The sequence below is a fragment of the Streptomyces sp. ME02-8801-2C genome, assembly GCF_033793965.1.
In the GTDB taxonomy this organism is placed as follows: domain Bacteria; phylum Actinomycetota; class Actinomycetes; order Streptomycetales; family Streptomycetaceae; genus Streptomyces.
This window is the reverse complement of record NZ_JARAXP010000004.1, coordinates 288,358-403,700: the sequence shown is the minus strand read 5'-3', so window position 1 is coordinate 403,700 and position 115,343 is coordinate 288,358. Positions and strand designations below refer to the sequence as shown.

Genomic DNA, 115,343 nt, shown 5'->3' with positions numbered 1-115,343 from the left:
ACCGACGTCCAGGAACTGACGTACGCCCTGCTCGTCGGCGAGGTACCGGACGGCGCGTCCTAAGAAGTGGCGGCTCGTGACGGCCACGTCTACGAGGCCGGGGAAGATCTCCTTGATGTGGTCGCCGATCTCCCGGTCGACCTCGTAGTTGTCCTTGCCGCCGACGAAGTAGTTCCAGAAGCGGGCCGAGTGCGGCTTGGAAGTGTCGATGTGCGCCCGCGCCCGTGCGCCGGTGCCGACCGAGGGCGAGGGGTCGTCGTCCAACACGGCAGAGCCTCCTGTGTTCCGGTGGTGATCTTTGGGCACCAACCTAGGTGAACGCGCCTGCGCGGCAACGGAGTTGCGAAGACCAGGGCACACACACCGTAGGGTTCTGGCCATCTGGCGGCGGCCTGGGGAGCCGGGGTGCTCAGTGCACGAGTGGTGCCCGGTCCGGGTGGACATGGGGGTAGGAGTAGGTGTCGGGGACCGGTTGCGTGTCCAGGTAGAACCACTCGGCGTCGGGGCCCGGGCCAGACGGCAGCACCGTTCCCTCGATCGGGTCGGGGAATGTCTCGCCGGGGAATGTCTCGCCGGTAAAACCCTGGTCGCGAGAGACTGCGTCGGAGAATGCCTTGTCGGCGTAGGCCCTCTTCGCGGCCTGGTCCGGCATCAGCAGTTCCACCCGCGTTCCCAGTCCCCTCTGCTGGGCGGTGAACTCCTCGACCTGGTTGCGGCAGGCGTGGTCCAGGTGGGTGACGCCGGTCAGGTCGAGGCGGATGCCGGACCTGCCCGACGCGGCGGCGGCCTCGAGCGCCTCGATGACCTGCGGCAACCGCAGGAAGGTGGCGTTGCCGGCCATGACGACCTGGGCGATGTCGTCGTCACCGTCGAGGTCCTGGCGGATGACGGTCCGGGACATGCGCAGGGCGGCCAGCACCACCCCGGCGGCGAGCCCGATGAGGACGCCCTCCAGCAGCGCGGTCGCCACGATGACCAGCGTGGTGAGTGTCATGACAGCGAACTCGCCCCGGTCCTGGCGCCACATCTTGGGGAACTCAGCGGGCGCGAACAGCTTCCAGCCGCTGTGTACGAGGACGCCCGCGAGCACCGAGATCGGGATCAACGCGAGGACCTGCGGCAGCAGCAGAGCGAAGGCAAGCAGCCAAAGGCCGTGCAGCGTACGGGAGATACGGGTCTTCGCACCGGCCTGCACGTTGGCCGAACTGCGCGCGACCACGGCCGTGATGGGCAGCGCGCCGAGCAGTCCGGCGACCGTGTTTCCGGCGCCCTGCGCGATGAGTTCGGCGTTGTAGCGCGTACGCGGGCCGCTGTGCATCCGGTCGACGGCCGCCGCCGTGAACAGGCTCTCCGCCGAGGCGATGACGGTGAAGGTGAGGATCGCGGTGAGAATGCCGACGTCGGCGAGGCCCGCCAACTGCCCGGCCCCCGGCATGTCCACGGAAGCCAGCAGGTTGCCCACCTGGAGCGTCTTCACGTCCACGCCCGGCATCGCGGCGACCCCGATCCCGATCCCCACGGCGACCAGCGCGGCCGGGATCTTCTTCACGGGGCCCGGCATCTTCTTCCAGAGGAAGCTGAGCACGATGGTGACGACGCCGAGCAGCGCGGCGATCATCGCCTGGGGGTCGGCGAGGGTGTCGCCGACGAGTCCGGGCACACCGGCGATGTTCTCCAGCGGGGTGCCGGGGGCCTTGGAATCGGACATCGGGTACAACTGGCCGAAGATCAGCGGGAGTCCGATGCCGGCCAGCATGCCCTGGACGACGGCGAGCGAGATGGCCTGGAACATCCGGCCGAGCCGTACGAGGCCGAGGACGATCTGCAGAATCCCTGACCCGAGCACGATCACGCCGAGCATGGCGACGCCGTACTCCCCCACGGTCTCCGCGACGAGCGCGGCAAGTCCGGCGGCGGGACCGCTGACCTGGAGGGTGCTGCCCCGGGCCGCCCCGACGACCAGTCCTCCGATGACCCCGGAGATGATGCCGAGTTCGGCGGGCACCCCGGAGGCGACGGCGACGCCGATACAGAGCGGCAGCGCCACGAGGAAGACGACGAGGGAGGCGGTGATCTCGGTGGCGAGGTTGGCTCGGCCGGCCCCCGCAGGGGCTGAAGTCGGCTGGCGCGCAGGGTTGTTGGGAGCCGGCGGCGGTGGCGGTGGCGCTGCCGGGCGGGTGCGGGTGCGGGTGCCCTGTGCGTGGCGGCCGTGCTGGCCGCTCATGACGCGTGCACGCGGAAGCGGTCGTCCGCGTCCAGCTCGGAGACCCGGCCGGTGTCGATCTCGTAGTACCAGCCGTGCAGCGAGAGACGGCCCGTCTCCAGCCGCTGCCGCACACCCGGGTAACTGCGCAGTACGGCAAGCTGGTTGACGACGTTGCGCTGCACCACCTCGGGCAGCGTCGAGGGGTTGTCGGACGCCTCGGTGAGGACGGGGGCCAGTTCCGGGCGGGCCAGCTGCAGCCACGCGTCCACCCCGGGCAGCGCGGACAGGTCGTCGCCGGACTTCAGGGCACCCATGGCTCCGCAGTGGGAGTGGCCACAGACGACGAGGTGCTGAACGCCGAGCACCTCCAGTGCGTACTCGATGGTGGCGGCCTCACCGGAGGCGGCCCCGTACGTGCTGTGCGGCGGCACGATATTGCCCGCATTCCGCAGCTCGAATATCTCGCCGGGCCGCGCCCCGGTGATGAGGGCGGGTATGACCCGCGAGTCCGAGCAGGTAATGAACAAAACCTCCGGATTCTGCCCTTCGGCCAGTTTCCGGTATTCGCCGCTCTCGAAATCAACGTGCCGCTTGAACGAGCGGGCGCGGTCCAGCAAGGCCTTCATGATCCCTCCAGATGACGTCTGACATGGGGTTTTGCCTGCCACCATGAACGCTAGAGGAGCGATGACCAGAGGAAGGTTAGAGGAACACTAAATCGCGACCAGGCTTCTGAGGGGCTTTTCACATTCTCCTGGATCCGCTCGGCAGGGATTCTTGAGTCTTGTAGCGTGTCGACTTCAGGAATTCATGGGAGTGGGAGACAGGACGTATGGGCGTACGGGTGCTGCTCATCGAGGACGACGAGACGATCGCCGAACCGCTGGCCGAGGGCCTGCGGAACTTCGGGCTGACGGTCGCGCACGTCGCCACCGGTGCCGAGGGGCTGAGAGGGCCGCACGGCGACGTCGTCCTGCTGGACCTGGGCCTGCCCGACATCGACGGTATCGACGTGTGCCGGGGCATCCGTCAGACCTCCGAGGTCCCGATCATCATCCTCAGCGCGCGCGGCGAGGAGGCCGACCGGGTCCTGGGCCTGGAACTGGGCGCCGACGACTATCTGGCGAAACCATTCAGCATGCGTGAACTGGTGGCCCGGATACGGGCGGTGACCCGGCGCACACGACGTCCGGACCCGTACGTGACGGCAGCGCAGGCGTCGCCGCCACCACAGGAACCGGCCTTCGCGTACGAGGCTCCGGCATACGAGGCGTACGAGGCTCCGGTGTACGCGGCGCAGCCCCCTTCGCCGGCAGCGCCCGCTTTCAGGCCTCCGCCCCCCTCCCCATCCCCCTCGCCGTCCCCGTCCTTTGAGGCGTACGAATCGTTCGACTCGTACGCGTCACACGCATCGCACGCCCCGCCCTCCCCCCGCTCTTCGCAGAGCGCGGCCCCCGCACCCGAGGAGACGCCTACCCCAGCTCCCGGCCCCCTCGTGGTCGATCGCCGCACCCGCCAGGTGTGGGTGGGAGACGTGGCCGTCGCGTTGACGCCCAAGGAGTTCGAGCTGCTGGCGCTGCTCTCCGAGGACCCGGGTGCCGTGTATTCGAGGCGGCAGATCCTCACCCACGTCTGGGACACCCACTACCAGGGACCGACCAAGACCCTGGACGTCCATGTCGCCACGCTGCGACGGAAGTTGGGAAACCCGGCGTGGATCCAGACGTTACGGGGTGTCGGCTTCCGGCTCGCGGTACGCACCCCCGGTGGCCCTCGGGCCGCGGCCTCATGACCCGCCGCCTCCTGCTGAGTTACCTCAGCCTCGCCGCCCTCGTCCTGCTGGGCCTGGAGATTCCGCTGGGCATCGTCTACTCGCGGGCCGAGCGGGAGCGGATCGTCAACTCCGCCAACGACGAGGCGGAGTCGGTGTCGGCGTTCGCCGCGCTGTCTCTGGCGTCGGGGCGTTCGGACGAGCTGGCCGCCAGGGCCGCGCACTGTGCCCGGCGGATCGGCGGCCAGGTGTTCATCGTCGACGCACGCGGCCAACTCGTCGCGGCGTCACACCGGTTGACCACCGCCGAGCAGCGCGAGCTGTCGACCCGCCCGGAGGTGACCGCCGCGCTGGCCGGGACGGCGACGACCCATGTCCGTACGTCCACGATCGGTGGGGTGCACTACCTGTCCGTGGCGTCCCCGGTCGGGCACGGGACCGGACAGGTGACGGGCGCGGTACGGATCACGCTCCCCACGGAGATGGTGCGGGCCAGTGTGCACCAGGTGTGGCTGCTGTTGGCCGTCGTCGGCCTCGGGGTACTGACCGCGGTGGCCGTCGTGGCGTTCGCGTGCGCACGGTGGGCTGGTCGCCCGATCCGTGAACTGGAGCGGGCCACCCACGAGTTGGCGGACGGTGGCGCGACGGCCCCGGTGGCGGTGACCTCGGGCCCGCCCGAAGTGCGGAGTCTCGCCGCCGCGTTCAACCGTACGGCCGCGCGGCTCGCTCATCTCCTCGCCTCGCAACGGGCGTTCGCGGGCGAGGCCTCGCACCAGCTGAAGACTCCGCTGGCGGCGCTTCGGCTGCGGCTGGAGAACCTGGAGCCCGACATCGCCCAGCATGCCCGGGGCAGCCTCACCGCCGCGCTGACGGAGACGGACCGACTGGCCCGGATGGTCGAAGGGCTGCTCGCGATGGCACGCCTGGAGGAGGACGCGGCGGACCCCGGCCCGGTCGACCTGGCCGGCATCTGCGCGGAACGGCACGGGACATGGGCTCCGCTGTTCGAGCAACGGGGTGTCTCGCTGGTCCTGTTCACGGGCGAAACGGGACCGGAAGAGCCGGCGGGACCGGTGGGGGCGGTGGGAGCAGTGCTGGCGCTGCCGGGAGCGGTGGAGCAGATCATCGACAATCTCCTCTCGAACTCCCTGCGGGTCTCGCCGCCCCACAGCACGGTGACCATGGAACTCCGCGCCGTTGCCCCCTCCCACCCTCGCCGTACCTCCCGTACCCCGCTCAATCACCTCAACCACCGTGAGAACCGGTCCACTTGGATCGACCTGCACATCACCGACGAGGGCCCCGGCATGACGGCGGAACAACGCGGGCGTGCCTTCGACCGCTTCTGGCGTGCGCCCGGCGCCCCCAAGGGCGGTACGGGCCTGGGCCTGGCCCTCGTACAGCGGCTGGCGCTGGCGAGCAGCGGGGAGGTGAGTCTGCGGGAGGCGGCAACGGGCGGTCTGGACGCGGTGGTTCGGCTGCCGTCGGCTCAACACGTGCTACAGGGACAGCCGTTCGGACACGGGTACAGGTCCCGCAGGACCAACCGCGTCAGGCAAACAGTCGGCGGCCAGGACGCCACGAACGACCGCCGGCCCGACATCGCGCGTACATGACAATTCCACTCGGTCGCCCTAAGGTCCCTGACGTCACGGCACGTCACGCCACCCCCTTGGAGCGAGAGTGGACGCACGAGTCAACGCACACGTGGAACGCCGTACCCTCCTGCGCGCCGCCGTCATCGGCGGCTCGGCGGCCGTCTTCGGCGGCACCCTGTGGCGCGGCGCCGCCCACGCGGCCCCCGCCCAGCCGGGCACGGGCCCGTACGGCGCCCTCGCCGCGCCCGACGCCAACGGCATCAGACTCCCCGCCGGCTTCACCAGCCGGGTGATCGCCCGCTCGGGCCAGACGGTCACCGGAACGTCGTACACCTGGCACAACGCCCCTGACGGCGGCGCCTGTTACGCCGACGGAACGGGCTGGATCTATGTCTCCAACTCGGAGATCAACCCGTCGGGCGGCGCGAGCGCGGTGAAGTTCTCGTCGACGGGCGCCATCACCTCCGCGTACCGCATCCTGTCCGGCACCCGCCAGAACTGCGCGGGCGGACGCACCCCTTGGAACACCTGGCTGTCCTGCGAGGAGGTGTCGCTGGGGTACGTCTACGAGACCGATCCCTGGGGCACGGCGGCGGCGACGCAGCGCCCCGCGATGGGCCGTTTCAAGCACGAGGCGGCGGCAGCGGACCCGGTCCGCAAGGTCGTCTACCTGACGGAGGACGAGACGAACGGCCGCTTCTACCGCTTCGTTCCCACCACTTGGGGCGACCTGTCGTCCGGCACGCTCCAGGTCCTGGTTGCCGGCACGGCCACGTCGGGCTCCTACACCTGGACGACGATCCCCGACCCGGACGGCTCCCCGACGACCACCCGAACCCAGGTCTCCGGCTCCAAGTCCTTCAACGGCGGGGAGGGTTGCTACTACGCCGACGACAAGGTGTGGTTCACCACGAAGGGCGACAACAGGGTCTGGCAGCTCAACCTCCTTACGAACACTTACGAGTTGGCGTACGACGACTCCCTGGTCACGTCGGGCACGGCACCGCTGACCGGCGTCGACAACATCACCGGCACCTCGTCGGGCGACCTGTTCGTGGCGGAGGACGGCGGCACCATGGAGATCTGCGTGATCACGCCGGACGACGTGGTCGCCCCCTTCCTGCGCGTCGACGGCCAGTCGGGCTCGGAGATCACGGGCCCGGCGTTCTCCCCGAACGGCAGCCGCCTGTACTTCTCGAGCCAGCGGGGCACGAGCGGCAGCTCGTCGGGCGGCATCACGTACGAGGTGACGGGCCCGTTCCGCGCGTAACCCCCCGTCGTACATTCGTACTGCGCACCGGCGTTGTCAGTGGTGCGCAGTACGTTGCGGTCATGGGCGTATACCTGGTCGATGTCGGTGCGGAGGAGTGGTTCGGTGAGGGCGAGGAGGGGCGGGCTGAGATCGCGGCGGGCCTGAACAGGGAGCTGGAACGACGGGGCCTGCCCCGGTACGACTCGATACCGGCGTCAGTGGACTTCGTACGCGGTTCGGGCCAGTCCTTCGAGGAGAAACTGGTCCCGCCCATGGACGGCCTCATGGCCCTGTGCGAGGCACACCTCTCGAAGGCGGAGACGGAGACACTCCTCGGCTGGACGGTCCTGGTGCCGGTGTCCCTGGACGAGGAGATAGAGCTGCCGGTGGAGTCCGCGTACTCCGACGACACCGTGATCGCGGGCGCACCCCAGATCCTGGCGATCGCCGAGAAACTGGCGTCGGCGGTGGAACTGCCGCCCGAGGTCCCGGAGATGTGCGACAACCTGGACCTGACGATGTGGTTCCTGGACGGCGCGGCGGAGAAGCTGTCGGCGACCGCGCCGGGCCCCTGGAGCGAGGACCTGGACACCTCCTTCTATGTCGCCCTGTACCTGCGCGCGGCCCAGCACTCGCTGAGACGGGGGTGCCCGATCACCTACTGCTAGGCGTCCGACGGGCCTGGCCGGTAATAGGAGTTGATGGGTGCGCGTGCCTCGTCGTGCAGGGCCGGACCGTCCTGCGGCACTGGCGGCCAGAGGCCCGACTCCGGGTTGAGTTCGACGAGTTGCTCGGTGGAGAGCGCGTACACGACCCGGCCGATGCCGGAGCGAACGATGCCGCCGCCACACATGCCGCACGGCTGGCAGCTCGTGTACATGGTGGTACGGGCGGCCGTGTCCGTATCCAGCTCACGGGCCGCCCACCGGGCCAGCTTCAACTCCGGATGGGCCGTGATGTCGTCGTCCCGCCGGACCGTGTTGTGCGCCTCGGCGAGGATCGCCCCATCCGGCCCGGCCAGCAGCGAGCCGTACGGCGCATCGCCCAGCTCCACCGCGCGCGCCGCGATACCGATGGCCTGCCGCAGCAGCGCCTCGTCAGCAGGGGTGATCACGATGCCGTCCCCCACTGCTCGGCCACCGCGGTGAGCGCGCACCACGCAGCCTCGGGCCGACGGGTCTGAGCCGGGTCCCCGTGGTAGGGGTCGAGCACCACCGCCTGGGCACCAAGCCCGCGAAGCTCCGCCAGATCACCCACGATCTGCTGCATGTCGCCGACACCGGCCGGCCGCTCGGCGTCTTCGACCGGAGCGTCGGCCAGACGCAGCGCGATCCGCGGCGCGAAACCCGGCAACGCGTTGTCCGTGAGAACCGACCGCATCCGCGTCAGCGGAAGCCTCAGCGGATGCCAGGCATCGCCGAACCTGACCGCCCGCCGGATCGCCGCCGCACTGTGCCCGCCGACCCACACCGCGGGCGCGGCTTGGTCCTCCGCCTCCCACACCTGCCGCATCACCCCCAGGTACTCGTCGGTCAGCCGGCCCCGCGCGGCGAACGGTACCCCGAGCGCGTCGAACTCCTGCCGCGCCCATCCGGCCCCCACTCCGAGCACGAACCGCCCACCGCTGAGCCGTTGCAGGCTGCTTGCCATCCGTGCCGCCAGCAGCGGATGACGGTACGGCAGCACCAACACGGTCGTGCCGAGCGACAGCTCGCCACCGCTGACACCGGCCAGCCAGGACAGCGTGGTGAACGGGTCGTAGAACGGCTCCGGATACCGCTCCGCCACATCCGGGGTGACGGCCACATGGTCCGACACCATCAGCAGATCGAACCCGCCCCCCGCCACGACCCGCGCCCACTCACGCAGCACGCCCGGGTCGGTCCCGGGCCCGAAGTTCGGTACGTTGACACCCAGTTGCATGCCTCGAGGTTATTGCGGTGATCACGCTGCGGGGAACCGAATCTTCCCGGTAGTTCCAGCTTCTCGCAGTGAATCTCCCGGTAGTATCGGGCCATGGCCGTGAACCTCGACGACATCGACTGGGCGATCATCGAGCAGTTGCAGCAGGACGCCCGCCTCTCCCTCAGCGAGCTGGGGCGCCGCGTCAGCCTCAGCCCGTCGGCCACCACCGAGCGGGTACGCAATCTGGAGTCGCTGGGCGTCATCACCGGCTACCACGCCACCGTGGACCTGGCCAAGGTCGGCTACCCGGTGCTCGCCGTCGTCCGCCTGAAGTACCCCGGCAACCGCCACCAGCCACTGCACCACCTGCTCGCCGAACGCCGAGAGATCCTGGAGTGCCTGCGGACCACCGGCGACGACTGCTACACCCTGAAGGTGGCCGCGACCTCCATGGAACACCTGGAGACGCTCATGGACGAACTGGCCGGCTTCGGCACCACGACCACGAGCGTCGTCTACAGCCGAACACTGCCCCTTCGCGGACCCAAGCGGCCCTGACCAACAGCCGATCGCCGCCGCACAGCCGCTGATCGGCAAGGGGTACCAGGCCACTCTCGTTGATCACGACCCCAGAGGCCGAGGAAAGAAGTCGGCGCTTTGGACGTACGCCATCGCCTCGATCCACTTCGGGTCGCCGAGACGGCGTTCCATCTCCTCCGGGCTGACGTCCTCCACCCGCGTCTGGAGCCACCACAGGTTGCCCACCGGGTCGCGCACCCGCCCGACCCGGTCGCCGAAGAAGAGGTGCGTCACCTCGGTCACGGACGTGCCGCCGGCCGCGACAGCCCTGCGGTGCGTGGCGTCGGCGTCCTCGACGTAGAGCCGCAGGAAGGCGGGCGTCGGCGGCCAGCCGGGCGGCGCGTCGAAGGGCATGACGACCGAATCGCCGATCCGTACCTCCGCATGCCCGATCCGACCGTCCTCCCCGACGACCCGGGCGATCTCTTCGGCATCGAACGCTTCCTTCAGGTAGTCGATGAGTCCGGCGGTGTCGCTCGAGATGATCCAGGGTGTGACGGTGTGGTAGCCGTCCGGGACGGGTTTCGCGGTCATCGTCGTCTCCCGGCTGAAGGTGGGGCCTGCTCTGCCGAGGCTAGGCACCGTCTAGGCCGGAGACTGGCCTAGATCTCCCCCTTTCCACGAGCCCCCGCTCCCGCCCACCCTGCCCGACGCGCCGTAGGCCGACGCGGGCAGCGCGGTCACCCGCGCCGACACGACGGAGAGGGCGGCACCCCCCGCACAGGGGTGCCGCCCTCTCTCTGTGCACCGGAGCCACCGGCAGGTCGGTGAGGGTCGGGGTGACCGGCGACGGCTCCGGGGGTCAGTGGCCGTCGGCTAGCGGTGGTCGCTCCCTGTCGAGGAAGAGGCCGCCCGGCCCGCCTCCAGCCTTGCCACCGGGATGCGGAACGGTGAGCAGCTGACGTAGTCCAGACCCACCTCGTGGAAGAAGTGGACCGACTCCGGGTCGCCGCCGTGTTCGCCGCAGACGCCGAGTTTGAGGTCGGGGCGGGTGGCGCGGCCGGCCTCCGCGGCAAGTTTCACCAGGGAGCCGACGCCGTCCTTGTCGATCGTCTCGAACGGCGACACCCCGAAGATGCCCTTCTCCAGGTACGCCGTGAAGAACGACGCCTCCACGTCGTCCCGGCTGAAGCCCCACACCGTCTGGGTGAGGTCGTTCGTGCCGAAGGAGAAGAACTCCGCCGCCTCCGCGATCTGACCGGCGGTCAGCGCGGCGCGCGGGAGTTCGATCATCGTGCCGATCGACAGCTTGAGGGACACGCCGGTGGCGGCCTCGACCTCCGCGACGACCTGGTCGGCCTCCTCGCGGACGATCTCCAGCTCCTGGACCGTCCCGACCAGCGGGATCATGATCTCGGCCCGCGGATCGCACTTGGCGTTCTTGCGTTCCGCCGCGGCCTCCGCGATGGCGCGGACCTGCATCGTGAACAGCCCGGGGATGACCAGACCGAGGCGTACACCGCGCAGCCCGAGCATGGGGTTCTGCTCGTGCAGCCGGTGTACGGCCTGGAGCAGCCGCAGTTCGTTCTCGTGCGGCTCCTGGCGGGACTCCGCGAGGGCGACACGGACCGACAGCTCGGTGATGTCGGGCAGGAACTCGTGCAGCGGCGGGTCGAGGAGCCGGACCGTCACCGGCAGGCCGTCCATCGCCGAGAACAGCTCGACGAAGTCCTGCCGCTGGAGGGGGAGCAGCTCCCGCAGCGACTCCTCGCGCTCGGCCTCCGTGTCGGCCAGGATCAGCCGCTCGACCAGCTCACGGCGGTCGCCGAGGAACATGTGCTCCGTACGGCACAGCCCGATGCCCTGGGCGCCGAAGCGGCGTGCGCGCAGCGCGTCCTCGGCGTTGTCGGCGTTGGCGCGGACCCGGAGGCGGCGCTTGCGGTCGGCGAACGCCATGATGCGGTGGACGGCCTCGACCAGCTCGTCCGCGTCGTTGGCGCCCGCGTGCATCCGGCCCTCGAAGTACTCCACGACGGGGGACGGCACGACCGGGACCTCGCCCAGGTACACCTTGCCGCTCGACCCGTCGATGGAGATCAGGTCGCCCTCCTCCACGACGCGTCCGCCCGGCACGGTCATCCGGCGCCGCTTGGTGTCGACCTCCAGCTCCTCCGCGCCGCACACGCACGTCTTGCCCATGCCGCGTGCCACGACGGCCGCGTGGGACGTCTTGCCGCCACGGGAGGTCAGGATGCCCTCGGCGGCGATCATGCCGTCGAGGTCGTCGGGGTTGGTCTCCCGGCGGACCAGGATGACCTTCTCCCCCGACCGCGACCACTTCACGGCGGTGTACGAGTCGAAGACGGCCTTGCCGACCGCCGCGCCCGGCGAGGCGGCGATGCCACGACCGACCGGGGCGACCTTGGCGTCCTCGTCGAACTTCGGGAACATCAGCTGGGCGAGCTGGGCGCCGGTGACGCGCTGGAGCGCCTCCGCCTCGTCGATGAGGCCCTGGTCGACGAGCTGGGTGGCGATCCGGAAGGCGGCGCCCGCCGTGCGCTTGCCGACGCGCGTCTGGAGCATCCACAACTGGCCGCGCTCGATGGTGAACTCGATGTCGCAGAGATCCTTGTAGTGGTTCTCGAGGGTCTCCATGATCTGCATCAGCTGGTCGTACGACTTCTTGTCGATCTGCTCCAGCTCGGCGAGCGGGACCGTGTTGCGGATGCCCGCCACGACGTCCTCGCCCTGCGCGTTCTGCAGGTAGTCGCCGTAGACGCCCTGGTGGCCGCTGGCGGGGTCGCGGGTGAACGCGACGCCGGTGCCCGAGTCGGGGCCGAGGTTGCCGAAGACCATCGAGCAGACGTTGACGGCCGTGCCGAGGTCGCCGGGGATACGTTCCTGGCGGCGGTAGAGCTTCGCGCGGTCGGTGTTCCAGGAGTCGAACACCGCGTGGATCGCGAGGTCCATCTGCTCGCGCGGGTCCTGCGGGAAGTCGCGGCCCGCCTCGGTCTTGACGATCTTCTTGAACTTGGTGACCAGCTTCTTGAGGTCAGCTGCCTCCAGTTCCGTGTCGACCGTGACCTTCTTGGCCGTCTTCGCCGCGTCGAGCGCGTCCTCGAACAGCTCGCCCTCGACGCCGAGGACCGTCTTGCCGAACATCTGGATGAGGCGGCGGTACGAGTCCCACGCGAAGCGCTCGTCGCCGGCCTGCTGGGCGAGGCCCTGGACCGACTTGTCGGAGAGGCCGATGTTCAGCACCGTGTCCATCATGCCGGGCATGGAGAACTTCGCCCCGGAACGGACGGACACAAGAAGCGGGTCGTCGGCCTGGCCGAGCTTCTTGCCCATCGCCGCTTCGAGGGCCGTGAGATGCGCGCTGACCTCGTCCCGCAGCGCCGCCGGCTCCTCACCGCTGTCGAGGTACGTCTTGCAGGCCTCGGTGGTGATCGTGAAGCCCGGAGGCACCGGCAGGCCCAGGTTGGTCATCTCGGCGAGGTTGGCACCTTTGCCGCCCAGAAGGTCCTTGAGGTCCTTGTTGCCCTCGGTGAAGTCGTAAACGAACTTCACGCCCTCAACGCTGTTGCCCGGCTGAGCTACGTGGGGATCTTTGTTTTCCGACACGGGTCCCAACTCCTTGAGGACGCGGTGGCTGCCCTGACGGCCAGGAACATACCCAGATCGAAGGCGTCTGGGTACGTCCACTTGTGCGTCATGCGCCTGTAACCATCCGTCCGCCAGCAGATCCAAAGTCAAGGCTTGGCAAGCAGTGAGAGCGGCGCGTTTTCACTTCTTGAAGGCAGTCCTGCCTCCATGGGCATTTTGTCGCTCAGATGAGCAGATCGCAACACGCCTGAGTTCTATCGATGAACGATCAAAGAAGTGGCACTGAGTGCCACCCTTTGAGAAGTGCAGCCGACCACGATCCGCTCATCTGAGCGCAACCCCTATCAAGGGTGGCGAGAATCACGCGCGAAGGAGCGCGCGTATTTCACCATGCGGACGCCGACGCGGACGGGAAACACCACCGTCACAGACCCCCGCCACAAGCCCCCGCCACCAGCCGCTCCAGCAGCTCCGGCAGCTCAGACCCCCAGCGCCGTCAGCCGTTCCTCCGCCCTCTCGGGCGCGTACAGGTACTCGACCACCATCGCCCCGGCCCCCACCAGCCCCGCCCGCTCCCCCAGCCTCGACGTCACCACGTCCAGATGAGCGGTCGAGCGCGGCAGCGCCCGCTGGTACAGCAGTTCCCGTATGCCGGTCAGGAACGGCGTGCCCGCCAGGTCCCCCGCGATCATCAGCACGCCCGGGTTGAGCAGTGTCACCACTGTCGCCAGTACGTCCCCCACGCTCCGGCCGGCCTCCCGCGCGAGCGCGACCGCCCCCGGGTGCCCGGCGGCGAGCAGGTCCCGTACGTCCGAGCCGGACGCCGCCGGCACACCCGTCTCGGCGAGCCGCCGGGCGACGGCGCCGCCGCTCGCGACGGCGGCCAGACACCCGTACGAGCCGCACCGGCACAGCGCCTCGGCGCCCTGGGGGACGCGGATGTGCCCGATGTCCCCGGCGCCGCCGTCGATGCCCCGGAACACCGAACCGCCGACCACCACGCCGGCTCCGATGCCCGTCGAGACCTTGACCAGGACGAACGCCGAGCAGTCGGGGTGTCCGGTGCGCTGTTCGCCGTACGCCATGAGGTTCGCGTCGTTGTCCACCAGGACCGGGACCTTCACCCCGGCGAGCTCGCCCGTGTGTTCGGCGAAGGCGCGGGCCAGCCGGGTTCTTATGTCGTAGCCGTCCCAGCCGGGCATGATCGGCGGCTGCACGACGCGGCCGGTGTCCGTGTCGACCGGGCCCGGTACCGCGAGGCCGATGCCGCAGACCTCGGACGGGCGATGGCCGGCCTTCGTCAGGAGCTCGGCGAACCAGCGGCCGAGTTCGCCGAGTACGACGTCGGGGCCGTCGTCGACGGCCAGCGCGCCCGAATGTTCCGCGAGGAGTTCACCCGTGAGGGTGAGAACGGCGGCGCGGGCATGACGTGTGTCGAGGTCGGCGGCGAGGACGACCGCGTGGGCGTCGTCGAACTCCAGGGTGATCGAGGGGCGACCGCCGAGCGGCGAGTCGACCGGACCCGAGGCGCCCTCGCGCAGCCAGCCCGCGCGGAACAGCCGGTCGAGCCGGTGGCCGACCGTCGCCCGTGAGAGGCCCGTCACCTGTTGCAGGGCACCGCGTGTCGTCGCCCGCCCGCTGCGTACCAGTTCGAGCAGATCTCCGGCGCTCGCCTGAGCGCGACCCGTCGTGCGGCCACTCATGCGCACCCCCTTGTGTTTCTCAAGCTTGCATTACATATTGAGTTATGCGTGTTAAATAGACGTAACTCTACGGTGGCTCGACCGAACCGGTCGGGCCGAACGTCTTCGGGGAGCCCCGAGTGGATCGCACTGCCCAGCTGACCTCCCGCGCCCGCCCCACGGCGCACTCCGTCGTATACGAACCGGACGTTACGACACATTCGCAGCCCGCCCCCCACACGCGGCCCGCCCCGCACACCCAGCATGCGCCGCACGCCCTGCACGTCAGGGCCGCCGAGGTGCTGGAGAGCAACTGGACCGGCACCTCGACGGTGCCCTCGCGCGGCCTGTATCCGCACCAGTGGTCCTGGGACTCCGCGTTCATCGCGATCGGCCTGCGTCATCTGTCGCCCCTGCGCGCGCAGACGGAGCTGGAGACGCTGCTCTCGGCCCAGTGGGGCGACGGACGCATCCCGCACATCGTCTTCAACCCTTCGGTCCCGCTCGACGCGTACTTCCCGAGCCCCGACTTCTGGCGCTCCTCGACCGCGGGGCGCGCTGCGGGCGCCCCGCGCACCGTACAGACGTCCGGCATCGTGCAGCCACCGGTGCACGCGCTGGCCGTCTGGCTGGTGCACCAGGCCGACCCCGGGCTGTCCCGGGCGCGCGGCTTCCTCGCCCGCGCCTACCCCCGGCTCGCCGCCTGGCACCGCTATCTGCTGCACCGGCGCGACCTGGGCGGGGGCGGCCTCGCGTCGGTCGTGCACCCCTGGGAACAGGGTATGGACAACAGCCCCTGCTGGGACGCCCCGCTCAGCCGCGTCACTCCGGCCCCGGCCCGCTCCTTCCGCCGCGCCGACCTCGACCACGGCGCCGCCGAGGACCGGCCGACGGATCTGGACTACGGGCGGTACGTACGGCTTGCCACGGACTACCGGGACGCGGGCTATGAGGACGGCGCGAACGCGTTCGCCGTCGAGGACCCCTCCTTCAACGCGCTGCTTATCGCGTCGGAGCACGCGCTGGCGTCCATCGCCCACGAGCTGGGCGCGACGGGGACGGCCCGGCACGCGCGCGCGGAGCGCCTGACAACGGCCCTGGTGGAGCGGCTGTGGGACCCGGCGGAGGGAATGTTCTTCTGCCGCGACATGGCGGGGGGCGTCGGGGGCGCCCTCGTCCCCGAGCGCGGGGTTTCGGGGCTCATCCCCCTCCTCCTGCCCACGCTCCCCCGGGACATCGCCGCGACCCTCGTCCGTACCGCGCGCGGGCCGCACTTCGAGGTAGGCGGCGCCGCCCGCCTCGTCCCGTCCTACGACCTGCTCGGCGAGGCCTTCGACCCGCACCGCTACTGGCGCGGGCCGGCCTGGTTCAACACGGGGTGGCTGGTGGAGCGCGGGCTGCGGCAGCACGGCGAGCGGGCGCACGCCGACGCGCTGCGCACGGCGCTCCTGGAGACCGCCGACACCTCCGACTTCGCGGAGTACGTCGACCCGTACACCGGCGAGGCATGCGGGGCGCTCGGCTTCGGCTGGACCGCCGCGCTCACCCTCGACCTGCTGCACCAAGGGCCCGTCGACGACGACGGCTTCGACAACGGCCTCGGCAACGGCCTCGACAACGTGTTCGGCATGAGTGACCAGGGAGGGGAACGGCGATGACGGACCGGCATCATCTGCTCGTGCACGGCGGGACGTTCGCGGCCGTCGGCGACAGCGGGGACATCAGCGGCGTACGCGGCGGCAGCAGCCCCGACGGACTGTTCGTACGCGACGCACGGCACCTGAGCCGCTGGCAGCTCACCGTCGACGGCGCCGTGCCGGAGACGCTCAGCCCGGTCGCCGAAGGGGACACCGCGCGCTGTGTCCTCGTACCGCGCGGGGGCCGTCAGGAGCCGCCCGCCTACACGCTCTTCCGTGAACAGGCCGTCGCGGACGGCACGTTCGTCGAGTCACTGCGGGTGACCAGCAACCGTCCGGGGCCGACGACGGTCCGGATCGCGGTCACCGCCGACGCCGACTTCACCGACCAGTTCGAGCTGCGCTCCGACCACCGTACGTACGTCAAGTCCGGCGCCGTCCGCAAACGCGAAGTCCTCGACGACGGCGTCGAGTTCAGCTACCGGCGCGGTGAGTGGCTGTCCTGTACGACGGTCACCGCCGAGCCCGCCCCCGACGGCGTCGAGGAGACCGGCACCGGCGCCCGGCGCCTCGTCTGGACGCTGGACCTGGAACCGCACGGTTCGGCGGAGCTGGCGCTGCGGGTCGTGGCCCGCCCGCACGGGGCGACCACGGAACCTGCGGCCCCCGCCTCACCCTCCGCCGTCAGCGACCAGCTCGCCTCCCTGGAGGAGGAGTTCGTCGAAGGCGTCGCCTTCCCCACCGGCTGGCCTGAGCTGGCGGCGGCCTGTGAACGCGGCCTCTCCGATCTGGCCTCCCTCCAGGTCCCGGCGACCGGCCCGGGCGGCGAGGAGCTGCGCGTACCGGCCGGCGGCGCACCCTGGTTCCTCACCCTCCTCGGCCGCGACGCCCTCCTCACCTCGCTCTTCGCCCTCCCCTACCGCCCCCAGCTCGCCGCCGCCACCCTCCCGGCGCTCGCCGCGACCCAGGCGACGGAGGTCGGCCCGGACTCCGTGGCCCAGCCGGGCAAGATCGTGCACGAGGTACGGCACGGTGAGCTGGCCCACTTCGGGCAGGTGCCGTACGGGCGTTACTACGGCTCGGTCGACGCGACCCCGCTGTTCCTGGTGCTCCTCGGGGCGTACGTCGAACAGACCGGCGACGCGGCTCTCGCCCGCCGACTGGAGGCCAACGCCCGCGCGGCGATCGGCTGGATGCTGGACCACGGCGGGCTGACGTCCCGCGGCTATCTGGTCTACCGGGCCGACCAGGGCGGCCTCGCCAACCAGAACTGGAAGGACTCCCCCGGCGCCATCTGCTGGGCCGACGGCACCCGCGCAAGCGGCCCGGTGATGGCGGCGGGGGCCCAGGGCTACGCGTACGACGCCCTGCGCCGCACGGCGTGGATCGCGCGCACGGTGTGGGAGGACGAGACGTACGCCGCCCTCCTCGAACAGGCGGCGGCCGACCTCCGGGACCGTTTCCAGCGGGACTTCTGGATGCCGGAGCACTCCTTCCCGGCCCTCGCCCTCGACGGCGAGGGCAACCAGGTCGACGCGCTGGCCTCCGACGCGGGCCATCTGCTCTGGTCGGGGCTGCTCGACAAGGAGTACGGCAAGAAGGTGGGCCGACGCCTGGTCGAACCCGACTTCTTCTCCGGCTGGGGCGTACGGACGCTGGCGTCGGGCCAGCCCGCCTACCACCCCCTCTCCTACCATCGGGGCTCGGTCTGGCCGCACGACAACGCCCTGATCACGCTGGGGCTTTCGCGGTACGGCCTGCACGACGAGGCCCGTACGGTCGCCCACGCCCTCGTCGACGCGGCGACCGCCACCGGCCACCGTCTCCCCGAGGTCCTCGCCGGGTACGGCCGCGACACCCAGACCGAACCGGTGCCGTACCCGCACGCGTGCGTACGGGAGTCCAGGTCGGCGGCGGCTCCGTTGGCGCTGCTCACAGCGGTCGGGGGCGCCTGACAGGACGTACGGCAACGCGTGTGGCCGGTCGCTTGGTGAGGCGTTTGCCCGGTGTTTGCCGGGTGCTTGGGCGCGAAAGCTGAACGCAGGCCGAGGGCCCGCCGTACGGGATGGTGGCGGACCTCGGCTCCCGCGCCGGCTCCGCCGCTCCCGCACGGGCTACACGGAAGGACCTTCGGGGTGCCTCTGTTCACGCGCACTACCCCATCGACGGACGAGACCACCGAGGCACCTTCAGCCGAGACACCATCCCCCACGAACACGTCCGAGACGGCCAGCACAACGGAGCCGGCCAGCACGGCCAGCACGGCCAGCACAGCCAGCACAGCCAGCACAGCCGAGACGAACGACGCGCCCGACAAGACCGACACGGCTGACACGAACGACGCGTCCAACACGACCGAGACGGCCGAGACGGACAACGCAGACACGGCAGCCCGGGCGGGCACTAAAACGACCGACGCGGCCAGGCCCCCCGAGGCCACCGAGGCCACCGAGGCCACCGAGGCCACCGAGGCCACCGAGGCCACCGAGGCCACCGAGGCCGGCAACGCGGTCGAGGCCGTCGAGACCCCCGATGCCGTCAAGGCCAACCATGGTGTCGGGGCCGTCGACACCACCGACGGCCCCGACACCATCGAACGCCCCGGAACCACCGAACCCACCGAACCCACCGACGGTCCCGGCACCACCGACGGTCCCGGCACCACCGACGACATCGCCCCCGCCGGCACCGGCACCGAGGCGGCGCCCAAGCCCAGCTGGCGCACCCGGCATCCCGTCGCCGCCCGCAATCTCAGCTGGGCGGGAACCGCCCTCTCCGCGCTGCTCGTTCTCGTCGCGCTTCAACTGCCCGCCACCGCCGACCAGATCAAGCTCTCGGAGTTCCTGCGGCTCCCGGCGGAGGCGATCGTCGCGGCCGTCGTGCTGCTCGCGATGCCGCGCCGGCCGCGAGTGATCACGGCGGCGTGCATCGGTGTCTTCCTCGGTGCGCTGACCGTGGTGAACCTGCTGGACATGGGATACGTCGAGTTCCTGGGCAGGCACTTCAACGTGATGGTCGACTGGGAGCTGCTGAGCGACGCGCAGTCGTACCTCACCGACTCGATAGGCCCGGTGGCCTCGATCGCCACCACCCTGGGTGTGATCGTGTTCGCGCTGCTCCTGCTCGTCGGAATGGGCTTCGCGACCGTGCGGCTCAGCAACCTGCTCGCCCGTCACAACGCCGGCGCCACCAGGGCCACGCTGATCGCCGGCACCGCCTGGATCACGTGCATGTCCCTCGGGATCACGAACTTCGGCGGTGCGCCGCTGGCCTCGAACCACGCCACCGCGATCGTCGAGTCGCATGTGCAGCGGGTGGGCAACACCATCCGCGACGAGGCGGTGTTCAGGAAGCTGGCGAAGAACGACCCGTTCGCGAAGACGCCTCCCGGCCAGCTCGTGCCGGACCTGCGCGGCAAGGACGTCGTCTTCACGTTCATCGAGAGCTACGGCCGCAGCGCGATCGAGGACCCGATCATGGCCCCCGGCGTCGACGAGACGCTCGCCGCCAAGACGCAGGCGCTGACGGACGCCGGGTTCGCCGCGAAGAGCGGCTGGCTGACCTCGGCGACGTACGGCGGCAGCAGTTGGCTCGGCCACTCCACGTTCCTGTCGGGCCTGTGGATCAGCACCCAGCAGCGTTACCGCACCCTCGTCAACAGCGACCGTCTCACGCTCCCCGAGGTGTTCCGGCGTACCGGGGACTTCAGGACGGTCGGGGTGATGCCGGGTGTGCAGAAGAGCTGGCCGGAGGCGAAGTTCTACGGCCTGCAGAAGAACTACGCGGCGAAGGATCTCGGCTACAAGGGACCGAAGTTCAGCTGGTCGACCATGCCGGACCAGTACACGATGGAGGCCTACCAGCGCCTGGAGCACGGCAGGAAGCAGGCCAAGCCGCTGATGTCGGAGATCATCCTGACGTCGAGCCACCAGCCGTGGGCGCCGCTGCCGAAGACGGTCCCGCAGGACCAGCTCGGCGACGGCACCGTGTTCGACGCGATCCAGAAGGCGGGCAAGGACCCCAAGGACGTCCTCTACAACGCCCCCGAGGCCAAGGCGGAGTACGGCAAGTCGATCCAGTACTCGGTCACCAGCCTCATCGACTGGCTCACCCGGTACGGCACCGACAGGACCGTTCTGGTCTTCCTCGGCGACCACCAGCCCATTGCCCGGGTCAGCGGCAGCAACGCCAGCCGTGACGTGCCGGTGTCGGTCGTGGCCAAGGACCCGAAGATCCTGGACAAGATCGCCGACTGGAACTGGACGGACGGCCTGCGCCCGGCCCACGACGCCCCGGTCTGGAAGATGGACGCGTTCCGCGACAAGTTCCTGACGGCCTACGGCTCAACGCCACACCCGTAAAGGACCTCAGACGCTCTCCTGTGGGGGTGGGTGTGGGGGCAGCGCCCCCCCACACCCACCCCCACAGGGGCGCGGGGAACTGCGCGACAAGCCACCACGAACCCGCAGACAAAGACGCGCCCACAACACCTCTCACCCCCCGGACGTGTCCAACTCCGCATCCTCACTCACGCCCGCGCAGTCGTACGGATCCTTCAGCCAGCCGTCCGGCAACACCACCCGGTTGTTGCCCGACGTACGGCCACGCGGCCCGTCCGCCCCGACGGGCCACGCCTGGTCGAGTTCCAACTCGTCCAGCCCGGCCCGGAGTTCGCCCAGCGACGACGTGATCGCGAGTCGCTTGCGCATCTCGGAGCCGACCGCGAACCCCTTCAGGTACCAGGCGACATGCTTGCGGAAGTCGATGACCCCGCGCGCCTCGTCCCCGATCCACTCCCCGAGCAACGTGGCATGCCGGACCATGACATCCGCGACCTCACGCAGGGTCGGTCGCGCGATGGCATCCGTACGCCCCTCGAACGCCGCCACCAGGTCCGCGAAGAGCCACGGCCGGCCCAGGCAGCCGCGGCCGACCACCACGCCGTCGCAGCCGGTCTCCCGGACCATCCGCAGCGCGTCCTGGGCCGACCAGATGTCGCCGTTGCCGAGCACGGGGATCTCCGGCACGTGGTCCTTGAGGCGGGCGATCGCGTCCCAGTCCGCCGTGCCGCCGTAGTGCTGGGCGGCGGTGCGGCCGTGCAGCGCGATGGCCGTCACGCCCTCCTCCACCGCGATCCGGCCGGCGTCGAGGTAGGTGATGTGGTCGTCGTCGATGCCCTTGCGCATCTTCATCGTGACGGGGAGGTCCCCGGCGCCGGACACCGCCTCGCGCAGGATCGCGCGCAGCAGGTTGCGCTTGAAGGGGAGGGCCGAGCCGCCGCCCTTCCGCGTCACTTTGGGGACGGGGCACCCGAAGTTGAGGTCGATGTGGTCGGCGAGGCCCTCCTCCGCGATCATGCGGACGGCCTTGCCGACGGTCGCCGGGTCGACGCCGTACAGCTGGATCGAGCGCGGGTTCTCCGTCGCGTCGAAGCGGATCAGCTGCATGGTCTTCTCGTTGCGTTCGACCAGCGCCCGAGTCGTGATCATCTCGCTGACGAACAGGCCCTTACCGCCGCTGAACTCCCTGCACAGGGTTCGGAAGGGCGCGTTCGTGATCCCCGCCATGGGGGCGAGGACGACGGGCGGCTGCACGGTGTGCGGACCGATCCGGAGGAGGCCGGCGGGGGCGGTGACGGGCGTGGACATTGGGCCATTCTCGCCCACCGGACGGAGTACAGCCAAAGTCATTAGTTAGGCGTACTATGGACCGCATGTCCGAGCTGAGTCCCCGCCGCCGCATGCTCGTGCTGGCGATCTGCTGTATGAGCCTCCTGCTCGTCAGCCTCGACGTCACCGTGCTCAACGTCGCGCTGCCCGCCATGGAGAAGGATCTCGGCGCGAGCGTGGCCGGTATGCAGTGGGCGCTCGACGCCTACACGCTGGTGCTGGCCTCGCTGCTGATGCTGGCGGGCTCGACCGCCGACCGGATAGGCCGCCGCCGGGTCTTCCGGGCCGGGCTGGTGCTGTTCACGCTCGGCTCGGTGCTCTGCTCGCTCGCCCCGAACCTCGACTCGCTCATCGTCTTCCGCATGGTCCAGGCGGTCGGCGGCTCGATGCTCAACCCGGTGGCGATGTCGATCATCACCAACACCTTCACCGACCCGCGTGAGCGGGCCCGGGCGATCGGGGTGTGGGGCGGGGTGGTCGGGATATCCATGGCCGCCGGCCCGATCATCGGCGGCCTGCTCGTGGACTCCGTCGGCTGGCGCTCCATCTTCTGGATCAACCTGCCGGTGGGCCTCGCCGCGCTCCTGCTGACCCTGCGGTACGTCCCGGAGTCCCGGGCACCGAAGGCCCGCCGCCCCGACCCGGTCGGCCAGGTGCTGGTCATCGCGCTGCTCGGCTCGCTGACGTACGCGATCATCGAGGCGCCCAGTTCGTCGCTCACCCACACGCTCACCTTCGGGGCGGTCGCCGTGGCCGCCCTGCTGGGGCTGCTGTACTACGAGCCCCGGCGTGCCGAACCCCTCATCGACCTGCGGTTCTTCCGGTCGGTGCCGTTCAGCGGGGCGACCGTGATCGCAGTCAGCGCGTTCGCCGCGCTGAGCGGGTTCCTGTTCCTGTCGACGCTGTACCTGCAGAACGTACGGGGGCTGTCCGCGCTGCACGCCGGTCTGTGGATGCTGCCGATGGCGGTGATGTGCTTTGTCTGCGCGCCGATATCGGGCCGGCTGGTGGGCAGCCGGGGACCACGGTTCTCGCTGCTCATGGCGGGCTTCGCGATGACGGCGGCCGGCATCCTGTTCGCCGGGTTCGACGCGGAGTCGTCGAACGTGACGCTGGTCGTCGCCTACTTCGTGTTCGGCCTCGGCTTCGGTTTCGTCAACGCGCCCATCACCAACACGGCCGTCTCGGGCATGCCCCGCTCGCAGGCCGGGGTGGCCGCCGCGGTCGCCTCCACCAGCCGTCAGACCGGCGGCACGCTCGGGGTCGCGGTGATCGGCGCGGTGCTGGCGTCGGGGATCGGGGCGGGCCCGTACAAGGAGGTGTTCGCCTCGGCGGCGCGGCCCGGGTGGTGGATCATCGCGGGCTGCGGTCTCGCCGTACTGGTGCTGGGTGCCGTCACGACCGGGGGCTGGGCCAAGCGGACGGCGGAGCGGGCCGCCGAACGCATGGCGGAGGGCGACGACGGCGCGAACGGGGGCGGACAGAAGGGCGTGCGGGGTACGGCGGGGGCGCGCACCGCGATGTGAGCCGCTGCTGTAACCCATTGCCGCCGAGCACCGTTGAAGATCACGCAAGGGCACCAGCAACTCGTCGAACTCGAAGAGGGCGTGGCCGATCGTGGGGGCAGCGGGGTCGCGGCGGATGGTCGGATTTCCCGTACCGGGAACGAGTTTCGTGGGCCGTCGCCATGAACTCGCGCAGGCCAGACGCCTGTTGGCGGCAACCCGCCTGCTGACCCTCACCGGTCCCGGCGGGGTCGGCAAGACCCGGCTGGCGGGACGGGTGGCGGAGGGTGCCGTACGGGGTTTCCCGGACGGGGCCCGACTGGTGCCGCTGGCCGCCGTGCGGGACGGCGCGCTGGTGCCGCACGCCGTGGCGGACGCGCTCGGTATCCGTGACGAGGCGGCCCGGGCGCCGCTGGACACGGTTGTCGCGCATCTGCGCGACAGACGGCTGCTGCTGGTCCTGGACAACTGCGAGCACGTGACGGCCGCCTGTACGTCGCTGGTGGCCTCGGTGCTCGGGGCGGCCGAGGGTGTCCGTGTGCTGGCGACCAGCCGCCACCGGCTCGGCCTCCCGGAGGAGCGGTTGCTCACGGTGACCCCGCTGGCCACCCCGCCCCCGGGAGACGCCCTCCCCGGGCCGGAGTTCCCCGCGCTGCGCCTGTTCGCCGACCGGGCGGCGGCCGTGGCGCCCGGCTTCGCGATCACCGACCGCAACCGGGCGGCCGTGGCCCGCCTCTGCCACCGCCTGGACGGTCTCCCGCTGGCCATCGAACTGGCGGCCGTACGGATGCACGCCTTGGGCGTGGAGCAACTGGACGAGCGCCTCGGCGAACGCCTCGGCGACCGGGTGGGCGCCCACTTCCGCCTCCTCACCTGTGGCAGCCCGGCCGCCCCACCCCGCCACCGGACCCTCCGCTCGGCCGTGGACTGGAGCCACGACCTGTGCACCCCGGCGGAACAGCTCGCCTGGGCCCGTCTGTCGGTCTTCACGGGCAGCTTCGACCTGGCGGGGGCGGAGGCGGTGTGCGGTGAGGTGCTGGATGCCCTGGTCGGGCTGGTCGAGAAGTCCGTGCTGATCAGGGAGGCGGGCAAGGGCGAAGCGGCCGGGGGCACCCGGTATCGGATGCTCGCTCTCCTGCGCGAGTACGGGCTGGAGAAACTGGCCGCGCTCGGTGCGGTCGGGGACAGCCGGCGGCGGTTGTGCGCGCACTTCGTGCGGGTCGCGGAGGAGCACGAGCGAAGTTGGTTCGGGCCGGACCAGGCGGGCAAGCTGGCCGGGTTGCGCGCCGAGCACGACAATCTGCGCGCGGTGCTCGACTTCTGTCTCACCACCCCCGGCGAGTCCCCGCGCGGGCTGCGCCTGGTCGGCAGCCTGTGGTTCTACTGGATCGCGCGCGGCGCCTGGGCGGAGCTGCGGCACTGGTGGCAGCGACTGGTACCGCGCGAGGGCCGCCGCCCGGCACCCGAGCTGACCCGGGCCCACTGGGCGGCCGCCCTGATCCCCCTGGTCCGCAGCCGCACGAACGCGGTGCTGCTGGCAGGCACCCCGCACCCTCCGACCCTGGCCCCGGACGAAACCCCGGAGGTCAGTCCCCTGGCCGAGGTCCTGGGCGACGAGAATCCCCTGCTCGCCTTCCACGTCCTCAGCCGCGTGGAACTGGCGACCACCCTCACCTTCCACGGCCGGCCCGAACGCGCCGTCCCGCTGTGCGTGGAGGCCCTCGCCGTGTGCGAGGCGCACGGGGAGCAGTGGGTGCGCTCGTACGTCCTGGGCGCGCTCGCCACCGCCCGCTGGGCCCTGGGCGAGTACGAGGCCGCCGCCGAGAGTGCCCGGCGTTGTCTGCGGCTCCCGTACGTGGCCGGCGAGCCGCACGCCGTCGGCGGCACCCTGGAGATACTGGCCGTCGTCACCGCCGCCCGGGGCGACGCCGAGCGGGCAGCCGTGCTGCGGGGCGCCGCGCAGCGCATCTGGTACGACCTCGGGCACGACCCCCTGGCCGGGCAACGGCAGGCCCACGGACCGCCCGGCGACACCCCGTACGACGAAGCCCACCGGCGGGGTCACGAACTCTCCGTACGGGAAGCCCTCGCCTACGCGCTGGGCGAGCCGCTCCGCCCCCGCCGCGCCGCACCGCCGGTCCCCGACACCGGGCTCACCCGCCGCGAGTTCGAGGTGGCCGCGCTGATCGCGGCGGGCATGACCAACCGGCAGATCGCGGAACGGCTGGTCATCTCGCGGCGTACGGCCGAGGGGCATGCCGAGCGCATCCTCGCCAAGCTGGGATTCGCGGCCCGAAGTCAGGTGGCGGCCTGGTTCAGCGGCCTGCCCCGCTGACCGCGCTTCTCGGGAAGAGGTCCTTGACGCGACCGCTCACGAAAAAGGTCGAGGTCATGGGGGAGGTACAAGCCGGCCCGAGCCGGATCCCGCGACCACTACGCACCCTCCGTCTCCGTGCGGAGCCGCAACTGCCGTACGTCGTCGGAGCCGAGGCCCCGGAACACCGCTTCGAGGATCGGTCCGCAGCGGACGTCGAGGGTGTCGCCGTCGGGCAGGTCCCGGGCGAAGCGGACGAGTTGCCAGGCGGTGTGGGCCTCCATGTAGCACAGGTCGGTCAGGTCGAGTGAGTAGCGCAGCGGCGAGGCGTCGTCGGTGCGGGTCACCTCGAGCGCGTCGAGGTGGGTCATCACCTGGAGCGGGTGGACCGTCCGCATCGCCGCCACCAGGTGGTCGGCGTACTGGTGACGGCTGTACCAGCACATCGCGGTGAGGCGCGGATCCACGAACAGCGGCTCCATGAAGGCCTCGTAGTCGAGCAGTTGGGCGTCGCTGACCCCGGCCCGCTTCCCCCAGGCCATGTCGGCCCCGACCCGCAGCCCGGTCCGCCCTTCCGCCCGAGTCCGCTCCAACTCGGCTGAGTAGAGCCGGAATTGGCGCTCCCTGGAGAAACGGCCGTCAGGGACGTACACGGCGGTATTGCGTACGATCTCCAACTGGCCGCTCCGCCGGGCCGCTTCGGCCTGGCCGGTGCCGGCGTCGAGGCGGGCGAGGGCATCGTCGTCGCCGACGTCGGCCGGGTCGAGGACGACCATCACCTTCTCGCCGCGGGTCAGTCCGGCGCGGGTGTAGGCGGTCAGCACCTGCCAGTGCGCCTGGGCGTCGGGCACGTCGAGGCAGGCGTGGTCGCCGGGGCGCAGCGCCCCCACGGGGACGCCACGGGCGGTCGTGGGCGCGGACTCGTGGGGATGACCGTGGTGCGCGTGTTCCGTCATCGAGGGCGCCTTCCAGGGGGCTGGTGATCAATCTGATCAACTCCCTGACGACGGTAGGGAAACGCCTACGGCCTGGCGCTGCCGCCACCCCCAACGCCCCTCACCAGGAGCGGAATTGCCCACTCACGATCGACCGTCCGACCGAATCTGATCAGCTACTGTCACCTTCCGACCACCCTCCGGCCACAGCCATCGCGTGAAGCCTCTCCAGGCGTTCGCGCGTCTCCTCGTCCTTCGGGACCAGCGTCACCAGGCGGGTGCCCGACTCCGGTGCGAGCCAGAGGTCGGTGTGGTCGACGGTGAGCAGGCCGACGTACGGGTTGCGGAACTGCTTGGTCTTGCCGCGGGCGCTGACCACCTCGTACCGCTCCCAGATCGCGCAGAACTCCGGGGACTCCGTGCGCAGCCGCTTCAGCATCAACTTCCAGGCGGGGTCGCCGAGATGGGCGGCCTGCTGGACCCGCAGCTTGGCCGCCATCACGCGCATCGTCTCCTCGAGCAGGACGACCGACGACCGCCATTCCTCGTTCGTGTAGACGAGCAGCATGAGGTTGCGGTCCTCGGGCGGTACGGCGTCCAGGTTGCCCATGAGCCGGCTGTACGTGCGGTTGTACGCCTGGATGTCGTACCGGCTGTTCTGGATGCAGGCCGGGATGGGGTCGAGGGCGCGCAGCAGTTCACGCAGGGCGGGGGTGATCGTCGGACAGACGGCGGCCGGGGTGGGGTCGACGGCTCCGGCCAGCTGGAAGAGGTGGGCGCGTTCGCTCGGGTCGAGGAGGAGGGTGCGGGCAAGGGCGTCGAGTACCTGTTCGGAGACCTGGATCGCGCGCGCCTGTTCGAGCCACGTGTACCAGGTGACGCCCACCGCGGAGAGCTGGGCGACCTCCTCGCGGCGCAGGCCCGGCGTACGGCGGCGCCTGCCGCGCGGCAGGCCGACCTGCTCCGGGGAGATGCGCTCGCGGCGGCTGCGCAGGAAGACGGCGAGCTCGTGGCGCCGGATCTCCGACTCGCGCCCGCTTGCGCCGGGCCGCCGCTGGGCAACGCTGTCCCGGGCGGTGTCGACAGCGGTCGCGGTCGAGGGGTGCGTTGTGGTCGGGGGGTGCGTCGTGGTCACCTGTCTACTGTCCCTCCGCGCCGACCCTGTTTCCAGGTAGTCCTGGTACCAGGATAAGGACACTCTGGTACCACCCTCAGGGGAGGCGAATGCTGGTCTGCGTGACCAATACCAGCGCTTCACCCACCGTCGCCGCCATCCGCTCCCCCGCCGGGTCACCCGTACTCGGCGGTCCGGGCCTGTTCACCGTGCTGCTCGGCGCGGCGCTCCCCCTCATCGACTTCTTCATCGTCAACGTCGCCCTGCCCACCATCGGCCGGGATCTCTCGGCGAGCGAGGCCGTCCTCGAACTGGTGGTCGCCGGGTACGGGGTCTCGTACGCCGTCCTGCTCGTCCTCGGCGGGCGGCTCGGCGACCTCTTCGGCCGGCGTCGGCTCTTCCTGGCCGGCATGGCGGCCTTCGGCGTCACCTCGCTGGCCTGTGGTCTCGCGCCCACCGCCTGGACCCTGGTGGCCGCCCGGATCGCGCAGGGCGCGGCCTCGGCGGCGATGCTGCCGCAGGTGCTCGCCACGATCCAGTCGGCGACGGCGGGCCCGCGCCGCGCACGGGCGATGGGCCTGTACGGCGCGACGGCGGGCCTGTCGATGGTGGCGGGCCAGATCCTCGGCGGCGTCCTGGTGGCCGCCGACATCGCGGGCACGGGCTGGCGCTCGGTGTTCCTGGTGAACGTGCCGGTGGTCCTGCTCGGCCTGTTCCTCGCGGCCCGGACGGTCCCGGAGACCCGCTCCGCGCACCCGGAACCGGTGGACGTCCCCGGCACGCTCCTCCTCGCGGTGTCCCTGATCACGCTGCTCGCCCCGCTCACCGAGGGCCGCGCGGCCGGCTGGCCCCTGTGGACCTGGTTGTCGCTGGCCGCATTCCCGTTCGCCGCGGCGGCGTTCTACGCGGTGGAACGCGGCGCGGACCGCAAGGGCCGCACTCCCCTCGTACCGCCGACCCTCTTCGCGCTGCCCTCGTTGCGCCGGGGCCTGGTGATGATGGTGCCGTTCTCGATCGGCTTCAGCGGGTTCATGTTCGTGATCGCGGTGGCACTGCAGCAGGGTGCGCGACTCGGGCCGGTGCAGGCGGGGCTGGCGCTGGCCCCGATGGCGGTGACGTTCTTCTGCGTCTCCCTCGCCGGACCGCGCCTGGTGGCCAGGTACGGCACCCGGGTCGTCACGGTCGGTGGCGTGATCCAGGGGGTCGGTGTGGCCCTCATCGCCCTCACCGTGTGGCGTTCGTGGCCCGACCTGGGTTGGGTGGAGCTGCTGCCGGGCGCGGCGGTCGCGGGCGCCGGTCAGGCGCTTCAGCTGCCGGTCCTCTTCCGTGTCGTCCTCTCGGAGATCGAGCCGGCCCGGGCGGGTGTGGGCAGCGGTGTCATGGTCACCACCCAGCAGTCCGCTCTGGCGCTGGGGGTGGCGACGCTGGGCACGCTGTTTCTGTCCCTGGCGCCGGGGATGGGGATGCGGGAGGCGTTGGTGACGACGTTGGTGGTGCAGGTGGGTGGGGTTGTTCTGACGACGCTGCTTAGTCTGCGGTTGCCGCAGCGGATTGTCTGAGTTGTCGTTGGCTGCGGGTGCGTTGTGGCTTGTCGCGCAGTTCCCCGCGCCCCTGGGGGGAGCGCCCCTTCGGGGCTGCTCCCCACAGGGCGGGGCTGCTCTCCCGGGGGCGTTCCCCTCACTCCGTTCGCAATGCCGTTGCCGTGCGGGTTTTGGCTGCCCAGGTTGCTGGGAGGAGGGCGCCCAGGAGGGCGATCGTCAGGCCGGCCAGGCCCAGCAGCATCAGCTGCCAAAGGGCGTATACGTCGAGGACCGACGGGGGTAGGTCGGTGCCTGCCGCGTGGCCCATCACCGGGAGTACGAAGCCGTGCAGGGCGAAACCGGTGGGGACGCCGATCAGGCCGCCGAGTACGCCGATGCCGGTCACCGAGGCGAGTACGAGGCTCACGGTCTGGCGGGGTGACATACCGAGCGCCTTGCAGACGCCGAGGTCGTGGACGCGCTCGCGGGTGTCCAGGACAACGGAGTTGAGGACGCCGAGGCCGGCCACGGAGACCAGCATGAGCGTGAGCAGTGCCGCCATGGACTGCAGGACGATGACGAGGACGAGGACGAGGTTGTCGTGCCTCGAGGGCGAGTTGGCGATGGCGTCGCCGCCCAGCGGCTGAACCACGGCGGCGAGCTTGGTGGCGTACTCGAACGCGGAGACACCCGGCTTCACCTCGACCAGGAACATCCGGGGCTGGGCTGCGGGGAAGTCGGCGATGTTCGCGTGGAGTTGCAGGCCGCCGTCCGACGTGTCGAAGGCCTCCCCGACGATCCGCAGGGTACGGGTGGCGCCGTCGTAGGCCACCCGGCGGATCCTCGCCGACGACTCCCCCGAGGCGGCGAGAACCCGCGTCGTCATCCTCACCACCTACGACCTCGACCACTAAGTCTACGCCGCCCTCACGGCCGGTGCCTGCGGTTTCCTCCTCAAGGACCTCAGCCCCGAGCACCTGGTGGCGGCCCTGCGCCTGGTCCAGTCCGGCGACGCGCTGCTGGCCCCCACGATCACCCGCCGTCTGATCGAACGCTTCGCCCAGCGCGAGGAACCCTCACGGGCCACCACCCGCCATGCCGATCTGTCGGGCCTGACATCCCGTGAACTGGAGGTGCTGCGCCTGCTGGCGACGGGCCTGAGCAACGCCGAACTGGCGGAGCGTCTGTTCCTGAGCCCGACCACAGTCAAGACGCATGTCGGACGCATCCTGTCGAAACTGGAGCTGCGCGACCGGGTCCAGGCGGTGGTCCTGGCCTACGAGACGGGCCTGATCGCCCCGGGGACGGACCCCTGAGGGCGCCCGTGGACTGTCTCAACTCTTCACACGGCCGCCCCCTGTTGATGTTGCTCTTGCTGCACACTCACAGCTGCACGCATCCATCATCTGGACGGCGGAGAGGTCATGTTGCAGATCAACGCGAGCAAGGTGAGCCGCTGGGACCAGCACGGACGGGAACACGTCGTCCACGTCCAACGCACCGGCGCGCAACGGGTCATGAACTGCGACACCTGCGGCTGGCGCAAGAAGGTGCAGTTCCTGCCGTGGCTGAAGGCGGAGGAACACCTCGCCGAGGAACATCAGGCGACGGTGGACCCGAAAGCCGGCTGACCTCCCCCGCGCCCCTTGAGGGGCGCGGGGAACTGCGCGACCAGCCCCCACCGGACGCGCAGCCGAAACCGAACCCCTAGCAGCCGATAAGACGCTGCGCCAGGTACCCCTCGATCTGGTCCAGCGACACGCGCTCCTGCTTCATGGTGTCCCGCTCGCGAACCGTGACCGCGTTGTCGTCCAGCGTGTCGAAGTCCACCGTCACGCAGAACGGCGTACCGATCTCGTCCTGGCGCCGGTAGCGGCGGCCGATCGCGCCCGCGTCGTCGAACTCGATGTTCCAGTTCTGACGCAGGGCGGTCGCCAGCCCCTTGGCCTTCGGGGACAGCTCGGGGTTGCGGGACAGCGGCAGGACGGCGACCTTGACCGGCGCGAGGCGCGGGTCGAGACGCAGCACCGTGCGCTTCTCCATCTTGCCCTTGGCGTTGGGCGCCTCGTCCTCGAAGTACGCGTCGAGGAGGAACGCCAGCATCGCGCGGCCGACACCGGCGGCGGGCTCGATGACGTACGGCGTGTAGCGCTCGCCGGCCTCCTGGTCGAAGTAGGAGAGGTCCTGGCCGGAGGCCTTGGCGTGGGCGGAGAGGTCGTAGTCCGTGCGGTTGGCGACTCCCTCCAGCTCACCCCACTCGTTGCCGCCGAACTGGAAGCGGTACTCGATGTCGGCGGTGCGCTTGGAGTAGTGCGAGAGCTTCTCCGCCGGGTGGTCGTACCAGCGCATGTTCTCCTCGCGGAGGCCGAGGCCGGTGTACCAGTTCCAGCGCTCCTGCATCCAGAACTCCTGCCACTTCTCGTCCTCGCCCGGCTTGACGAAGAACTCCATCTCCATCTGCTCGAACTCACGGGTGCGGAAGATGAAGTTGCCGGGCGTGATCTCGTTGCGGAACGACTTGCCCATCTGGGCGATGCCGAACGGCGGCTTGCGGCGCGAAGTGGTCTGCACCTGCGAGAAGTTGGTGAAGATGCCCTGGGCGGTCTCGGGGCGCAGGTAGGCGACCGAGCCGGAGTCCTGGGTCGGGCCGAGGTGCGTCGACAGCAGACCGGAGAACTGCTTGGGCTCGGTGAACTGGCCCTTGTTGCCGCAGTTGGGGCAGTTGATGTCCGCGAGGCCGTTGGCGGGCGTACGGCCGTGCTTGGCCTCGTACGCCTCCTCCAGGTGGTCGGCGCGGTAGCGCTTGTGACAGGAGGTGCACTCGGTGAGCGGGTCGGAGAAGGTCGCGACGTGGCCGGAGGCCACCCAGACCTCGGACGCCAGGATCACGGACGAGTCGATGCCGACGACGTCCTCGCGCGACGTCACCATGTAGCGCCACCACTGGCGCTTGAGGTTCTCCTTGAGCTCGACACCCAGCGGCCCGTAGTCCCAGGCGGCGCGCTGGCCGCCGTAGATCTCACTGCACGGGAATACGAAGCCACGGCGCTTGCTCAGGCTGACGATGGTGTCGATCTTGTCGGCGGCCACGGTGCTCTCTTCATTACGACGATTACGACGACGGGCGATGAAGCGGACGCGTTCCGGACGGGCGGAAGCGATGCGCTTCAGAGCGAATGACTCAGGTTACCGGCGGGGCCCGCCCCCCAATCAAATCGGTTCCGGTAGTGGGGTCGGCAGTGGGGCCCGCGCCTGTCCCAAAAGCCCGCTTGTTGACAATCGTTTCCAGAATCATTGAAAATGACTGTCATGAACGTACGACGACTCATATCGGGCACCGCGATCGCGGCGGCCACCGCGCTCGGGCTCGGCGCCCTGTCCGCCTGTTCCTCGGATTCGAGCGCCGCCGATGGGAACAGTGGCGGAAAGCTCGACGTCGTGGCGTCGTTCTATCCGATGCAGTACCTCGCGGAGCAGATAGGCGGCGGCCATGTCTCCGTCACCACGCTGACCGAGCCCGGCCAGGAGCCGCACGACCTCGAGATCAGCGCCAAGCAGACCGTCGACCTGCAGAAGGCCGACGCGGTCCTGTATCTCAAGGGCCTCCAGCCCGCCGTCGACGAGGCGGTGGCGCAGTCCGAGGCGAAGACGAAGATCGACGCGGCGACCCTCACCACCCTCGAGAAGCACGACGGCACCGCACACAGCCACGAGGGTGAGGAAGCGCACTCCGACGAGGAGGCCTCCGGCCTCGACCCGCACGTCTGGCTCGACCCGGTGAAGTACGCCGAGATCGCCGACGGTGTGAGCGCCGCCTTCCAGAAGGCCGATCCGGCCAACGCGGCGGAATACAAGAAGAACGCCGCGACGTTGACCGCGAAGCTGAACTCGCTCAACACGTCGTTCGAGGACGGCCTGAAGAACACCGCGACGAAGGTGTTCTTCACCAACCACGCGGCCTTCGGCTACCTTGCCGAGCGCTACGGCCTGACCCAGGAGGCCATCGCCGGTGTCGACCCGGAGAGCGAGCCGAGCGCCGCGCGGATGAAGGAGCTTCAGCAGGAGGCGAAGGCGGACGGAGTGACCACGGTCTTCTACGAGACACTGGTCTCCGACAAGACCGCGAAGACCCTCGCCGACGACGCGAACCTCCGCACGGACGTCCTCGACCCGCTCGAGGGCATCACGAAGAAGTCCCGGGGCACCGACTACATCGCGGTCATGCAGGCCAACCTCAAGGCCCTGCGGACGGCTCTGGGTGCCAAGTAGCGCCAGAGACACAAGTGACACAGCAGTGACACAGCGGAGGTACCACGCATGAGCAGCGAGCCGGTCATTTCCCTGCGCGGCGTACGCGCCGAGCTGGGCGCCCGCCCGGTCCTGCGGGGGATCGACCTCACCGTGGGCCGCGGTGAGGTCGTCGCGCTGCTCGGCGCGAACGGCTCGGGCAAGTCGACCGCGATCCGCACGGTCATCGGCCAAGTCCCGGTCAGCGCGGGCGAGATCGAGCTGTTCGGCGTCCCCCGGTGCCGCTTCACGGACTGGCGGCGCGTGGGCTACGTACCGCAGCGGACGACCGCGGCCGGTGGGGTGCCGGCGACGATCACGGAGATCGTCGCGTCGGGCCGCCTCTCCCGCGCCCGCTTCGGCATGCTCCGCAAGGCCGACCACGAGGCCGTACGGCGGGCCATCGGCCTCGTGGGGCTCGCGGACCGCGCGAAGGACTCGGTGAACGCCCTGTCGGGCGGTCAGCACCAGCGCGTACTGATCGCCCGTGCCCTCGCCGCCGAACCCGAGCTGCTGATCATGGACGAGCCGATGGCGGGCGTCGACCTGGCGAGCCAGGAGGTGCTGGCGCGGACGCTGCGGGAGCAGGTCGCGGCCGGGGTGACGGTCCTGCTCGTGCTGCACGAACTCGGGCCGCTCGAGCCGCTGATCGACCGGGCCGTCGTCCTGCGCGACGGCTGCGTCCTGCACGACGGGCCGCCCCCGCAGGCGGTCGGACAGCACGCGCTGCCCGGCCACGACCACGTACACCCGCACGCGGCTCACGACGCCGAACCGATCCGGACGGGACTGCTGAGCTGATGGACTTCCTCGACTACGCCTTCATGCAGCGGGCCCTGCTGGCCGCCGTGCTCGTCGGCATCACGGCCCCCGCGATCGGCATCTACCTGGTCCAGCGCAGGCAGGCACTGATGGGCGACGGTATCGGCCATGTCGCGATGACCGGCGTCGGCCTCGGCTTCCTGCTGAACACCTCGCCGGTGTGGATGGCGACGGGCGTCGCCGTCGTCGGCGCGGTGATGATGGAACTCATCCGCTGGTACGGCAGGACACGCGGCGACATCGCCCTCGCGATGCTCTTCTACGGCGGTATGGCCGGCGGCGTGATGTTCATCAACCTCGCGCCGACCGGCTCGAACGCCAACCTGACCTCGTATCTGTTCGGGTCGCTCTCGACGGTGAGCGAGTCGGACGTGACGGCGATCTGTCTGCTCGCGGCGTTCGTGGTGCTGGTCACCCTCGGTCTGCGCCGCCAGCTCTTCGCGGTCAGCCAGGACGAGGAGTTCGCCCGGGTGACGGGCCTCCCGGTCCGAGCCCTCAACCTCCTCACGGCGGTCACGGCGGCGATCACGGTGACGGTCGCGATGCGCGTGGTGGGATTGCTGCTGGTCAGCGCCCTGATGGTGGTGCCGGTGGCGGCGGCCCAGCAGCTGAGCCGGAGCTTCGCGGCGACGTTCGCCATCGCGGTGGCGATCGGAGTGTCCGTGACGATCGGCGGGACGGTGACCTCGTACTACCAGGATGTGCCGCCCGGTGCGACGATCGTGCTGCTGACCATCGGCGCGTTCATCGCCCTGACCGCGCTGGCGACGCCACTGGCCCGGCGCCGGGCCCGCGCCGCGGCCGCCGCGCACGCGGCCGGGGACCCTGCGGAGTGTGTCATTCCGGCCAGCAGGGAAGCCGCCGACAACGCGGGCGTCTGACCCCGCGCTGTCCGGGCTGGCACAATGGCCCGGCAAGCGCAGACGTGAGGAGACAACGGTGACGACGGCCGGCCCGCCCGTCAAGGGACGATCCACCCGCCAGCGTGCCGCTGTGGCGGCGGCGCTGGACCAGGTCGACGAGTTCCGCAGTGCCCAGGAACTCCACGACATGCTCAAGCACAAGGGCGACTCGGTCGGCCTGACGACCGTCTACCGCACACTGCAGTCCCTGGCGGACGCCGGTGAGGTGGATGTCCTGCGGACGTCGGACGGGGAGTCGGTGTACCGGCGCTGCTCGACCGGTGACCATCACCATCATCTTGTCTGCCGGGTGTGCGGCAAGGCTGTGGAGGTGGAGGGGCCCGCGGTGGAGAAGTGGGCTGAGGGGATCGCTTTGGAGCATGGGTTTGTGAACGTGGCTCATACGGTGGAGATTTTCGGGACCTGTGCGGAGTGCTCTGCGGTTGGGCAGGAGTAGGTTCCGTTCAGTGTTTTCTGCGGGTGCGTTGGGGCTTGTCGCGCAGTTCCCCGCGCCCCTATAGGGGCGCTCCGGTCCGCGTCCGATAGGTTCTCGCGGTGGGTCATGTCGGGGAAACAGATGAGCGGTTGAGCACCGAGTCCCTTGGGACGCCTTTTCGGTGGTTGTGGGGGGCTTACGCCACCAGTCTCGCCGGGACATGGTTGGCGTTCGACTCGTTTCCGTTGATCGCTGTTCTTGTGTTGCATGTGGGGCCCGCCCAGGTCTCGTTGCTGGCCGCTGCCGGGCTGGCTGTCGGGGCCGTGGTGGCCGTGCCGCTCGGGCCCTGGGTGGAGTTTCGGCGCAAGCGGCCGGTCATGGTCGCGATGGATCTCGTGCGGTGCGGGGTGCTGCTCAGCGTTCCCGCCGCGTACGCGTTCGACGTGCTCACCTTCGCGCAGCTCGTGGTGGTGGCGATCGTGGTCGCCGCCGCCGACATCACCTTCACCGCGGCCAGCGGGTCGTATCTGAAGGCTCTGTTGCCGCCTTCTCAACTCCTCGTCGCCAATGGGCGGTTCGAGTCCACCATGTGGACGGCGAGTGTGCTCGGGCCGCCGCTCGGCGGGGCCGCCGTCGGGCTGCTCGGGCCGGTGACCACGGTGGTCGCGAACGCGGTGAGCTTTCTGCTGTCGGCGGCCGGTATCCGGGCGATCGGAGGGCGGCCGGAGGAGGGCCGGCGGTCTCGCCCCGAAGGTGAGCGGCGGGCGCGGGTCCGGGCCGGGGATCTGGTCGAGGGGTGGCGGTTCATTCTGGTCGATCCGGTGCTGCGGCCCCTGTTTCTCAACACCGTGCTGGTCAGCGGGCTGATCATGGCGACGGCTCCGCTCGTCGCCGTTCTCATGCTCGGTCGGTTCGGGTTCGCGCCCTGGCAGTACGCCCTCGCCTTCGCCGTGCCCTGCACCGGCGGTCTCATCGGCTCGCGGCTGTCCCGGCCGCTGGTGGCGCGGTACGGGCAGCGCAGGATCATGCTCACCTTCGGGACGCTCCGGGTGTGCTGGCCGATCGGCATGGTGTTCCTGCACGGCGGTACGACGGGGCTCGTCCTCGTGATGGTCGTGCAGTTCGGGCTGATCCTGAGCATGGGGGTGTTCAACCCGGTGTACGCCACCTACCGGCTCCAGCACACCCCGGCGGACCGGGTCGCCCGTACGCTCTCCGCCTGGTCGGTGTCCAGCAAGCTGACCGTCGCGGCGCTGACCGCGCTGTGGGGGCTGCTGGCCGCGCTCACCACGCCCCTGACCGCTGTCGGGGCGGCGGGCGTCCTGATCCTCGCGACTCCCCTGCTGCTGCCCCGCAGCAGGGACTGAGGGCCCTTGACCGCGCAGAGGGATAACCCTCGACCTCTTATTTATTGCTGACATGGACGCCTCAAAGCTGCCACTCTTCCGGCAGCCATCCCCCACGTCTCGTGCACATCGCGCAGATCACGTACCTCACGCACATCGCGCACCCGCTCAGCTCACCCCGGGCAGCACACCCCCGTCCGCCCGGTTCTGTTTCCGGCCGTTGAAGGCGCGGCCGTCGCAGGAGGAGTCACGAGTGAGACGACAGTCCACCACCCCCCACAGATCCAGCACCCCCCTCGGATCCGGCCGCTCCCGCAAGGCCACCGCCACCGCCGCGGGCGCCCTGCTCGCCAGTGCGACCCTTCTGGCCGTCGGCGTCCAGACGGTCCCGGCCGCCGCCAAGCCCGCTCCCCCGGCCCCCAGCCCGCTGCGCGCGGGCGCCGTCCAGGTGAAGCTGACCCCGGCCCAGCGCACGGAGTTGATCAGGAGCGCGGCGCAGCGGACGACGCAGACCGCCGGGACCCTGGGTCTCGGCGCCAAGGAGAAGCTCGTCGTCAAGGACGTCAGCAAGGACGCCGACGGCACCCTCCACACCCGCTACGAGCGGACGTACGCCGGTCTGCCCGTCCTCGGCGGCGACCTCGTCGTGCACACCCCGCCCGCCTCCAAGGCGTCGGGGACGGTGAGCAGCACGTTCAACACGCGGCGCGCGATCTCGGTCGCGTCCACGACCCCCACGTTCGCCAAGTCGGCGGCCGAGTCGAAGGCGCTCGGCGCGGCGAAGGCGCTGGACGCGGAGAAGGCCACCACCGACAAGGCCCCGCGCAAGGTGATCTGGGCCGGCAACGGTACGCCGAAGCTGGCCTGGGAAACGGTGGTCGGCGGTCTCCAGGACGACGGCACGCCGAGCCAGCTGCATGTCATCACGGACGCGCTGACCGGCGCGAAGCTGTACGAGTTCCAGGCCATCAAGACCGGTACGGGCAACAGCCAGTACAGCGGCACGGTGACCATCGGGACCACGCTGTCCGGTTCGACGTACCAGCTGAACGACACGACACGCGGCACCCACAAGACGTACAGCCTCAACAACGGCACGTCGGGCACCGGCACCCTGATGACGGACGCCGACGACACCTGGGGCACCGGGGCCGGGTCCAACACGCAGACCGCCGGGGTCGACGCGCACTACGGCGCCCAGGTGACGTGGGACTTCTACAAGAACACCTTCGGGCGCAGCGGCATCAAGAACGACGGGGTGGCCGCCTACTCGCGCGTGCACTACAGCACGGCGTACGTGAACGCCTTCTGGGACGACGACTGCTTCTGCATGACGTACGGCGACGGCTCGGGCAGTACGCACGCGCTGACCTCGCTGGACGTGGCCGGGCATGAGATGACGCACGGTGTCACCTCCAACACGGCCGGCCTCAACTACAGCGGTGAATCAGGCGGGTTGAACGAGGCGACCTCCGACATCTTCGGCACGGGAGTCGAGTTCTACGCCAACAACGCCTCCGACGTCGGTGACTACCTCATCGGCGAGAAGATCGACATCAACGGCGACGGCACGCCGCTGCGTTACATGGACAAGCCGAGCAAGGACGGTGGCTCGGCGGACAGTTGGTACTCGGGCGTCGGCAACCTGGACGTGCACTACTCCTCGGGCCCGGCGAACCACATGTTCTACCTGCTGTCGGAAGGCAGCGGCACCAAGACCATCAACGGTGTCACGTACAACAGCCCGACCTCCGACGGTGTCGCCGTCGCCGGGATCGGCCGGGCCGCCGCGCTGCAGATCTGGTACAAGGCGCTGACGACGTACATGACGTCCAGCACCACGTACGCCCAGGCCCGCACGGCCGCGCTGAACGCAGCCGCGTCGCTGTACGGCACCAACTCGACCCAGTACGCCGGGGTCGGCAACGCCTTCGCGGGCATCAACGTCGGCGCCCACATCACCGTCCCGTCCAACGGCGTGACGGTCACCAACCCGGGCAGCCAGTCGTCGACGGTCGGTACGGCGGTGAGCCTGGCGATCACGGCGAGCAGCACCAACAGCGGCGCGCTGACCTACTCGGCGAGCGGTCTGCCGACGGGCCTGTCGATCAACAGCTCCACCGGCGCCGTCACCGGCACCCCGACCACCGCGGGCACCTACAGCTCGACGGTCACGGTGACCGACAGCACGGGCGCCACCGGTACGGCGTCCTTCACCTGGACGGTCAGCGCGACCGGCGGCGGCTCCTGCACCTCGGCACAGCTGCTGGGCAACGCGGGCTTCGAGTCCGGCAACACCACCTGGACCGGCTCCAGCGGCGTCATCACCAACTCCAGCAGCCAGGCGGCCCGCACCGGCTCCTACAAGGCCTGGCTCGACGGCTACGGCTCCACCCACACCGACACGCTGTCCCAGTCGGTGACGATCCCAGCGGGCTGCACGGGCACGAAGCTCACGTTCTACATCCACATCGACACGGCCGAGACCTCCACCAGCACGCAGTACGACAAGCTGACGGTCACTGCCGGTTCGACCACTCTGGCCACCTACTCCAACCTGAACGCGGCAAGCGGCTACGTGGCGAAGTCGCTGAGCCTGTCGGCCTACGCCGGCACGACGGTCGCGCTGAAGTTCACGGGCGTCGAGGACTCCTCGCTCCAGACGAGCTTCGTGATCGACGACACGGCGGTCACGACCAGCTGATCACCGATACCTTCCCCCCACGGGCACGACAGCGGCACCCGGCGCCTTCCTCGGCGCCGGGTGCCGCTGGGGTTGTGCCTGCGCGCCGGGTATCCGCGTTCAGCCCTGCACGTTGCCCTTCATGTCCCGCTGCATTTCCAGGAGTTGCTCATTCGGGACCGCCCCGCCGAACCGGCGGTCGCGGGAGGCGAATTCGACGCAGGCGCGCCACAGGTCGCGGCGGTCGAAGTCCGGCCAGAGGACGTCCTGGAACACCATCTCCGCGTAACTCGACTGCCAGATCAGGTAGTTGGAGGTGCGCTGTTCTCCGCTGGGGCGAAGGAAAAGGTCGACGTCCGGCATGTCCGGGTAGTAGAGGTACTTCTGAATGGTCTTCTCGGACACCTTGGCGGGGTCGAGCTTTCCGGCGGCGACATCCTGCGCCATCGCCTTGGCCGCGTCGGCGAGTTCGGCGCGACCGCCGTAATTGACGCAGAAGTAGAGCGTCATGGCGTCGTTCTTCTTGGTCTGCTCCTGGGCGACCTGGAGTTCCTGTACGACGGACTTCCACATCTTGGGCATGCGCCCGACCCACCGAATGCGGATACCGAGTTCGTCCATCTCGTCGCGCCGGCGCCGGATGACGTCACGGTTGAAGTTCATGAGGAAGCGGACCTCTTCCGGGGACCGCTTCCAGTTCTCGGTGGAGAAGGCGTAGAGGGAGAGATTCTTGACGCCGAGTTCAAGGCACCCCTTGAGGACGTCGAGGACGACACCCTCGCCGACCTTGTGCCCTTCCGTACGCGGCAGCCCGCGCTCCTTGGCCCACCGCCCGTTGCCGTCCATGACACACGCCACATGGTTCGGTACGAGCTCGCCGGGGAGCTTCGGCGCGGTGGCGCCGGAGGGGTGCGGTTCCGGCGTCTTGTACTCGCGGCGCTGGCGCCCCAGGATCCCGCGTACGGCCATGAGTCTCTCGTCTCTCTGCTTACTTACGGAGCTTGGTACTGCTCTGTTCTCGATTTACTGCTTCTCTACGTAGCGCAGGGAGCGCAGGCCGCGCTCCAGGTGCCAGTGCAGGTAGGCGGACACCAGTCCGCTCCCCTCCCTGACGTGACGCGGCTCACACGCGTCCGCCGTCGCCCAGTCGCCCGTCAGTAGCGCGCCGAGCAGTTCGAGGGCCTGGGGAGAGGGTACGACGCTCCCGGCCACCCGGCAGTCGGCGCAGACGGAGCCTCCGGCGGCCACCGAGAAGAAGCGGTTCGGCCCGGCCATGCCGCACTTCGCGCAGTCGCCGAAGGAGGGCGCGTACCCGTTGACGGCGAGGGAACGCAGGAGGAACGCGTCGAGGATGAGGTGGGGCTCGTGCTCGGCGCGGGCGAGGGTGCGCAGGGCGCCGACGAGCAGCAGGTACTGCTGTACGGCGGGCTCCCCCTCGTGGTCGGTGAAGCGTTCCGCCGTCTCCAGCATGGCCGTCCCGGCGGTGTACCGGGCGTAGTCGGTGACGATCCCGCCACCGTACGGAGCGATGGTCTCGCTCTGCGTGCAGAGGGGGAGACCGCGGCCGACCAGGTCGCTCCCCCGCGAGAAGAACTGCACGTCGACGTGGGAGAACGGTTCGAGCCGGGCCCCGAACTTCGACTTGGTCCGCCGCACCCCTCGGGCCACGGCCCGTACCCGCCCGTGACCGCGCGTGAGCAGCGTGATGATCCGGTCGGCCTCACCCAGCTTCTGGGTACGCAGCACGACACCGTCGTCACGGAACAGGCTCATGGGGTCATTGTCGCGTACGGAACGGCAGCCTCGGACGGGGCCGTACTTCTTACCAGTGAACGAGGCGGCTTCAGCTGGTGCTGGACCCCGACGACCAGTAAGACTTTCGGTATGAGCCTTGAACGCGTCACCATCACCATCCCCAGCGAGACACTCGAAGCCGTCAGATCTGCCGCCGAACGCGACGGGCTGAGCGTTTCCGCCTGGCTGTCGCGCGCGGCAGAACGCGCGGCGAAGATCGAGGCTGGTCTCGCCGCAGCGGAGGAGGCCATGGCTCACGTTCCTCCGCCGACCCCGGAGCAGCAGGCGTGGGTGGACGACTTCATGGAGCGTGTCACCCACCCGGTCTCACCGGGCGAGCAGTCACGAGGTGTCGCGTGAGCATCCTGAAGTCCGTGGTGTACGACGCCGGAGCCCTGATCGCCGCCGAACGAAACGACCCCACCTTCTGGCGAGCCCATCGCTCGTACCTCATCGCTGGAGGCGTGCCGTTGGCGCCCGCACCGGTCGTGGCCCAGGTGTGGCGGGACGGCGCCCGCCAGGCCCAGGTCGCCCGCGTCCTCAATGGATGCGATGTCCAGGACCTGAATCACGCTCTGGCCCGGAGGGTTGGAGAACTGCTTGGGCGGGCCGGCACGTCGGACCCGGTCGACGGTGCCGTCGCCGTATTGGCCGCAGACACGTCCGCCTTGATCGTCACCTCGGACCCCAGGGACATTCAGCACCTCCTGGACCACCTGGGTCGGGCAGGCAAGGGTGCCGAGGTCAACTCGTTGAACTGATCCCACCCCGTCAAGCCTCCTCAAGGAACCTCACCGCGGCTGCGCGCGTTCGCGTACGCCGTCGCCGCGCTGAGGCGTTCCGCCGGGGTGGCGGGGCGGAGGGCCTCCGGGGCCGCGTCCCACTCCCGGCCGCCGCCGTACGATCTGAGCTGGACGTAGCACCCCTCGTGCCCCATGACGATGCCGACCTTTCCGGTGCGCGCGTCCATGACGTACGTCCCCACGTCCGGCCGCCCCGCCCTTCCCGACTTCGCCGGCCTCACGTCGTTCATCGCAGCGCCGCCGCGATCCGGGCCGCCGTCTCGACGTTGCAGCGTCCCAATTCGATGAGCGGACGGGGCGCCTCCCGGGCGACACTCGCCGCGTCCAATCGAAGCGACGGCAAGGTAATCCCGGCGTTTTTCAACGCCGTCCGCAATTCCTTCACAATTTCCTCCGCCTCTTCGACGCAGCCCGCCGAGTGTGCCGTCTGTCGTGCAGTCACCGTGCTCCCCTGACTTATCGAGTTTCACTCTTCGCACTTCTACGATGACGCGTTGTGCCTACACTCGGAAGGCTCTGGGCGCAGCAACGGTGGTGCAGTCGAAGGGGGTTCGGTCCGGTTATGGCCAATGGTTCACAGCGACAGGCGGCTTGGGAGTTCTTCGGCGCGGAGTTGAAGCGGCGGAGGGAGGAAGCGGGGTTAACTCAGGTCGAGTTGGGGGCGATGGTCTTCGTCTCCGGGGGCTACATCGGGCAGTTCGAGCAGGCGATTCGTAAGCCGCAGTTGGATGTGGCCATGCGGCTGGACGACGTCCTGCAAACCGACGGTATTTTCGAGCGCACGTGGCGCAAGCTCATCGACGACAAGCGATACGCGGATTACTTCGCGAAGGCGGCCGAACTCGAGTCGCTGGCGACGAAGATCTGTGAGTTCGCGCCCGCGCTGGTGCCAGGGCTGTTGCAGACGGCGGCGTACGCACGCGCGGTGACGATCGCGATGAACCCCCTCGCGGCGGACGAGTACATCGAGGAGAAGGTGTCCGGCCGACTGGACCGCGCGAAGATCCTCAAGGACGCTACACGGCCCGAGTATTGGGCGGTCCTGCACGAGAACTCGCTGCGGATTCCGGTCGGCGGCCATGCCGTGATGGCCGAGCAGTTGGAGCACATCGCAGGGCTCATGCGTGAGCGAAAGATCCTGGTCCAGGTGCTGCCGTACGCAGCCGGTGCCTACGCCCTCAACGGCATGGTGACGCTCATGGAGTTCGACGACGCGCCCCCAACCGCCTATACAGAAGCCGTGTATTCGGGCAACCTGCTGGACGATCCGGCTGTGGTGAAGCGCGCGCAAGCGTCATACGATCTGATCAGGGCCGCCGCGCTGTCGCCGGAGGCGTCCCTGGCCCTGATCGAATCGGCGGCGGAGGATCACAGACGATGCGCGAGTACGAGTTGAGCAACGCACGCTGGCGCAAAAGCACCTACAGCGACGGCAACGGCGGCAGCTGCGTCGAGGTTGGGTACGACTTCATCGGCGCCGCCCGCTGGCGCAAGAGCACGTACAGCAACGGCGAAGGCGGAAACTGCGTCGAAGTAGCCGACGGAGTCCCCGGCATCGTGCCCGTCCGGGACAGCAAGGTCTCGGACGGGCCCGTGTTGCTCATCGGGGCCCTCGCCTGGGCCGAGTTCATCGGCTCAGGCGTCCGCCCCTAGCTGTCAGGGAGTGAGCTGCCAGCGCTGGACGTAGCCGACGTCGATCGACGCCCTGTCCTGCACGCGCAGCTTCCACGTGCCGTTGATGGGCTGGGCCGACGCGTTGATCGTGAACGTCTGGTCCACGTTGTCGGCGGAGCCGCCGGTGCGGTTGAGGAGTGAGTAGACCGTGCCGTTGGGGCCGACCAGGTCGACGGTCAGGTCACCGCGGTACGTGTGGACGATGTTGACGTAGACCGAGGTCGTGGCCGAGGCGTTGCCGTCGCGGCCCTCGATGGTGATCGGGGACTCCACAGCCGCACCGTTGTCGGGGATGTCGACCCGGGTCGTGGTGGCGTAGATGTACGCGATCCGCCAGGTGAAGGTGTCCGTGACGGACGCCCCCGTGCTGTCGGTGACCGTGACGGCGACATCGCCGGCGCCGACAGTGGTCGGCGTTCCGGAGATCAGGCCGCTCGGGCTGATGGTCAGGCCGTCGGGCAGGCCGGTGGCCTCGTACGTCAGCTCCGAACCGGAGTTGGTGGTGTACGCGTCCACCTGGAGGCTGACCGCCTGGCCGACGCCGCTGGTCTGGTCGGCGATCGGGGCGACGTTGACGCCGAGCGCTATCCGGCTGCCGACGTTGATGGCGGCCCAGGCGTCGGCGACGGCGAGGTAGGTGGGGCTGTAGGCGCCGAACAGGTCACCCGCGGCCTGGAGGGTGGCGGTGCGGGCGCCCGCGTAGTTGGTCGACGAGGTCATGTACGTCGTCAGCGCCCGGTACCAGATGGCCGCTGCGTTGTCGATGCCGATGCCGGTGACGGCCTGACCGTCGGAGGTCGGGCTGTCGTAGGCGACGCCGTTGACGGTCTTGGCGCCGCTGCCCTCGGAGAGCAGGTAGAAGAAGTGGTTCGCCGGGCCCGAGGAGTAGTGGACGTCGATGCCGCCCAGCGTGGAACTCCAACTGTCGCGGGAGGCACCGTCCTTGGAGGGCTTGTCCATGTAACGCAGCGGAGTGCCGTTGCCGTTGATGTCGATCTTCTCGCCGACGAGGTAGTCACCGGGGTCGGCGGCGAGGTTCGAGTGGAACTCGACGGCCGCGGCGAAGATGTCGGAGGTCGCCTCGTTGAGCCCGCCGGACTCGCCCGAGTAGGTCAGGTTGGCGGTGGCGGCGGTGACGCCGTGGCTCATCTCGTGGGCGGCCACGTCGAGGGAGGTCAGCGGGTGCGTGTTGCCCGAGCCGTCGCCGTAGGTCATGCAGAAGCAGCTGTCCTGCCAGAAGGCGTTGACGTAGTTGCTCCCGTAGTGGGCCCGGCTGTACGCGGCGACACCGTCGTTGCGGATGCCGTTGCGGCCGTAAACGTCCTTGTAGTAGTCCCAGGTGGCCGCGGCACCGAAGGCCACGTCGACACCGGCGGTCTGGCGGTTGGACGGCAGACCGTTGCCCCAGACATCGTTGTCGTCTGTAAAGAGGGTGCCGGTGCCCGAGGAGCCCTGGTTCAGGTCGTACGTCTTGTGGCCGGCCCGGGCGCCGTCGGTGAGCTGGTACGTCGATCCGGAGAGGGTGGTGCCGAGGGGAACCGTGCCGACGTACTGGCCGGTGCCCTCGCCGGTGTGCACCTTCTCGGCGGCGAGGATCTGCTTGCCCGTGCTCGCGTCGGTGACCACCTGGAGCTCGCTGGGCGTGCCGTCGGGCTGGACGCCCTCGACCACCGTCTCCCAGGCCAGGACGGGCTTGGCGGCGCCGGCCCAGACGACGAGGCGGGGCGCGTGTTCGGTCTCGGTGCCGGTGACGTCGGCGCCCTTCGCCGCCGCGAGCGCCTTGCCGGTGGCGCCGGCCGCGGAGAGCTTCGGGGTGAGGGACGGCAGCGCGAGGGTCGCGCCACTCGCCTTGGAGACCGTGGTGCGGTTGCTCTTGAGGTGGACGACCATGTCGCCGCCGAGGACGGGCAGTCCGGCGTAGGTGCGTTCGTAGCGGGTGTGGGTGGTGCCGTCCGCGTCCTGGACGACGTCCTTGACGACGAGCTTCTCCCGCGCGCCGAGGGCGAGTTGACGGGCCGTGGTGTCGGCCACGGTCTGCGCGCTCTTGATCAGTGAGGCGCGGCGGGTCGCCGACAGGGGCACCGAGGCGGCTCCCGCGCGAGGCTCGGCGGTGATCCTGGCCGGGCCCGGGTCTGCCGGGGCCGCGCTCGCGGTGCCGTTGGGGGCTCCGAGGGCGAGCAGGGTCCCGATGGTCGTCAGCGCGAGGGCGGTGGCGCCTCTGCGCCGGAGGGTGGGGTTGTGTCGCCGGGGCAACGGGTTCTCCTTCTGTGCGACGGCCGGCCCCTGGTGGGGACCGACGAGGGGGCGGACCGACGGGATGCGGCCGGTCCGGAGCGCTGCACGGCAGGCGGGTGCGAGGAGGTGGGGGGTGAGTGGGGGTGAGTGGGGGTGTGTGCCCCGCATGGTGCGGGTGTGAAGGAATGGTGAACTTGAGCAGCAGAGTGGCACTGCGTGCCTTGCTTTGTCATGCGAATGCCAAAACTACGGCTTGAATTGACCATGCCCGAGCGAAGATCCGTCCTGCTGGGAGCACTTTTCAGCCGCCGCCTTGCCAACTGAGGCCCGCGGCCGGGCAGTTCCGGAGCTTCCAAAAGCAGAGACGGCGCGGTTAGGCTCCCCCGGCGCGCCGCATCTGGCGCGAACGCGTGGGGTGGGGGCATCCAGGGTGGGGGACATGACCAACGACATCGACGTACCCAGATCGGCCGAGCCGACTGAACCGGCCGGTACAACTGAACCGGCCAAATCCGCGAAGGGCATGAGCGAGGGCGCCCAGGTCGTATCGGCGCTGATAGTGGTCGCATGCCTCGCGGTGGGTTTCTGGGTGATCGCGAAGAACCAGCCCGATCCCAAGGACAGCCCACCCGCCTCGTGTTCACGCTCGGACGACGACGTGCCCCTGTCCAAGCCCGTCTCCGGTGTACAGCTGTGCGAGGCGCTGAACCGCCCGGACCTGCCGACGCTCCTCGGCACGCCCGACGACCGTGCGTTGGGCGCCTACAGCCACGAAGCCACGTCCAGCGACAAGCTCGACGTCATGTCGACCGACCCTGAGGCCACCGTCCAACTCGAGGGCTACTCGTTGAAGCTCACGGAGGCAGAGGACATCTCGGTCGCCGACATAACCGACTCCGAGTTCCTGTCCGTGTCGGGAGAGCGGAAAACGGTCCTGGGCCACTCGGCGTTCCTCTACTCGGGCCGGACCCTCGGTTTCGTCTTCAAGGACGGAAAGGGCTCCACCGGCCCCGGCGGTATCTCCCGCAACCTCCTGGTCGCCAAGGACCCCGAGGACGGCGGCGGTACGTACGAGATCTCCATCTGGCGCCAGGACGATCTGCGCCCCGACGACGCAGCGCTTCTCCGCGTCGCCGAGCAGGTACTGCCGACTGTCCCGGGGTGGCCGACGGGCTGAGTCCAGAGGGCCGAGTTCAGGAAGCGCCGCCCGTCAGCAGGGCCCTCGCCACCTTCCGGAAAGAGGCGAGGAGACGGCTGCGGTCGTCCGCCCGGGTGGCGAGTACGACATGGCTCGGGTCGATGCCGTCCAGGGGGACCGTGGTGAGGTCGGGGCGCATCCGGTCCAACCCGAGCCCGCCGGGGACGATGGCCACCGCCTGCCCGGCGGCGATGAGCTCGAACTTGTCCTCCAGCGCCCCGACGAACGGCCCCTCCGGTGCCCGGCTGCCGTCCGGACGCGGATCGATACGCCAGAAGGCGTTCCAGGCCGCGTCGTCCCGCACCCTGGGCAACGGCTCGTCGGCGATGTCGTCGAGGGTGACAGACTCCTTGCCGACGAGACGGTGATCGAGGGGGACGACCAGGACCCGGGGTTCCTCGTAGAGGACCGTAACCTCCAACTCGGCGGCGGCGAGCGGGAGTCGGGCGATCACAGCGTCGACCCTGTGGTCCAGCAGCGCGGTGCGGGGTTCGTTCCAGTCCAGGTGCAGGGCTCGTACGTCGGCATCCGGGTGCCGGCGCCGCAGCTCCCGTACGGCCGGAGTGACGATCAGGTTCGACGTGTAGCCGACGACGAGACGGCTGGGCTCAGCGGCGGCGCGGGCCTGGGACGCAGCCCGGGCCGCCGTACGCAGCAGCGCCCTGGCGTGCGGCAGGAAGACCTCACCCGCCTCCGTGAGACGACTCCCCTGCGGCGTGCGGTCCAGCAAACAGGCACCCAACTCCTGCTCCAGACGCCGGATTTGACGGCTCAGCGACGGCTGGGCGATACGCAGAATCTCGGCGGCACGGCCGAAGTGCAGTTGCTCGGCGACCACCGTGAAGTACCGCACCAGCCGCAGATCGAGATCGGGGCTCTGGCTCATATCTCCATCGTAATCAGGCAGTTGAGGGAGCTGACCCCGCACAGACATCCTGAGCTGCTGTGATGCCTGATACGCATTGCTCGTTCCGGAACAGGTCTTGGACGCCGACCGGACCCCGCACGCACGCTGGAAGCACACCGGCCGACATCAACTGTTGTCAACAGGCCGATTTTTCAGGGGAGTTCAACATGCGTGTGTTCGTCACTGGGGCGAGCGGGTTCGTCGGGTCCGCCGTCGTACGGGAGTTGCTGGGCGCGGGTCACGAGGTGGTCGGGATGGTCCGCTCGGACGAGGCCGCCGTCTCGCTGAAGGAGACCGGCGCAGAGGTCCACCGGGGCAACCTGGACGACCTCGACAGTCTGCGGGCGGGAGCGGCGGCCTCGGAGGCCGTGATCCACACCGCGTACGTCCATGACTTCCGCGACCTCGAGGAGGCCGCCCGGACCGACCTGCGGGCCGTGGAGACACTGGGCGAGGTGCTGGTGGGCTCCGACCGCCCTCTCCTCATGTGCTCCGGCACCGCCTTCTCCCCCGGCGAGGTGGCGACCGAGGACAACCCGGGCAACGGCAAGGGGGCCAATATGTCCCGGCTCGCCTCCGAGACCGCGGTGATGCGGCTCGCGGAGCGCGGGGTGCGGGCGTCGGCGGTGCGGCTGCCGCCGTCGGTGCACGGTGAGGGGGACCACGGTTTCGTACCTCGCCTCATCGACATCGCGCGCGCCAAGGGTGTCTCGGCGTACCCGGGGGACGGTGCCAACCGCTGGGCCGCCACCCACCGCTTCGATGTCGCCCGGCTGTTCCGGCTGGCGCTGGAGTCGGATCCGGCGCCGGCGGGTGTTCGGCTGCACGCGGTCGACGAGGAGGGGGTTTCGGCGCGGGAGATCGCCGAGGCCATCGGGCGGGGGCTTGGGGTGCCGGTGGTTTCGGTGCGGGGTGAGGATGTGAACGACCACTTCGGGTGGCTGGGGAACTTCTTCGCTCTTGATGTTCCGGCGTCCAGTGCGGTGACGAGGGAGCGGTTCGGTTGGCAGCCCGGGGAAATGGGCCTGCTGGCGGACCTTGAGGCGGGCCACTACTTCGACGCGCCGTAGCTTTTCCTCGCCCCCGCCGCCCCTACCCGTCCCATCCGTCTCGGGGGCGCTGCCCCCGAACCCCCGCTCCTCAAACGCCGGAGGGGCTGAGTAGTTCAGCCCGTCCGGCGTTTGAGGACGAGGCCCCTTCAGGGCCGAAGCGGGGGTCTGGGGGCGGCAGCCCCCAGGGATGGGACGGGTAGGGGCGGCGGGGGCGAGAAACCCAGCCTCTCCCCCAGCACCGGCGCCACCGCCTCCGCGAACCCCTCCGACACATGGCTGTCGTCCCGATAGACGACCGTATTACCCACCAACACAGGACAGTCACCCCCCGCCGTACACACCCACGGCGCAGGATCGACCACCACCGCCCCCGACTCCCCCGCCGCCTCAACCACCGCCCCCCGCCGGGACGCATCCCGAATCGCCCCCGGCAACCGCGCCGCACACCGATCCAGCCGAAGCGAGAACATCGCGGCGCAGTCGACCGCGTCCACCCGCGGCCATGGCGTGTCCAGCAACGCGACCACCCTCGCCCCCGACGCCCCCACCGCGTCGTACGTCGCACGGAACCCGTCCGTCCACTGCTTGACGGGGTCGGGCCCCGGATACAGCGGATCGCCCGCGTCCGAGGACGAGACGATCACCAGCGCCGGACGCAGCGACACGATTCTCGCGATCGCCCGGGAGCGCCAGGTGTCGCACGCCGCGTACGGCCCGCCGAAGCGCCGCAGGGTCACCTTCGCCGCCTTGCACGACGCCTTCGTCAGCGACACCAGCTTCCAACCCCGCTCCTTGGCAAGGCGGTTGAGCGCCGGGAACCACTGGGCCGCGTGGGAGTCGCCGAAGAGGACGACGACCTTGCCGGAGGCCGGGTCCCCGTACTCGCAGGGCGGGACGCTCGTACTGCCGTACGCCACATGGCAGCCGTCCCGGTAGACCGCCGACCGCACCGACTTGATGTCGGTGAGGGGCGGGGCGAGGTTGCTGGGCAGACTGGTCGCCGATGTCTCCAGCAGCTCACGCAGCCGGAGTTGGGGGTCCGGCGCGGTGGCCAGCGCCTGCCGCAGCGAGGGCGAGGTGGTGCCCGAGTCGATCGCGGGCGGAAACGCGGCCGCCGTTACGGCGATCAGTGCCGCGCCCGCCGACAGAGCCGCCCCGAGCCGCAGCGCACGCCCCGGGCGGCCACGGAACGCCGAGTGGAAACGGACCGGGTTCTCCACCAGGCGCAGGGTCACCCAGGACAGGCCCAGGGCGATCGCGCAGAGCAGCAGCGACAGTCGGACGTCGGACGTTCCGGGGAGCCGGCCCAGCGCCGCCGGGCCTATGAGCAGCAGCGGCCAGTGCCACAGATACCAGCCGTACGACAGTCCGCCGAGCCGGACCAACGGCCTTCTGGCGAGGAGCAGTTGGACGCCGTAGCGGGAGGGCGCGCAGCCGCCGGCCAGGACGAGGACCGCGCCGAGCACCGGCAGGAGCACGTGATATCCGGGGAACGGGGTGTCCTTGCCGTAGAGGGTCGCCGACGCGAGGATGCAGGCGAGGCCGGTCCAGGTCATGGGTGCCGTCAGCCTGGCGGGCAGCGTGCGCAGCCGGTCGGCGGAGAGGGCCAGCAGGGCGCCGGCGCCCAGTTCCCAGAACCGGGTGTGCGAGCCGAAGTACGCCCAGGACGGTGAGTACTCCGTCACGGCGACGCTCAGCCCGAACGACAGCAGGCAGAGCACCGCGAGCGGTACCGCCACCACCAGTGCTCGCCGTCGGCGCGCCAGCCGCCAGCTGAGTATGAGGAGCAGCGGCCAGAGCAGGTAGAACTGCTCCTCCACCGCCAGCGACCAGAAGTGCTGGAACGGGGACGGCGGGCTCCCCTCGGCCAGATAGTCGGTGCCGCTCGCCGCGAGGCGCAGGTTCACCGCGTAGAAGGCGCTGCTGAGCGCGTCTCCGGCGTACTCCTCGAAGCGGACCCTCGACAGGAACAGCCAGGAACCGGCGAGGGTGGCCACGACGACGAGGGTCGAGGCGGGGAGGAGACGCAGTGCCCGGCGGGCGTAGAACCTGCGGATCGACAGCCCGCTCCTCGCGCTCAACTCCCTTACCAGCAGGGAGGTGATGAGGAATCCCGAGATGACGAAGAAGACGTCGACACCGACATAGCCGCCGCCGAATCCGGCCACGCCGGCGTGGCCGAGGACGACCAGCGACACGGCGACGGCACGCAGGCCCTGCATGTCGAGTCGCAGCCCGGCTTGTCCTTCGGCCGGCGTCGCTTGCGTTGTCGGCGTCGCCGTTGTCGTCGTCTTCACGTTCATACTCACGTTCGGGCCCAGGCTCACGCTCATCAGAGACGGTCGCCTCTCCCGAACGGTTGTGGCCCACACCGTCCGGTCACCCAAAATTTTCCGGCCGTCCGCAACCGACGGCCCCGAAATGACCGGTCCGACGCGTTTGCTACGCTCGCGAACGCGTCCCCTGGGGGAAGTCCGGTGAGAATCCGGCGCTGACCCGCAACGGTATGTACGCCCGCTGTCCGGCCCGGACTTCGGCGTGCGAGCCCGATCACCCGAGGTGCGCGTGCCCATGTGATCGCTCGCCGCGGACTGCGAGCCGAGGCGAAGGACCGTTCGATCGTGCGCCGAATACCCGTCGTGCCGCTGGTTGTTGGGCTGGTCGTGCTCCTGTTCCTGTCCCTGCTGTGCGGGGTTGGGCTCGGGGCGTCCGGGATCGGCTGGGGGCAGGTTCTCCGGTTCCTGTGGGCGGGGGCCACCGGTGGCGGCATCCGCGCCGACGACCTCGCCTCCTACACCATCGTCTGGGAGCTGCGGCTGCCCCGGGTGGTGCTCGCCGCCGTCGTCGGGGCCGGACTCGCGGCCGTCGGGGTGGCCGTACAGGCGATGGTGCGCAACGCGCTCGCCGATCCGTTCGTGCTGGGGATCTCGTCCGGTGCGGCCGTGGGGGCCAACGCCGTGATTCTGCTGGGGGCGTTCGCCGGGCTCGGGGTGTGGGCGCTGTCGGTGTCCGCGTTCGCCTCGGCGCTCGCAGCCATGGTGCTCGTGTACTCCGTCGCCCGGTCCGCCGGCCATGGGCTCACCCCGCTACGGCTGATCCTCACCGGGACCGCGCTGGCGTACGGCTTCGAGGCCGTGACGACGGTGATGGTGTTCGGGGCGGCCCGGGGTGAGGCGGCCAGGTCGGCGATGATGTGGCTGCTCGGGAGTCTGGGCGGGGCGACCTGGGCGCAGGTGCCGATCGCGACCGTGACCGTTCTCGCCGGGTGGGCGTGGCTCGCCCGGCGCGCCGAGTCGCTCAACGCGCTCGCCATGGGCGACGAGACGGCCGCCGCGCTCGGGGTCCAACCGGGCAGACTGCGCCGGGAGTTGTTCCTCGTGACCGCCGCCGTGACCGGCACGGTAGTCGCCGTCAGCGGAGCCATCGGCTTCGTCGGCCTCATGGTCCCGCACGTCGTACGGATGCTGGTGGGCGCCGACCACCGGCGGGTGCTGGCGGTCGCACCGCTCGCCGGGGCCGTACTGCTGGTGTGGGCCGACGTACTCTCCCGCCTGCTCCTGGCCCCGGCCGAACTCCCGGTCGGCGTGATCACCGCCGTGGTGGGCGTACCGGCGTTCCTGCTGCTGATGCGACGCGGCGGCTATGCGTTCGGGGGGCGGTGAGAGGTGCGGCTCGATGGGGAGGGTGGGGCGGTGGACGGCGGTGCCGTGCGGACCGTCGACGACACCATCACCGCCGCGATGCGGCTGGATGTGACCGGCGGAGTGGTGGACGCGAGCGCCGTACGCCCCGTGCCGAGCCCCACCGCCTCGACAGGCACAGCGGCCGCCCTGCCGCTGGGGCGGCGCGGGCACCGCGCGTTCGGAGGACGGTGAACCATGCGGCTCGATGTGGACGGCGTGTCGGTCGACGCGGGTGCCGTGCGGCTGGTCGAGGACGTCACCATGCGGGTGGACAGCGGGGCCTTCGTGGGGCTCGTCGGGCCCAACGGGAGTGGGAAGTCCACGTTGCTGCGGTCCGTGTACCGGGCGTTGCGGCCGTCGGCGGGCGCGGTGTCGCTGGACGGGGTGGACGTGCACGGCATGGAACCCCGGGCCGCCGCCCGGGTGCTCGCCGCGCTGCCCCAGGAGTCGTCCGCCGAGTTCGACTTCACCGTCGCGGAGGTGGTCGCGATGGGGCGGCTGCCGCACCTCGGCCGTACGGCGTCCGGGGACCGGGACATCTGCGCCGCCGCCATGGAACGCACCGGCGTCACGCACCTCGCCGACCGCGGGTTCCTCACCCTGTCCGGCGGCGAGAAGCAACGCGTCCTGATCGCACGGGCGTTGGCCCAGCAGCCACGCGTCCTCGTTCTCGACGAACCCACCAACCACCTGGACATCGCCCACCAGTTGGACGTCCTGTCCCTGGTCCGGGCCAGCGGCCTCACCGCCCTGGCCGCCCTGCACGACCTCAACCTCGCCGCCGCCCACTGCGATCTGCTGTACGTCATCGCCGGGGGCCGGGTCGTCGCGTCGGGCCCGCCGCACGAGGTGCTCCAACCCGGGCTGCTGGCCGAGGTGTTCGGAGTGCGCGCCCATCCCGTACGGCATCCGGAGACGGGTGCCGTACAGCTGCTCTTCGATCTGCTTCCCGCCTCGCCCCCGACCTCCCGGTAAGGAACCACCCCCATGCGCAAGCCAGTTGCGGCAGCCGCCCTCCTCTCCCTCCTCGCCACCGGATGCGGAGCGACCGTGGAGAAACAGCCCTCGGCGAAGGCGTCCTCGTCCGCAGTCACCCTCACCAACTGCGGCCGGCAGGTGACCTACGACAAGGTTCCCGAGCGGGTCGTCACGAACGACGTCGGGATCACCGAGCTGATGTTCGCGCTCGGTCTGGAGGACCGGATGGCGGGGTTCGCCATGCCCGACGACAAGGGCGATCTGACCGGCGTCCCCTGGAAGGACGGCTACGACAAGGTGAAGTGGCTGTCCAAGCAGCAGCTCACCAAGGAGAACGTCCTCGACGCCCGCGGCGACTGGGTCTTCGCCGGCTGGAACTACGGTTTCCGCGACGACAACGGCTTCACCCCGGACGCGTTGAAGAAGCTCGGCATCCCCTCGTACATCCTCACCGAGTCCTGCCGCAACGGCCGTACGAAGACCTCGCGCGGCATCATGCCGCCGCTGGACGCCCTCTACACCGACCTCACGAACCTCGGAAAGCTCTTCGGCGTCGAGCAGCGCGCGGCCACCCTGATCGCGGGGTTCAAGAAGCAGGTGGCGGCCGTGCAGGCCGAGGCGCCCGCGAAGAGCCCCAAGGTGTTCCTGTACGACAGCGGCACGGACGCGCCCTTCACCTCCGGGCGGTACGCGGCTCCCGAGGAGGTCATCAGCAAGGCCGGCGGCGTCAACATCATGCACGACCTCGACGACTCCTGGACGACTGTGGGCTGGGAGACGGTGGTCGAGCGCGACCCCGACGTCATCGTCATCTGCAACTACGGGGACGTCAGCGCGGAGCAGAAGCGCAGGTTCCTGCTGTCGTACGGTCCCTTGAAGAACGTCTCCGCCGTCAAGCACAAGCGCGTCTTCGTCCTCGACTACGTCGACCTCGTCGAGAGCCCGCGCAACCCGTCGGCGATCGCGCGGCTCGGCGCCTATCTGCGGTCGGTGGCGAAGACCAGGCCCGCCTCGTAGGCGGTGATCACGAGCTGGACGCGGTCGCGGGCGTCCAGCTTGGCGAGGAGGCGGGTGATGTACGTCTTCGCCGTGGCCACGCTGATGCACAGTTCGGCGGCGATCTCCGTGTTGGAAAGGCCCCGGCCGACGAGCGTGAGCACCTCGCGTTCCCGGTCCGTGATGACCTTCAACCCCCCTTGGTCCTTCTGCTCCTTCTGCTGGACGTACTGCTGGGGGTTGGCCACGAAGTCCTGGATCAGGCGGCGGGTCACGCTGGGGGCGATCAGCGCGTCCCCGGCGGCGACGATCCGGATCGCCGCGAGGATGTCGTCCAGGGCCATGTCCTTGACCAGGAACCCGGACGCGCCCGCGCGCAGCGCCCCGTACACGTGATCGTCGTCGTCGAAGGTGGTGAGGACGACGATCCGGGTGCCCTCCGTCCCGGTCTTCCGGGTGATGCGGCGGGTCGCCTCGATGCCGTCCACGCCCGGCATGCGCAGGTCCATCACGACGACGTCCGGGGCGAGTTGGTCAACGAGGGCGACCGCTTCCTCCCCGTCGGCGGCCTCGCCCACCACCTCGATGTCCGGCAGGTCGGCGATGACGAGGCTCAGCGCGGTACGGATGAGCTGCTGGTCGTCGGCCAGGAGTACCCGGATGGTCATCGGCCCGCCGCCTGAAGCGCGACGGTGAGCGGGATCGGCAGTCGGGCGGCCACCCGGAAGCCGCCCTCTGGGCGCGGTCCCGCCTCGAACTCCCCGTCCAGCAGGGCGACTCGCTCCCGCATCCCGGTCAGCCCGAACCCGGTGTCGGTGGCACTCCCCCGGCCCCGCCCGTCGTCGGTGACCTCGATGACGAGGGCGTCGACGGCCCGCTGGTCGAGGGTGACCCGACAGGACCGGGCACCGGCATGCCGTACGACGTTGGTCACCGACTCCTGCACGATACGGAACGCCGACAGGTCGACGTCCGGGGGCAGCTCGCGTCTCTCCCCCACCCACTGCAGGTGTACGCGCACCCCGGCGGCGCTCGTCACGGCGGCGAGCCGCTCGACATCCCCCAACCCGGCCGGCGACACCGTCTGTTGACCGGGGCCGGCCCCCTGGTGGTCCGTGTGCCGCAGCGCGACCAGCATGCGGCGCAGGCCCGCCAGGGTCTCCCGGCCCTCGTGCTCGACCGCCGACATCGCCTCACGCGCGGCCTCGGGACGGGTCGCCGCCACCCGGGCCGCCGCGCCGGCCTGGAGAGCGATGATGCCTATGCTGTGGGCGACTGTGTCGTGCATCTCCCTTGCTATGCGCAGGCGTTCGGCGGTGACGGCCTGCTCGGCGGTGCGGGCGGCGAGCTGTTCGGCGTGTACCCGGCTGCGGTGGGCCGCATCGCCGAGCAGCCAGGCGATCAACGTCACGAGGGCGACGGCCAGTTCGGCCGAGGTACCGACGACCCAGCCTGCCCAGATCCGCACGGCGAGATAGACCACGAGCAGCGCGAGCGAGAGGGTGAGGGCGACGGCTCCGGTACGGCGGGGGCGGCCGGCGGCGATGAAGTACACGGCGGTCTGCACGGCCAGGAACTGGGCCAGCGGAATCTCCGCCACGCCCAGGGTGCTCGTTTCGAAGACTGCGGCCCCCAGAAGCAGGCCTACGGCCGTCAGCGGGCGGCGGGACAGGAGAGCGGCGGCGGTGAGCGCCAAGGCGGTGGACAGGACCAGGAACATCAGTCCGTCCCACCGGTAGAGCTGGGCGGCCGGCAGGTGATCGGGTTCCTGCTCGCCGGGCATCCGGACACGCGTGAGGTAGGTGAACACCGTGCCCGCACACCAGGCGAACGCCGTCCAGGCGCCCGGCGGGACGCGCTTGAGCAGGGGTGGCGGCGGAGTGACGGGCATGAGCCGATCGTAAGCGGGTGGGTCATGGGTCGGCATCGGCCTGTGGGCGTACAACCTGGGTCGACATGCGACGGGTTGAAGAGTCAGCCACCGGCGGATGACTGGACACGGTCCCGGACGGGACGGTGTTGCGGTGATCGAAGTTGAAGAACTGACGAAGCGTTACGGGACGACGACCGCCGTCGACCGTCTGTCCTTCACCGTCCGGCCTGGCCATGTCACGGGCTTCCTCGGCCCGAACGGCGCAGGCAAGACCACCACTCTGCGCATGCTGCTCGGTCTGATCGAGCCGAGCGGCGGCACCGCCACCGTGGGCGGGCAGCCCTTCCGCCAGCATCCGCGCGGCATGCGTCACGTCGGCGCGCTCCTCGACGCGGGCGATGTGCACGGCGGACGCAGCGCACAGGCCCATCTGAAGGCCCTCGCACGCAGCAACCGCATCCCGCGCGGGCGGGTCGAGGAAGTCCTGGAGGAGGTAGGGCTGGCGGGTACGGCCGCCCGGCGCCGGATCGGCGGCTACTCGCTGGGCATGCGGCAACGCCTCGGCATCGCCACCGCCTTGCTCGGCGACCCGCCGGTGCTGCTGTTCGACGAGCCCCTCAACGGCCTCGATCCGGAGGGCGTGTTGTGGGTACGCAGACTGTTCCGGCGGCTCGCCTCAGAGGGACGGACCGTCTTCGTCTCCAGCCACCTCATGTCCGAGATGGAGTACACCGCCGACGAGTTGGTGGTGATCGGCCGGGGTGAACTGATCGCCGCCGAGCCCCTGAAGACGTTCGCGGCACGTGGCACCCGTAGGTCCGTGCGCGTCCGGACCTCCGACCCCGGGGCCCTGGAGAAGGTGCTCGTCGCGAACGGCGCCGAGGTGACGTCGTACGGGCAGAACGGATCGGGGGCGCAGGGCCTGACGGTGACGGGGATCGGCCCGGAACGCATCGGTGACCTAGCCCTGGACCACAGCCTCCCCATTCACGAACTGACCCCTCAGAACGCCTCGTTGGAGGCAGCCTTCATGGAACTGACCGCTGACAGCGCCGAGTTCCTGGCCGCAGACCACTGATGAACCGGAGTACGTCGATGACGACCACCGCGAACCCTGTCCAGGCACCGCCGCCGATCGCTACGACCGCGGCGCCCGGCGCGCGCTTCACGGACCTGCTCGCCGCCGAGTGGATCAAGCTCCGGTCGCTGCGCTCGACCTACTGGGCGCTCGGCGCGAGCGCCCTCGGGATCATCGGATTCAACGCCAACGCCGCACGATCCGACTACGTCAACTATCCCCGCATGCCGGACATGATGAGGGAGGCCCACGCCGAGTTCGCACTGCGGGACGCCTTCACCCTCGGCGCCGCGATGATCCTGGTCCTCGCGGCGGCGAGCATCGGCGCGATCACGATCGTCGGCGAGTACGGGACGGGGCTGATCCGTACGACATTCGCGGCCGTACCGGCCCGCCGTGCGCTGATGGCGGCGAAGGTGACGGTCGTGACGGCACTCATGACGGTCTACGGAACGTTCATCGCCTCGGCCTCCTTCGCGGCGACACAGGCCATCCTGTCCGGCCGAAACGCGGATGTCTCGCTGTCCTACCCGGGTGCCTGGCGAGTGGTGGTGGCGTCCGCCCTGCTTGCACCGGTCTGCGCGCTGGCCGGCATGGGCCTGGGCGCGGTGATCCGGCACAGCGCGACGACGATGGTCGCCATCACCGGCGTACTGCTCCTCCTGCCCGCCTTCGTCACCGACCGCTACCGTTGGACGGCCGCAGTCCGGGACGCGCTGCCCTTCAACGCCTGGACCAGGCTGGTGGACATGGCGTATGGCCACAACCCGTACCTCGTCTACCCGCGCTACTACCCGGAGACGACGACGGGCAGCTGGGTGGTGTTCGGGGCGTGGGCGATCGTCGCGGGGGGCGTAGCGGTGGTGGTCGTGGACCGACGAGACGTCTGACAGGCATTGCGCGCTCGCCCAGGATCGACCGTCGGCCGTACGCCCGTATCCACGGGCGTACGGCTTTGAGATCACGCGTCGTGCCCTGGTCAGTCCATCCAAAGACCAGACGTCAACGGGAGCCCTAACCGGCTCCCGTTCCCGTCCCCGCTCCGGAGGAGCCCGCGGTCGTCCCGGGCGGGCTTGCGGGCTCCGTGGCGTCCCAGATGACGTTGAAGCGGTTGACCCGTTCCTCGATGTGCTCCCTTTCCGTCTTGAGGGTGGTCTCGGCCGGCTTCTGGTCCACGTCCGGCGCCGTCTCGTAGCAGAGTTCGCCGTCGAAGACGATGAAGTCGTTCGTCATACGGAGCCGGGCGCTGGGCGCCAGCAGTGCCCGGACCGCTATCCGTGTCTCGATGCCCAGGTCCCGGTGGCTCTGGGACAGCCGCTCGAGTTCCTCGGTGACCTCGTCCGGGGTCCGGACGAGGAACAGCCGCCGGACCTTCACCCCGCGGTGCAGGATCGCGTCCTCCTGCGCCTTCAGATAGCGGGTCGCGGCCTCGCTGTACCAGAACTGCCGGTCCAGGTCGGTGCTGGTGGCGTCGATCGACGTCTCGACGCAGGTGGTGAGGTCGATCAGCCAGTCGTTGTTCTCGCCCATGCAGGTCACACTGCCGGTGCTGAGGTTCTCCATCTGGGTGGCGAGCCGGCCGATCTCCTCCTGCGAGAAGGTCTTCACGAGTTCGGACTCCTGATGCCCCAACTGCGTGTAGGCGCGGGCCAGTCGGGTCACTCCGTCGGAGCGGAGCACCGACCGGTCCACCTGGCTGAAGAGTTCGGTCGCCTCGTTGATCCCGGCGAAGCTCTTCTCGACCGCGTCCCGCAGTTCCCCGTGGTGCGCGGAGAGGCTCTGCTCCATCGAGCCCAGCCGTTCCTCGAAGTCCACCAGGTACTGGACGATCAGGGCCGAGCCGCCGATGAGGACGGTCACGGTCAGCTTCCAGATTTCGTCCGCGTTCCGGTTGAACACGTTGGTGAGTACGTAGGTGCCCGCGGCCACCAGAGCCGTGATCAGGACCTTGCGCAGCAGCTTGGAGTTGCGCTCCTGTCGCCCGGCCACGGCCCGTAACTGTGCCTGCTGGGCCAGTTGTGCCTGTTGGGCCTGCAGTGCCTGTTGCGCTCGTCGTGCCTGTAGTGCCTGTTGTGCTCCGTTCACCTCAACCTCCCCCGTCGGGTGTTTCGATGTATCGGCGTCAGCTCAAGGCCAACGCCTTGTGCAGTAACGGAATGGACTGGACGGCCAGTTGATCGCGGATGCGCTGGACCAGGGTCTGCCACTGGCGGCTGAAGCCCGGCTCCTGTTCGAGTACGTCCCACAGGTGGCCGAGGTCCCGGTCCACTCGGGCGCGCGGCATCCACACGTGCAGCAGATGGTCGACGGCGGGGCGGAGCGCGAGTATCGCCTCCGGCCCGTCCACCGGTCCGGTCCTGCTGCGGTCGAGCATGCGGACCACGGTCGTGAGCAGCCAGTCGTGCAGCGCGAAGTCCTCGCAGAGTCCTGCCACCGCGGCCGTCTCCGTACCGTCCGGCACCCGCAACCGCACGGTCCGCAGGCCCTCTTCGGACACCACGAAGCTCTCGATCGACGCCCCCGCGCCGTCCGGAGCCCGCAGGGCCGCCCAACGCAGGTGTGTGCGCCGGGACTTGAAGGGAACCTTGTGGTCGAGCAGCGGGTGCCTCAGCAGTTGGGCGAGCAGGCTCTCGGCGATCATCCCGAGGTCCAGCGCACCGCGCTGACTGTCTTTCAGAACTCCTTCCACGACGGCCTGTTCAGGCAGTTTCCCGAAGGGTTCGAGAACTCCGGGCCGTACGAGATAGTGCCCCCACGGCCGGCGTACGTCGGGTCCCGTGGCCGGGATGCGGAAGTACGCCGTGGTCTGCAGGACGCGCCCTTCGGTGAGCGCGGCGCGGGCGGCCACCGTGCCGACGGCCCGGACCCTGGCACCGTTGGCGGTGGGCAGCGGGCAGTCGACGCCGGTGAGTACGTCGGGTGAGAGCGCGTACAGGTTGGGGCGCTCGGAGACCCGTACGCGTTCGTCGGCGCGCAGCCTGAGCAGTTGGGCGGCGGTGCGGCTGTCCAGGGCCTGGAAGCTGGGCAGCAGACTGGTGCGCACCTCGCCGCAGGCGAGGACGGGGGCCGCGGTCTGCGCTCGGGGCCGCATGTCAGGGCTCCTCGTAGAAGACGTAGGTGACGCGCTGGGCGACCGCCTCGGGCACCGGTGCGCCTTCCCGGGCGGAGCGTTCGTCGGCCTGGGCGAGCGCGCCGGCGTCCACGTCGACCTGGTCGAGGATGAGGCGGACGGCGTCCTCGACGGCCAGGAACCGGTTTCCGACCAGGGTGCAGGTGCGGTAGGCGCTGAACGGCGCTGCGGATTCGGTGAGTTGGAGCAGCGGCGGCAGTTCGTCCCAGTCGTGGGGGAAGCCGCCGGTGGGCCGGGCGCGCGGGACCAGGACGGGTTCGCCGCCGTGGCGCAGCAGTCCGAGGCGGGCGAGCTGCCAGACGGCGGCGAGGAACGGGCAGGACCACAGGCGCGTACCGTCCCGCTCGGACCACAGTTCGACGTCCATGAACACGGAGTGGATGCGGGCGGCGGTCTCGTGCGGTGGCCGCCATTCGGTGATCTCGGCCATGGCGGTGCGCGCGCCGGGAGTGCGCTGGCCGTTGGCGAGCCAGCCGGTCTCGCCGACCGGCGGCCGGGAGCCGTAGGTGCCGGGCGGCGGGGACTCGACGAGGCGATGCATCACCGACTCGGCCAGTTCGATCTTGTCGGCGACGGCGCAGCCGGACTCTCTGGCCAGGTAGTCGATGGTGAGTCCGGCCCGGTCGGCCTCGGCGAGGACGTGCGGGATCAGCTCGGCGGGGGTGGAGAAGCGGGTGAAGTAGTCGTCGATGAGGAAGCAGGTGCTGATCCGGGGCCGCCGGCCGCCCAGGCGCCGGGCGGCGGAGGCCTTGGCGGCGTCCACCCAGATCCGTACCTCCGCGAAGTGCTCGCGCAGCCGCTCGGGGCCGGCCGCGAAGTCCTCCATGTACAAGTGGCCGAGTTCCAGGGAGAGATGGGACAGCGGTACGGACTGGGTGCGGGGTTCGGCCGCGGTCTCGCGGAACACCGGGCCGGTCACGGCTGCCCCCAGTACTTGTCGTCGGTGAGTCGTCCAGCGAGGTCGCTCATCGCCTGCCAGGTCTCCATGTTGGCGATCTGGCTGTCGAGGACGTCCTCGTCGGTGATGAGCTGCTCGCGCCACTGCAGGACGGGCTCCAGCGGTACGGAGCCCAGCACCTGGGTGTATCCGATGCCCCGGTTGGAGGCGAGCGCCTGGAGGTCGGCGTCGCACTCGCGCATCCACGCCGACTGGGTGGGCGCGACCTGCGACCACAGGGACGACTCGGGGTCGGGTACGGCGGCCCGTACGAAGCGGATGGCGCCGCGCAGCGCCTCCTCGGTGTGGCCCCGGGCGATGCCGCCGGCCATGATGCCGCGCGGGCCGAAGACCAGTCCGGCGGCGGCCATCACATGCTGGCGGGTCCAGCGGTGGAAGACGAGCCAGCGGGCCTCGATACCGCGTAACTGCGGTTCGGCGGTGGCCTTGAGGGCCATTTCGACGGCGTAGCTGCGGCCCGCGCTGAGATCGACGATGATCAGGTCGAACTCGCTGTTGAGGCGCAGCAGCAGGTCGACGCAGCGGCGCAGGTTCTCGCCGGTGGTGGAGAACTCGCCGCCGCCGAGGTCGCCGGGCATGAGTACGAGGCGGCCCGAGCCGGGGGGCCGGTTGGTGAGCACCCGGTGTTCGGTCTCCGCCCAGACGTCGACGCGGGCCGGTTCGCCGACGTCGCCCTCCAGATAGGAGTGCAGGCCGCGGTCACCGACCTCGCGCTGCGCCATGTCGACGTCGAAGACGGCGGCGGCGGTGGGCGAGCCGAAGTCGAAGTCCAGGTAGCAGACGTCGTCACCGGCGATCGCCCGGTGGTAGGCGAGGTTGGCGCTGGTGACCGAGCGGCCCGTGCCTCCCTTGTCGGAGGCGGCGAAGACGAGCATCGTTCACGCCCCCTGGGTCGCCGCGTCGCGGGCCCGGGCGAGGGCGTCGAGCTGTCCGAGTACGTCGAGGGTCAACGCGCAGGCCGTGCCGGGCTGTTCGTCGATGAGCTGCCTGGCCCGGCGCAGTTTGACCTCGATGCCCTTGAGCTCCATGCCGCGCCTGCCGTCGGAGGCGGGTGCGGGCTCCATCTGTTCGTTGCCCAGCAGATGGGTCGACTCGCTGAGCAACGCCCTTGCCAGTACGCCGAGTTCGGCGCTGCGGATGGGTGGCTGCCGGTACAGCTGGTGGGCGGCGACCAGGCATTCGGTGACGCGCTCGGTGACGCTCCAGGACACCGGGCGGTCGGTGGCGGGCGACTCGGGATAGACGGCGTGCACGTTGTCCCACAGGTCGACGCCGTCGCCGCCGCCGATCCGGCGCCGCCACATGTGCCCGAAGATGTCCTCGGCCAGCCTGAGCAGCCGGTCGTGCGAGACGAGGTTGCGGGAGAGTGTGCACAACTGGATGGTCCGCTTGAGGAGTTGGGCGGAGAAGTCGTTCATCCGCCACTGCATGGGCGGCCCTATCCGCTCGCTGCCCTGGAGCGGCAGGATGATCCCCGGGTTGTGCAGCCCGACGGCCTTGTCGGTGGCGGTCATCCGGCTGGTGATGCGCCCGCGCTCGGCGAGCCGCTCCATGATGCCGACCGTGCGGGTCAGGTCGTCGTCGGTGGCACGGCGGCGGACCAGGTCGTGTACGAGGATGGCGGCGACGGAGAGGGAGAAGTACTCGGACTCCAGTTTCTGTCCTGTCGTACGCCAGGGGATGTCCTCCAGGGGCCAGCGGTCGGCGTCGAAGCGGGCGATGGCCGACCAGTACTGCTGGGTGATCTCCCAGCGCAGTCGTAACGCCTCGGCGAGCTTCTGCTGTTCGGCGTTGAGCAGGCCCAGGGTCAGGGTGCGGTCGGAGAAGAGGTCCTGGATGCCGTCGAGGGCGACGACGGTGAAGTAGAGGTACGGGACGGCGCCCGCGATGCCGGCCGGCTGGGGGCCGATCTCCTCTTCGGTCTCCACCTCGGGCGCGTCCTTGACGAGGCTCCAGGCCCAGCCGCACTCGAAGAGCTGGTTCTGGTCCGCGAGGCCTTCCTCGACCTCGACACCGAGGACGAGGCTCTCGCTGACGATGGCGCGCAGGGCCTCGAAGCGGCGCTGGAACTTCTGCAGGACCATCCGCTGGGACAGCCGCCCCTGGCCGAGGAGTTCGGAGAGCGTTTTACCCTGCGAGGAGTCGACGTCGAAGACGTTGACGGTGAACGAACGCAGCAGGCTCACCATGGCCGCGGTGAGTCTGACGCTGGTGGCCGTGCGGAGCTCCTGGATGAGATCCAGCACCTCGGTGCGACGCGTCTTCGTCTCGTAGATCTTCAGGAAGCCGAGGGTGGCGAGGCACAGGGTGACGGACATCGAGTAGCTGTCCACCACGCCGAGTTCACGCTGCTCGGGGGTGAGGTCCTGGGCGCTGTCCCAGGAGTGGAAGTAGTAACCGCCCGCGAACGTCGGTCTCTTGTCGTCCCCGGTGTGGTTGCGCATGAACTCGGCGGCTGCAGTCAGCACGTTGACCGGGATCTCCAGCCGGCCGCCGGCCCTCCGGAGCGCCTTCTGGACGTCGTCCTGTGTCGTGTCCGGGTCGTCGAGCCGGAACGCCGGGATCTCGGTGGCCGGGTAGAGCAGACAGAGCAGCCGCTCGGCATCGGCCACACTGCTCTGCCCGCCCCACTTGCCCCAGGCCCAGCCGTCTCCGTCGAACGAGTGCCGGCCGATCGCCTGCCAGACGTCCAGCAGATGCTGGCGTGGCTTGATCTGCATGCCCATGCCCCTCACAAGGCCGCGCTGCCATGTTTTGTCAAGAAGATCGAGTGAAGATCGTTGTCGTGATCATTGCGGTGACTTCGCGGTATTCCGCCGGTCGGCTAGCCGACCGGAATATCAGAATCCAAATTCCGGCGGCCGTAGGCGACGATCATTCCGGAATATCCTTTGCGCAGATTCCCCGGGGCCCCGAGCCGCTTGAGCCGAAGGGTGTCGATCTTCCCGGCGAACGGTTCCAGGCTTTCGTAGACCTCCTGCTCACCGACATCACACGCCGGGAAGAATTCAGCGCCTACGTGATACCCCTCCGAGTGTTCCATGAACGCGGCGAAGAAGGGCGCCCCGGGAGCCAGTGCCCGCATGAAGGAGCCCACGCCCCGGTCGAACTCCTCGCGCTCGGTGGTCATCGACTCGGCGACGAAGAACATGGTCCCGACCGACCAGGGGCCCCGCCGCGCGATCCGGTCGAACTCGAGGAGGTTGCCGGGTGCCACACGGGCGACCTCGTGGAACCTGCGCCTCGGGTCGCCCTGGTACGCCTGGTACTCGGCGTTCTCGCGCAGGACCGTCCAGAACTGGTTCCAGTTCTCGTCGTAGGACTCCAACTGGCTTTCCAGGTACTCCAGGTTCTGCGGTGATCGCTCGACGAGCGTGATCTCCTTGCACCACGGGAGCATGGCCAGCGCGGGGTAGAGGTTGGCACCCGCGCCCACATCGATACCGATAACCGGGTCGGCGTCCTGGCGGTGCTCGCGGAAGTAGTCACCGAAGTGATCCCGCATGATCGAGATGATCTCGGCGTCCTCGTCGTGCAACCGGAGATAGTTGGCTTTGACGTAGGCACGCGAATCGAATCCCGCCCAAGGAGCCTGTGCGTTGGGCACGGCTGGCCTGTGTTTTTCCCCCGGCGATCCCAAGTCCATGGTTCACCGTATCAACATCACCGGCACTACGGAGCCCCCTGACGGAACGCGAACGACTTCGCGAAATAACTGTGACCGCAGGTTGGACCTGAATGCGCCTTGAGCGATCGGATCAGATCGCGTAATGCTGGTCGGAATCCGTCGATCACCTGCCGAACGTAGGCGAAACGCAGGCGAAACGCAGAGAACGCACCGTCCCGCCCGTACCACCCGTACGGGTGTCAACGTGACTTTACTCGCGCCACAGGGGGACGCATGAGCACTCTTCCCGCAGATGGTTTTCGGACACCCGCCGCAGGCGCTTCGCCGTACATCCGCCAGGTCGAGGAGGCCGATCTGCCCGAGCTGGTCCGGCTGGACGCGGAGGCGTTCCCGGAGGGCCCGTACCCCTTCTTCACGCTTCGCCAGCTCTTCGACCTGTACCCCGACCACATGCTCGTCCTCGACGGCGGCGAGGACGGCCTGCACGGCTACGTCCTGGTCGGCATGCCCCGCAGGCCCGACCGCGGCTGGATACTGAGCCTCGGGGTCACCCGAGACCAGCGCGGGCGCGGCCACGGCCGGCAGCTGATGGAGGAGGTGCTGCGGCGGCTGCGCGAAGACGCCGTGCGCGAGGTGCTGTTGACGGTGGAGCCGACCAACATCGCCGCGATAGAGCTCTACAGGTCACTCGGCTTCGCGGCCGAATCCGCCCCGCGCAAGGGCTACTTCGGGCCGAACGCCGACCGCCTCGTGATGAGCCTGCACCTGTGAGACGCCCGCCGCCTCACCCGAACCGGCGGACATACCGCCGCTGCCAGGGCGTCTCGACGGCGTGCCGGTCGTACCCCGCCCGCACATAGGCCACGGCCTCCTCGGCGGGCACCCCGTCCAGCACCGCCAGACACGCCAGGGCCGTCCCCGTACGCCCCCGCCCGCCCCCGCAGGCGACCTCCACCCGCTCGACCGCCGCCCGTTCCCACGCCTCGACCAGGGCCGCCCGGGCGTCCGCCCGATCCTTCGGAAGCCGGAAGTCGGGCCAGCGCAGCCAGCGGAACTCCCAGGAAACCGCCGGGGGCGGGCCACCGAGGAGATACACGGCATACGTGGGGACGGGCGCCGTCGGGTCCAGGGGCCGGCGCAGGCCACGCCCCCGGACCAGCCGCCCGGAGGGCAGTCGAAGCACGCCCGCGGCCCCCTCGTCCCACGGCTCCACCGCCTGCTGATCCGCACCCCGGCCCACTTCCTGGCCCACTGGCTCACCCACTCTCTGGTCCACTGGTTCATCCATCGGCCCATTCGAACCCGGTCCCGAATCCGGGGCAACCGATCTCGGGGAAACGGTGGTCTGGTGGGCGAGGGGGTACTCGATGCAGGCCGAACAAGAGGCCCAGTTCCATGAATTCGTCAGAGCGCGGTGGTCCCACCTGGTGCGTACCGCGTATCTCCTGACCGGCGACGCCCATCACGCCGAGGATCTGACGCAGACGGCGCTGGCGAAGGCGTACCGCTCCTGGCGGCGCGTCTCCCGCACCGACAATCCGGAGGCGTATGTCCGTCGGATGCTCGTCAGCTGCAACAGCGACCGGTTCCGCAAGCGACGCGTACGGGAGGCGCTGACCGACGCGCCGCCCGACGTGGTGGGCCGGGACGAGACCGTCTCGTGGGCCGACGAGCGCAGTGCCCTGCTCGGTGCCCTCGCCCAACTGCCGCCCAAACAGCGGGCGGTGGTCGTCCTGCGCTACTGGGAGGACCTCTCCGAGCAGGAGGTCGCCGACACGCTCGGCTGCTCCCAGGGCACGGTCAAGAGCCAGGCGTCCAAGGGGCTGGCGAAGTTGCGTTCGTATCCGGGGCTGGCACAGGTCGTCGGCCGGCCCGAGCCCAGCCCGACAGCACAGGTTCGGGAGGGCGTCCGGTGAACGGGGAACAGCGGCCGCAGCGGCAACCGGAGGACCGGGATCAGCCGGAGCAGGCTCAAGAAGCAGGACAGCACGTGAACAACGAACCGGTCGTACACGGAAAGGACTTCGAGACTCAGGTGCGCGAAATGATGGCGGAGGACGCCTACACCATCCGGCCCTCGTCGGCGCCGTATCCGGCGATCCGCCGCAAGGGCGCGATCGAGCGGCGACGGCGTGTGGCGGCGGCCGGCGCGGTACTGATCGCACTGGCGGCGGCACCCGTGGGCGCCTACGCGCTGAGCGGGAACGGCGGCGGCGGGAGCGTGGACACGGCGGCGCCACTGCCGTCGGTCCGCGCTTCGCAGCCCACGACCCCGACTCCCGTGCAGTCGAAGCCCGTTGGACCGACGGGCCCGGCGACGGCGGGCCAACTGGTAGACGGGATCACGCTGGCGCAGGCCGCTGACGGTCTGAAGAGGTGCATCGCCTGGGAACGTGAGAACCAGAAGGCCCGGGGCACCAAGGGGCCGCAGACCGATCTGGGCCGCGCCGCCGACTACCGGATCATCCTGGCCATGAACAGCACCGGTGACTCCAACGCCCCCGGCGACGGCTTCTTCGTCGTCGCGGTCAAGGAGCAGAAGAAGGCGCCGCAGCTGACCCAGCTGATCTGCAACATCAGAGAGGGCGAGGTGGGCGGCCTCGGCATCAGCGCGGGCGGCAAGGAATTCGACAACGGCGGCCCGGTGATGCCCGACATCAACGGCGGCAAGCTCTACCAGCAGTCGTTCATCGACAAGGGCAACTGGAAGCTGCCGTTCCGCTGGGGCTCCATCGGCCGGGTCGAGCCCTCCGTGGCCCGGGTGACCGTCTCGTACGGCGGCAGCACCAGTGAAGCCGCCCTGGACCACGGCTGGTTCGTGGCCACCGGCACCCTGAACGAGCAGGTCACCCTCGCTCCGCACGTCAAGGGGTACGACAACACGGGCAAGGTCGTCTACGACTCGGACACGGACGCCGGGTACGACAAGGCGCTGCCGTAGGCAGACCGCGACGGGCAGGTGACGGGGGCGCCGTACAGGGGTCGGCGCCCCTTTTCACCTGCCCGTACCTGTATCCGCAGTCACCCCCGCGCCCGCCCCCGCCGTCAGCCCACGCCCCGTGACTCCTGTGCCGCCCGCGCCTCTATCCCGCGGAAATGCACGGCCAGCGCCTGCTGTGCGCCCTCGACGTCGTGCGCGCGGAGTGCCGTCACGATGTCCCGGTGCCTGCGGGCCGTCAGTTCCGGAGCCGGGTCGTCGTGCCAGCCCCGGGCGCCCGAGACACGGCGGAACACCGTCCAGAAGGCGGCGAGCAGCTGCGGCACGAGGGCGTTGCCGAGAGGCCCGTACAGCGCCTCGTGGAATTCGCGGTCGAGCTCGGGGAAGCGCCGACCCGCGCGGCCCGCCTCCTCCATCCGGGTGACCACCGACTCCAGCCGGTCGAGTTGCGCGTCGGACAGCACCGCCGCGACCCGCCGAATGAGGCCGTCCTCGAGAACCTCCCTGACCTGGAGGATCTCGGCGAGCGCGGCTCCGTCCCCGTCGTGCCGGGCGAGCGTACGGAACGTCAGTCCGTCGATCAGCGGCGCCAGCGACGCCTGTCCGACGTACGTCCCGTAGCCGTGCCTGATCTCCACGATGTCGAGGGCCTGGAGCGCCTTGAGGGCCTCGCGGACGGAGTTGCGGCTGACCTCGAGGGTCTCCATCAGCTCGACCTCCGTGGGCAGCGGTGCGCCCGCCCGGAGTTTGCGGTCGAGAATCAACTGCATGACCTGGCGCTGGACCTGGCCGCTCACCCGCCGCTCGGGCCGGCGTCGCTTCCCGGACTCCTGAGACATGCGGCGCATCGTACGCTCGCCGGACATCCGACGTCCCACCTCCAGGCATATCAAAATCCGGGTCACCTCGAATTCACGCGCCTTTCGATCTCGGCCCTCGACGCCGCCGATGGTCGAATTTCATATCGTCATTGGTCACACCTCTGGCAGATACGCCATTCGTGTGCGATCTCTTGACCGGCCCCACCGCCGCTCTTATGGTCGCGCTGCCCCCTATGACGTAGGACGTCGTATCTCCTCACCTTTTCGGACCCCACCCCGCTGGAGGAATCGTGCGCGACGTGACCCGCTACGTACCCCACGACATGACCCGCGACGGATCGGCCGCCCCGCACCGCCGGTCGTTCCTGAAGTACACCGGCGCACTGGGTGCCGCCGCCGCCATCTCCTCGTCGCTGTCGGCCTGTTCGTCGGGCCCCGAGTCCACCAACGACACCGGGGGCGGCGCCGGGGGCGCGAACAGCACGCTCACGGCCGTGATCGGCTACGGCAACGACGGCAGCTGGGACCCCACACAGACGGCGTCCGCCTTCTCCATGGCGGCCAACAACCACATCTACGAGGGTCTGCTCGACACCGACCCGATCACCCGCGAGCCGTACGCCGCGCTCGCCACAGCCGTACCGGCCGACCTCTCCGGCACCTCCTGGAAGTTCGCGCTGCGGGCCGGGGCGACCTTCCACGACGGAAAACCGGTGACCGCCGACGACGTGGTCTTCGTATTCGATCGAATCCTTGATCCGAACACCCAGACACTCGCCAAGGGGTTTTTCGCCAGTTGGCTGAAAGAAGTGAAAAAAGTCGACGCGCAGAATGTCGAGCTGGTACTGAAGTTCCCCTTCCCCGAAGGCGTTTCCCGGCTCACCCTGGCGAAGATCATGCCCAGGCACGTCTTCTCCCAGCCCGGTGCCTGGGACGACGCGATCAAGGGAAAGGCGATCGGCTCGGGACCGTACCGGCAGACCGCGCACCACCCGAAGTCGAACACCACGTTCGAGGCGTTCGCGGCCTACAACGGTCCGCGCAAACCCGCGTTCAAGAAGATGAACTGGATGACGATGGTGGATGCCGCACCCCGCGTCGCCAAGATCTCCGGGTCCAGTGCCGGCGCGCAGATCGCCGACAACATCCCGTACGCCAACATCCAGCAGCTCAAGAGCGGCGGGATGGACGTCCAGGGCGGGGCGGGGATGAACAACCTGTTCCTGATGTTCAACACCAAGCACAAGCCCTTCGACGACGTACGGGTCCGCCAGGCCCTGCACTACGCCATCGACACGGGGAAGATGGTGGAGAGGGCTCTGCGGGGCCACGGCAAGCCGTCGACGTCCTTCCTCAACGAGGCCAACCCCGGCTACCGGCCGGCGAAGACGGTCTACGACTACGACCCGGAGAAGGCGAAGGCGCTCCTGAAGGAGGCCGGGGTCAGCGGGCTGAAGATCGAGATCCTGTCCGTCAACGTCAGCTGGATCGTCGACTGCCTGCCCACCATCAAGGAGTCCTGGGACGCGATCGGCGTCGGCACGACCCTCAACCCGCAGGAAACCACAGCGGTGTTCACGAAGATGGACCAGAAGCAGGACTACCAGGTGGTGTCGGCGGCCTCCAACCCCAACCAGTTCGGCCTCGACGCGGACCTGATCATGCACTACAACTACGGCCCGCAGAACCTCTGGATGGGCTACGCCCGTTGGGCCGACAACTCCGTGGCCAAGCAGCTCTTCCGGGCCATGGACCAGGCGACGCAGGAGCCGGACCCACAGAAGAAGAAGACGATGATCCAGGACTACATCGACATCGTCGCCGAGGAGGCCGTGCTCTACCCGGTCGTCCACAACGAGCTGATGACGGCCTGGAACCCGAAGAAGCTCGCCGGTATAAGGGCACAGCCGTACCCGGGCATCAACCTCCTCCAGGCCAAGTGGGTCTAGCCATGGTTTCAGACATGGTTTCAGCCGTGGGTCCGGTCACCGCCAAATCGCCCTAGCTGTACGGGAGTTCGGGAGTTCGTACGTGGTCGCCATCGCCAGGATCCTGGCCCGCCGGATCATTCTGCTCGTCCCGCTGATGCTCGGCATCGTGCTGTTCGTGTTCCTCGTCATGCGGTTCTCGGACGTCGACCCGGCCTCCGCGTTCTTCCAGGGCGCCAACCCGACCCCGCAGCAACTGCACGACTTCCGCGAACAGAACGGCCTGCTCGATCCGTTCCCCGTCCGCTATCTCCACTTCATCGGCGACCTGCTCCACGGCGACATGGGCATCAGCGCGCTGACCCGCGCGCCGGTGCTCGACCAGATCACCACCGCCCTGCCGCTCACCCTCCAACTCACCTTCATGGGCCTGGGAATCGCCGTGATCCTGTCCCTGGTGGGCGGGGTCACGGCGGCGATCTACCGGGACCGTCTCCCCGACCAGATCATCCGCGTCGTGTCGCTGACCGGTGTCGCGGCGCCGGGCTTCTGGCTGGCCCTGCTGATGATCCAGTACCTGGCCGTCGACCTCGGCTGGTTTCCGACCGGCGGCTACATCAACCCGGCCGACTCCTTCACCGGCTGGCTGAAGACGATGACACTCCCGGCCCTCGCGCTCTCCCTCCCGGTCGCGGCGCAGCTCACGCGCATCGTCCGTACGGCGGTGGTCGAGGAGCTGGACAAGGACTACGTCCGCACGGCGATCGGCAGCGGGCTGCCACCCAGGGTGGTGGTGGGCCGCAACGTACTGCGCAACGCGCTCATCAACCCGCTGACGGTGCTGGGCCTGCGCGTCGGCTACCTGCTCGGGGGCGCGGTCGTCATCGAGACGATCTTCTCGCTGCCGGGGATGGGAAAACTGATGATTGACGCCGTGAAGAACGGCGACCCGGCCGTGGTGCAGGGAGTGGTCCTGACGACGGCGACCGGTTTCGTGGTCGTGAACCTGGTCATCGACATCCTCTATCTCCTGGTCAACCCACGATTGAGGGATGCGGCCTGATGTTCATGATGTTCGAGAGGGGGCGCCTGGCCGCCCTCCTGTCCCGCCCGGGCATCCGGCTGCGCGGCTGGCGCCGCCTCCCGGTCCTCTCCCGGGTCGCGGTCTGCTTCCTCGCGCTGGTGGTGTTCGTGGCGGTCTTCGCCCCGCTCATCGCCCCCGACGACCCGCTGGACCAGCAGCCCCTGATCGGCGGTACGGGAGCCCCGTCCGCCGAGCACTGGATGGGCCAGGACAGCCTGGGCCGCGACATCATGAGCCGGCTGATGTACGGCGCCCGCTGGTCCCTCGCCATCGGCCTGGGCGCCACAGCACTCGCCCTCACCGTGGGCGCGCTGATCGGCGCGATCGCGGCGACGTCGCGCAAGGCGGTGGACGAGACGCTGATGCGCTGTCTGGACGTGGTGATGGCGTTCCCGGGCATCGCGCTGGCCGCCGTGCTCGTCGCGGTCTTCGGCGGTGGCATCACGGTCCTGATCTGCGCGATCGCGTTCCTGTTCACCCCGCCGGTGGCGCGCGTGGTGCGGGCGAACGTCCTGGACCAGTACGGCGAGGACTATGTGACGGCGGAACGGGTGATCGGCGCCCGCACACCGCACATCGTCCTTCGCCACGTGGCGATCAACTGCGCTGCGCCCGTGCTGGTGTTCTGCACGGTGCAGGTGGCGGAGGCGATCGTCTTCGAGGCGTCGCTGTCGTTCATCGGCGCGGGCGTACGGCCGCCGGACCCGTCCTGGGGAAGCGTCATCGCGGACGGCAAGAACATGGTCCTGACCGGCGGTTGGTGGGCCACGGTCTTCCCAGGCCTGCTGATGCTGATCACGGTGCTGTCGTTGAACGTCCTCTCCGAGGGCGTGTCGGACGCGTGGGCGGCACCGGCGGCTCGGGACGTGGAGGTACGGGAGGACGAGGACCCCCTGGAGGCGCCCGAGCCGGGAACCGGCGAGGTCCTGGCCCTGCCCGGCCTGACGGACGCGGCGGCGCGACTGCGCGCACGAGCCCGCCCGATCCCCACCGGTCTGCCGATACTGGCGGTCGAGAACCTGACCATCGGCTTCGCGGCCCGGCACGCGGGCGTGGACATCGTCGACGGCATCAGCTTCGAGGTCCACCCCGGTGAAGTCCTGGGCCTGGTCGGAGAGTCGGGCTGCGGCAAGTCGCTGACGGCGTTGACGGTGATGGGCCTGGAACCGAAGGGCGCCCGGGTCACCGGCCAAGTCCGCTTCAACCAGCGGGACTTGCTCGCCGAACCCATGCGGGTACGGCGCAAACTGCTGGGCCACGAGATGGCGATGATCTACCAGGACGCCCTGTCGTCCCTGAACCCGGCGATGACGATCCGCTCGCAGCTCAAACAGGTCGTACGCCGAGGAGGCCACCGCACCCCGGAGGAACTGCTGGGCCTGGTGGGCCTGGACCCCGACCGCACCCTGCGCAGCTACCCGCACGAACTGTCGGGCGGCCAGCGCCAACGGGTCCTGATCGCGATGGCCCTGTCCCGCGACCCGAAACTGATCGTCGCCGACGAGCCCACCACGGCCCTGGACGTCACGGTCCAGGCCCAGATCATCGAACTGCTCCTCCGTCTGCGCGAGGAACTGGACTTCGCCCTGATCCTGGTCTCGCACGACCTGGCCCTGGTGGCGGACGTCACGGACCGGGTGGTCGTGATGTACGGCGGCCAGATCGTGGAGACGGGCGTGACGGCGGACCTGGTCGGCACCCCGACCCACCACTACACCCGGGGTCTGCTGGGCAGTGTGCTGTCCCTGGAGTCGGCGGCACTGCGCATGACGCAGATCAAGGGCACGGTCCCCTCCCCCGCCGACTTCCCCAAGGGCTGCCGATTCGCGGACCGTTGCCCGATGGCTACGGAGGTGTGCCGTACGACGGCCCCCGATCTCCTGGGCACCCATGGCCACTTGGCGGCCTGCCACCATCCGGCGATCGACCTGACGACGCCGGAGCCGACGGGAAGCGAGAGGGTGAAGTGAGCACCAGTACGGCTACGGTTGTGTCGACCCCGTTGGTGGAACTCTCCGACACGCACGTGGTCCACAAGGCCCGCAGCGGCGGCCTGTTCACCCGGGACCGCGTGTACGCCCTGACAGCAGCCGACTTCAGGGTGGCGCCCGGCGAGACGGTGGGCGTGGTGGGCGAGTCGGGCTGCGGGAAGTCGACGCTGGCGAAGGTCCTGGTGGGCGTACAGCCCCCGACGTCGGGCCAAGTAGCCTTCCGCGGAACCGACTTGTGGGCGATGAAACCGCCGGAGCGCCGCTCTGCGATCGGAACGGGCACAGGCATGATCTTCCAGGACCCGTCGACGGCCCTGAACCGCCGCCTGACGATCCGCCAGATCCTCCGCGATCCGTTGGACGTGCACAGGCGAGGCACAACAAAGGAACGGGAGGAGAGAGTACGGGAGTTGATGAGCCTGGTAGGCCTCCCGCGCGCCCTGGGGGACGGCCTCCCGGGCCAGCTGTCGGGCGGCCAGCGCCAACGGGTCGCGATCGCACGCGCGTTGGCCTTGAACCCCGACCTGGTGGTGGCGGACGAACCGACCAGTGCCCTGGACGTGTCGGTCCGCGCCCAGATCCTGAACCTCCTCCTGGACCTGAAGGAGCGCCTGAACCTGGCCCTGGTCTTCGTCTCGCACGACATCCAGACGGTACGGCGGATGAGCGACCGGGTGATCACGATGTACCTGGGCCGGATCGTGGAGGAGTCCCCGGCGGCCGAGGTGACGGACAGGGCCCGCCATCCGTACACCCGGGCACTGTTCTCGGCGACGCCGGGCCTGCTGGACCCGATCGACCCGATCCCCCTGGTCGGCCCGGTCCCCTCAGCAACGCGCCCGCCCTCCGGCTGCCCGTTCCGGACGCGCTGCTGGAAGGCGACCGACGTGTGCGCGGAGGTGATGCCGGAGTTCACGGCCGCGTCAATCCCGGGACACCGTTTCCGTTGCCATCACCCTGTGGAGGAGGGCCGGGCGACGAGGGAACTGGTCGCCCAGGCGGTGGCCGCCGTGCCCGACATGCCCTCTGACCTGCGGGAATCCTCCGTAACCCTCGCAGCCCCCACCACCCCCGCACCCCCTGCACCCCCCGCAGCCCCCTCGCACACCCCGAAAGATCCCAGGGAGCCCTGATGACCTTCCCCACCCCGCTGACCGGTGTCGTCCCTCCTGTCTGCACTCCGCTGACACCGGACCGCGGGGTGGACGTACGCTCACTCGTCAGGCTGGTCGACCACCTGGTGGAGGCGGGCGTGGACGGCCTGTTCGTGCTCGGTTCGTCGTCGGAGGCGGCGTATCTGACGGACGATCAGCGCAGGCTGGTGGTGGAGACAGTGGTGGGCCATGTCGCCGGCGCGCTGCCGGTCCTGGCGGGCGCGATCGACATGACGACCCCCCGGGTACTGGACCACGTACGGTCGGTCTCGGCGGCGGGCGCGGACGCGGTGGTGGTCACGGCCCCCTTCTACACCCGTACGCACCCCTCGGAGATCGCCCGCCACTTCCGCCTGGTGGCGTCGGGCAGCCCGGTCCCGGTGGTGGCGTACGACCTCCCGGCCTCCGTCCACAGCAAACTGCCGGCGGGTCTGGTGCTGGAGCTGGCGGCGGATGGGGTGTTGGCAGGGTTGAAGGACTCCAGCGGGGATCTCGCATCGTTCCGCTCGGTGGTGACGGGCGCGCGGGAACACCCCGGGGTCAGCGGCTTCAGCGTCCTGACGGGAAGCGAACTGCTCGTGGACTCGGCCCTGGCAGTGGGCGCGGACGGGGCGGTACCGGGCCTCGCGAACGTCGACCCGGACGGCTACGTGCGCCTGGTCCGCTTCTGCCGGGCCGGCGACTGGGACCGGGCGCGCGCCGAGCAGGAACGGTTGTGCGTGCTGTTCGGGATGGTGGCGGCGGGGGATCCGGTACGGATGGGGGGCAGCTCGGCGGGGCTGGGGGCGTTCAAGGCGGCGCTGTATCTGCGGGGGGTCATCGACTGTCCGGCTACGGCCGACCCGCAGATTCCGTTGTCGGAGGACGAGGTGGAGCGGGTGGGGAAGTTTCTGGCGGGGGCTGGGTTGTTGTAGGGGCGGTCAGGTCAGGAAGGCCGCCTTCCGCGAGCCAGCCCAGGAACGACGTACGCTTCCTCCGCTTGACCGCGTCCTCAAGGGCCGCGTTCACCGTGGCGGCTTTCGTTGCAGTGCCGAAGATCTTCGCGGCCTCCGCCAGCATCTCGTCGTCGACATCGATGACGGTTCGTGTCATGCGACTCTCCTTGATCCGGTGGACTGCGGCGTGGCCGCGATATCAAAATCCACGCTCGTCACATTCGGGCCCGTCAACCGCGCTTCGGCGCTTCCCCCAGTTTGGCGCGCATCCCTTCGGCGGCCTGATGCGTGATCCAGACGACGACCTGCTGCTGTTCGCTGGTCACCGGTGAGCCCCTCGGACCGCACGGATCTCCGCGACAGCCAAGTCGACAGCAGTGTCGAAGTCGGGATCCTGCCGGGCGATGACCCGGCTACGGAACTCCTCGACCAGACGGACGACTCCGGCAAGGTCGGTGTGGTTGATCTCGCGGGCCAACTCGGCCTCGAAGTCGTCACCGTCTCCGGGAAAGCCATAGCCCATAGTGAGGGCGGCACGGAGTTCGCCGATGGTGCGCATGGGCGGAAGATGAGACGGGCCGGAGTCTGCCGGGTGCTTGTTCATGGCGGTTGCGGCTCCCTTTCGCGGTGTCACAGCGCCGGGGTGTGACGGGCTCGTCTCGGCATGTGACCCATGGCGCTCCGGAGGCAGTCAGAGAAGACGAGTTGCCAGTCGGTGATTTCAACAAGGACCACTCATTACGACGGCGGGGCAGTCACACACGTGAACCCAGAGGTCATGGCATATCGCGCATGCCGTCCGATATTGCTTCCATGCTCTCGATGAAGGACGCGAAGACGCTGGTCGGCATGATCAACATGCCGCGCCGAGGAATCTTCGAATCACGGACTGAGGCGACCTGGCCGCTGAAGGCGACTTCAACGCAGTCGCTCCCGGAACCGCCGCTGTACGAGGACTTGAACCAGCGGACGTCGCTGTTGGCTTCCTGGGCCGGTGGCATCATCGCTCCTTGCGCGCTGCGGCGGTGAATTCTCTGGTGAGTTCCGCGAGCAGACTGCTTGTGTCCGAAGTGCTCAGCGCCTGGGACCGCAGATACTCGAAGACCACCCTATGGCGCTCCAACTCTGGCGCCTTCTCCAGGTACAGGGCTCCGCTGAGGTTGCTGAGATGCACGACGTCGAGTGACGGTTCGGGACCCCTGATGATGATGAAACTGGTGCTTTCGGCGGCGTGCGCTCCGGCTGTGAAAGGCAGGATCTGCAGCGTGACATGCGGGGTCGTCGCCGCAGCACGCAAGTGCTCCAGCTGCTCTGCCATGACCTGGGGTGATCCAACAAGGCGCCGGACGACGGCTTCATCCATGATGGCCCAGACGTGAGGCGGGGTCTCCCTCTTCAGGACCTCCTGCCGCTTCATCCGGACGTCCACCATCCGCTCGATCAGCTCGGCCTCGGCACGCACTTCGGCGGCCTGGATCACAGCGGTCGCGTAATGAGGGGTTTGCAGTAGCCCAGGTACATAGGTGTTGGCCCAGTGGCACTCCTCGACCGCCTCGTCCTCGAGCGTGAGCAACGGTGTGATCCAGCCGGGGATCGCGTCGTTGTAACTCTTCCACCAGCCCTGCACCTTGGCACTCTTGGCCATCGACACGAGCGCAACGCGTTCCTCGTCCGTGGTGCCGTAGGCACGGCACAGCGCATCCACCACCAGCCACTTCACCGGTCCTCGGTTGGACTCGTACCGGTTCAGGGTTGCCCGGGAAACCCCGGCGGCCTCGCCGGCCACCTCCAAAGTCAGCCCCTTGAGGTCCCTCAACCGCTTGAGCTCGGCGCCGAGTTGGCGGCGCCTGGTGGTCGGTCCCACGGAAGTCCTCTCGCTGTATGTCCACGCCATTGTCGAGGCGCACCTGCTGGTCATCAACCACGCTTACATGCATGGGCCCGGAGTCGGATCACCCACACGGAGGAATTTCAAGAGATGTCCGCAATGAGATTCTCACAGTGAGACGATCTCTGTCACACTCCAAGCCACGCGGGGAAAAAGACCCTTCGATCCCCACGTGCCCTTCGGCCAACCACGTCACAGGAGTTGCCATGCGACGACTGATCAGGAGATTCAGCGACTGGGCTCAGACGCTTCTCACGCCAGCGGGACACCACCATGCGGTTTGCCTGCCACCACCGGGTCCGCTACAGGCGCTTCAAATTCCGCAGCCAAGGATCGCAATCGCCGAGACCGTCCGAGCGTGGTACGAGCCCCTCGACGGCACTGCCAACAAGCTCGTCCGCCCCTACCTCGCCGCGTACGAGTTCGAGGAGAGGGCTTCCCGGCGGCGGCTACTCGGCGACGACTCCTGGCACGCTACGTACTACGCCGCCAGCAATCCCCAGGGCATCCGCAGCCAACTGGGGGCGGCATGACGAACAATGACGTGGATCACGTACGACTCCTTCCCTGGACCGGCGCGAGCGGCCAGCCGAGTCTCCTCGTCTCGGACGGCGACGGCCCCGTCTCCCGGATCGCCGACCGGGTTGAAGTTATCCAACTCGGCCTCGCGAACAGGCTCCTCAGCCGTGCACATCAGTTGATCGCAGGCCCAGAGTTGTCGATCAGTGAACTCGGCGTTTTGACAGCCCAGTTGTCCGACGCACTCCACGACGCCCTGCTCATCGCCGAGTGCCGGGGTGCTCGCCTCCGTGCAGTGAGATGCGGCGCTCCTCAGCACGACGAGGACTTCCATGAGGCACTCCTCGCACACAGCTCGGCCGGCTTCCAAGCGCTCGCCGCCCTTTCGCTCTCGGGTGCTGACCTCGCCTCTGCTCGCGTTGCCCGGCGCTGCGTACGGAACATGGCCGAGTTGCAAAATCTCCCTTCCGACGCGGTGGACGATCTCGAAACAATCACCGGGGAGTTGACGGCCAACGCCTTGGAACACAGCGACAGCCGAACCATCACGGTCGCGCTGACCCTGGCTGCTGAAACGGCTACGGTCAGCGTGACCGACGAGGGAGAGGGGTACGGGCCAGTGGCACCCGCGCCGACGGGCGCGAGGACAGAGGAAGAGCGCGGGCGCGGGCTGCTGATCACTGGCGTACTCGCAGCCCGATGGGGAAGACGGCGGACAAGAAAGGGCCAGACGGTGTGGGCCGAGGTCGTCACCGATACCGATACCTCGGACCGCGTCGGATGAATGCCGCGTTCACACTCGCAGGGGCACAGCCACAGCCTCATACCTGAAGCTGAAGAGCTGCGCACAGGGCCGGAGTTCGAATGAGCTCCGGTCTCGTACGGCTACTCGGGCCTTCATGGACGCGACGAGGCGATCGGCCCTCAGATCACTTGACGAAGCGGTGATACTCAGGTTGAACTCGTAGACGCTGTAGGGGCCGTGACGTTCCTTGATCCCTGCGGTAGGTCGGTTTCATGAGGTACTCGTAGAGGGGCGCGTATACACCCGCCGAGCAGGGCAGGCGTGAGCAGCTGAGGCTGGAGGCGGCCCGGTTGTTCGAGCGTGGTGAGAGTCCGGGTGCGGTGGCCGCGGAGCTGAGGGTCACGCCCGGCACGGTGCGTCAGTGGCGCCTCCGTCGTCGTTCTTGGACTGTCCCAGCAGACGACCTCGCCGACGTGTCCTTACACAGCGATCTACTTCGCTCGTCCCAATTAGCGGTCGAGTCCTCACAGGGCACCGGGCGGCCAATCTTCTTCAGCCACATCAGCAGCAGGTCCAATACAGCCATACCCCGCGCCCCTGGGCCTCCCGATCCTACGAATGACCGGGGTGAACCCAGACAGAACGGTAAGGATCCAGTTCCGCCTCCACCTGATCGACGGCTGCCTCGCAGAGACCGGCCTGATCGTCGAACCCTCGTGATCGACCAGCCGATGTCTACGAGTTCAACCTGAGTAGTTACCTTCCTCCTGCCACCGCTTAAACCATCTCTTGCCAGATCGCGAATTCGCGGGGACTTTTTGCGGCGAGAAGGTTTGAAATCGTAGTTCGATCCACGGAATCCAACCAACTATCGAACGAGACTTCACCACCAGGGAACCACCACTCCGAATAACTGTCTACAGAGTCGAGGTCGCCATCCAAGGGGTACCTGAATTCGAATTGCACCTGAACGTAGGACTCATGCTCCCCTGCGGCGTCAACAACTTCAAGCTGTCGAACAATACCGAGAGTGAAGGTAGGTTCCAGGAACCAGTTGACCTTTCCGTACTGGAAAAGATATCCGTCCGCGTCAGGGATTTCCGGCACCTCAAACTCGATCGCCGAAAATCGTCTCACCAGCCGAGTCAACCCCGAGAATGATGGGTCGAAGCCACCCATCTCCTCGACCAGTCGGCGAGCGACGTCTTCCGCCGAATCTACCTGCAGCTTCTCAGACATGATTACCTTTCCAATCCATGGGTAGGCACCCTGACTGGTGCCCACCCACCAGCCCTTCGATGGACGGTGCTTTTTCGTCCTACGGCCAGTGGCCCCCTTGCAGCTGCCGTCTGACGTGGCCTATGACGTCAAGCGCTTCACTCCTATTTCTGGCTCCACTCATCAAATCATTCACGTAAGCGTAATATTCATTTGTGTGAACCTTCGAGTGTACCGACAGTCCATTTGGGTTGGGTGACGAGCTGCTCCGCGGCAGCCAGACACCATTCTCAGCGTCGTTCACGCCGATTCCGAATCTGTCCAACTGTGCCCTCGCGGGCGCCGCCTTCGGTGAATTTCCTGCCACAATGTGATGCGGGGAATGAGGCGTTGCCGGTTCCAAGTCGCCAGCAGCATTTAGGGCATTTCTGAGCTTGTTGGCGCAACCCGCGTCAGCGTTGTGCACCAAAATCGGTGTTGCCCCGGCCAGCACATAGTAGGTATGGATGTTGCTGACGGTGAGGTTGTAGACAGTGGCGTCCGGTGCCGTCCACCGCTTGATTGTGGTGATCTGGACACGAGTGCCAGCGCCGGTCTGGAGCCACTGGCCAGCCTGGAGGTCGGTGGCGTCAATCCATTCCCGGAGTTCGGGGACCCAGAAGGGGTGACCATCGGTGGCGGTGACCTCGGCCGTCTTCGTGCCCTTCTTGCCGTCGGTGTCAATGGTGACCTTGACCAGGTGTTTTAGGCCTTGCCCCCTGATCTCGGCGGTGACTGTCTGGACCCGTGTGCCCCCCGTTTCAGGATCGGTGGCAACAACCCTGTCACCATTCTTGACGTCCTTGATCGCCTTGGTCGAGCCGTCGGCCATCAGGACCCGGGTGTCCGGGGTGAAGCTGTTACAGCCAGGCGTTTCCCCACCGCCCGAACCGCCGTCGCCCTCGCCGCCGCCGTCACCGTCGTTGCCGCCACCGGAGTCATCCCGCCCCGACCCGCTACGCGACCCGCCCGACTTGTTCTCGGCCCTGCCCCCGCCTGACGAACCCTTCTGCTGCGCCGTCTTGCGTGCCTTGACCTGCGGAGCGTTCCCCCGGGCCCCCTTCGACCCCGTGTGGGATTTCTTCTTCGCAGCCTCTGCCGCGGCCTTCGCCGCCTCCCGAGCCTTGCGTTTCGCCTCCGCAGCCGCGGCCTCCGCCGCCTTCTTCGCCCTGATCAGCGCGGCCTTCGCCGCCTTCGCCGCCTTCAGCCCGGCCTCGGCGACCACCTTCGCCGCCCGCCATGCCTTCACCGCGCTCTTCGTCGCCTGGAAGGCCTTCCACATCTTCTTGCCCTTGGAGAAGACGCTCGACCACGGAATCGCGTCCATCAACAGGCTGCCGCACGCCCACAGGTCACCCTGCGAGAAGCAGCCGACGATGTCGTCCCAGCCCACGAACTCCTTGAACACCGCCCAGCCGACCGACAGGATCACATCACCGATCGAGCGGGACAACGTCCGCTGGTACTCCGCGATCTTCGCGTCCAGCGCCGCCATCGACGCGTCGAAACTCGACGCCGACGACGTCAGACCCGACGGGTCGGAGTGCGTGACCGGGTTGTTGTTCGCGTACGAGTAGCCGTTCGCCTGCAACGGATCGCTCTGGTCCAGCACCGGGTCCGCCGACACGAACCGGCCGGTGGCAGGGTCATACTCCCGCGCACCCAGATGCACCAGACCCGAACCCGCATCGTCATCACCCGTCGCGAACGCCGTACGCGAACGCGACGCGACACCCGCGACACGGTCCTGACCCCACGGATCCTTCTTCGTCACCCGCACGCTCTGGTCGCCGTCGAGGCGCACCTCCGCCAGCGGGGTCCCGTTGTGGTCGACCGCGTTGGCGAACACCTGCTCGTCCGCGCCGGAGGTCGAGGACGCCTCCCGGTAGCGCGTCACTGTCGGGGCGCCCTCGTGGCCGTACGTACGCTCCGCCGAGCGGAGTTTGCCCGTGGCGGTCACCGAGACGCTCGTGTCCGGCAGGTGCAGCACCGCACCCGCACCCGAGCGCTCCAGCAGGCGGTTGCCCATCCCGTCGTAGACGTACGTCGTCTTCGAGGCCGGCTTGAACACCTGGCCCGGCGCCGAGGTGTCACAGGTCGCCAGGACCAGGTCGGTACCGTTCGCCAGCGACGGGGCCGACAGGCACAGGCCGGTCGCCACGTGCTTGAGCAAGCCCGTGGGCAGGGTCTGCCAGCGTTGCGCCGTCGCAGCCGTGTCACACGCCTGGATCTGTACCGCTGAGCCCGCCGCCGTGCCGCTCGGCTGGGCGCAGCGCCCGCCCACCACGAACTGGCCGACCGTCGCGTCCTCGACCGTGCCGTTGTTGTCGGCGTCGGCCGCCTTGACGCGGAAGTTCTGCGCCTTGGTGCCGTTGCACACGAACAGCTGGAGGGCCGTGCCCGCTGCTGTACCGGAGTTGGTGAGGTCCAGGCACATCTCCGAGGCGCCCACCCATGCCCCGGAACCCTCCGGGCCGAAGCCCGTCACCGACTCGACCTGGCCGTCCCACGTCCAGGTAAGGCCCTGGGCCGTGTCACCGCCCGTCGTACGGCTCTCCAGGCTGCCCGCGTCGTTGTACTTCTGCGTGGCCAGGGTCTTGACCTCGGCCCCAGCCGCCGTCGTCGACTTCGTCGTGTACGAAGTCAGCGTGTGCGGCTGGTCGTTGAGCGCCGTGTCGCTCTTGCCGTAGGCGTAGTCCGTGACGACGTCGTTCTTCGTGTCGCGCACGCCCGAGGTGAACGTCGGGTCGGCCTTGAGGACCGTCTTCGACTTCCGGTTGCCCAGCACGTCGTACGTGTAGGACTGCCAGTAACCGTCGTTGTTCGACGAGACGTTGACCTTGCCGTCGGAGTACACCGGCTCGGCCGTCGTCTTGCCGGCGGCCTGGCAGGCCCCGCCGCCCGGCGTCGTCCACGCCGTCTTCAGCTGGCCCAGCGTGTCGTACGTGAAGCACTGCCGGTCGGTGGGCTTCGTGCCGATCTTGTCGGCGACGGACAGGATGTTGCCCGACGGGTCGTAGGAGTAGGCGCGCTGGCTCACCTCGTACTCGGGGACGACGGACTTGTCTGTCGCGTTCTCCCTCAGCAGCTTGCCGGTCAGCAGTTCGCCGGTCGACTCGTCGAAGGAGCTCTCCTGCCACACCCGGTGGCCGATCTCGCCCACTGTGGAGCGCAGTACCTGCCCGTAGGGCGAGTAGGACGTCTCGGCGACGTACCAGTCCTTGCCGGAGACCGTGGTCGGGAGCCCTGCCTCGTTGTAGCGGTTGATGACGGTCTCGGCGGTCAGACCGCCCGCCTCCGGGGTCGTGTACTTCTCCAGCTGACCGTCTTCGTTGTACGTGTAGTCGTACGTGTAACGGGACTTGAAACCGTCCGCTGTCGTCCCCGACGTCGTGCCGTCGGGCATGGTCAGCGTCATCGACGTCGGCTGATAGTCCGCCGTGTAACCGGCGATCGACGTCGTGTACGCCTTGCCGCCGTCGTTGTAGCGGGTCGCCGTGGCCAACTGGCCCTTGCCACCCGGGACCGAGTCGTACGCGTAGGACTGGACCAGAGTGCCCGAAGTGGAGCCCGCCGGAGTGAACTTGACCTCGCTCACCCGGTGATAGGGCTCATAGCTGTACGCGAGCTTCTGCCCGAGGCCGTCGGTCGCCCAGTCCACCTGACCGTACGCGTCGTACTCGGTGTGGGAGGCTCCGGTGTCCGGGTCGGTGGTGTCGGTGACCCGGCCGAGGGCGTCGTACTTCCAGGTGCGCGTGTGACCGACCTCGTCGGTCGAGGTGGTCATGTCGCCGCGCGCGTCGTAGTCGTACGTGGTGGAGATCGCACCGGCCTCGGTCAACGCCGTGTCGCTGAAGGTGTCCTGCTGCACCGTGCGGCCCAGTGCGTCGGTCCACACCCGGGAGCCGGGTGTGCCCTTGGGCTGGCGGACGATGGTGTAGTCGAGGCCGTACTGGTAGCGGGTGCGGCGGTCCGTCGTCTTCACCATCGTGTTGCCGTCCGCGGCATCATCGCCCGTCTGCGGGAACGAATGGTGGACGGGGGTGACGGTCAGGACGCGGCCCAGGCCGTCGTAGGTGTAGGTGGTCGCGTTGGGGACCAGCGACTCGGAGGCGGGGACGACCAGGGCCGTGCTCGGCTCGCCTTGCATGTAATAGGCGTTACGGGTGAAGGCGACCTGGCCGGCGGCGTTGTGGAACGTGTCGGTGACCAGCTTGCCGCCGCCCACCGCCGGGGTCTGGGACTGGCGTTCACGGCCCAGGCCGTCGTAGATCGTGGTGGAGGCGGTGTAGACGGCCTTTTCGCCGTCTCGCGCCGGGGTGGGGTTGTCCTGCAGCGACTCGGTGACCACGGAGGCCGGCTCGTTGGCGGGCGTGTTGTAGGTGTAGCGCGCGGTGGGGTCGTCCGTGGCGGGCTGGGTCGGGTCCCATGCCTCCGTGGTGCGGCCCAGCGGGTCGTACTTGTAGGACGTGACCCGGTTGTTGGGGTCCTTCGAGGTCAGCGTCGCGCCGCGGCCGGGCTCCACGGTGGTGGTCGTGATGAGGCCCGTTTCCACATTGTTGCTGTCGAGCTTGGCGCCCTGCACCGTCTTGATCTCGTAGACCTGACCCGAGTCGGGGATGTAGGTCGTGGTGTTGGCCAGGTCCGTGGCGTCGGTGACCTTCTCCACCCGGCCGAACTCGTCGTATTCCGTGCGTGACTCGGGGTTGTCCGAGTTCCAGCCCGTGCCGGTTCCGAGCGGTGTCTCCGTCCTGGTCACCTGGCCCTTGGTGGGCTTGGCGCCCAGCGACGTCGCGTCGTCGTAGAAGACACGCGAGCCGGTGATCAGCGTGTCCTTCGTCGCCGTCGTCAGGGTGGTCGAGCAGGTGCTCGTGCCGGTCGTCGTGATCGTCTGGTTGACCAGGCCGATCAGGTAGACACCCTTGACGGTGGCGGTTTCCCTGGTGTCGTTGTTCACGTACGTCGTGCGGGTGCACGAGTCGTCCTTGGTCTTCGCCGTGTCGTCGTCGCCGAACTCGCGGACCACGGTCGGCAGACCGTACGAGTCGTACTCGGTCTCCGTCTTCACCGTGCGCAAGGGTTCCGAGTCGCCCGGACGGCTGCCCGAGGACTTTGTCGTCGTCAGGACCTTGCCCAGCGTGACACGCTCCGAGACCACGTCCGGACCGTCGGTACGGTTACGTCTGGCCAACTCGACCGGTGCATCCGGATAGTTGACCGTTCGGGATATCCAGCCGCCGGTTGTGGCGGCGCCGGAGTCGGGGTAGGTCAGGGACTCGGCGACCATGCCCGCGTACGCCTTGCGGTCGTTCGCGATCGCCGCGCCGGTGACGTCCTTGACCGTGAGGGAACGCTTGGTGTCGTCGTCCGGCTTGTCGGGCGTGACGGTGTCCACGAGGACGTCGTCGCTCATGCCCCGGAAGTAGCGGGTGACCTCCTTGGAGGCGACGCTGCCGTCGGGCGCCGATGGGACGCCGGAGATCGTGGTGATGACCGGGTAGCCGCGCCAGTCGTCCCAGGTGCGCGTCTTGGGACGCGAGAACTCCGTCTGGCTCTTCGCCCAGAGTGCGCCGGCCTTCTTGTCGGTCAGGTCCGTCTCGTACGTGTACTTCGTCGTCACGTCCGTCGCGTCCGCCAGCTGCGGATACTCGGTGATCGAGTCGACCACGTACTTCTGGAACCAGGAGATGCGCTCGTCGCTCAGCTGTTCGTCGGCGTGCCAGTAGACCGGGTAGCAGCGCAGCGTGTTCTGGTCGAACGGAGGGAAGTCCTTGCCGCTGGCACAAGCACCCTCGGGCGCCTTGTACGTGACGTGGGTGCGCCCGCCGTACTCGGAGACCACGTCCTGGATGCGCAGCCGCCCGAACAGCGAGTCCGTGTCGCCCGTGGCCCACTTGACCCGGTTGGGCAGCACCAGCTTGTTGCTGCCGAAGGTCACCGGGTTCAGGGGCTTGGTGGAACCGTCCACCGCGTAGCCGGTACGGGCGATGGACTCCAGCCACAGCGCCGTGTACTCACCGGTCAGGTCCCAGGGGAAGGACTGTCCGAGGCTCCAGGAGTCGACCTTCGAGAGGGCGGTGGTGCCGTACGTCAAGTCGTCGATACCGCAGGCGTTGCGGGAGCCCGAGTCGTTTTTGTCGTTGTACTCGGTGAGCCTCACGCCCCGCTCGCGCTGAGCGCACGCGGTCACCGCGGCCAGGCGATTGCGGGACCAGAACGTGGGTGAGTACGTCGAGCACTTCTTGCCCGCCAGGCAGGCGAGGTCGGCCGGGGTGTCGTACCAGGGCCGGGTGCGGTCGGACTGCTTGGAGTCGAAGCTGTCGTTGGAGCAGTCGCCGTCGTCCGTGAAGCAGCGCTCCAAGGCGGTGAAGTTCATGCGGCCCAGGGGCTCGGCGGAGAAGAGGGTGTCCGAACGCTGCCCGTAGTCGATACGGGTCAGCAGGCCGGCCCGGTCGTAGGCGACCGCACCTGTCTCCGTCATGTTCTGCGCGTAGGCGTTGGTCTCCTTGTCCCACCACAGCGACATCGCGTTGCCGTTGAGGTCGACGACGTAGTCGAGCTGGAAGCGCCAGCCCTGGTCGCAGAAGGAGTTCTTGAACTCGGTGGCGTGGCACGGGTCGCTGCTGTGGTTGCCGGCGACCGGCACCTTCAGTACCGACTCGGTCTCCTCCTTGCCCGAGGACCAGCCCGGCAGACGGTTGAGACCGAAGTAGTACTGGGTGCCGTCGCTGGTGGTGACCCGCCAGAACTCCCCGTTGTCGTCACCGTTGCCGGACGTGTGGGTGACGTTCAGGATGCGCTTGTAGTCGGCCTCGGTGAGCAGTTCCACGCGCGTGTTGTCGCCCCGTGCGCCCCTCCACTCCCCGGTGGTGTCGTCGCGCACCAGCTCGGTCGTCGTGCCGTTCAGCGACAGCACCGCGTTGTAGGAACCCCAGCACTGGTCGCCCGTGAACTTGTCCTTGTTGTTCGCGTTCGCCGTGTCGGCCGCACAGCTCACAAAGGTGCGGGTGATCGCGCCGGGGTTGTAGTCCCAGCCCTCGCCGATCCATGACACCTGGTTGTTCGTCGCGGACGTACGCCCGTCCGAGGACTGCGAGTTGTAGCTCAGCGTCACGTTCGGCGACGGACCCGAGGGGACCTCGGGCCCTGCCATCGTGTACGAGTACGTGAACGCACCCGACGAGCCGCCCTGCGACCAGGAACCGGCCGAGGACAACGGGGTCGCGCCGAAGTCACCGCCCGCGCCCGAGCCGTAGGAGATTCCCGCCAGCACTCCTCCGCCGGACGAGTCGGCGATCTGGCGGACACCGCTTCGGCTGTCGCCGCGCCACACCGCCGGGTTGGCCGAGCCCGCGTCCGTACTCACGGCGGTGGATGCGCCGGTCGGCGCGGGGGCGGACACCGACGCCAGGGCGGCGGTGTCGACGGTCAAGTTGAGCAGGGTCTCCTGGATGTCCCTGGTCTTCTCGTTGCTGCCGGAGGTCTCATCGGGCGCGGTGTCCTCGCCGGGGTCCGCCTCCGAGCCGGAGTCGTCGCCGCCGGCGTCGACCGACACGGTTACCTCGTCGGTGGTGCGCTCGACCTCGGTGGCGACCGGGATGCCCGTCGAGCACTCCTCGCGCTCCGGTGTGGTCGTGTAGCAGGCGGGCATCAGCGCGAAGGACAGCCGGTCCAGCCACTGCGCGCTGTACGTCTCGGCGAAGCGGGTCGCGTCGATCTGGAGGACCGCGTCACCGGTCGCCGTGTCGGGGGCGTCGACCTGGAGCAGCAGGCCTTGCGCACCGGCCGCCACCGCATCGGCCTCGGGTCTGACCGTGACGTCCCAGGCACCTTCCAGGGAGTCGGCCTGGGCCTGGGTCGCGCCGTCGGGCGCGGTGACGCCGACGGTCACCGTGCCGTCGGTGGAGGCGGCGACAGGCTTGGGGGCGCCACCCGCGGTCAGACCGTCGACCGGTGCGGCCAGGTCGACAACCGCGGGCACCTCGGCCACTGCCGCCGGGTTGTAGTCCGGCAGCTCGGCCAGATCCGGCTTTTCGAGCTCCTTCACCTTGTCGGTCTTGGTCTCGTCGAGCGGGACGGCGTCCGTCTCCTGCAACTCGTCCAGTTCGACCGTCGTACGGGTGTCGTTGTCGGGACCGAACGCCACCGCGCCCTGCAAGGAAGTGACGTTGAGAGCGAGGAACACCGCTGCGACCACACCGAGCCGCGCCCGTCGGCGAATCAACCGGTCACGGACCGATCTCTCCGTCAGCCGGCCCTTGCCGCACCACGACAGTCCCCCACGCATGGCCGACCGACCCCTCCCCGAACCCCGAATCACGAACCATCAGAAACGTTCAGGGTGATGACGGAAACGTTCAGGGTGATGGCACATGGTGATCACTGATGGGTTGAAGTTGGCTCCTCGTGAAGATCCACGTCAAGGAAAAATAAGTTTGTGTTAGCTACGCCACTATTCAAAATTGGACAAAAAACAGCAAAGAAACCCTATGCTCCTCCATTCCTTACGCCTCCCCTACTCGCAGGCTTCACAAGGGTGTTGATCTCGTCGAGATGGCCTGCTCATACTCCAAACGCAGAAACCGGGGGATCACGCGTTCGCACGGCTTGCTTCAACAGGCCCGAGGGCAACCCGAAAAACCAGGCCGCAGCGGCAACGCCGCCCACGGCCCAGCCTGTTGGAGAAGGGTTCCTTGAGCGACCAGGACAGCGCCGCCGGACCGAGTGAGACGGCCGCCGCCGAAGCAACACCCGTCAGCAGACGGGCCGTTCGTCGCGGCCTCGCCGTGGCACTCGCCCTGGCACTGCTGGCCGGCGGTGCCACCGTCCTGGCGCTGAGGGACAGCGGCCCGTCAAGGACATCGCCCGGCGCCGACGCCAAGGCCAAGTCCGCGAACAGCAGGCTCAGTTCCGAGGACGCGGCCCAGCAGAAGGCCCGCAGGACCGGCAAGAAGACCGAAGTCGCCTCCCTGACCGACGAGTTCTCCCAGACCTTCGCCAACCCCGACGGCTCCTTCACCTACACGGCCTCCGTCGCTCCCGTCCGGGCGAAGAACGCTCAGGGGAAGTGGGCCCCGGTCGACACCTCGTTGCGGAGGAGCAAGGCCGGCTGGACGACCGTGAGCAGCCCCCATCCCGTCACATTCTCCGCAGGAGACCCCGGTCGCACCCCGACCGCCGCCGGAACGGGGGTGAACAGCGCGAGTTACTCCGGCCCGTCCCGGGTGAACCGGGCGGCGTCGTACACCACCACGGCCCACACCACAGTGCAGGCCGCCGAAGACAGTGACTCCGACTCCGTCTGGACCCCGCTCCTGACGATGGCCGTCGAAGGCCACGACCTTCAGGCCGAGTGGCCCGGCACGCTGCCCGAGCCGGTGGTCGAGGGCGACCGGGCGCTGTACGAGGGCGTGTTGCCGGACGTCGACCTGATGCTGACCGCACGGGACACCGGCTACACCCTCGTCCTGGTCATCCACACCCCCGAGGCCGCCGCCGCCCTGGCCGCGAACCCGCCCCGCTACCGCTTCACCTCGCCCACGCTCGCCTTCTCCCTCGATCCGTCCACCGACGTCATGCGCGGCAAGGACAAGGACGGCAACGAGATAACCGTCTCGCCCACCCCGTTCCTGTGGGACTCGGCGGGCACACACGACACGGACACATCGGCCGCCGACCCGGACGCCGCCACCGGCACCAACGAGAACCCCGAGGACATCGAGGAGTGGACCTCGCCCGTGGACGAGGCCGCCGAGGCCAACCCCGAGAGCAGCACGGGAAGCACCGGGAACTCCACGGACGACGCCGACTCCCGGCTCACCGGCACGGACATCGACCCCGTCGCCTACGCGCTCCCCGCCGCCGCGAACAGCACCCTCGCCCTGCCGGCCGCCAACGGTCCCGGCGAGGGCGCGCACGCCGCCATCGCCGGGGCTTCCCTGGACCAGGTCAGCCGCGTCCTGACGATCACCCCGCCGACCGACTACCTGGCCCGGACCGGCGCCAAGGCCCCGGTCTACCCCGTCTTCCTCGACCCCTCCACGTCGGCCACCCGGTCCAACTGGACCAGCGTCTACAAGAAGTACCCGAGCTCCAGCTTCTACGACGGCGCCAACTACAACCAGGACACCAAGGAGGCCCGCGTCGGCTTTGAACGCGACACCTGGGGCACCTCCCGCTCGTTCTTCAAGCTCAACCTCAAGAACTCCATCAAGGGCGCGGACGTCTCCAGCGCGACCATGAAGATCCTGGAGACCCACTCCTGGTCGTGCAGCAAGCGCACGATGCAGGTGTGGCACACCGGCAACTTCTCCAGCTCCACCACCTGGAACAAGCAGCCCAGTTGGAGCCGGAAGATCACTTCCAAGTCCTTCGCCTACGGCTGGAAGTCCAACAGCTCCTGCCCGGACACCAACGTCAACTTCACCGTCACCTCACTGGCCCAGGATGCCGCGAACAACGGCTGGATGTCCTTCAACGTGGGCCTGGTGGCCTCCACTTCCTCCTCCGCCCCGACCACCTCTGCGTCGGGCCTGGAGACGGACACCTACTCCTGGAAGAGGTTCAGGGCCGAGGGCCCGGGCTCCCCGACAGTGGAGATCATCTACAACCGCAGGCCGGGTCAGCCGACCTCGGTCACCATGAGCCCCGGCTCCTGCGACACCAGCGCGGCGCCCTACATCAGCCTGGGCAAGACCGTACCGACCATCAGCGCCAGGGCCACCGACCCCGACAGCGACCTCGCCAGGCTCGAGTTCGAGGTCTGGCGCGAGGGTTCCTACGACGCCACCCACAAGGTTTTCTCCGACGCGGTCGACGACGGCGAGACCGCCTCGGTCAGGCTCGACTCCACCAGATTCACCCTGTCCAACGGCTACAACTACGTCTGGCGGGTGCGTTCCTGGGACGCGAAGGTCAGCAGCGCCTGGTCGCCCACCAGCGGCGCCGCGCTGTGCCGCTTCCGCTACGACACCGACCTCCCCGACTCGCCCACCAACGTCACCTCGGTGGAGTTCCCCGCCGACGGCGACTACGACAGCAACGGTGAGGTCTGGTCCACGGTCAGGTTCGGCACCGCCGGCAGCTTCACAATCACCAAGGGCGCCGACACCGACATCGTCAAGTTCGAGTACTCCATCAACAGCACCAACTACGGCAACTACGTGTGCGCGGGCGGCAAGCAGGGCACGGGATCGGCGACCTGCACCACCGTCATCTCGTCGACGGCGACCGCAACCGGGGTCAAGCCCCCCGCGGCCGGCCCCAACACCCTCTACGTCAGAGCCGTCGACTCGGCGGGCAACATCTCGCCCACCCCGTACAAGCACTTCTTCTACGTCACCCCGCGTCCCACCGCCGACGCCCCAGGCGACCTCAACGGAGACGGCTCCCCCGACTACGCCCACCTCACCGCCGCCGGAAACCTCTGGATCAACACGACCGACCAGAACGCCACGTGGATCTTCAGCTCCTGGGGCCAGCACAAGAACGGGGAGCTACTGCGGGACAACGGCACCGCCCCGCACCTCTGGAACGGTGACACCGAGCACCCCGTGTACTCCCTGGTCACCCACAACGGCGACTTCGCCCCCGGCGACGGCGCCACCGACTGGGTGATCCGCACCCCCGACAACCGGCTGTTCGTCTACCCCGGTGACGGCTACGGCGCCATGAACGTCACCGAACGCGTCGAGGTACGGCTGCCCGCCAACATGCCCCCACCGTCCACGTGGTCCGAGATCAAGTCGGCGGGCGATCTCACCGGCGACGGCCAGCCCGAGCTGTTCGTGGCAGGCGGCGTCAACGGCGGCGAGCTGTGGATCCTCTCCGGCTACTCGGGCGGGACCTTCACCACCGCCACCCAGATGACGACCACCGCCTGGGAAGCCCGGGACTTCGTGGCCATCGCCGACTACAACGGCGACGGCGCGATGGACCTGACCTACCGGACAGTGGCGGGGAGCATCCAGCTACGCAAGGGCATCCTCACCAGCGACAAGAAGGGCACTGTTCTCACCAGCCTGGGCACGTCCGGCGGCAGCCTGGACGGCGACGACGCCTACGACTCCGGCACGATGCTCCCCGACAGTTTCCCCCTGGTGTACGGCACGCCCGACATCACCGGCGACGGCGTCCCAGACATGCTCGCAACCAACAAAGCCGGCGCCCTGCTCCTTTTCGCAGGCACCGCCACCGCCAATGACACGTCTCCGACGACGCTGAAGTCCAGCGGCTACGACACGGTGAGGCAACTTGGCTGACGGTTGGTCAGCCAGGCCAAGGCGGCCCGGAAAGCCGCCGGGTCCTGGTCGGCCCCGACGTGGGCTTCGAGCGAGTCGTGCAGGGCGGTCATGAGTCTGCCTCCCAGAGGTCGCTGCCGCGAGACGGACTCCAGCACTGGGCGGGAAATCATCGGAACCTTTGCTCTAAACTGCCGTTCATACATCGCATTCAGCGTTTCACATGGCATCCCTGCCGCTTAGTTTCAATCTGGCCGACCGAGGAAGCGTGTGATCACAGGGTGCGGATCATGGGATCGAAAGGGCTGGTTGTTCTGCCGGTGCGAGCGAACCCGCGAGACGGTCGAGAGCGGCGGAGAATTCGGTCCGATCCGGGTTCGCCACACCTTCAACACACCCCGGAACCCGACTCGTCCCCGACTGCCGCAGCGCGCCCACTGTGAAGCCGAACATGGTGTTCCTCGACAAGCCGGGAGGCGAAGATGCTGAGTGCGGCTCTGCTTGAGCTGGAGAGGTACGACTGGTCGCGGTTGCGGTGCGGCTGCGGCCACGGGGCAGGGCACCTTCCGGTGACCTTTCGCAAGCTGCTGGAGGCGAGGTCACCCCAGGAAGCGGTCGGTTATCGGCTGGACGGGCACGTCGAAGTGGAGTCGATGCTGTTCGAGGCCGCGGTCCCGGCCGTACCGGTGATCCTGGCCGCGCTCACCGAGGAACTCGCGCCGTTCGTACGCAGTCATTTCCTGGTGACTCTGCTGTTCGCGGTTTCCGGGGAGTCGCATTCCAGTGAGACTGCGGCAGGGCGGGACAGCCTGGAAGAGGAGTGCTACGAGAAATCTCGGGACGGGCTCTGGGTGCTCTATCGCGAGGCTGTGTCGGGAGACACGGAGAACGCGTTGGACGTTCTCGAAATCATCGAAGAGGACGAAACCCGTTTCTCCCACTTTCGCACCGCCCTGGCGAGCCGCCTCGCAAAGAAGCAGAAGACACGATCGGGATGAATTCCATGGCGTGCCGCCGGTAAGCAGACCGCGCTCGACGTGCTGTTGCGCGTCGGCTCCCGTCAGCCCATCTCATCCGCCTCACCCACCCCGGTCACCTCACCCACCTCGTTCACCGGCACCCGGCGGAACTCGATCGACTCGTACGTCCCCGCAACCCCCGTCTCGTACAGCACGCCCACCAACTGCTCATCCACCCGCACCAGATCCGAGTAGGCCGCCCTCCGGTCCGACAGCGTCAGCACCTTCGCGAAGGTCTCTCCCCCGTCCCCGCTCCGCCAGATCGCCATCGACCGGCGTGCGGTGGGGTCCGAGGGGCCCGAGAACAGCAACGTCTCGGAGGAATCCTGTAGTTGAAGCACGCTGCCCTGCACGATCGGGACGTCGTTCAGGGTCGGCTGAACGGTGTACGGGTGGTCCAGGGACTCCGCGCCGTCGCTCGAGTACGCGTCCAACCGGTTCCCCGGCATCAGGCCGTTCTGGTCCCTTGAGGAGAAGTACAGCCTGCCGTCCGGGAGTTGGGCCGCGCTCGTCTCGTTGGCGTTCACGATGCCGTCGTACGAGGCGTCGACGAACCCCAGGTGCCAGGTGCCGCCGCCGTTGTCGCTGTAGATCGCGTGGCCGCCGTAGTACCTGGACTCCTGACCGGTGTCGGACGAGCCCGTCGGCGGGGCCGCCGAGTGGTTGGACGGGATCACGATCCTCCCCGCGTGCGCGCCCCTCGACAGATAAACGGCATGCCCAGGCCCCGTCGCGTACCAGCGCCAGTTCGGCAGTTTCACCTGGGCCGTGATGTCGCGCGGCGGCGTGAAGCTGCGGCCGTCGTTCGCGGCGGTGCTCGTCTGGACGAAGACCCTGCGGCTCTGTTGCGGGGTCGCCTCACCCCGCATGATCTGGGCCTCGGTCACCGCGCCGTCGTTGTACGACGTCACCAGGACGATGCGCCCCGTCTTCTGGTCGACCACCGGCGCCGGATTGCCCCGCGTGTCACCGTCCCCGGCGGCGACCACCGACAGCGGGCCCCAGCTGCAGCCGCCGTCCGTGGAGCGGCGCAGGACCACGTCGATGTTGCCGCTGTCGCCCGCACCGTTGTGCCTGCCCTCGGCGAAGGCCAGGAGGGTGCCCTTGCCGGTCGTGACGGTGGCGGGGATGCGGTAGGTGTCGTAGCCGCCCTGGCCCGCGACGTACGGGACGGACGAGTCGCAGGAGGAGTGGGAGGAGCGGGTGTCCGCCTGGGCCGTCGGCGTGGTGAGGCCGGTGGCGATTCCGGTACCGGTGAGCAGGGCCGCGCCGGTGATCGCGGCGAGCAGGGTACGACGCAGGGCGGGTACAGCGCAGCGGGGTGCGACTGAGGGGGGCATCGCTCTCCTTCGCGGAGTGGAGTCGAGTCGGTGCGTGGGGTGCCGAATACGACGACGGCGACAGGAAGTGACAGTAACTGCGCTGACGGTCCGTCACCATGCGTGGCGCGTACGGAACATACGTACCCGCACGCCCACCCGACCCCTTTGCGCCACTCCCCCGGGCCCTCAGAACGGCTGACCCGGTCCTCAGAACGGCCCCTCACCCCGCCCCCGGCGTCACCAACCCCGACTCGTACGCCACGATCACCAGTTGCGCCCGGTCCCGCGCGCCCAGCTTGCCCATGATCCGGCTGACGTGGGTCTTCGCGGTCAGCGGGCTCAGGCCCAGCGTCTCCGCGATCTCCGTGTTGTTGAGGCCCCGCGCGACCAGCCTCAGCACCCCGCGTTCCCGCTGCGACAGACATTCGGGGCCGCCCGTCGGCGGGGGTGCCTCGGCGTTGCGCAGCAGGCGGGCGATCAGGCGGGCCGTGGGGCCGGGGGAGAGCAGGGCCTCGCCCGCAGCCACCGTGCGGATCGCGTCCAGCAGGTCCGCCGGCCGCGTGTCCTTGACCAGGAAGCCGGACGCGCCCGCGCGCAGCGCCTCCACCACGTGCTCGTCCGTGTCGTACGTCGTCAGGACGAGCACCTTCACGCCCGCCAGGTCCTCGTCGGCCGCGATCAGCCGGGTCGCCTCGATACCGTCGAGGTCGGGCATGCGCAGGTCCATGACGACCAGGTCGGCGCGGGCGCTGCGGGCCAGCTCGACGGCCTGCCGGCCCGTACCGGCCTGCCCCACGACCTCCATGCCCGGCGCCGACTCGACGAGCATCGCGAACGCGGCCCGAACGAGCGTCTGGTCGTCGGCGAGCAGTACACGAATGGCAGTCACGTTCCCCCCACCCTCTCCCTCTTCACCGGCACCGGCAGCACCGCGCTCACCATGAACCCCCCGTCCTCCCCCGGCCCGGCGTCCAGCGTGCCGCCCACGCTGCGCGCCCTCTCCCGCATCCCCACCAGGCCGAAGCCGCCGCCGGACATGTCACCCGCGCACGCCCCGACCCCGTCGTCCGTCACCTCGACGCGCAACGCGCCCTCCCCCCCGTACAGCAGCACTCGTACCGTCAGATCCTCCCGTCCCCCGTGTCGTACGGCGTTCGTGAGCGCCTCCTGCACGATCCGGTAGGCGGCCGCGCCCACGGCAGGCGGCGCCGTGTCCGCCCGTACCGTGAGTTCGACCTCGACGCCCGACGCCCGTGCCGTCTCCGCGAGGTCGGGGAGGCCGTCGAGCCCGGGCAGGGGGCCACGCCCGTCGCCCGCTCTCTCGCCCACCCCCTGGCCCTCCCGCAGTACCTCCAGCGTCGTACGCAGCTCGCCGCGTGCCGTTCGGCAGGTGTCGGCGATGTCGTCGAGGGCCTTGGCCACGGCCGCGCGGTCCAGGCGGTCCGGGTCGGCGGCCAGGACGTGGGCGGCCACCGAGGTCTGGACCCCCACCAGGGTGATGGTGTGGGCCAGCAGGTCGTGCAGGTCGCGGGCGACGCGCAGGCGCTCCTCCGCGACTCGGCGGCGGGCCTCCTCCTCGCGGGTGCGTTCGGCCCGTTCGGCGCGCTCGACGATGGCGGACACGTACTGGCGGTAGAAGCGGACGTCGATGCCGCAGAAGAGCACCGCGACGACCCAGCCGGAGATCCGCAGCAGTTCGACGGCCTGGTGCATGCTCACGGTGAGCATCACGCTCAGGGAGATACCGAGGACCACGACGCCCGTCGCGATCGTGCGCAGGGGGCGGCCGGTGACGGCGACCGTGTACAGCGCGACGTAGGAGGCCGGGGTCGGCGCGGTGTGGTTGTAGTCGAGCGCGTGGTAGGGCACGACGAGCGCCACCACGGCGACGAGCACCAGCATCGGACTGCGGCGGCGCCACACGATCGGCGCGTACGCGGCGAGCAGCAGTGCCCAGCCGAGCGCGTCCGGACGGCCGCCTCCGTCGAGGGTGTCCGGGCGGCTGCCTCCTCCGTCGGTGAACAGGGCGAGGACCGTGGCGAGCACAGCGCCCGTCAGCGCGAGCAGCGCGTCGTTGCGGAGCGCGTGCGGGGCGCTGCGCGGGTCGCGGGTGATCGCCGCCATGATCCGCTCGCCCCACCCAACAGGAGCCGCTCCTACGGTGGTTGAGTACACGGCCCCATCCTCCGTCAGCGGGCGCCCCACCGTCAGGGAGAGGCGCCCGCTCGTTCGTACGACGGTTGTCATACGGTTTCCGGCTGCCGTTCCTGTCGTACGGCGGCCGGGTCGGGCCTGCGGGACAGGGCGCCCGGCCACCACACCCGCCGGCCCAGTGCCACGCTCGCGCTCGTCACCAGGTAGGTCCGGACGAGGAACGTGTCCAGGAGCACGCCGACCGCGATCACGAAGCCCAGTTCGACAAGCTGGACGAGGCCCATGTTGGTCAACACCGCGAAGGTCGCGGCGAGAACGAGCCCGGCGGAGGCGATGACCCCGCCCGTGGTCCGCAGCGCGGTCAGCGCGGCGGCGACCGGATCCGCGCCCCCCAGCGCCTCCTCGCGCATCCGGTGCATGAGGAAGATGCCGTAGTCGACGCCGAGGGCGACGAGGAACACGAAGGACAGCAGGCCGAGCCCCGGATCGGTGCCCTCGAAGCCGAGCAGCGGGCCGAACACCAGTCCACCGATGCCGAGCGAGGCCCCCCACACCGCGACCACGGCGACCACCAGCATCAGCGGCGCGACGAGCGAGCGCAGCAGCGCGACGAGGATCAGCAGCACGGAGACGAGCACGATCGGTACGACGACCCACACGTCACGCGCGTTGGTGTCGATGAGGTCGATCTGCTGGGCGCTCGGTCCGCCGACGTAGGAGCCCTTGAGCTCCTTCCGCAGCCGTTCGATGGTCGCGGTCTCGGCGGCCGACTGGGGCGCGTCCTTCGCGAACACGGTGATCTCGGTCCAGTTGGATCCGGTACGTCCCTCGCGGGCGTCGCTGATGCCGTCGGCGCCCCGAATCGTCGCGAGGGTCTCGTCGGCCCGTCCGGCCGGGGTGATGACGCTGATGGGCTGGGTGCCCCGGTCGGGGTAGGCCCTGGCGAGGGTCTGCATCGCGGCGACGGCCTCCGGCTTGTCGACGAAGGCGTCCTCCTGCTTCACCGGACCGGGCAGGTTCAGGACACCCAGGGCGAGGGCGCCGAGCAGGACGGCACCGCTCGCGAGGACCACCAGGGGCCGGCGTCCGGCGGAGCTGCCCATCGCGGCGAACAGCGACAGCCGGCGCGCCTTGGGCGTGCTGCCGTACGCGGGGACGAGCGGCCAGAACACCCGGCGGCCGAGGAGGACGAGGATCGCGGGGAGCAGGGTCAGCATGGCGACGAGCGCGCACAGCACGCCCACGGTGCCCAACGGGCCCATGCTGCGGCTGGAGTTGAGGTCGGCGGCGAGCAGGCACAGCACCCCGGCGGCGACCGTGCCGGAGGAGGCGAGGACGGCGGGTCCGCAGCCGCGCAGGGCGGCGACCATGGCGTCGTACGGGCGCTCGATCCGGCGCAGTTCCTCCCGGTAGCGGGAGACGAGGAGGAGGGCGTAGTCCGTGCCGGCGCCGAAGACGAGGATCGTCATGATCCCCGAGCTCTGGCCGGAAACCGTCGTACCGAAGGCCTGGTTGAGGCCGTAGGCGACACCCATCGACAGGAAGTCGGCGATGCCCGCGACGACGAGCGGGACCAGCCACAGCACCGGGCTGCGGTAGATGAGGATCAGCAGGACGGCGACCACGGCGACGGTGGTGTAGAGCAGGGGTCCGCCGAGCGAGTTGTAGACCGAGGCCGCGTCGGTGGCCATCGCCCCCGGCCCGCCGACCTCCACACTCAACCCGCCCTGGCTGTGGGCGACTTCGCGTACGTCGTGGACGAGGGCGTCCCGTTTCTTCTCGTCGGTGCCGGGCTCGTTGCTGCTCACCGGGTACATGAGGGTGGTGCCGTCGGCGGACGGTACGCCCTGCGGGGTGGCCGTCAGGACGTGCTCGCCGGCGACCTTGTCGACCTGCCCGGCCGCCGTCGCCTTGTCGGCTGCGGTGAGTCCGCTGTCGCGGTGGTAGACGAGGACCAGCTGGGTGGTCTCGCCGCCGGGCAACTGGTCCTGGATACGGGCAACTTGGGTCGAGTCGGCGTTCGACGGCAGGTAGTCGGTGATGCGGTTGTGCTGCACCTCGGAGAGCTTCGCCGCGAACGGCCCCACGATCGCGAGCACCCCGACCCACAGCCCGAGCACGAGCCAGGGCACGGTTCGCCTGCGCCGTGCCGCGCCCGTCAGTGTCTTTGCGGCCCCCATGTCGAGGCCCTCCCCTCGTCCGGACATCCGGGTGGATGACGCTCACCAGAATTCCGTCGCCGGGGCGTGGATTCGTCGCGCGGGAGGGCGAGTTCGGGGGTACTCCCGGGGGTGGCCGCGAGGGGCCGCTACTCCCTGGGGAGTAGTGGGGGTGTGGGGGTGTCAGGACGGCGTACGTGCCGCACGTGTGCCGCAGGTGTCACGACGGCGTACGTGCCGCACGTGTGCCGCAGGTGTCACGACGGCGTACGTGCCGCCTCGAGCAGCCGGGTCACGTCGTCCGCGCAGATCGTCAGTGCCGCGCCGACCGTCGCCAGGACGTCGCGTTCCTCAGGGGTGTACGGACCGTCGGCCAGGGCGATGCGGGCGCCCTGGAGCAGGATCGATTCGCGGCCGGGGGCGGCGAGGTGGGGGGCCAGGGGGTCCAGGGCCTCGTGGAGCTCTATGGCGAGACCGGGGCCGCACGGCGGGCCGAAGAGGCGGCCGGTGTCGGCGGCCAGCGCCTCCACGAGGGCCGTGAGCTGGTCCTCCGTACAGTCGTCGAAGCCGGCCGCGCGGACGCCCGTCACCGCTGTCTCCAGGGTGAGACGGGCCTGGGTGCCGCCGGCGGCGAGGACCGCGAGGGCGACCGTGTGGACCGCGTCGCGCAGCATCGCGGAGAAGCGGGTCGTGGTGGGGTGGTCGAGGACGTCCGTGCCGAAGTGGCTCTGACAGGCCGCGCACTCGACGACCGGGCCGGTCTCGCCGCGCGGCAGAATCGGTACGCCCAGAAAGGTGAAGCGCCGACGGCCGGTCAGGCGCTGGTAGTTGCGGTCGCCGCCACAGCCGGGACAGAAGAACTCTCCGTCACCGACACCGGCCCAGACCGTACGGGAGCCCAGGACGCGCGCCGTCCGGCCTCCACGCACGACTCGGCGGTCCCGGCTGCCTCGGCCGTGTCGTCGCTGTCCTGGGAGCACGTAGCACCTCCGGTAACTCCCCCACTGCCTGCTGCAAGGCGCGGGAGGTACCCCCACCGGCAACACTGCCGCGCTGGCGTGATGTTAGCCACATTGTTGATGTGGAGTCAGTACCCAGGACCAGACCTGCCTATGACCCGCCCTTGGTTTGGCCGGTAAACGACGGCGGTCCCGCCCGCCACAGTGGGCGGACGGGACCTGAAACCAGCCCGTCGGGTGAGTCAGCGGCCCGCGCGGTTGACGGCGGAGACGACCGCCTTCAGGGAGGCGCGGGTCGTGTTGGCGTCGATGCCGATGCCCCACAGGACCTTGTCACCGATGGCGACCTCGATGTAGGAGGCGGCCTGCGCGGAGGCGCCCTCGCTCATCGTGTGCTCGGTGTAGTCCAGCAGCCGGGCGTCGATGTCCAGACCCTGCAGGGCGTGGAAGAAGGCCGAGATCGGGCCGTTGCCCGTGCCCACCAGGGTGGTCTCGACGCCGTCGACCTCGGCCTCGACGGTGAGGGTGTCCACGCCGTCCTTGTCGGTGGTCGACTGCCCTGCGCTGACCTGGATACGGCCCCAGGGGTTCTCGGGGTTCGGCAGGTACTCGTCCTGGAAGATCGTCCAGATGTCCTTCGGCGTGACCTCGCCGCCCTCGGCGTCCGTCTTCGCCTGGATCAGCTTGGAGAACTCGATCTGCATCCGGCGCGGCAGGTCCAGCTTGTGGTCGTTCTTCAGGACGTACGCGATTCCGCCCTTGCCGGACTGCGAGTTGACCCGGATCACGGCCTCGTACGAGCGGCCGACGTCCTTCGGGTCGATCGGCAGGTAGGGGACCGCCCACTCGATGTCGTCGACGGTGACGCCCTTGGCGGCCGCGTCGGCCTCCATGGCGTCGAAGCCCTTCTTGATGGCGTCCTGGTGGGAGCCGGAGAAGGACGTGTAGACCAGGTCGCCCACGTACGGGTGGCGCGGGTGGACCTCCATCTGGTTGCAGTACTCCCACGTACGACGGATCTCGTCGATGTCGGAGAAGTCGATCTGCGGGTCGACGCCCTGCGAGAACAGGTTCATGCCCAGGGTGACCAGGTCGACGTTGCCGGTGCGCTCGCCCTGGCCGAACAGACAGCCCTCGACGCGGTCGGCGCCGGCCATCAGCGCCAGTTCGGCGGCGGCGACGGCCGTACCGCGGTCGTTGTGGGGGTGGATCGACAGGACGACGTGCTCGCGGCGGGTCAGGTTGCGGCCCATCCACTCGAAGCGGTCCGCGTGCGTCGACGGGGTCGAACGCTCCACCGTGGCAGGCAGGTTGAGGATGATCTCGCGGCCCGGGCCGGGCTGCCAGACGTCCATGACCGCCTCGCAGACCTCCAGGGCGAAGTCCAGCTCGGTGTCGGTGAAGATCTCGGGGCTGTACTGGTAGCCGAACTCCGTCTCGGGGCCCAGCAGCTTCTCGGCGTACTCCATGACCAGGCGCGTGCCGTCGACGGCGATCTGCTTGATCTGGTCCTTGGAGCCGCGGAAGACGACCCGGCGGAAGACGGGCGCGGTCGCGTTGTAGAGGTGGACCGTGGCCCGCTTGGCACCCTTCAGGGACTCGACGGTCCGCTCGATCAGGTCCTCGCGGGCCTGGGTCAGTACGGAGATGGTGACGTCGTCCGGGATCGCGCCCTCGTCCTCGATGATCGAGCGGACGAAGTCGAAGTCCGTCTGCCCGGACGCCGGGAAACCGACCTCGATCTCCTTGTAGCCCATCTTCACCAGCAGGTCGAACATCGCGCGCTTGCGGGCGGGGGACATCGGGTCGATCAGGGACTGGTTGCCGTCGCGCAGGTCCGTGGAGAGCCAGCGGGGGGCGGTAGTGATCCGCTTTCCGGGCCAGGTGCGGTCGGGGATGTCGACCTGCTCGTACTGGCCGTACTTGTGGATCGGCATGGAAGTGGGCTGCTGGCGATTGGCACTGTGGGCCATGATGCGGGGCTCCTCGTGGTGTCCTGAAGGACGGCCGACGGCGCAACGCCAGACTCCGCGGGGAGGGGGTCGGCCTCTATTGCAGACCCTCACCGCGGCAGCTAAGGAGGAGCAGCCCGTAACGCATGATGCGAAGCATGCTAGCCGAGCCGCACCGGGGGCGCGGGCCTGTATCACTATGCGGGACTGCCAGTATGGGGGAGCCGAAGAACAAAAAGGGCAAAAAGTGCGCCATCCCACACGCCGCACCGGGCCGCCCTCGCAGCCGTCACCCAGCTCATACCACTCCGTCACTGAGCGATGTGCCGCTTATCCCGGTATTTCACCAATCATGGTTGCGGGTAGTGACAGTCGTATGACGCGGTGCAAGGGTGCCGGGCATGACGACAAACGGGGGCTTTGAGCCCGTCTTCTGCACGATCGTTCCGCCGCACCTCCTCCACACGCTCGCCCGTCACGAGGACCCCGCTCTCTCCGGCCCCGCGCAGCGCACACTGCTGCTCGACGCCGAGAAGCGCGCCCAGCGCAGCATCACCGCCGAGTTCGGTCTGTTCGCCGCCCCGGCCGTGAAGGCCCCCTCCGACAAGCCGCTGCGCACGATCTACGACGCCGAGCACCGCACCGAGCTGCCCGGCACGAAGGTGCGCACCGAGGGCTCGGACCCCGGCCAGGACGCGAGCGTCAACCGCGCCTACACCGGCCTGGGCGCCACCTTCGACCTCTACCTCAAGGCGTACCAGCGCCACTCGATCGACGGCGACGGCCTGCCGCTCGACGCGACCGTCCACTACGACGAGGGCTACAACAACGCCTTCTGGGACGGCAGGCAGATGGTGTTCGGCGACGGTGACGGCGAGATCTTCGTCGACTTCACCAACTCGATCGACGTCATCGGCCACGAGCTCACCCACGGCGTCACCCAGCACACCGCGAACCTCACGTACTACGGCCAGCCGGGCGCCCTCAACGAGTCGATGTCGGACGTCTTCGGCTCACTCATCAAGCAGTACGCCCTCGGCCAGACCGCCGCCGAGGCCGACTGGCTGATCGGCGCGGACCTGCTCGCCCCGGGCGTCACCGGCACGGCCCTGCGCTCCATGAAGGAACCGGGCAGCGCGTACGACGACGACGTGCTCGGCAAGGACCCGCAGCCCTCGACCATGGACGGCTATGTCCGCACCGGCCGCGACAACGGCGGCGTCCACATCAACAGCGGCATCCCCAACCACGCCTTCTACCTCGTCGCCACCGCGCTCGGCGGCAACGCGTGGGAGCGGGCCGGACAGATCTGGTACGACGTGCTGACCGGCGGCGAGCTGGGCGAGCGGGCGTTCTTCGACGACTTCGCCCAGCTGACCGTGGCCACCGCGAGCCGGCGCTACGGCGACGGGGAGGAACTCCAGGCCGTGACGAAGGCGTGGGAGCGGGTCGGCGTGCCCACCACACCCCGGCCCCGCCTGTAGCCGCACGCCGGAGAGCCGCACTCGTGCCGGAGCCGTTCTCGTACTAGACAGGGACTATGCGTATTCAGGTGAGACGTACGGGCGGGTTCGCGGGTATCGAGCGGCACGCCCAGGTGGACACCGCGGGCCGGTCCGACGCCCACGAGTGGCAGGCCCTCGCCGAGCAGGCGGTCGCGGCCGGCCGGGGCACCCGCCCGGCCGGGGTTCCGGACGGCTTCGCCTACGAGATCACGGTGGACGGGAGGACGGTGTACTGCGCCGATCCCCGGCTCACCGAGGAGCAACGCAAGCTGATCTCAAGGGTGTTGAAAGAGGGAGCGTAGAACGGAGAGGGACGGGAGACAGAGGGGGCATAACGGGTGCCGGTACGGTCGGCGGACTGCACGTAAGGGGACGTTCACTCCCGGCCGTTGACACCCGTTACCCCCGGTACCCATGATCCGGCGCATGGCGATCAACCCGATACCCCAGTTCCCGGCCGGCTTCCTCTGGGGTGTGTCCACCTCGGCACACCAGATCGAGGGAGCGGCGGACCAGCGCGAACCGTCCGTATGGGACACCTTCACGGCCGAGCCCGGCCGGGTGAAGGACGGCTCGACGGCGGAGGTGGCCTGCGACCACTTCCACCGCTACCCCGAGGACGTGGCCCTGCTGGCCGGCCTCGGCGTGGACGCGTACCGCTTCTCCGTCTCCTGGACCCGGGTGAACTCCCCCGGCGGCCTGGACTTCTACGACCGGCTGGTGGACGAGCTGTGCGCGGCGGGCGTACGTCCCGTCCCGACCCTCTTCCACTGGGACCTGCCCGCGAGCCTCGAGGAGAAGGGCGGCTGGCTGGAGCGGGACACGGCGTCCCGGTTCGCCGAGTACGTGAGCGTCGTCGCCGAGCGGCTCGGGGACCGCGTGAAGAAGTGGATCACGATCAACGAGCCCGCCGAACACACCCTGTTCGGGCACGCGTTGGGCGCGCACGCGCCGGGCAAGCAGCTGATGTTCGACGCGCTGCCGGCCGCCCACCACCAACTCCTCGGCCATGGTCTGGCCGTACGGGCCCTCCGCGCAGCCGGGGCCACCGACATCGGGATCGCCAACTCGCACGGGCCGACCTGGCCGGCGTCGCAGGAGCCCGCCGACCTCGAGGCGGCCGGGTTCTACGACCTCCTCCTCAACCGGCTGTTCGCCGACCCGATTCTCCTGGGCGAATACCCGGACGGTCTGGGCGAGTTGATGCCGGGCGACGTGGCGGCCGACCTCAAGGTGATCGCGGAGCCGCTCGACTTCTACGGCGTCAACTACTACGCGCCGACGAAGGTGGGTGCGCCGCAGGGCGCCGACATCGAGTTCGGCGGTCTGACGATCCCGGCCGAACTCCCCTTCTCCGTACAGGAGATAGCGGACGTGCCGGTGACGGACTTCGGCTGGCCCGTCGTACCCGAGGGGCTCACCGAGCTGCTCACCACCTTCCGGGACCGGTACGGCGACCGGCTGCCGCCCGTCGTCATCACCGAGAACGGCTGCTCGTACGAGGGGCTCGACGACCAGGACCGGATCGCCTACCTGGACGGTCATGTCCGGGCGGTGCACCGGGCGTTGGAGGCGGGCGTGGATGTGCGCGGCTACTTCGTGTGGTCGCTGCTGGACAACTTCGAGTGGGCCGAGGGGTATGCGCGGCGGTTCGGTCTGGTCCACGTGGACTTCGCGGACCCCTCCGCTCTGACGCGGACGCCCAAGGCTTCGTACGGCTGGTTCAGGGATCTCCTTCGGGCACAGCGCCAGGAGGAGCCGGAGGGGGCGGGACGGTGACCCGGAGATGACGACGGCCGAGGGCGCGGAGGAGGCGCAGGGGGCGTCAGGGGGCCGCGGGGAGGGTGGCGCCCGCGCTCGCCGAGCCCGTGATGGGGGTCCCCCCGGTTTGAGCGAAGCCGAGAACTGGGGGAGGGTCGGGCGGGGGTGGACCGCCTCGCTGTCGCTCGCCAACGGGGCGATCTGGGTGGGCTGGTTCGGGCCGCTGCAGATCCTTCTCGCCTCCCAGGCCGAGGACTTCGCGCCCGGCACGGGGATGTCGAAGGAGACCCTGCTGGCATGGGTGGCGGGCGCGGGCGCCCTGGTGTCGCTGGTGGCGAACCCGTTCTTCGGCGCGCTGTCGGACCGTACGACGTCGCGCCGGGGCCGTCGTACGCCGTGGATCGTGGCCGGTGCGGCGGGCGGCGCGCTGTCGTTGCTGCTGCTGGCGGGGGCGGGCGGGCCGTGGACGATGGTGGCGGGGTGGTGCCTGGTCCAGTTGACGCTGAACGCGGCCTTCGCCGCCGTCACGGCCGCCGTTCCCGACCGCGTCCCCCGCCTCCAACGGGGCTCTGTGGGCGGCTGGTTGGGCGTCGCGCAGATCCTCGGGGTGGTCGGCGGGACGGGCCTTGCGACGGTCGCGGGCGGGGTGGGCGCGGGCTATGCGGCGTGCGCGGCGTTCACGCTGCTGGGGGTGCTGCCGTACGTACTGCGGCACAAGGATCTGCGGATCGGGCCCGAGGACGTGCCGGTGTGGTCCTGGCGTACCTTCCTGGCCGGGTTCTGGCTGAGTCCGCGCCGGTATCCGGACCTGGGCTGGGCATGGCTGACCCGGTTTCTGATCAACCTGAGCAACGCGCTGGTGCTGCTGTACCTGCTGTACTACCTGCGCGACCGCCTCGACTACGCCGACCCCGAGCAGGGCGTCCTCGTCCTGACGGCGGTGAACAGCGTGACGCTGGTCGCCACGGTCGTCGTCGGCGGGGTCTGGTCCGACCGGGTGGGCCGCCGCAAGCCGTTCGTGATCTGGTCGGGCGTACTGATGGCGGTGGCGACGGCGGCACTGGCGGGCTGGCAGACCTGGCCGGGGGCGATCGTGGCGTCGGCGGTCCTCGGGATCGGCTTCGGGGTGTTCACGTCGGTCGACTTCGCCCTGATGACGGACGTACTGCCGAAGGCACTGGACCGGGGCAAGGACCTGGGCGTCATCAACGTGGCCAACGCCCTGCCCCAGGTCGCGGCCCCCGCCCTGGCCGCGCCGATCGTCACCTATCTGGGCGGATACCGGGTGCTGTACCTGGTGGCCGCGGTGATCGGGCTGGCGGGGGCGGTGCTGGTGGGGCGGATCAGGGGGGTCGACTGAGGGGAAGGGGCGGCCGGCTCACAGGGCGCCGGCGTCCCGGGCCGCGTAGACGCTGGGGTACAGGGGGCGGAAGCCGAGTTCCCTGCGGATACGGTCCGTTGAGGTGATCCCGAACCACGGGTCGGGGTCGGTGTTCTCGTACAGTTCGGCGGGGACTTCCACCCCGTTGAGCTGGTGCAGCTCGACCGCCGTGACGGGGGCGTAGTCGCCGATGTTGTAGATCCGGCCGGCGATGCCCGGCGCGTGCAGGATGCGGAGCAGGCCCTGGGCGACGTCCGTGTGGTGGGCCATCTGCAGCCGCTGGGCGGCCGCCCAGTGCGCGGCCCACATCAACGACTGGGCCAGGTGCGGATCGCCCTCCCCGTAGACGAAGGGGAGCCGGCCGACACGGACGTCCAGTCCCTCCAGCGCGAGCAGTCGGCGTTCGGCCGCCGCCTTCGAGTCGGGGTACGCACCCCACATCGGACCGCCGGGCCGGGACTCGTCCTCCTCGACCAACGGGCGCCCACGTCCGGCGCCGTACACGAGCCCCGTACTGACCTGCACGAACCGCCCCACTCCCGAGGCCAGCGCGGCGCGGCCCAGTTCCACCGCCGCGTCCAGGTTGACGGCCCGCGCCTCCTCGTCCGGGACCCCCCGGAAGGAGGCGGCGACGTTCACGACCGCGTCCACCCCCGCGACCGCCTTGCCGAGCGCCTCCGTGTCGCGCAGGTCCCCGACCACGACCTCGGCACCCAGCTCGGCGGCGCGCTCCGCACGGGCCGCGTCACGCACCAGGACCCGTACCTGCTCCCCCGGCCTGCTCTGCGCGAGCAGCCTCGGCAGGAAGCGCCGGCCGACCTGTCCCGTCGTACCCGTCACCAGTGTCAGCATGATCTTCTCCTCCGGTCTCGTGCCACCACCCTCCGGCGAAGCCGCCGTGCGCGGGAGAGACCCGTCGATCAGGGGATCAGCAGTCCCTGGATAAGCCGGGCGGCCGGCGACATCCTGGAGGGGTGAACCGAGCCGAACTCGCCGACTTCCTGCGCCATGGGCGTGCCCGTCTGGAGCCTTCGGCGGTGGGCCTCGCGTCCGGCGCCCGCCGTCGTACGCCCGGTCTGCGCCGCGAGGAGGTGGCGGCGCTCGCCGGTATGTCGGTGGACTACTACACGCGCCTGGAGCAGTCCCGGGGCCCACACCCCTCGCGCCAGATGCTGACCGCCCTGGCCCGGGCGCTGCGCCTCACCGACGACGAACGGGACCACCTCTTCCATCTGTCGGGCGAGGAGCCGCCCCGGCGCGAAAGCCCGTCCGGGCATGTACGGCCGGGCCTGCTGCTGATCCTCGACCGGCTGCACGACACCCCGGCACAGGTGGTGACCGACTGCGGCGAGGTCCTGGCGCAGAACGCGATGGCGAGCGCGTTGTCGGGGGACGTGTCGGACCGTCCACCGCGCGAACGGAACCTCGTACGCCGGTTCTTCACGGACCCGACCGCCCGGACCCTGTTCCCGCCGGAGGACGTCGCCGAGCACGCGCGCTCCCACGTGGCGAACCTGCGGGCGGTCGCCGCGGCCCGCCCCGACGATCCGGTACCGGCGGCGCTGGTGGCCGAACTGCGGTCGAGGAGCGCGGAGTTCGCCCGCCTGTGGGAGTCGCACGAGGTGGCGGTACGACGGGCTTCGACGAAGCGGTTCGTGCATCCGGTGGTGGGCGTCCTGGAACTGGACTGCGAGATCCTGCTGGCCCCCGACCACCACCAGCTCCTGATCGTGCACACGGCCCGCCCGGGCACGGAGTCGTACGAACGGCTGCGGTTGCTGCGGGTGTTGGGGGTACAGGACATGTCGGCGCAGGGGGTGTGAGGCGGGCCCCGGGAGCTGGTTGTTCCAGCCGGGCGTGCTGAGGCTCGACACCAGTCGGGTCACCTCCTCGAGGGGAAGTGACCCGTCGGGGCTACCTGCGAGGGAGGGACGTGTTGATGATCGGGAGACGTTTCGTGGCGCCCGACACGTAGAGGTCCGTCGGAGCCGTGCGGAGTACGAACTTGTTGTCGTAGCCGCGGACGCGGACGGACATCACGAAGAAGCCGTCCTCCTCGGCGGTCGTCTTCACGCGGTACTGGTTCTCCCAGTACGTCTGCAGGAAGACCTCCGTGCCCTCGCGCTGGACGCCCCTGGGGAGGATGACCTTGCCCTGGACGGTGAGGATGGTCCCCGCCTTCACCTTGCGCTTGTTGACCGAGTAGGTGACCGCGCTGACCTTGGGCTTGACGGTCACTCTGGTGTCCGCGTAGTAGCCGTCCATCGGTGTGTTGTAGTTGCCGTCCTCGTCCCAGAAGGCGGAGATCTCCACCTGGTGGCGGACGCCGAGCAGGCTGCTGGTGGACACGTGGTCGATGTCCACGTTGCGGATGCTGAACCTGCCGTTGGCGTCGGTGACCGGGTTGCCCAGGTCGCGCGTCTCGTAATCGGTCGGGTCGATCGGGTCACCCCACGGGTTCCACGAGTCGAAGAGGATGGCCTCCTTGACGGCGATCGGGATGTTGGGCGCCGGGGTGCCGTCGGCCTTGGTGAGGGTGCCGGTGACGTTGACGCGGCGACTGTAGAAGTGGGTGCTGGTGGGGTTGGTGGTCACCGTCAGCTTGTAGGCGCGGACCGGAGCGGCGTCCGCCGGCTTCGCCGAGGCGGCGGCGGGTACTGACAGGGCGCCTGCGGCGAGCAGGAGCGCGGCGGTTGCGGCAAGCCGCGTCGACATCAGGTTCCTGGGCACGGTTCAACTCCAAGTACGGTCGGGACTGGAGGAGTTGCGCCGGACGGCACCGGTTCCGCCGCGACGCGGGTGTGCGACACACCAGGTTCGACACGCGAGGCGGGGTGCAAGTTGTACCCGTACGGCCACTGTTACACGGCTGTGGGCGGGAAAAGTCGAACTGCGCCGGGCGGGCGGACGGGCCGAGGACCCGCCGCCCTCAGAAGCCCAGCTTCCGCAGCTGCCGCGGATCGCGCTGCCAGTCCTTCGCGACCTTCACATGGAGGTCCAGATAGACCGGCGTACCCAGCAGCGCCTCGATCTGCTTGCGGCTCTTGATGCCGACGTCCTTCAGCCGCTTGCCCTTCGGGCCGATGATGATGCCCTTCTGGCTGGGCCGCTCGATGTAGACGAACGCGTGGATGTCGAGGAGCGGCTTGTCGGCGGGGCGGTCCTCCCGGGGGAGCATCTCCTCGACGACGACCGCGATCGAGTGCGGAAGCTCGTCGCGTACGCCCTCCAGCGCGGCCTCGCGGATCAGCTCCGCGATCATGACCTGCTCGGGCTCGTCCGTGAGGTCGCCCTCCGGGTAGAGCGCCGGGCCCTCGGGCAGCAGCGGGACGAGGAGGTCGGCCAGCAGGTCCACCTGCTGGTCTGCGACCGCCGAGACGGGCACGATCTCCGCCCACTCGAAGCCCAGTTCGCGCCCGAGCTGGTCGATCGCGATGAGCTGTTCGGCCAGTGCCTTGCTCTCGACCAGGTCGGTCTTCGTCACGATCGCGATCTTCGGCGTCTTCTTGATCGCCGCCAGTTCCTTCGCGATGAAACGGTCACCGGGGCCGAGCTTCTCGTTCGCCGGCAGGCAGAAGCCGATGACGTCGACCTCGGCCCAGGTCGTACGCACCACGTCGTTCAGGCGCTCGCCGAGCAGGGTGCGCGGCTTGTGCAGTCCCGGGGTGTCGACCAGGATCAGCTGCGCGTCGGGGCGGTGCACGATGCCCCGTACCGTGTGCCGGGTCGTCTGCGGCTGGTCAGCGGTGATCGCCACCTTCTGGCCGACCAGAGCGTTCGTGAGGGTGGACTTGCCCGCGTTGGGGCGGCCCACGAAGCAGGCGAAACCGGCGCGGTGCGCGGCCGAGGCCTTCGACGGCTCGGTCGGCTCGGTCGGCTCGGATGACGGGGTACGGACACTCATGGCGCCCATTGTCCCTGATCCACGGAGACCCACCGCACGCCGAGCCCCTCCAGGCACCTCCGGGGTGCCCGGCCGGGCACCCCGCCGGGGCACCCGGTGAGCTTCCGGAAACGCCCGCGCAACACGAAACGTGCCGGAAACACCCCCGTACGGAACCCGAAACGCACACCGGTGACCCTCTGACGAGCCCCCACCCTCGACCGCCCTCGCCCCGCCCTCGTCCGAGAGACCGGAGACACCGTGCCCCCCGAGACCACCGTGACCCTGGCCGCCGCCCGGATCGACACCGGCGACACCGCCTGGCTGCTCGCCGCCACCGCCCTCGTGCTCCTGATGACCCCGGGCCTGGCCCTCTTCTACGGCGGCATGGTCCGCACGAAGAGCGTGCTCAACATGCTGATGATGAGTTTCGTGTCGATCGCCCTGGTCACGGTCGTGTGGCTGGCCGCCGGTTACTCGCTGGCCTTCGGGGACGACATCGGCGGCGGACTCCTCGGCGGCCTGAAGCACGCGGGCATGGCCGGGCTCGGGCCCGACAGCGTGCAGGGCACCGTCCCGACTCTCCTCTTCGCCACCTTCCAGCTCACCTTCGCGATCATCACCGCCGCTCTCATCAGCGGCGCGGTCGCCGACCGGGCGAAGTTCGGGGCGTGGCTGGTCTTCGTGCCCGTGTGGGCGCTGCTCGTATACGTTCCCGTCGCGCACTGGGTGTGGGGGCCGGGCGGCTGGATCCTCGAACATCTCGGCGCCCTCGACTTCGCCGGCGGCCTTCCCGTCGAGATCACCTCCGGTGCCTCAGGACTGGCGTTGTGCCTGGTCCTCGGCCCGAGGATCGGGTTCAGGCGAGACGCCATGCGACCGCACAACCTCCCCATGGTCGTCCTGGGCGCCGGTCTGCTCTGGTTCGGCTGGTTCGGGTTCAACGCCGGATCGGCGCTCGGCGCCAACGGGCTGGCCGCCGCCGCCTTCCTCAACACGCTCGCCGCCGGCTGCACCGGCCTGCTGGGCTGGCTCTTCGTCGAGCAGCGCCGCGACGGCCACGCCACGACCCTGGGCGCGGCCTCCGGCGCGGTCGCCGGTCTGGTGGCCATCACTCCGTCCTGCGGGTCGGTCTCGCTTCTGGGCGCGCTGGTCGTCGGGCTCGCCGCCGGTGTCGTCTGCTCGTACGCCGTCGGATGGAAGTTCAGGTTCGGATACGACGACTCGCTCGACGTCGTCGGCGTCCACCTGGTCGGCGGAGTCATCGGCACGCTGCTGATCGGCGTCTTCGCCACCGAGTCCATGACGGGCGGGGCCGAGGGGCTGCTGTACGGGGGCGGGTTGGGGCAGTTCGGCAGGCAGGCGGTGGCCGTGGTGGTCGTGGGCGCGTACGCCTTCGCCCTCACGTACGGCATCGGGAAGCTGATCGACAGGATCATGGGCTTCCGGGCGGGCGAGGACGAGGAGCACACCGGCCTCGACCTTACGGTGCACGCCGAGACGGCATACGATCACGGCGTCCTGGGCCACGGCGCCCCCGTCTCGTCCGCGTCCCTCTCTTCCCCCTCCTCCCACTCCTCCCACTCCTCCGCGCAGAAGGTCACGAGCCAGGAATGAAGCTCATCACCGCGATCGTCAAGCCGTACCGCCTCGACGAGGTCAAGACCGCGCTCCAGGAACTCGGCGTGCACGGTCTGACCGTGACCGAGGCCAGCGGGTACGGGCGTCAGCGCGGGCACACCGAGGTGTACCGGGGCGCCGAGTACCAGGTCGACCTCGTCCCCAAGGTCCGTATCGAGGTCGTCGTCGACGACGCGGAGGCGGACGCCGCCATCGAGGCGATCGTCAAGGCCGCGCGGACGGGGAAGATCGGGGACGGCAAGGTGTGGGCCCTGCCGGTGGAGACGGTCGTACGGGTCCGGACGGGCGAACGCGGTCCGGACGCGCTCTGAGGAGGCCGAGGAGGAGGACTTCACCCTCCGGCCTCCACGCCGCGTGAGCGGGTAGCGGCGGGCCGGTCTGGTGCTGCCCCGGTGCCGGGCGCGCGGGCATCCGGGCGACGCGCCGGGCGGCCCCGCGTCCGGCCGGCCGGGCACCCTCCGCGTAAAACGCGCACTGCGGCACTCATACGGGACGGGTCCTCGCTCCGTCCGCTCTGTGACGAGCAGTCACTGAGCGAGGAGACGACAATGACGAGCAACCTGCGCGCGGCGGCGCGTTCACTGCGGCGCGTGATCCCGGCCGGCGCCGTCGCGACGGCCGCCGCGCTTCCCCTGCTGGTCCCCAGCCCGGCTCAGGCGACCACGGCGGACGCCCAGGTGTACGTGTGGGCGACCGGTGTGAACGTACGGGCGTGCCCGGAAACCTCCGCGGCCTGCCCGCCGATCTCCGGCGCGCAGATCGGCAGACGGTATGTGACGGCGTTCTGCCAGCGCCAGGGCTCCGCGGTCGTGGACGGCCCCTACCGCAACAACTGGTGGGTGCAGGTGAACGCGGGCGGCCCGATCGGCTGGATCAGCGCGGTGTACATACGCGGCGGCGACAACGACCAGCCGGTACCCGGTCTGTCCACCGACTCGTTCTGCCAGTGACCTGCGAGGACGGTGGCACGGACGCTCGTCCGAGGGGCCCGTGGCCGCCGTCCTCCGGTCGGCACGTCACCATCCGTCCACCGACACCGAGAGGGGCACCCGCTGTGTCCTCGAAGTCCTTGACCCGTCTGTTCTCCCTGCGGCGCTCGGCGCCACGCTGCTCGGCCTGACCGCCGTACTGGGGCTGATGTCGGCCCCCGCGCAGGCCGACGTCTCGACCTCGTCCGTCCACATCTGGGGCAGCCAGGTGCGGGTGCGTCAGTGCGCGAGCACCACCTGCGGACTCGCCACGCAGGAGTGGCTCACCAACGTCAACGTGCAGGCGCTTGCCAGAAGTGGGGCGACCGCGTCTCCGACGGCTCCTACTACAACCACTACTGGGTCGAGATCGTCACGCCGCAGGGCTGGCTGGGCTGGGTGAGCGCCGTGTACGTCAGCGGCGGCTCCAACGACGGTCCGGTGCCCGGCGTGCCGGTCGAGACCGCCTCCAGCCCCGTGTACTGCGAGTACCCGTAGTCCGCGGTACACGGGGGTACGGGCCGTCCGACCTAGGCGGCCTGCGTGTGGTCGTCGCGGCGCGCGCGTTTTCCGGGGCGCGCCCGGCGCGCCCTGACCGCCAGGACGGTCCCCACCACGCCGAACACCACCAGCACCACCGCCATGAGCCACGGCAGCGCGAAGAAGGACACGCTCGCCGACTCCCGGGTGTCCTTGGCGGACGCCGTCAAGGTGATGTCTCCCCAGTCGAGTTGGGGTGCGTCGTGCCAGGGTTCGGTGAGCCGGACCCGTTGGCCGGGCAGCAGCTCGGAGGGGATGCGGGTGAGGTCGCGGGCCAGCAGCGTACGGCCGAACAGGCCCTGGGCCCGCACCTCCACCCGGGGGTCGAGGGTGACGTTGCCGGTGTTGTGCAGGGTGTAGGAGATCGTGGTGGTGCTGTCGCCGAGGCCGGGGACGAGGGGCTGGTGGTGGCTGATACTGACCCGTTCGACGGCGATCGCGGAGACGGCCGGCCCGTTCACGCGCAGGTACACACGCGCCCCGACCGCGCGCCGCACGCCGAGTGCCAGCGAGCCGTCGCCCTTGTCGATCCGTTCGTCGAGGGCGACCAACGCGCCCACGTGGTCGCCGGGTTCGGCTCCTTCGGGCACCTTGAGGGTGAAGGGCACGGTGACGGACTTGTGCGGGGGCACGGTGACCCGGGACGTCGCGGGCCGGGCCCAGGCGCCCACGCCGCGCTGCTTCTCCTCGGCGGTGCGGATCGCGAACCCGCCGTCGCGGGCGGTGTTGTAGGCGTCGGCCGCGTACAGCCGGAAGGTGAGCGGTTCGCCAGTCTTGTTGGCGACGGTGACCTTGTCCTGGGCCGTCGTACCGGGATCGGCGGAGAGGTAGAAGTACGGGCGCTGCGCCACGGCGGAGGCGATGGGATAGACCGACCAGCTGCCGTTGTCGGCGGCGCGGGCGG

General features: G+C 69.4%; 98 protein-coding genes, 1 pseudogene and 1 riboswitch (2 of these 100 only partly in view). Of the genes and pseudogenes, 53 read left to right on the top strand and 46 right to left on the bottom strand.

Annotation, left to right across the window (positions count from 1 at the left end):
* From PV396_RS15065 to PV396_RS15055, 3 genes are all read right to left on the bottom strand, one after another.
* Positions 1-264: the beginning of an SAM-dependent methyltransferase gene (locus PV396_RS15065; protein WP_416071419.1), read on the bottom strand. It extends 564 nt beyond the left edge of the window; only the first 264 of its 828 coding nucleotides appear in the window; its start codon is at positions 262-264; its stop codon lies beyond the left edge, outside the window.
* A 145-nt stretch (positions 265-409) separates the two neighbouring features.
* Positions 410-2,224 carry a SulP family inorganic anion transporter gene (locus tag PV396_RS15060; RefSeq protein WP_319204736.1) on the bottom strand — a complete coding sequence of 605 codons (1,815 nt, stop codon included), beginning with the start codon at positions 2,222-2,224 and terminating at the stop codon, positions 410-412.
* A complete protein-coding gene (locus tag PV396_RS15055) occupies positions 2,221-2,832 on the bottom strand; it encodes a carbonic anhydrase (RefSeq protein ID WP_319204733.1) in 612 nt (203 codons plus the stop codon). The genes PV396_RS15060 and PV396_RS15055 overlap by 4 nt, the downstream gene beginning before the upstream one ends.
* Positions 2,833-3,038: 206 nt before the next feature.
* Here PV396_RS15055 and PV396_RS15050 point away from each other — a divergent pair, with 206 nt between their 5' ends.
* The 4 genes from PV396_RS15050 (at position 3,039) to PV396_RS15035 (ending at position 7,495) form a co-directional block, all read left to right on the top strand.
* Positions 3,039-3,998, top strand: coding sequence for a response regulator transcription factor (locus PV396_RS15050; RefSeq protein ID WP_319204731.1), 960 nt, complete (start codon positions 3,039-3,041; stop codon positions 3,996-3,998).
* Positions 3,995-5,593, top strand: coding sequence for a sensor histidine kinase (locus tag PV396_RS15045; protein WP_319204728.1), 1,599 nt, complete (start codon positions 3,995-3,997; stop codon positions 5,591-5,593). Before PV396_RS15050 ends, PV396_RS15045 begins: the two co-directional genes overlap by 4 nt.
* Before the next feature lie 91 nt (positions 5,594-5,684).
* Positions 5,685-6,845 carry an alkaline phosphatase PhoX gene (locus tag PV396_RS15040; RefSeq protein WP_319205533.1) on the top strand — a complete coding sequence of 387 codons (1,161 nt, stop codon included), beginning with the start codon at positions 5,685-5,687 and terminating at the stop codon, positions 6,843-6,845.
* Between the two features lie 62 nt (positions 6,846-6,907).
* Positions 6,908-7,495 carry a hypothetical protein gene (locus tag PV396_RS15035; RefSeq protein ID WP_319204726.1) on the top strand — a complete coding sequence of 196 codons (588 nt, stop codon included), beginning with the start codon at positions 6,908-6,910 and terminating at the stop codon, positions 7,493-7,495.
* Here the strand turns inward: PV396_RS15035 and PV396_RS15030 are convergent.
* Positions 7,492-7,941: a nucleoside deaminase gene (locus PV396_RS15030; RefSeq protein WP_319204724.1), complete on the bottom strand. Its 450-nt coding sequence runs from the start codon at positions 7,939-7,941 to the stop codon at positions 7,492-7,494. The two genes, PV396_RS15035 and PV396_RS15030, sit on opposite strands and share 4 nt — an antisense overlap.
* Positions 7,938-8,750, bottom strand: a complete 813-nt coding sequence (locus PV396_RS15025) for an LLM class flavin-dependent oxidoreductase (protein ID WP_319204722.1) — start codon at positions 8,748-8,750, stop codon at positions 7,938-7,940. The genes PV396_RS15030 and PV396_RS15025 overlap by 4 nt, the downstream gene beginning before the upstream one ends.
* A gap of 93 nt (positions 8,751-8,843) precedes the next feature.
* Between PV396_RS15025 and PV396_RS15020 the strand changes: the two genes are divergently transcribed.
* Positions 8,844-9,290 carry an Lrp/AsnC family transcriptional regulator gene (locus PV396_RS15020; RefSeq protein ID WP_319204719.1) on the top strand — a complete coding sequence of 149 codons (447 nt, stop codon included), beginning with the start codon at positions 8,844-8,846 and terminating at the stop codon, positions 9,288-9,290.
* Between the two features lie 63 nt (positions 9,291-9,353).
* Here the strand turns inward: PV396_RS15020 and PV396_RS15015 are convergent, their stop codons facing one another.
* The 3 genes from PV396_RS15015 to PV396_RS15005 form a co-directional block, all read right to left on the bottom strand.
* The gene (locus tag PV396_RS15015) at positions 9,354-9,845 is read right to left on the bottom strand and encodes a VOC family protein (RefSeq protein ID WP_319204717.1); all 492 of its coding nucleotides are present in this window, start codon (positions 9,843-9,845) and stop codon (positions 9,354-9,356) included.
* A gap of 282 nt (positions 9,846-10,127) precedes the next feature.
* On the bottom strand, positions 10,128-12,875 hold the full coding sequence (gene ppdK / locus PV396_RS15010) for a pyruvate, phosphate dikinase (protein ID WP_416071404.1): 2,748 nt from the start codon (positions 12,873-12,875) through the stop codon (positions 10,128-10,130).
* Between the two features lie 461 nt (positions 12,876-13,336).
* Positions 13,337-14,560: an ROK family protein gene (locus tag PV396_RS15005; protein ID WP_319204713.1), complete on the bottom strand. Its 1,224-nt coding sequence runs from the start codon at positions 14,558-14,560 to the stop codon at positions 13,337-13,339.
* A gap of 119 nt (positions 14,561-14,679) precedes the next feature.
* Between PV396_RS15005 and PV396_RS15000 the strand changes: the two genes are divergently transcribed.
* The 3 genes from PV396_RS15000 to PV396_RS14990 all read left to right on the top strand — a co-directional run bounded on the left by PV396_RS15000 (position 14,680) and on the right by PV396_RS14990 (position 20,537).
* The gene (locus tag PV396_RS15000) at positions 14,680-16,197 is read left to right on the top strand and encodes an MGH1-like glycoside hydrolase domain-containing protein (protein WP_319204710.1); all 1,518 of its coding nucleotides are present in this window, start codon (positions 14,680-14,682) and stop codon (positions 16,195-16,197) included.
* Positions 16,194-18,131 (top strand): glycogen debranching N-terminal domain-containing protein, encoded by a 1,938-nt coding sequence (locus tag PV396_RS14995; protein WP_319204707.1) that lies wholly within the window; start codon positions 16,194-16,196, stop codon positions 18,129-18,131. Before PV396_RS15000 ends, PV396_RS14995 begins: the two co-directional genes overlap by 4 nt.
* A 180-nt stretch (positions 18,132-18,311) precedes the next feature.
* A complete protein-coding gene (locus PV396_RS14990; protein WP_319204705.1) occupies positions 18,312-20,537 on the top strand; it encodes a CDP-alcohol phosphatidyltransferase in 2,226 nt (741 codons plus the stop codon).
* A 132-nt stretch (positions 20,538-20,669) separates the two neighbouring features.
* Here PV396_RS14990 and dusB read toward each other — a convergent pair whose 3' ends face one another.
* Positions 20,670-21,824, bottom strand: a complete 1,155-nt coding sequence (dusB, locus tag PV396_RS14985; RefSeq protein ID WP_319204704.1) for a tRNA dihydrouridine synthase DusB — start codon at positions 21,822-21,824, stop codon at positions 20,670-20,672.
* A 65-nt stretch (positions 21,825-21,889) separates the two neighbouring features.
* Here dusB and PV396_RS14980 point away from each other — a divergent pair, with 65 nt between their 5' ends.
* The gene (locus PV396_RS14980) at positions 21,890-23,371 is read left to right on the top strand and encodes an MFS transporter (RefSeq protein ID WP_319204702.1); all 1,482 of its coding nucleotides are present in this window, start codon (positions 21,890-21,892) and stop codon (positions 23,369-23,371) included.
* Between the two features lie 148 nt (positions 23,372-23,519).
* Positions 23,520-25,685, top strand: coding sequence for an ATP-binding protein (locus PV396_RS14975; protein WP_319204699.1), 2,166 nt, complete (start codon positions 23,520-23,522; stop codon positions 25,683-25,685).
* A gap of 98 nt (positions 25,686-25,783) precedes the next feature.
* Here PV396_RS14975 and PV396_RS14970 read toward each other — a convergent pair whose 3' ends face one another.
* On the bottom strand, positions 25,784-26,620 hold the full coding sequence (locus PV396_RS14970; protein WP_319204697.1) for an MEDS domain-containing protein: 837 nt from the start codon (positions 26,618-26,620) through the stop codon (positions 25,784-25,786).
* A gap of 151 nt (positions 26,621-26,771) precedes the next feature.
* Positions 26,772-27,620: a helix-turn-helix transcriptional regulator gene (locus tag PV396_RS14965; protein ID WP_319205531.1), complete on the bottom strand. Its 849-nt coding sequence runs from the start codon at positions 27,618-27,620 to the stop codon at positions 26,772-26,774.
* Positions 27,621-27,835: 215 nt separating this feature from the next.
* Between PV396_RS14965 and PV396_RS14960 the strand changes: the two genes are divergently transcribed.
* On the top strand, positions 27,836-29,272 hold the full coding sequence (locus tag PV396_RS14960; protein ID WP_319204695.1) for an MFS transporter: 1,437 nt from the start codon (positions 27,836-27,838) through the stop codon (positions 29,270-29,272).
* Positions 29,273-29,390: 118 nt separating this feature from the next.
* On the opposite strand, the gene PV396_RS14955 is transcribed toward PV396_RS14960, so the two are convergent.
* Positions 29,391-29,774 carry an ABC transporter permease gene (locus PV396_RS14955; protein WP_319205529.1) on the bottom strand — a complete coding sequence of 128 codons (384 nt, stop codon included), beginning with the start codon at positions 29,772-29,774 and terminating at the stop codon, positions 29,391-29,393.
* Positions 29,775-30,060: 286 nt separating this feature from the next.
* Here PV396_RS14955 and PV396_RS14950 point away from each other — a divergent pair.
* Positions 30,061-30,549, top strand: a pseudogene (locus PV396_RS14950) (LuxR C-terminal-related transcriptional regulator); the annotation flags it as partial.
* Positions 30,550-30,657: 108 nt separating this feature from the next.
* Entirely contained in the window at positions 30,658-30,864 is a 207-nt protein-coding gene (locus tag PV396_RS14945) for a hypothetical protein (RefSeq protein WP_319204693.1), read from the top strand.
* Positions 30,865-30,940: 76 nt separating this feature from the next.
* Here the strand turns inward: PV396_RS14945 and PV396_RS14940 are convergent, their stop codons facing one another.
* Positions 30,941-32,323 carry a glycine--tRNA ligase gene (locus tag PV396_RS14940; protein ID WP_319204691.1) on the bottom strand — a complete coding sequence of 461 codons (1,383 nt, stop codon included), beginning with the start codon at positions 32,321-32,323 and terminating at the stop codon, positions 30,941-30,943.
* 219 nt (positions 32,324-32,542) lie between these two features.
* Between PV396_RS14940 and PV396_RS14935 the strand changes: the two genes are divergently transcribed.
* From PV396_RS14935 to PV396_RS14910, 6 genes are all read left to right on the top strand, one after another.
* Positions 32,543-33,502, top strand: a complete 960-nt coding sequence (locus PV396_RS14935; protein WP_319204689.1) for a metal ABC transporter solute-binding protein, Zn/Mn family — start codon at positions 32,543-32,545, stop codon at positions 33,500-33,502.
* A 48-nt stretch (positions 33,503-33,550) separates the two neighbouring features.
* Positions 33,551-34,321 (top strand): metal ABC transporter ATP-binding protein, encoded by a 771-nt coding sequence (locus PV396_RS14930; protein ID WP_319204687.1) that lies wholly within the window; start codon positions 33,551-33,553, stop codon positions 34,319-34,321.
* Positions 34,321-35,223 (top strand): metal ABC transporter permease, encoded by a 903-nt coding sequence (locus tag PV396_RS14925; protein WP_319204685.1) that lies wholly within the window; start codon positions 34,321-34,323, stop codon positions 35,221-35,223. The genes PV396_RS14930 and PV396_RS14925 overlap by 1 nt, the downstream gene beginning before the upstream one ends.
* Before the next feature lie 58 nt (positions 35,224-35,281).
* Complete coding sequence (locus PV396_RS14920; RefSeq protein ID WP_319204683.1) at positions 35,282-35,701, top strand: Fur family transcriptional regulator; 420 nt, start codon at positions 35,282-35,284, stop codon at positions 35,699-35,701.
* A gap of 128 nt (positions 35,702-35,829) precedes the next feature.
* The gene (locus tag PV396_RS14915; protein ID WP_416071403.1) at positions 35,830-37,047 is read left to right on the top strand and encodes an MFS transporter; all 1,218 of its coding nucleotides are present in this window, start codon (positions 35,830-35,832) and stop codon (positions 37,045-37,047) included.
* Between the two features lie 232 nt (positions 37,048-37,279).
* Positions 37,280-39,730, top strand: a complete 2,451-nt coding sequence (locus tag PV396_RS14910) for a M4 family metallopeptidase (protein WP_416071402.1) — start codon at positions 37,280-37,282, stop codon at positions 39,728-39,730.
* Between the two features lie 99 nt (positions 39,731-39,829).
* Here the strand turns inward: PV396_RS14910 and PV396_RS14905 are convergent, their stop codons facing one another.
* Complete coding sequence (locus PV396_RS14905; protein WP_319204678.1) at positions 39,830-40,678, bottom strand: isoprenyl transferase; 849 nt, start codon at positions 40,676-40,678, stop codon at positions 39,830-39,832.
* Between the two features lie 54 nt (positions 40,679-40,732).
* On the bottom strand, positions 40,733-41,482 hold the full coding sequence (gene recO / locus PV396_RS14900; protein WP_319204676.1) for a DNA repair protein RecO: 750 nt from the start codon (positions 41,480-41,482) through the stop codon (positions 40,733-40,735).
* 111 nt (positions 41,483-41,593) lie between these two features.
* Here recO and PV396_RS14895 point away from each other — a divergent pair, with 111 nt between their 5' ends.
* Both PV396_RS14895 and PV396_RS14890 read left to right on the top strand, forming a co-directional pair.
* Positions 41,594-41,863: a hypothetical protein gene (locus PV396_RS14895; protein WP_319204674.1), complete on the top strand. Its 270-nt coding sequence runs from the start codon at positions 41,594-41,596 to the stop codon at positions 41,861-41,863.
* On the top strand, positions 41,860-42,264 hold the full coding sequence (locus PV396_RS14890) for a twitching motility protein PilT (protein ID WP_319204672.1): 405 nt from the start codon (positions 41,860-41,862) through the stop codon (positions 42,262-42,264). Before PV396_RS14895 ends, PV396_RS14890 begins: the two co-directional genes overlap by 4 nt.
* A 20-nt stretch (positions 42,265-42,284) precedes the next feature.
* Here the strand turns inward: PV396_RS14890 and PV396_RS14885 are convergent, their stop codons facing one another.
* Positions 42,285-42,473, bottom strand: a complete 189-nt coding sequence (locus PV396_RS14885; RefSeq protein ID WP_416071418.1) for a hypothetical protein — start codon at positions 42,471-42,473, stop codon at positions 42,285-42,287.
* 59 nt (positions 42,474-42,532) lie between these two features.
* Positions 42,533-42,748, bottom strand: coding sequence for a hypothetical protein (locus PV396_RS14880; RefSeq protein WP_319204669.1), 216 nt, complete (start codon positions 42,746-42,748; stop codon positions 42,533-42,535).
* Positions 42,749-42,868: 120 nt separating this feature from the next.
* On the opposite strand from PV396_RS14880, the gene PV396_RS14875 reads away from it, so the two are divergent.
* Together PV396_RS14875 and PV396_RS14870 are read left to right on the top strand one after the other, a co-directional pair.
* Complete coding sequence (locus tag PV396_RS14875) at positions 42,869-43,702, top strand: helix-turn-helix domain-containing protein (protein ID WP_319204667.1); 834 nt, start codon at positions 42,869-42,871, stop codon at positions 43,700-43,702.
* The gene (locus tag PV396_RS14870; protein ID WP_319204665.1) at positions 43,684-43,959 is read left to right on the top strand and encodes a DUF397 domain-containing protein; all 276 of its coding nucleotides are present in this window, start codon (positions 43,684-43,686) and stop codon (positions 43,957-43,959) included. The genes PV396_RS14875 and PV396_RS14870 overlap by 19 nt, the downstream gene beginning before the upstream one ends.
* Before the next feature lie 3 nt (positions 43,960-43,962).
* On the opposite strand, the gene PV396_RS14865 is transcribed toward PV396_RS14870, so the two are convergent.
* Entirely contained in the window at positions 43,963-46,233 is a 2,271-nt protein-coding gene (locus tag PV396_RS14865; protein ID WP_319204663.1) for a M4 family metallopeptidase, read from the bottom strand.
* 421 nt (positions 46,234-46,654) lie between these two features.
* Between PV396_RS14865 and PV396_RS14860 the strand changes: the two genes are divergently transcribed.
* Positions 46,655-47,392 (top strand): DUF6215 domain-containing protein, encoded by a 738-nt coding sequence (locus PV396_RS14860; RefSeq protein ID WP_319204661.1) that lies wholly within the window; start codon positions 46,655-46,657, stop codon positions 47,390-47,392.
* A 16-nt stretch (positions 47,393-47,408) separates the two neighbouring features.
* Here PV396_RS14860 and PV396_RS14855 read toward each other — a convergent pair whose 3' ends face one another.
* Positions 47,409-48,299: a LysR family transcriptional regulator gene (locus tag PV396_RS14855; protein WP_319204659.1), complete on the bottom strand. Its 891-nt coding sequence runs from the start codon at positions 48,297-48,299 to the stop codon at positions 47,409-47,411.
* A 188-nt stretch (positions 48,300-48,487) separates the two neighbouring features.
* On the opposite strand from PV396_RS14855, the gene PV396_RS14850 reads away from it, so the two are divergent.
* Positions 48,488-49,390 (top strand): SDR family oxidoreductase, encoded by a 903-nt coding sequence (locus tag PV396_RS14850; protein WP_319204656.1) that lies wholly within the window; start codon positions 48,488-48,490, stop codon positions 49,388-49,390.
* A 128-nt stretch (positions 49,391-49,518) separates the two neighbouring features.
* Here the strand turns inward: PV396_RS14850 and PV396_RS14845 are convergent, their stop codons facing one another.
* Positions 49,519-51,705, bottom strand: coding sequence for an acyltransferase family protein (locus PV396_RS14845; protein ID WP_319204654.1), 2,187 nt, complete (start codon positions 51,703-51,705; stop codon positions 49,519-49,521).
* Positions 51,706-51,838: 133 nt separating this feature from the next.
* A riboswitch (cobalamin riboswitch) is annotated at positions 51,839-51,928 on the top strand.
* Positions 51,929-51,993: 65 nt separating this feature from the next.
* Between PV396_RS14845 and PV396_RS14840 the strand changes: the two genes are divergently transcribed.
* The 4 genes from PV396_RS14840 to PV396_RS14825 are packed head-to-tail and all read left to right on the top strand — an operon-like array spanning position 51,994 to position 55,050.
* Positions 51,994-53,034 (top strand): iron ABC transporter permease, encoded by a 1,041-nt coding sequence (locus PV396_RS14840; RefSeq protein WP_319205525.1) that lies wholly within the window; start codon positions 51,994-51,996, stop codon positions 53,032-53,034.
* A gap of 30 nt (positions 53,035-53,064) precedes the next feature.
* Entirely contained in the window at positions 53,065-53,247 is a 183-nt protein-coding gene (locus PV396_RS14835; protein ID WP_319204652.1) for a hypothetical protein, read from the top strand.
* A gap of 3 nt (positions 53,248-53,250) precedes the next feature.
* Complete coding sequence (locus tag PV396_RS14830) at positions 53,251-54,030, top strand: ABC transporter ATP-binding protein (protein WP_319204651.1); 780 nt, start codon at positions 53,251-53,253, stop codon at positions 54,028-54,030.
* A 12-nt stretch (positions 54,031-54,042) separates the two neighbouring features.
* Positions 54,043-55,050 (top strand): ABC transporter substrate-binding protein, encoded by a 1,008-nt coding sequence (locus PV396_RS14825; protein ID WP_319204648.1) that lies wholly within the window; start codon positions 54,043-54,045, stop codon positions 55,048-55,050.
* Here PV396_RS14825 and PV396_RS14820 read toward each other — a convergent pair.
* Positions 55,011-55,697, bottom strand: a complete 687-nt coding sequence (locus tag PV396_RS14820; RefSeq protein ID WP_319204645.1) for a response regulator transcription factor — start codon at positions 55,695-55,697, stop codon at positions 55,011-55,013. The genes PV396_RS14825 and PV396_RS14820 overlap by 40 nt on opposite strands.
* Positions 55,694-56,920, bottom strand: coding sequence for a sensor histidine kinase (locus PV396_RS14815; protein ID WP_319204643.1), 1,227 nt, complete (start codon positions 56,918-56,920; stop codon positions 55,694-55,696). Before PV396_RS14815 ends, PV396_RS14820 begins: the two co-directional genes overlap by 4 nt.
* A gap of 133 nt (positions 56,921-57,053) precedes the next feature.
* Here PV396_RS14815 and PV396_RS14810 point away from each other — a divergent pair, with 133 nt between their 5' ends.
* Entirely contained in the window at positions 57,054-57,980 is a 927-nt protein-coding gene (locus PV396_RS14810) for an ABC transporter ATP-binding protein (RefSeq protein ID WP_319204640.1), read from the top strand.
* Positions 57,981-57,997: 17 nt separating this feature from the next.
* On the top strand, positions 57,998-58,870 hold the full coding sequence (locus tag PV396_RS14805; RefSeq protein WP_319204638.1) for an ABC transporter permease: 873 nt from the start codon (positions 57,998-58,000) through the stop codon (positions 58,868-58,870).
* A gap of 124 nt (positions 58,871-58,994) precedes the next feature.
* Here PV396_RS14805 and PV396_RS14800 read toward each other — a convergent pair whose 3' ends face one another.
* The 6 genes from PV396_RS14800 to PV396_RS14775 all read right to left on the bottom strand — a co-directional run bounded on the left by PV396_RS14800 (position 58,995) and on the right by PV396_RS14775 (position 65,675).
* A complete protein-coding gene (locus PV396_RS14800; RefSeq protein ID WP_319204636.1) occupies positions 58,995-60,065 on the bottom strand; it encodes a DUF6879 family protein in 1,071 nt (356 codons plus the stop codon).
* A 37-nt stretch (positions 60,066-60,102) separates the two neighbouring features.
* Positions 60,103-61,071 carry an SCO2521 family protein gene (locus PV396_RS14795; protein ID WP_319204634.1) on the bottom strand — a complete coding sequence of 323 codons (969 nt, stop codon included), beginning with the start codon at positions 61,069-61,071 and terminating at the stop codon, positions 60,103-60,105.
* Position 61,072: 1 nt separating this feature from the next.
* Positions 61,073-62,029 carry an SCO2522 family protein gene (locus tag PV396_RS14790; RefSeq protein WP_319204632.1) on the bottom strand — a complete coding sequence of 319 codons (957 nt, stop codon included), beginning with the start codon at positions 62,027-62,029 and terminating at the stop codon, positions 61,073-61,075.
* On the bottom strand, positions 62,026-62,943 hold the full coding sequence (locus PV396_RS14785; protein ID WP_319204630.1) for an SCO2523 family variant P-loop protein: 918 nt from the start codon (positions 62,941-62,943) through the stop codon (positions 62,026-62,028). The genes PV396_RS14790 and PV396_RS14785 overlap by 4 nt, the downstream gene beginning before the upstream one ends.
* Before the next feature lie 3 nt (positions 62,944-62,946).
* Entirely contained in the window at positions 62,947-64,788 is a 1,842-nt protein-coding gene (locus PV396_RS14780; RefSeq protein WP_319204628.1) for an SCO2524 family protein, read from the bottom strand.
* A 104-nt stretch (positions 64,789-64,892) separates the two neighbouring features.
* The gene (locus PV396_RS14775; protein ID WP_319204626.1) at positions 64,893-65,675 is read right to left on the bottom strand and encodes an SCO2525 family SAM-dependent methyltransferase; all 783 of its coding nucleotides are present in this window, start codon (positions 65,673-65,675) and stop codon (positions 64,893-64,895) included.
* A 294-nt stretch (positions 65,676-65,969) separates the two neighbouring features.
* Here PV396_RS14775 and PV396_RS14770 point away from each other — a divergent pair, with 294 nt between their 5' ends.
* Positions 65,970-66,467 carry a GNAT family N-acetyltransferase gene (locus tag PV396_RS14770; protein ID WP_319204624.1) on the top strand — a complete coding sequence of 166 codons (498 nt, stop codon included), beginning with the start codon at positions 65,970-65,972 and terminating at the stop codon, positions 66,465-66,467.
* A 13-nt stretch (positions 66,468-66,480) separates the two neighbouring features.
* On the opposite strand, the gene PV396_RS14765 is transcribed toward PV396_RS14770, so the two are convergent.
* A complete protein-coding gene (locus tag PV396_RS14765; protein WP_319205523.1) occupies positions 66,481-66,909 on the bottom strand; it encodes a protein-tyrosine phosphatase family protein in 429 nt (142 codons plus the stop codon).
* Positions 66,910-67,063: 154 nt separating this feature from the next.
* Here PV396_RS14765 and PV396_RS14760 point away from each other — a divergent pair, with 154 nt between their 5' ends.
* Complete coding sequence (locus tag PV396_RS14760) at positions 67,064-67,612, top strand: SigE family RNA polymerase sigma factor (RefSeq protein WP_319204623.1); 549 nt, start codon at positions 67,064-67,066, stop codon at positions 67,610-67,612.
* A gap of 74 nt (positions 67,613-67,686) precedes the next feature.
* A complete protein-coding gene (locus tag PV396_RS14755; RefSeq protein WP_319204621.1) occupies positions 67,687-68,637 on the top strand; it encodes a hypothetical protein in 951 nt (316 codons plus the stop codon).
* 104 nt (positions 68,638-68,741) lie between these two features.
* On the opposite strand, the gene PV396_RS14750 is transcribed toward PV396_RS14755, so the two are convergent.
* Complete coding sequence (locus PV396_RS14750; protein ID WP_319204619.1) at positions 68,742-69,473, bottom strand: FadR/GntR family transcriptional regulator; 732 nt, start codon at positions 69,471-69,473, stop codon at positions 68,742-68,744.
* 305 nt (positions 69,474-69,778) lie between these two features.
* Here PV396_RS14750 and PV396_RS14745 point away from each other — a divergent pair, with 305 nt between their 5' ends.
* From PV396_RS14745 to PV396_RS14725, 5 genes are all read left to right on the top strand, one after another.
* Complete coding sequence (locus PV396_RS14745) at positions 69,779-71,404, top strand: ABC transporter substrate-binding protein (RefSeq protein ID WP_319205521.1); 1,626 nt, start codon at positions 69,779-69,781, stop codon at positions 71,402-71,404.
* An 82-nt stretch (positions 71,405-71,486) separates the two neighbouring features.
* Entirely contained in the window at positions 71,487-72,446 is a 960-nt protein-coding gene (locus PV396_RS14740; RefSeq protein ID WP_319204617.1) for an ABC transporter permease, read from the top strand.
* 8 nt (positions 72,447-72,454) lie between these two features.
* Complete coding sequence (locus tag PV396_RS14735) at positions 72,455-74,437, top strand: dipeptide/oligopeptide/nickel ABC transporter permease/ATP-binding protein (protein ID WP_416071417.1); 1,983 nt, start codon at positions 72,455-72,457, stop codon at positions 74,435-74,437.
* 20 nt (positions 74,438-74,457) lie between these two features.
* Positions 74,458-75,591: an ABC transporter ATP-binding protein gene (locus tag PV396_RS14730; protein ID WP_319204614.1), complete on the top strand. Its 1,134-nt coding sequence runs from the start codon at positions 74,458-74,460 to the stop codon at positions 75,589-75,591.
* Positions 75,591-76,526, top strand: a complete 936-nt coding sequence (locus PV396_RS14725) for a dihydrodipicolinate synthase family protein (RefSeq protein WP_319204611.1) — start codon at positions 75,591-75,593, stop codon at positions 76,524-76,526. Before PV396_RS14730 ends, PV396_RS14725 begins: the two co-directional genes overlap by 1 nt.
* On the opposite strand, the gene PV396_RS14720 is transcribed toward PV396_RS14725, so the two are convergent.
* The 4 genes from PV396_RS14720 to PV396_RS14705 form a co-directional block, all read right to left on the bottom strand.
* Positions 76,444-76,704, bottom strand: coding sequence for a type II toxin-antitoxin system VapB family antitoxin (locus tag PV396_RS14720; RefSeq protein ID WP_319204609.1), 261 nt, complete (start codon positions 76,702-76,704; stop codon positions 76,444-76,446). The genes PV396_RS14725 and PV396_RS14720 overlap by 83 nt on opposite strands.
* Positions 76,705-76,869: 165 nt before the next feature.
* Complete coding sequence (locus tag PV396_RS14715; protein WP_319204607.1) at positions 76,870-77,106, bottom strand: hypothetical protein; 237 nt, start codon at positions 77,104-77,106, stop codon at positions 76,870-76,872.
* 217 nt (positions 77,107-77,323) lie between these two features.
* On the bottom strand, positions 77,324-77,548 hold the full coding sequence (locus PV396_RS14710) for a DUF397 domain-containing protein (protein ID WP_319205519.1): 225 nt from the start codon (positions 77,546-77,548) through the stop codon (positions 77,324-77,326).
* The gene (locus tag PV396_RS14705; RefSeq protein ID WP_319204605.1) at positions 77,548-78,441 is read right to left on the bottom strand and encodes a helix-turn-helix transcriptional regulator; all 894 of its coding nucleotides are present in this window, start codon (positions 78,439-78,441) and stop codon (positions 77,548-77,550) included. Before PV396_RS14705 ends, PV396_RS14710 begins: the two co-directional genes overlap by 1 nt.
* A 200-nt stretch (positions 78,442-78,641) precedes the next feature.
* Here PV396_RS14705 and PV396_RS14700 point away from each other — a divergent pair, with 200 nt between their 5' ends.
* The 3 genes from PV396_RS14700 (at position 78,642) to PV396_RS45110 (ending at position 80,451) form a co-directional block, all read left to right on the top strand.
* On the top strand, positions 78,642-78,968 hold the full coding sequence (locus PV396_RS14700; protein WP_319204603.1) for a hypothetical protein: 327 nt from the start codon (positions 78,642-78,644) through the stop codon (positions 78,966-78,968).
* Positions 78,965-79,738, top strand: coding sequence for an ATP-binding protein (locus tag PV396_RS14695; protein WP_319204601.1), 774 nt, complete (start codon positions 78,965-78,967; stop codon positions 79,736-79,738). Before PV396_RS14700 ends, PV396_RS14695 begins: the two co-directional genes overlap by 4 nt.
* Before the next feature lie 290 nt (positions 79,739-80,028).
* The gene (locus PV396_RS45110) at positions 80,029-80,451 is read left to right on the top strand and encodes a helix-turn-helix domain-containing protein (RefSeq protein WP_416071416.1); all 423 of its coding nucleotides are present in this window, start codon (positions 80,029-80,031) and stop codon (positions 80,449-80,451) included.
* A 25-nt stretch (positions 80,452-80,476) separates the two neighbouring features.
* On the opposite strand, the gene PV396_RS14690 is transcribed toward PV396_RS45110, so the two are convergent.
* A complete protein-coding gene (locus tag PV396_RS14690) occupies positions 80,477-80,938 on the bottom strand; it encodes a hypothetical protein (RefSeq protein WP_319204599.1) in 462 nt (153 codons plus the stop codon).
* Between the two features lie 79 nt (positions 80,939-81,017).
* The gene (locus PV396_RS14685; RefSeq protein WP_319204597.1) at positions 81,018-89,243 is read right to left on the bottom strand and encodes a polymorphic toxin-type HINT domain-containing protein; all 8,226 of its coding nucleotides are present in this window, start codon (positions 89,241-89,243) and stop codon (positions 81,018-81,020) included.
* Positions 89,244-89,649: 406 nt separating this feature from the next.
* On the opposite strand from PV396_RS14685, the gene PV396_RS14680 reads away from it, so the two are divergent.
* Positions 89,650-93,216 carry an FG-GAP-like repeat-containing protein gene (locus PV396_RS14680; RefSeq protein ID WP_319204595.1) on the top strand — a complete coding sequence of 1,189 codons (3,567 nt, stop codon included), beginning with the start codon at positions 89,650-89,652 and terminating at the stop codon, positions 93,214-93,216.
* Between the two features lie 548 nt (positions 93,217-93,764).
* Positions 93,765-94,193 (top strand): hypothetical protein, encoded by a 429-nt coding sequence (locus PV396_RS14675; RefSeq protein WP_319204593.1) that lies wholly within the window; start codon positions 93,765-93,767, stop codon positions 94,191-94,193.
* 62 nt (positions 94,194-94,255) lie between these two features.
* On the opposite strand, the gene PV396_RS14670 is transcribed toward PV396_RS14675, so the two are convergent.
* The 6 genes from PV396_RS14670 to leuA form a co-directional block, all read right to left on the bottom strand.
* Entirely contained in the window at positions 94,256-95,554 is a 1,299-nt protein-coding gene (locus tag PV396_RS14670; protein ID WP_319204591.1) for a sialidase family protein, read from the bottom strand.
* A 202-nt stretch (positions 95,555-95,756) separates the two neighbouring features.
* The gene (locus PV396_RS14665; protein WP_319204589.1) at positions 95,757-96,425 is read right to left on the bottom strand and encodes a response regulator transcription factor; all 669 of its coding nucleotides are present in this window, start codon (positions 96,423-96,425) and stop codon (positions 95,757-95,759) included.
* The gene (locus tag PV396_RS14660) at positions 96,422-97,783 is read right to left on the bottom strand and encodes a sensor histidine kinase (protein ID WP_416071401.1); all 1,362 of its coding nucleotides are present in this window, start codon (positions 97,781-97,783) and stop codon (positions 96,422-96,424) included. Before PV396_RS14660 ends, PV396_RS14665 begins: the two co-directional genes overlap by 4 nt.
* Positions 97,780-99,870 carry an MMPL family transporter gene (locus PV396_RS14655; protein ID WP_319204587.1) on the bottom strand — a complete coding sequence of 697 codons (2,091 nt, stop codon included), beginning with the start codon at positions 99,868-99,870 and terminating at the stop codon, positions 97,780-97,782. Before PV396_RS14655 ends, PV396_RS14660 begins: the two co-directional genes overlap by 4 nt.
* A gap of 236 nt (positions 99,871-100,106) precedes the next feature.
* On the bottom strand, positions 100,107-100,829 hold the full coding sequence (locus PV396_RS14650) for a TerB family tellurite resistance protein (RefSeq protein ID WP_416071400.1): 723 nt from the start codon (positions 100,827-100,829) through the stop codon (positions 100,107-100,109).
* Positions 100,830-101,050: 221 nt separating this feature from the next.
* The gene (gene leuA / locus PV396_RS14645) at positions 101,051-102,781 is read right to left on the bottom strand and encodes a 2-isopropylmalate synthase (protein ID WP_319204583.1); all 1,731 of its coding nucleotides are present in this window, start codon (positions 102,779-102,781) and stop codon (positions 101,051-101,053) included.
* Positions 102,782-103,161: 380 nt separating this feature from the next.
* On the opposite strand from leuA, the gene PV396_RS14640 reads away from it, so the two are divergent.
* The 4 genes from PV396_RS14640 to PV396_RS14625 all read left to right on the top strand — a co-directional run bounded on the left by PV396_RS14640 (position 103,162) and on the right by PV396_RS14625 (position 107,386).
* Positions 103,162-104,244, top strand: coding sequence for a M4 family metallopeptidase (locus tag PV396_RS14640; protein ID WP_319204581.1), 1,083 nt, complete (start codon positions 103,162-103,164; stop codon positions 104,242-104,244).
* Positions 104,245-104,300: 56 nt separating this feature from the next.
* Positions 104,301-104,567: a protealysin inhibitor emfourin gene (locus PV396_RS14635; RefSeq protein ID WP_319204579.1), complete on the top strand. Its 267-nt coding sequence runs from the start codon at positions 104,301-104,303 to the stop codon at positions 104,565-104,567.
* Positions 104,568-104,679: 112 nt separating this feature from the next.
* Entirely contained in the window at positions 104,680-106,044 is a 1,365-nt protein-coding gene (locus PV396_RS14630; RefSeq protein WP_319204577.1) for a GH1 family beta-glucosidase, read from the top strand.
* Between the two features lie 109 nt (positions 106,045-106,153).
* Entirely contained in the window at positions 106,154-107,386 is a 1,233-nt protein-coding gene (locus PV396_RS14625) for an MFS transporter (RefSeq protein ID WP_319204575.1), read from the top strand.
* Positions 107,387-107,404: 18 nt separating this feature from the next.
* Here the strand turns inward: PV396_RS14625 and PV396_RS14620 are convergent, their stop codons facing one another.
* Positions 107,405-108,259 (bottom strand): NAD(P)-dependent oxidoreductase, encoded by an 855-nt coding sequence (locus PV396_RS14620; RefSeq protein ID WP_319204572.1) that lies wholly within the window; start codon positions 108,257-108,259, stop codon positions 107,405-107,407.
* A 122-nt stretch (positions 108,260-108,381) separates the two neighbouring features.
* On the opposite strand from PV396_RS14620, the gene PV396_RS14615 reads away from it, so the two are divergent.
* Positions 108,382-109,230, top strand: a complete 849-nt coding sequence (locus PV396_RS14615) for a helix-turn-helix transcriptional regulator (protein ID WP_319204569.1) — start codon at positions 108,382-108,384, stop codon at positions 109,228-109,230.
* A 91-nt stretch (positions 109,231-109,321) separates the two neighbouring features.
* On the opposite strand, the gene PV396_RS14610 is transcribed toward PV396_RS14615, so the two are convergent.
* A complete protein-coding gene (locus PV396_RS14610; RefSeq protein WP_319204567.1) occupies positions 109,322-110,137 on the bottom strand; it encodes an acyl carrier protein in 816 nt (271 codons plus the stop codon).
* A 199-nt stretch (positions 110,138-110,336) separates the two neighbouring features.
* Positions 110,337-111,320 carry a GTPase Era gene (gene era, locus PV396_RS14605; RefSeq protein ID WP_319204564.1) on the bottom strand — a complete coding sequence of 328 codons (984 nt, stop codon included), beginning with the start codon at positions 111,318-111,320 and terminating at the stop codon, positions 110,337-110,339.
* 249 nt (positions 111,321-111,569) lie between these two features.
* On the opposite strand from era, the gene PV396_RS14600 reads away from it, so the two are divergent.
* The 4 genes from PV396_RS14600 to PV396_RS14585 all read left to right on the top strand — a co-directional run bounded on the left by PV396_RS14600 (position 111,570) and on the right by PV396_RS14585 (position 114,397).
* On the top strand, positions 111,570-112,907 hold the full coding sequence (locus PV396_RS14600; protein ID WP_319205515.1) for an ammonium transporter: 1,338 nt from the start codon (positions 111,570-111,572) through the stop codon (positions 112,905-112,907).
* Entirely contained in the window at positions 112,904-113,242 is a 339-nt protein-coding gene (locus PV396_RS14595) for a P-II family nitrogen regulator (RefSeq protein WP_319204561.1), read from the top strand. The genes PV396_RS14600 and PV396_RS14595 overlap by 4 nt, the downstream gene beginning before the upstream one ends.
* 237 nt (positions 113,243-113,479) lie before the next feature.
* Complete coding sequence (locus PV396_RS14590; RefSeq protein ID WP_319204559.1) at positions 113,480-113,881, top strand: peptidase M23; 402 nt, start codon at positions 113,480-113,482, stop codon at positions 113,879-113,881.
* Positions 113,882-114,178: 297 nt separating this feature from the next.
* The gene (locus tag PV396_RS14585) at positions 114,179-114,397 is read left to right on the top strand and encodes a hypothetical protein (RefSeq protein ID WP_319204557.1); all 219 of its coding nucleotides are present in this window, start codon (positions 114,179-114,181) and stop codon (positions 114,395-114,397) included.
* Positions 114,398-114,429: 32 nt separating this feature from the next.
* Here the strand turns inward: PV396_RS14585 and PV396_RS14580 are convergent, their stop codons facing one another.
* On the bottom strand, positions 114,430-115,343 hold the 3' portion of the coding sequence (locus tag PV396_RS14580; RefSeq protein WP_319204555.1) for a WxL protein peptidoglycan domain-containing protein. Its footprint extends 82 nt past the window's final position; only the last 914 of its 996 coding nucleotides appear in the window; its start codon lies beyond the right edge, outside the window; it ends in the stop codon at positions 114,430-114,432.

Coding starts and splice junctions, on each gene's coding strand:
- PV396_RS15060 (WP_319204736.1), bottom strand. CDS start 2,224: ATGAGCGGCCAGCACGGCCGCCACGCACAGGGCACCCGCACCCGCACC.
- PV396_RS15055 (WP_319204733.1), bottom strand. CDS start 2,832: ATGAAGGCCTTGCTGGACCGCGCCCGCTCGTTCAAGCGGCACGTTGAT.
- PV396_RS15050 (WP_319204731.1), top strand. CDS start 3,039: ATGGGCGTACGGGTGCTGCTCATCGAGGACGACGAGACGATCGCCGAA.
- PV396_RS15045 (WP_319204728.1), top strand. CDS start 3,995: ATGACCCGCCGCCTCCTGCTGAGTTACCTCAGCCTCGCCGCCCTCGTC.
- PV396_RS15035 (WP_319204726.1), top strand. CDS start 6,908: ATGGGCGTATACCTGGTCGATGTCGGTGCGGAGGAGTGGTTCGGTGAG.
- PV396_RS15025 (WP_319204722.1), bottom strand. CDS start 8,750: ATGCAACTGGGTGTCAACGTACCGAACTTCGGGCCCGGGACCGACCCG.
- PV396_RS15020 (WP_319204719.1), top strand. CDS start 8,844: ATGGCCGTGAACCTCGACGACATCGACTGGGCGATCATCGAGCAGTTG.
- PV396_RS15015 (WP_319204717.1), bottom strand. CDS start 9,845: ATGACCGCGAAACCCGTCCCGGACGGCTACCACACCGTCACACCCTGG.
- PV396_RS15005 (WP_319204713.1), bottom strand. CDS start 14,560: ATGAGTGGCCGCACGACGGGTCGCGCTCAGGCGAGCGCCGGAGATCTG.
- PV396_RS14995 (WP_319204707.1), top strand. CDS start 16,194: ATGACGGACCGGCATCATCTGCTCGTGCACGGCGGGACGTTCGCGGCC.
- dusB (WP_319204704.1), bottom strand. CDS start 21,824: ATGTCCACGCCCGTCACCGCCCCCGCCGGCCTCCTCCGGATCGGTCCG.
- PV396_RS14980 (WP_319204702.1), top strand. CDS start 21,890: ATGTCCGAGCTGAGTCCCCGCCGCCGCATGCTCGTGCTGGCGATCTGC.
- PV396_RS14970 (WP_319204697.1), bottom strand. CDS start 26,620: ATGACGGAACACGCGCACCACGGTCATCCCCACGAGTCCGCGCCCACG.
- PV396_RS14955 (WP_319205529.1), bottom strand. CDS start 29,774: ATGCTGGTCTCCGTGGCCGGCCTCGGCGTCCTCAACTCCGTTGTCCTG.
- PV396_RS14945 (WP_319204693.1), top strand. CDS start 30,658: ATGTTGCAGATCAACGCGAGCAAGGTGAGCCGCTGGGACCAGCACGGA.
- PV396_RS14935 (WP_319204689.1), top strand. CDS start 32,543: ATGAACGTACGACGACTCATATCGGGCACCGCGATCGCGGCGGCCACC.
- PV396_RS14930 (WP_319204687.1), top strand. CDS start 33,551: ATGAGCAGCGAGCCGGTCATTTCCCTGCGCGGCGTACGCGCCGAGCTG.
- PV396_RS14925 (WP_319204685.1), top strand. CDS start 34,321: ATGGACTTCCTCGACTACGCCTTCATGCAGCGGGCCCTGCTGGCCGCC.
- PV396_RS14905 (WP_319204678.1), bottom strand. CDS start 40,678: ATGGCCGTACGCGGGATCCTGGGGCGCCAGCGCCGCGAGTACAAGACG.
- recO (WP_319204676.1), bottom strand. CDS start 41,482: ATGAGCCTGTTCCGTGACGACGGTGTCGTGCTGCGTACCCAGAAGCTG.
- PV396_RS14895 (WP_319204674.1), top strand. CDS start 41,594: ATGAGCCTTGAACGCGTCACCATCACCATCCCCAGCGAGACACTCGAA.
- PV396_RS14885 (WP_416071418.1), bottom strand. CDS start 42,473: ATGGACGCGCGCACCGGAAAGGTCGGCATCGTCATGGGGCACGAGGGG.
- PV396_RS14875 (WP_319204667.1), top strand. CDS start 42,869: ATGGCCAATGGTTCACAGCGACAGGCGGCTTGGGAGTTCTTCGGCGCG.
- PV396_RS14870 (WP_319204665.1), top strand. CDS start 43,684: ATGCGCGAGTACGAGTTGAGCAACGCACGCTGGCGCAAAAGCACCTAC.
- PV396_RS14860 (WP_319204661.1), top strand. CDS start 46,655: ATGACCAACGACATCGACGTACCCAGATCGGCCGAGCCGACTGAACCG.
- PV396_RS14855 (WP_319204659.1), bottom strand. CDS start 48,299: ATGAGCCAGAGCCCCGATCTCGATCTGCGGCTGGTGCGGTACTTCACG.
- PV396_RS14850 (WP_319204656.1), top strand. CDS start 48,488: ATGCGTGTGTTCGTCACTGGGGCGAGCGGGTTCGTCGGGTCCGCCGTC.
- PV396_RS14845 (WP_319204654.1), bottom strand. CDS start 51,705: ATGAGCGTGAGCCTGGGCCCGAACGTGAGTATGAACGTGAAGACGACG.
- PV396_RS14830 (WP_319204651.1), top strand. CDS start 53,251: ATGCGGCTCGATGTGGACGGCGTGTCGGTCGACGCGGGTGCCGTGCGG.
- PV396_RS14825 (WP_319204648.1), top strand. CDS start 54,043: ATGCGCAAGCCAGTTGCGGCAGCCGCCCTCCTCTCCCTCCTCGCCACC.
- PV396_RS14820 (WP_319204645.1), bottom strand. CDS start 55,697: ATGACCATCCGGGTACTCCTGGCCGACGACCAGCAGCTCATCCGTACC.
- PV396_RS14815 (WP_319204643.1), bottom strand. CDS start 56,920: ATGCCCGTCACTCCGCCGCCACCCCTGCTCAAGCGCGTCCCGCCGGGC.
- PV396_RS14805 (WP_319204638.1), top strand. CDS start 57,998: ATGACGACCACCGCGAACCCTGTCCAGGCACCGCCGCCGATCGCTACG.
- PV396_RS14795 (WP_319204634.1), bottom strand. CDS start 61,071: ATGCGGCCCCGAGCGCAGACCGCGGCCCCCGTCCTCGCCTGCGGCGAG.
- PV396_RS14785 (WP_319204630.1), bottom strand. CDS start 62,943: ATGCTCGTCTTCGCCGCCTCCGACAAGGGAGGCACGGGCCGCTCGGTC.
- PV396_RS14780 (WP_319204628.1), bottom strand. CDS start 64,788: ATGCAGATCAAGCCACGCCAGCATCTGCTGGACGTCTGGCAGGCGATC.
- PV396_RS14770 (WP_319204624.1), top strand. CDS start 65,970: ATGAGCACTCTTCCCGCAGATGGTTTTCGGACACCCGCCGCAGGCGCT.
- PV396_RS14760 (WP_319204623.1), top strand. CDS start 67,064: ATGCAGGCCGAACAAGAGGCCCAGTTCCATGAATTCGTCAGAGCGCGG.
- PV396_RS14750 (WP_319204619.1), bottom strand. CDS start 69,473: ATGTCTCAGGAGTCCGGGAAGCGACGCCGGCCCGAGCGGCGGGTGAGC.
- PV396_RS14745 (WP_319205521.1), top strand. CDS start 69,779: ATGACCCGCGACGGATCGGCCGCCCCGCACCGCCGGTCGTTCCTGAAG.
- PV396_RS14735 (WP_416071417.1), top strand. CDS start 72,455: ATGTTCGAGAGGGGGCGCCTGGCCGCCCTCCTGTCCCGCCCGGGCATC.
- PV396_RS14725 (WP_319204611.1), top strand. CDS start 75,591: ATGACCTTCCCCACCCCGCTGACCGGTGTCGTCCCTCCTGTCTGCACT.
- PV396_RS14720 (WP_319204609.1), bottom strand. CDS start 76,704: ATGACACGAACCGTCATCGATGTCGACGACGAGATGCTGGCGGAGGCC.
- PV396_RS14715 (WP_319204607.1), bottom strand. CDS start 77,106: ATGCGCACCATCGGCGAACTCCGTGCCGCCCTCACTATGGGCTATGGC.
- PV396_RS14710 (WP_319205519.1), bottom strand. CDS start 77,548: ATGCCACCGGCCCAGGAAGCCAACAGCGACGTCCGCTGGTTCAAGTCC.
- PV396_RS14705 (WP_319204605.1), bottom strand. CDS start 78,441: ATGGCGTGGACATACAGCGAGAGGACTTCCGTGGGACCGACCACCAGG.
- PV396_RS14700 (WP_319204603.1), top strand. CDS start 78,642: ATGCGACGACTGATCAGGAGATTCAGCGACTGGGCTCAGACGCTTCTC.
- PV396_RS14695 (WP_319204601.1), top strand. CDS start 78,965: ATGACGAACAATGACGTGGATCACGTACGACTCCTTCCCTGGACCGGC.
- PV396_RS14690 (WP_319204599.1), bottom strand. CDS start 80,938: ATGTCTGAGAAGCTGCAGGTAGATTCGGCGGAAGACGTCGCTCGCCGA.
- PV396_RS14685 (WP_319204597.1), bottom strand. CDS start 89,243: ATGCGTGGGGGACTGTCGTGGTGCGGCAAGGGCCGGCTGACGGAGAGA.
- PV396_RS14670 (WP_319204591.1), bottom strand. CDS start 95,554: ATGCCCCCCTCAGTCGCACCCCGCTGCGCTGTACCCGCCCTGCGTCGT.
- PV396_RS14660 (WP_416071401.1), bottom strand. CDS start 97,783: ATGACAACCGTCGTACGAACGAGCGGGCGCCTCTCCCTGACGGTGGGG.
- PV396_RS14655 (WP_319204587.1), bottom strand. CDS start 99,870: ATGGGGGCCGCAAAGACACTGACGGGCGCGGCACGGCGCAGGCGAACC.
- leuA (WP_319204583.1), bottom strand. CDS start 102,781: ATGGCCCACAGTGCCAATCGCCAGCAGCCCACTTCCATGCCGATCCAC.
- PV396_RS14640 (WP_319204581.1), top strand. CDS start 103,162: ATGACGACAAACGGGGGCTTTGAGCCCGTCTTCTGCACGATCGTTCCG.
- PV396_RS14635 (WP_319204579.1), top strand. CDS start 104,301: ATGCGTATTCAGGTGAGACGTACGGGCGGGTTCGCGGGTATCGAGCGG.
- PV396_RS14630 (WP_319204577.1), top strand. CDS start 104,680: ATGATCCGGCGCATGGCGATCAACCCGATACCCCAGTTCCCGGCCGGC.
- PV396_RS14620 (WP_319204572.1), bottom strand. CDS start 108,259: ATGCTGACACTGGTGACGGGTACGACGGGACAGGTCGGCCGGCGCTTC.
- era (WP_319204564.1), bottom strand. CDS start 111,320: ATGGGCGCCATGAGTGTCCGTACCCCGTCATCCGAGCCGACCGAGCCG.
- PV396_RS14595 (WP_319204561.1), top strand. CDS start 112,904: ATGAAGCTCATCACCGCGATCGTCAAGCCGTACCGCCTCGACGAGGTC.
- PV396_RS14590 (WP_319204559.1), top strand. CDS start 113,480: ATGACGAGCAACCTGCGCGCGGCGGCGCGTTCACTGCGGCGCGTGATC.